104 protein-coding genes, 3 tRNA genes, 1 pseudogene and 1 riboswitch (1 of these 109 cut by a window edge) are annotated in these 113,817 nt (G+C 73.2%); of the genes and pseudogenes, 64 read left to right on the forward strand and 44 right to left on the reverse strand.

All coding sequences use genetic code 11. The annotated features are described in order from the left end of the window. On the forward strand, positions 1–439 hold the 3' portion of the coding sequence (locus C7M71_RS19805; RefSeq protein WP_407675993.1) for a ferritin-like fold-containing protein. 287 nt of this gene lie to the left of the window's left edge; 439 of the gene's 726 nt are visible here — the last part of the coding sequence; its start codon lies off the left edge, out of view; its stop codon occupies positions 437–439. A 40-nt stretch (positions 440–479) separates the two neighbouring features. Here the strand turns inward: C7M71_RS19805 and C7M71_RS19810 are convergent, their stop codons facing one another. The 4 genes from C7M71_RS19810 to C7M71_RS19825 form a co-directional block, all read right to left on the reverse strand. Then, positions 480–650: a hypothetical protein gene (locus C7M71_RS19810; protein WP_162824309.1), complete on the reverse strand. Its 171-nt coding sequence runs from the start codon at positions 648–650 to the stop codon at positions 480–482. Between the two features lie 354 nt (positions 651–1,004). Further along, on the reverse strand, positions 1,005–1,232 hold the full coding sequence (locus tag C7M71_RS19815; RefSeq protein WP_111492141.1) for a DUF3107 domain-containing protein: 228 nt from the start codon (positions 1,230–1,232) through the stop codon (positions 1,005–1,007). A 137-nt stretch (positions 1,233–1,369) separates the two neighbouring features. Continuing rightward, positions 1,370–2,089 carry a TetR/AcrR family transcriptional regulator gene (locus C7M71_RS19820; RefSeq protein ID WP_111492140.1) on the reverse strand — a complete coding sequence of 240 codons (720 nt, stop codon included), beginning with the start codon at positions 2,087–2,089 and terminating at the stop codon, positions 1,370–1,372. A gap of 229 nt (positions 2,090–2,318) precedes the next feature. Beyond that, entirely contained in the window at positions 2,319–2,627 is a 309-nt protein-coding gene (locus C7M71_RS19825) for a hypothetical protein (protein WP_322975180.1), read from the reverse strand. A 244-nt stretch (positions 2,628–2,871) separates the two neighbouring features. On the opposite strand from C7M71_RS19825, the gene C7M71_RS19830 reads away from it, so the two are divergent. Further along, positions 2,872–3,873, forward strand: coding sequence for an alpha/beta fold hydrolase (locus C7M71_RS19830; RefSeq protein ID WP_111492139.1), 1,002 nt, complete (start codon positions 2,872–2,874; stop codon positions 3,871–3,873). Here the strand turns inward: C7M71_RS19830 and C7M71_RS19835 are convergent. Continuing rightward, entirely contained in the window at positions 3,864–4,406 is a 543-nt protein-coding gene (locus C7M71_RS19835) for a hypothetical protein (RefSeq protein ID WP_111492138.1), read from the reverse strand. The two genes, C7M71_RS19830 and C7M71_RS19835, sit on opposite strands and share 10 nt — an antisense overlap. Positions 4,407–4,538: 132 nt before the next feature. Here C7M71_RS19835 and C7M71_RS32950 point away from each other — a divergent pair, with 132 nt between their 5' ends. From C7M71_RS32950 to C7M71_RS19880, 11 genes are all read left to right on the forward strand, one after another. Further along, entirely contained in the window at positions 4,539–4,634 is a 96-nt protein-coding gene (locus tag C7M71_RS32950) for an Ms4533A family Cys-rich leader peptide (RefSeq protein WP_322975181.1), read from the forward strand. Positions 4,635–4,783: 149 nt separating this feature from the next. Beyond that, positions 4,784–6,505 carry an ABC transporter substrate-binding protein gene (locus C7M71_RS19840; protein ID WP_111492137.1) on the forward strand — a complete coding sequence of 574 codons (1,722 nt, stop codon included), beginning with the start codon at positions 4,784–4,786 and terminating at the stop codon, positions 6,503–6,505. Between the two features lie 10 nt (positions 6,506–6,515). Continuing rightward, entirely contained in the window at positions 6,516–7,493 is a 978-nt protein-coding gene (locus C7M71_RS19845) for an ABC transporter permease (protein ID WP_111492136.1), read from the forward strand. Positions 7,494–7,500: 7 nt separating this feature from the next. Then, complete coding sequence (locus C7M71_RS19850) at positions 7,501–8,490, forward strand: ABC transporter permease (RefSeq protein WP_111492135.1); 990 nt, start codon at positions 7,501–7,503, stop codon at positions 8,488–8,490. Then, positions 8,487–10,277 carry an ABC transporter ATP-binding protein gene (locus C7M71_RS19855; protein WP_111492134.1) on the forward strand — a complete coding sequence of 597 codons (1,791 nt, stop codon included), beginning with the start codon at positions 8,487–8,489 and terminating at the stop codon, positions 10,275–10,277. Before C7M71_RS19850 ends, C7M71_RS19855 begins: the two co-directional genes overlap by 4 nt. Before the next feature lie 284 nt (positions 10,278–10,561). Beyond that, entirely contained in the window at positions 10,562–11,926 is a 1,365-nt protein-coding gene (locus C7M71_RS19860) for a glycosyltransferase (protein WP_162824310.1), read from the forward strand. A 27-nt stretch (positions 11,927–11,953) separates the two neighbouring features. Continuing rightward, positions 11,954–12,265 carry a hypothetical protein gene (locus C7M71_RS30765; protein ID WP_162824311.1) on the forward strand — a complete coding sequence of 104 codons (312 nt, stop codon included), beginning with the start codon at positions 11,954–11,956 and terminating at the stop codon, positions 12,263–12,265. A gap of 121 nt (positions 12,266–12,386) precedes the next feature. Continuing rightward, positions 12,387–13,553: a hypothetical protein gene (locus tag C7M71_RS19865; protein ID WP_114914451.1), complete on the forward strand. Its 1,167-nt coding sequence runs from the start codon at positions 12,387–12,389 to the stop codon at positions 13,551–13,553. Continuing rightward, entirely contained in the window at positions 13,550–14,500 is a 951-nt protein-coding gene (locus C7M71_RS19870; protein ID WP_111493295.1) for an NAD-dependent epimerase/dehydratase family protein, read from the forward strand. Before C7M71_RS19865 ends, C7M71_RS19870 begins: the two co-directional genes overlap by 4 nt. A gap of 195 nt (positions 14,501–14,695) precedes the next feature. Then, positions 14,696–15,874, forward strand: coding sequence for an adenylyltransferase/sulfurtransferase MoeZ (moeZ, locus tag C7M71_RS19875; protein WP_111493293.1), 1,179 nt, complete (start codon positions 14,696–14,698; stop codon positions 15,872–15,874). Positions 15,875–15,978: 104 nt separating this feature from the next. Continuing rightward, positions 15,979–17,148, forward strand: a complete 1,170-nt coding sequence (locus C7M71_RS19880) for a hypothetical protein (RefSeq protein WP_111493291.1) — start codon at positions 15,979–15,981, stop codon at positions 17,146–17,148. A 92-nt stretch (positions 17,149–17,240) separates the two neighbouring features. Here the strand turns inward: C7M71_RS19880 and C7M71_RS19885 are convergent, their stop codons facing one another. Further along, positions 17,241–19,865, reverse strand: a complete 2,625-nt coding sequence (locus C7M71_RS19885; protein WP_175607713.1) for a lysylphosphatidylglycerol synthase transmembrane domain-containing protein — start codon at positions 19,863–19,865, stop codon at positions 17,241–17,243. A 134-nt stretch (positions 19,866–19,999) separates the two neighbouring features. Here C7M71_RS19885 and C7M71_RS19890 point away from each other — a divergent pair, with 134 nt between their 5' ends. The 5 genes from C7M71_RS19890 to C7M71_RS19910 all read left to right on the forward strand — a co-directional run bounded on the left by C7M71_RS19890 (position 20,000) and on the right by C7M71_RS19910 (position 30,085). After that, positions 20,000–20,389, forward strand: coding sequence for an MGMT family protein (locus C7M71_RS19890; protein ID WP_229759172.1), 390 nt, complete (start codon positions 20,000–20,002; stop codon positions 20,387–20,389). A 268-nt stretch (positions 20,390–20,657) separates the two neighbouring features. Beyond that, the gene (locus tag C7M71_RS19895; RefSeq protein ID WP_229758813.1) at positions 20,658–24,545 is read left to right on the forward strand and encodes an ATP-dependent helicase; all 3,888 of its coding nucleotides are present in this window, start codon (positions 20,658–20,660) and stop codon (positions 24,543–24,545) included. A 149-nt stretch (positions 24,546–24,694) separates the two neighbouring features. Then, positions 24,695–25,474 (forward strand): hypothetical protein, encoded by a 780-nt coding sequence (locus C7M71_RS19900; protein ID WP_111494107.1) that lies wholly within the window; start codon positions 24,695–24,697, stop codon positions 25,472–25,474. Between the two features lie 49 nt (positions 25,475–25,523). After that, positions 25,524–28,757, forward strand: coding sequence for an ATP-dependent DNA helicase (locus C7M71_RS19905; RefSeq protein ID WP_111494109.1), 3,234 nt, complete (start codon positions 25,524–25,526; stop codon positions 28,755–28,757). A gap of 167 nt (positions 28,758–28,924) precedes the next feature. Further along, complete coding sequence (locus tag C7M71_RS19910; RefSeq protein WP_229759173.1) at positions 28,925–30,085, forward strand: PP2C family protein-serine/threonine phosphatase; 1,161 nt, start codon at positions 28,925–28,927, stop codon at positions 30,083–30,085. A 22-nt stretch (positions 30,086–30,107) separates the two neighbouring features. Here the strand turns inward: C7M71_RS19910 and C7M71_RS19915 are convergent, their stop codons facing one another. Then, positions 30,108–31,334, reverse strand: coding sequence for an endonuclease/exonuclease/phosphatase family protein (locus C7M71_RS19915; RefSeq protein ID WP_114914452.1), 1,227 nt, complete (start codon positions 31,332–31,334; stop codon positions 30,108–30,110). An 89-nt stretch (positions 31,335–31,423) separates the two neighbouring features. Between C7M71_RS19915 and C7M71_RS19920 the strand changes: the two genes are divergently transcribed. The 5 genes from C7M71_RS19920 to nudC all read left to right on the forward strand — a co-directional run bounded on the left by C7M71_RS19920 (position 31,424) and on the right by nudC (position 38,466). Next, the gene (locus C7M71_RS19920) at positions 31,424–32,053 is read left to right on the forward strand and encodes a PadR family transcriptional regulator (protein WP_111492599.1); all 630 of its coding nucleotides are present in this window, start codon (positions 31,424–31,426) and stop codon (positions 32,051–32,053) included. Positions 32,054–32,209: 156 nt separating this feature from the next. Continuing rightward, the gene (locus C7M71_RS19925) at positions 32,210–32,935 is read left to right on the forward strand and encodes an ABC transporter ATP-binding protein (protein WP_111492598.1); all 726 of its coding nucleotides are present in this window, start codon (positions 32,210–32,212) and stop codon (positions 32,933–32,935) included. Continuing rightward, entirely contained in the window at positions 32,932–35,748 is a 2,817-nt protein-coding gene (locus tag C7M71_RS19930) for an FtsX-like permease family protein (RefSeq protein ID WP_111492597.1), read from the forward strand. Before C7M71_RS19925 ends, C7M71_RS19930 begins: the two co-directional genes overlap by 4 nt. 196 nt (positions 35,749–35,944) lie before the next feature. After that, the gene (locus C7M71_RS19935) at positions 35,945–37,381 is read left to right on the forward strand and encodes a M20/M25/M40 family metallo-hydrolase (RefSeq protein WP_111492596.1); all 1,437 of its coding nucleotides are present in this window, start codon (positions 35,945–35,947) and stop codon (positions 37,379–37,381) included. A 137-nt stretch (positions 37,382–37,518) separates the two neighbouring features. Continuing rightward, positions 37,519–38,466 (forward strand): NAD(+) diphosphatase, encoded by a 948-nt coding sequence (nudC, locus tag C7M71_RS19940; RefSeq protein WP_407675994.1) that lies wholly within the window; start codon positions 37,519–37,521, stop codon positions 38,464–38,466. Between the two features lie 109 nt (positions 38,467–38,575). On the opposite strand, the gene C7M71_RS19945 is transcribed toward nudC, so the two are convergent. Beyond that, a complete protein-coding gene (locus C7M71_RS19945; RefSeq protein WP_162824312.1) occupies positions 38,576–39,052 on the reverse strand; it encodes an ATP-binding protein in 477 nt (158 codons plus the stop codon). Positions 39,053–39,220: 168 nt separating this feature from the next. Here C7M71_RS19945 and C7M71_RS19950 point away from each other — a divergent pair, with 168 nt between their 5' ends. Then, entirely contained in the window at positions 39,221–40,048 is an 828-nt protein-coding gene (locus tag C7M71_RS19950) for a GntR family transcriptional regulator (protein ID WP_162824313.1), read from the forward strand. Between the two features lie 75 nt (positions 40,049–40,123). Here C7M71_RS19950 and C7M71_RS19955 read toward each other — a convergent pair whose 3' ends face one another. After that, entirely contained in the window at positions 40,124–40,360 is a 237-nt protein-coding gene (locus C7M71_RS19955) for a mycoredoxin (RefSeq protein WP_111492594.1), read from the reverse strand. Positions 40,361–40,615: 255 nt separating this feature from the next. Between C7M71_RS19955 and C7M71_RS19960 the strand changes: the two genes are divergently transcribed. The 4 genes from C7M71_RS19960 (at position 40,616) to C7M71_RS19975 (ending at position 44,366) form a co-directional block, all read left to right on the forward strand. After that, a complete protein-coding gene (locus C7M71_RS19960; RefSeq protein WP_114914453.1) occupies positions 40,616–42,892 on the forward strand; it encodes an ATP-dependent DNA helicase UvrD2 in 2,277 nt (758 codons plus the stop codon). 191 nt (positions 42,893–43,083) lie between these two features. Beyond that, complete coding sequence (locus C7M71_RS19965) at positions 43,084–43,509, forward strand: hypothetical protein (protein ID WP_111494966.1); 426 nt, start codon at positions 43,084–43,086, stop codon at positions 43,507–43,509. A gap of 171 nt (positions 43,510–43,680) precedes the next feature. Continuing rightward, positions 43,681–44,010, forward strand: a complete 330-nt coding sequence (locus C7M71_RS19970; protein ID WP_111494972.1) for a WhiB family transcriptional regulator — start codon at positions 43,681–43,683, stop codon at positions 44,008–44,010. Then, complete coding sequence (locus C7M71_RS19975; RefSeq protein WP_407675922.1) at positions 44,007–44,366, forward strand: hypothetical protein; 360 nt, start codon at positions 44,007–44,009, stop codon at positions 44,364–44,366. Before C7M71_RS19970 ends, C7M71_RS19975 begins: the two co-directional genes overlap by 4 nt. Positions 44,367–44,489: 123 nt before the next feature. Here the strand turns inward: C7M71_RS19975 and C7M71_RS19980 are convergent, their stop codons facing one another. Both C7M71_RS19980 and C7M71_RS19985 read right to left on the reverse strand, forming a co-directional pair. After that, complete coding sequence (locus C7M71_RS19980) at positions 44,490–45,833, reverse strand: ABC1 kinase family protein (RefSeq protein ID WP_111494968.1); 1,344 nt, start codon at positions 45,831–45,833, stop codon at positions 44,490–44,492. A 150-nt stretch (positions 45,834–45,983) separates the two neighbouring features. Continuing rightward, on the reverse strand, positions 45,984–47,048 hold the full coding sequence (locus C7M71_RS19985) for a ThiF family adenylyltransferase (protein ID WP_114914454.1): 1,065 nt from the start codon (positions 47,046–47,048) through the stop codon (positions 45,984–45,986). Between the two features lie 220 nt (positions 47,049–47,268). On the opposite strand from C7M71_RS19985, the gene C7M71_RS19990 reads away from it, so the two are divergent. Further along, positions 47,269–47,916: a M48 metallopeptidase family protein gene (locus C7M71_RS19990; protein WP_111492706.1), complete on the forward strand. Its 648-nt coding sequence runs from the start codon at positions 47,269–47,271 to the stop codon at positions 47,914–47,916. A gap of 65 nt (positions 47,917–47,981) precedes the next feature. Here the strand turns inward: C7M71_RS19990 and C7M71_RS19995 are convergent, their stop codons facing one another. Both C7M71_RS19995 and C7M71_RS20000 read right to left on the reverse strand, forming a co-directional pair. Beyond that, positions 47,982–48,557: an NUDIX hydrolase gene (locus C7M71_RS19995; protein ID WP_111492705.1), complete on the reverse strand. Its 576-nt coding sequence runs from the start codon at positions 48,555–48,557 to the stop codon at positions 47,982–47,984. Then, complete coding sequence (locus tag C7M71_RS20000) at positions 48,554–50,086, reverse strand: zinc-dependent metalloprotease (RefSeq protein ID WP_111492707.1); 1,533 nt, start codon at positions 50,084–50,086, stop codon at positions 48,554–48,556. Before C7M71_RS20000 ends, C7M71_RS19995 begins: the two co-directional genes overlap by 4 nt. A 203-nt stretch (positions 50,087–50,289) precedes the next feature. On the opposite strand from C7M71_RS20000, the gene C7M71_RS20005 reads away from it, so the two are divergent. The 4 genes from C7M71_RS20005 (at position 50,290) to C7M71_RS20020 (ending at position 53,391) form a co-directional block, all read left to right on the forward strand. Next, on the forward strand, positions 50,290–51,468 hold the full coding sequence (locus C7M71_RS20005; protein WP_229758814.1) for an SDR family oxidoreductase: 1,179 nt from the start codon (positions 50,290–50,292) through the stop codon (positions 51,466–51,468). A 54-nt stretch (positions 51,469–51,522) separates the two neighbouring features. After that, positions 51,523–51,957 (forward strand): molybdenum cofactor biosynthesis protein MoaE, encoded by a 435-nt coding sequence (locus C7M71_RS20010; RefSeq protein ID WP_111492703.1) that lies wholly within the window; start codon positions 51,523–51,525, stop codon positions 51,955–51,957. A gap of 127 nt (positions 51,958–52,084) precedes the next feature. Next, on the forward strand, positions 52,085–52,267 hold the full coding sequence (locus C7M71_RS20015; protein ID WP_111492702.1) for a hypothetical protein: 183 nt from the start codon (positions 52,085–52,087) through the stop codon (positions 52,265–52,267). A gap of 59 nt (positions 52,268–52,326) precedes the next feature. Beyond that, positions 52,327–53,391: a YlbL family protein gene (locus C7M71_RS20020; RefSeq protein WP_111492701.1), complete on the forward strand. Its 1,065-nt coding sequence runs from the start codon at positions 52,327–52,329 to the stop codon at positions 53,389–53,391. Between the two features lie 64 nt (positions 53,392–53,455). Here C7M71_RS20020 and C7M71_RS20025 read toward each other — a convergent pair whose 3' ends face one another. Next, the gene (locus C7M71_RS20025) at positions 53,456–54,016 is read right to left on the reverse strand and encodes a PPA1309 family protein (RefSeq protein WP_111492700.1); all 561 of its coding nucleotides are present in this window, start codon (positions 54,014–54,016) and stop codon (positions 53,456–53,458) included. A gap of 167 nt (positions 54,017–54,183) precedes the next feature. Between C7M71_RS20025 and C7M71_RS20030 the strand changes: the two genes are divergently transcribed. From C7M71_RS20030 to C7M71_RS20050, 5 genes are all read left to right on the forward strand, one after another. Beyond that, positions 54,184–57,135, forward strand: coding sequence for a UPF0182 family membrane protein (locus C7M71_RS20030; RefSeq protein WP_229758815.1), 2,952 nt, complete (start codon positions 54,184–54,186; stop codon positions 57,133–57,135). A 67-nt stretch (positions 57,136–57,202) separates the two neighbouring features. Further along, positions 57,203–57,276: transfer RNA gene (locus C7M71_RS20035), tRNA-Met, on the forward strand. A 114-nt stretch (positions 57,277–57,390) separates the two neighbouring features. Beyond that, positions 57,391–57,464 (forward strand) — tRNA-Met (locus C7M71_RS20040). Between the two features lie 114 nt (positions 57,465–57,578). Continuing rightward, positions 57,579–57,652: transfer RNA gene (locus C7M71_RS20045), tRNA-Met, on the forward strand. A 524-nt stretch (positions 57,653–58,176) separates the two neighbouring features. After that, entirely contained in the window at positions 58,177–59,982 is a 1,806-nt protein-coding gene (locus C7M71_RS20050; protein ID WP_407675923.1) for a tetratricopeptide repeat protein, read from the forward strand. A gap of 44 nt (positions 59,983–60,026) precedes the next feature. Here the strand turns inward: C7M71_RS20050 and C7M71_RS20055 are convergent, their stop codons facing one another. Continuing rightward, positions 60,027–60,449 (reverse strand): Fur family transcriptional regulator, encoded by a 423-nt coding sequence (locus tag C7M71_RS20055; RefSeq protein WP_111492380.1) that lies wholly within the window; start codon positions 60,447–60,449, stop codon positions 60,027–60,029. A 123-nt stretch (positions 60,450–60,572) separates the two neighbouring features. Here C7M71_RS20055 and C7M71_RS20060 point away from each other — a divergent pair, with 123 nt between their 5' ends. Further along, positions 60,573–62,045 carry a catalase gene (locus tag C7M71_RS20060; RefSeq protein ID WP_407675924.1) on the forward strand — a complete coding sequence of 491 codons (1,473 nt, stop codon included), beginning with the start codon at positions 60,573–60,575 and terminating at the stop codon, positions 62,043–62,045. A 218-nt stretch (positions 62,046–62,263) separates the two neighbouring features. Here C7M71_RS20060 and C7M71_RS20065 read toward each other — a convergent pair whose 3' ends face one another. After that, positions 62,264–62,677: a CBS domain-containing protein gene (locus C7M71_RS20065; RefSeq protein ID WP_111492379.1), complete on the reverse strand. Its 414-nt coding sequence runs from the start codon at positions 62,675–62,677 to the stop codon at positions 62,264–62,266. 167 nt (positions 62,678–62,844) lie between these two features. Beyond that, positions 62,845–63,639 (reverse strand): histidinol-phosphatase, encoded by a 795-nt coding sequence (gene hisN / locus C7M71_RS20070; protein WP_111492378.1) that lies wholly within the window; start codon positions 63,637–63,639, stop codon positions 62,845–62,847. A 138-nt stretch (positions 63,640–63,777) separates the two neighbouring features. Here hisN and C7M71_RS20075 point away from each other — a divergent pair, with 138 nt between their 5' ends. Continuing rightward, positions 63,778–64,281: a MarR family winged helix-turn-helix transcriptional regulator gene (locus C7M71_RS20075; protein ID WP_111492377.1), complete on the forward strand. Its 504-nt coding sequence runs from the start codon at positions 63,778–63,780 to the stop codon at positions 64,279–64,281. A 37-nt stretch (positions 64,282–64,318) separates the two neighbouring features. Here the strand turns inward: C7M71_RS20075 and C7M71_RS20080 are convergent, their stop codons facing one another. The 5 genes from C7M71_RS20080 to C7M71_RS20100 form a co-directional block, all read right to left on the reverse strand. Continuing rightward, positions 64,319–64,642 carry a DMT family transporter gene (locus C7M71_RS20080; protein WP_111492376.1) on the reverse strand — a complete coding sequence of 108 codons (324 nt, stop codon included), beginning with the start codon at positions 64,640–64,642 and terminating at the stop codon, positions 64,319–64,321. 170 nt (positions 64,643–64,812) lie between these two features. Next, on the reverse strand, positions 64,813–65,136 hold the full coding sequence (locus C7M71_RS20085) for a DMT family transporter (protein ID WP_111492375.1): 324 nt from the start codon (positions 65,134–65,136) through the stop codon (positions 64,813–64,815). A gap of 92 nt (positions 65,137–65,228) precedes the next feature. After that, on the reverse strand, positions 65,229–66,284 hold the full coding sequence (gene rsgA, locus C7M71_RS20090) for a ribosome small subunit-dependent GTPase A (RefSeq protein ID WP_111492374.1): 1,056 nt from the start codon (positions 66,282–66,284) through the stop codon (positions 65,229–65,231). Positions 66,285–66,342: 58 nt separating this feature from the next. Then, positions 66,343–67,677 (reverse strand): 3-phosphoshikimate 1-carboxyvinyltransferase, encoded by a 1,335-nt coding sequence (aroA, locus tag C7M71_RS20095; protein WP_111492373.1) that lies wholly within the window; start codon positions 67,675–67,677, stop codon positions 66,343–66,345. Between the two features lie 86 nt (positions 67,678–67,763). Next, on the reverse strand, positions 67,764–68,477 hold the full coding sequence (locus C7M71_RS20100) for a M50 family metallopeptidase (RefSeq protein ID WP_111492372.1): 714 nt from the start codon (positions 68,475–68,477) through the stop codon (positions 67,764–67,766). A gap of 305 nt (positions 68,478–68,782) precedes the next feature. Here C7M71_RS20100 and C7M71_RS20105 point away from each other — a divergent pair, with 305 nt between their 5' ends. From C7M71_RS20105 to def, 9 genes and pseudogenes are all read left to right on the forward strand, one after another. Further along, positions 68,783–69,556, forward strand: a complete 774-nt coding sequence (locus C7M71_RS20105; protein WP_111492371.1) for an SOS response-associated peptidase — start codon at positions 68,783–68,785, stop codon at positions 69,554–69,556. Positions 69,557–69,606: 50 nt separating this feature from the next. After that, a pseudogene (locus C7M71_RS20110) lies at positions 69,607–70,262 on the forward strand (alpha/beta hydrolase family protein). A gap of 218 nt (positions 70,263–70,480) precedes the next feature. After that, positions 70,481–71,212 (forward strand): sigma-70 family RNA polymerase sigma factor, encoded by a 732-nt coding sequence (locus C7M71_RS20115; RefSeq protein ID WP_111492382.1) that lies wholly within the window; start codon positions 70,481–70,483, stop codon positions 71,210–71,212. Continuing rightward, positions 71,209–71,532 (forward strand): mycothiol system anti-sigma-R factor, encoded by a 324-nt coding sequence (rsrA, locus tag C7M71_RS20120; RefSeq protein ID WP_111492369.1) that lies wholly within the window; start codon positions 71,209–71,211, stop codon positions 71,530–71,532. The genes C7M71_RS20115 and rsrA overlap by 4 nt, the downstream gene beginning before the upstream one ends. 208 nt (positions 71,533–71,740) lie before the next feature. Beyond that, positions 71,741–73,261: an HD-GYP domain-containing protein gene (locus tag C7M71_RS20125; protein WP_407675995.1), complete on the forward strand. Its 1,521-nt coding sequence runs from the start codon at positions 71,741–71,743 to the stop codon at positions 73,259–73,261. A 65-nt stretch (positions 73,262–73,326) separates the two neighbouring features. Then, positions 73,327–74,616, forward strand: a complete 1,290-nt coding sequence (locus C7M71_RS20130) for an HD-GYP domain-containing protein (protein ID WP_407675996.1) — start codon at positions 73,327–73,329, stop codon at positions 74,614–74,616. Between the two features lie 128 nt (positions 74,617–74,744). Next, positions 74,745–74,960 carry a biotin/lipoyl-binding carrier protein gene (locus C7M71_RS20135; protein WP_111493161.1) on the forward strand — a complete coding sequence of 72 codons (216 nt, stop codon included), beginning with the start codon at positions 74,745–74,747 and terminating at the stop codon, positions 74,958–74,960. A gap of 147 nt (positions 74,961–75,107) precedes the next feature. Next, positions 75,108–76,082 (forward strand): tetratricopeptide repeat protein, encoded by a 975-nt coding sequence (locus C7M71_RS20140; RefSeq protein ID WP_111493162.1) that lies wholly within the window; start codon positions 75,108–75,110, stop codon positions 76,080–76,082. A 115-nt stretch (positions 76,083–76,197) separates the two neighbouring features. Then, on the forward strand, positions 76,198–76,818 hold the full coding sequence (def, locus tag C7M71_RS20145) for a peptide deformylase (RefSeq protein ID WP_111493163.1): 621 nt from the start codon (positions 76,198–76,200) through the stop codon (positions 76,816–76,818). An 87-nt stretch (positions 76,819–76,905) separates the two neighbouring features. On the opposite strand, the gene C7M71_RS20150 is transcribed toward def, so the two are convergent. The 3 genes from C7M71_RS20150 to C7M71_RS20160 all read right to left on the reverse strand — a co-directional run bounded on the left by C7M71_RS20150 (position 76,906) and on the right by C7M71_RS20160 (position 81,152). Next, a complete protein-coding gene (locus tag C7M71_RS20150) occupies positions 76,906–77,916 on the reverse strand; it encodes a ribonucleotide-diphosphate reductase subunit beta (protein WP_175607715.1) in 1,011 nt (336 codons plus the stop codon). Continuing rightward, positions 77,916–80,300 (reverse strand): ribonucleoside-diphosphate reductase subunit alpha, encoded by a 2,385-nt coding sequence (locus tag C7M71_RS20155; RefSeq protein WP_111493164.1) that lies wholly within the window; start codon positions 80,298–80,300, stop codon positions 77,916–77,918. The genes C7M71_RS20150 and C7M71_RS20155 overlap by 1 nt, the downstream gene beginning before the upstream one ends. Positions 80,301–80,455: 155 nt before the next feature. After that, positions 80,456–80,570: riboswitch (cobalamin riboswitch) on the reverse strand. Positions 80,571–80,654: 84 nt separating this feature from the next. Further along, positions 80,655–81,152: a GNAT family N-acetyltransferase gene (locus C7M71_RS20160; protein WP_111493165.1), complete on the reverse strand. Its 498-nt coding sequence runs from the start codon at positions 81,150–81,152 to the stop codon at positions 80,655–80,657. A gap of 271 nt (positions 81,153–81,423) precedes the next feature. Here C7M71_RS20160 and C7M71_RS20165 point away from each other — a divergent pair, with 271 nt between their 5' ends. Further along, positions 81,424–82,383 carry a helix-turn-helix domain-containing protein gene (locus tag C7M71_RS20165; RefSeq protein WP_111493166.1) on the forward strand — a complete coding sequence of 320 codons (960 nt, stop codon included), beginning with the start codon at positions 81,424–81,426 and terminating at the stop codon, positions 82,381–82,383. A 4-nt stretch (positions 82,384–82,387) separates the two neighbouring features. Here C7M71_RS20165 and C7M71_RS20170 read toward each other — a convergent pair whose 3' ends face one another. The 4 genes from C7M71_RS20170 to C7M71_RS20185 form a co-directional block, all read right to left on the reverse strand. After that, on the reverse strand, positions 82,388–83,158 hold the full coding sequence (locus C7M71_RS20170; RefSeq protein WP_114914455.1) for a histidine phosphatase family protein: 771 nt from the start codon (positions 83,156–83,158) through the stop codon (positions 82,388–82,390). A gap of 84 nt (positions 83,159–83,242) precedes the next feature. Then, the gene (mctP, locus tag C7M71_RS20175) at positions 83,243–84,877 is read right to left on the reverse strand and encodes a monocarboxylate uptake permease MctP (protein WP_111493727.1); all 1,635 of its coding nucleotides are present in this window, start codon (positions 84,875–84,877) and stop codon (positions 83,243–83,245) included. Beyond that, positions 84,874–85,152: a DUF3311 domain-containing protein gene (locus tag C7M71_RS20180; RefSeq protein WP_111493729.1), complete on the reverse strand. Its 279-nt coding sequence runs from the start codon at positions 85,150–85,152 to the stop codon at positions 84,874–84,876. Before C7M71_RS20180 ends, mctP begins: the two co-directional genes overlap by 4 nt. A gap of 210 nt (positions 85,153–85,362) precedes the next feature. Next, positions 85,363–86,169, reverse strand: coding sequence for a GntR family transcriptional regulator (locus C7M71_RS20185; protein WP_111493731.1), 807 nt, complete (start codon positions 86,167–86,169; stop codon positions 85,363–85,365). A gap of 322 nt (positions 86,170–86,491) precedes the next feature. On the opposite strand from C7M71_RS20185, the gene C7M71_RS20190 reads away from it, so the two are divergent. The 5 genes from C7M71_RS20190 to C7M71_RS20210 all read left to right on the forward strand — a co-directional run bounded on the left by C7M71_RS20190 (position 86,492) and on the right by C7M71_RS20210 (position 92,392). Beyond that, entirely contained in the window at positions 86,492–87,796 is a 1,305-nt protein-coding gene (locus tag C7M71_RS20190; protein ID WP_111493733.1) for an extracellular solute-binding protein, read from the forward strand. A gap of 99 nt (positions 87,797–87,895) precedes the next feature. Next, positions 87,896–88,900: a carbohydrate ABC transporter permease gene (locus C7M71_RS20195; RefSeq protein ID WP_111493735.1), complete on the forward strand. Its 1,005-nt coding sequence runs from the start codon at positions 87,896–87,898 to the stop codon at positions 88,898–88,900. Continuing rightward, complete coding sequence (locus C7M71_RS20200) at positions 88,897–89,727, forward strand: carbohydrate ABC transporter permease (RefSeq protein ID WP_111493737.1); 831 nt, start codon at positions 88,897–88,899, stop codon at positions 89,725–89,727. Before C7M71_RS20195 ends, C7M71_RS20200 begins: the two co-directional genes overlap by 4 nt. Before the next feature lie 8 nt (positions 89,728–89,735). Beyond that, positions 89,736–91,292, forward strand: a complete 1,557-nt coding sequence (locus C7M71_RS20205; RefSeq protein WP_114914456.1) for a glycoside hydrolase family 3 protein — start codon at positions 89,736–89,738, stop codon at positions 91,290–91,292. A 26-nt stretch (positions 91,293–91,318) separates the two neighbouring features. Beyond that, a complete protein-coding gene (locus tag C7M71_RS20210) occupies positions 91,319–92,392 on the forward strand; it encodes an SIS domain-containing protein (RefSeq protein ID WP_111495058.1) in 1,074 nt (357 codons plus the stop codon). Between the two features lie 49 nt (positions 92,393–92,441). On the opposite strand, the gene C7M71_RS20215 is transcribed toward C7M71_RS20210, so the two are convergent. Next, entirely contained in the window at positions 92,442–93,569 is a 1,128-nt protein-coding gene (locus C7M71_RS20215; RefSeq protein ID WP_229758816.1) for a YeiH family protein, read from the reverse strand. An 11-nt stretch (positions 93,570–93,580) separates the two neighbouring features. Here C7M71_RS20215 and C7M71_RS20220 point away from each other — a divergent pair, with 11 nt between their 5' ends. Together C7M71_RS20220 and C7M71_RS20235 are read left to right on the forward strand one after the other, a co-directional pair. Continuing rightward, positions 93,581–94,525 (forward strand): LysR substrate-binding domain-containing protein, encoded by a 945-nt coding sequence (locus C7M71_RS20220; protein WP_111495056.1) that lies wholly within the window; start codon positions 93,581–93,583, stop codon positions 94,523–94,525. 607 nt (positions 94,526–95,132) lie between these two features. Beyond that, complete coding sequence (locus tag C7M71_RS20235; protein ID WP_114914711.1) at positions 95,133–95,576, forward strand: type II toxin-antitoxin system PemK/MazF family toxin; 444 nt, start codon at positions 95,133–95,135, stop codon at positions 95,574–95,576. A gap of 25 nt (positions 95,577–95,601) precedes the next feature. Here C7M71_RS20235 and C7M71_RS20240 read toward each other — a convergent pair whose 3' ends face one another. Together C7M71_RS20240 and C7M71_RS20245 are read right to left on the reverse strand one after the other, a co-directional pair. Further along, positions 95,602–96,291, reverse strand: a complete 690-nt coding sequence (locus tag C7M71_RS20240; protein ID WP_114914457.1) for a hypothetical protein — start codon at positions 96,289–96,291, stop codon at positions 95,602–95,604. Positions 96,292–96,374: 83 nt separating this feature from the next. Then, positions 96,375–96,866 carry an ATP-binding protein gene (locus C7M71_RS20245; RefSeq protein ID WP_111495421.1) on the reverse strand — a complete coding sequence of 164 codons (492 nt, stop codon included), beginning with the start codon at positions 96,864–96,866 and terminating at the stop codon, positions 96,375–96,377. A gap of 180 nt (positions 96,867–97,046) precedes the next feature. Between C7M71_RS20245 and C7M71_RS20250 the strand changes: the two genes are divergently transcribed. After that, positions 97,047–97,319 carry a DUF397 domain-containing protein gene (locus C7M71_RS20250; RefSeq protein WP_111495423.1) on the forward strand — a complete coding sequence of 91 codons (273 nt, stop codon included), beginning with the start codon at positions 97,047–97,049 and terminating at the stop codon, positions 97,317–97,319. A gap of 32 nt (positions 97,320–97,351) precedes the next feature. After that, complete coding sequence (locus tag C7M71_RS20255) at positions 97,352–98,260, forward strand: helix-turn-helix domain-containing protein (RefSeq protein WP_111495425.1); 909 nt, start codon at positions 97,352–97,354, stop codon at positions 98,258–98,260. 50 nt (positions 98,261–98,310) lie between these two features. Here the strand turns inward: C7M71_RS20255 and C7M71_RS20260 are convergent, their stop codons facing one another. Then, positions 98,311–99,126 (reverse strand): SAM-dependent methyltransferase, encoded by an 816-nt coding sequence (locus C7M71_RS20260; protein ID WP_111495290.1) that lies wholly within the window; start codon positions 99,124–99,126, stop codon positions 98,311–98,313. A gap of 426 nt (positions 99,127–99,552) precedes the next feature. Between C7M71_RS20260 and C7M71_RS20265 the strand changes: the two genes are divergently transcribed. Beyond that, positions 99,553–101,049 carry a sensor histidine kinase gene (locus C7M71_RS20265; protein ID WP_194104080.1) on the forward strand — a complete coding sequence of 499 codons (1,497 nt, stop codon included), beginning with the start codon at positions 99,553–99,555 and terminating at the stop codon, positions 101,047–101,049. Positions 101,050–101,569: 520 nt separating this feature from the next. Here C7M71_RS20265 and C7M71_RS20270 read toward each other — a convergent pair. Together C7M71_RS20270 and C7M71_RS20275 are read right to left on the reverse strand one after the other, a co-directional pair. Beyond that, on the reverse strand, positions 101,570–101,821 hold the full coding sequence (locus C7M71_RS20270) for a WhiB family transcriptional regulator (protein ID WP_014138019.1): 252 nt from the start codon (positions 101,819–101,821) through the stop codon (positions 101,570–101,572). Between the two features lie 342 nt (positions 101,822–102,163). Next, positions 102,164–103,111, reverse strand: coding sequence for a diacylglycerol/lipid kinase family protein (locus C7M71_RS20275; protein ID WP_111491577.1), 948 nt, complete (start codon positions 103,109–103,111; stop codon positions 102,164–102,166). Between the two features lie 75 nt (positions 103,112–103,186). Here C7M71_RS20275 and C7M71_RS20280 point away from each other — a divergent pair, with 75 nt between their 5' ends. Further along, positions 103,187–103,615, forward strand: coding sequence for a hypothetical protein (locus tag C7M71_RS20280; protein ID WP_162824314.1), 429 nt, complete (start codon positions 103,187–103,189; stop codon positions 103,613–103,615). 65 nt (positions 103,616–103,680) lie between these two features. Here the strand turns inward: C7M71_RS20280 and C7M71_RS20285 are convergent, their stop codons facing one another. The 4 genes from C7M71_RS20285 to C7M71_RS20300 all read right to left on the reverse strand — a co-directional run bounded on the left by C7M71_RS20285 (position 103,681) and on the right by C7M71_RS20300 (position 106,379). Continuing rightward, entirely contained in the window at positions 103,681–104,730 is a 1,050-nt protein-coding gene (locus tag C7M71_RS20285; RefSeq protein ID WP_407675925.1) for an RNA polymerase sigma factor SigF, read from the reverse strand. Between the two features lie 162 nt (positions 104,731–104,892). Beyond that, the gene (locus tag C7M71_RS20290) at positions 104,893–105,306 is read right to left on the reverse strand and encodes an ATP-binding protein (RefSeq protein WP_111491575.1); all 414 of its coding nucleotides are present in this window, start codon (positions 105,304–105,306) and stop codon (positions 104,893–104,895) included. A gap of 282 nt (positions 105,307–105,588) precedes the next feature. After that, positions 105,589–106,065, reverse strand: coding sequence for a GNAT family N-acetyltransferase (locus tag C7M71_RS20295; protein ID WP_111491574.1), 477 nt, complete (start codon positions 106,063–106,065; stop codon positions 105,589–105,591). 53 nt (positions 106,066–106,118) lie between these two features. Next, entirely contained in the window at positions 106,119–106,379 is a 261-nt protein-coding gene (locus C7M71_RS20300; RefSeq protein WP_111491583.1) for a UBP-type zinc finger domain-containing protein, read from the reverse strand. Between the two features lie 140 nt (positions 106,380–106,519). Here C7M71_RS20300 and C7M71_RS20305 point away from each other — a divergent pair, with 140 nt between their 5' ends. Further along, the gene (locus C7M71_RS20305) at positions 106,520–108,142 is read left to right on the forward strand and encodes a Na+/H+ antiporter (protein ID WP_111491573.1); all 1,623 of its coding nucleotides are present in this window, start codon (positions 106,520–106,522) and stop codon (positions 108,140–108,142) included. Positions 108,143–108,225: 83 nt separating this feature from the next. Here C7M71_RS20305 and sodN read toward each other — a convergent pair whose 3' ends face one another. After that, complete coding sequence (gene sodN / locus C7M71_RS20310) at positions 108,226–108,621, reverse strand: superoxide dismutase, Ni (RefSeq protein WP_111491572.1); 396 nt, start codon at positions 108,619–108,621, stop codon at positions 108,226–108,228. A gap of 218 nt (positions 108,622–108,839) precedes the next feature. On the opposite strand from sodN, the gene sodX reads away from it, so the two are divergent. After that, positions 108,840–109,334, forward strand: a complete 495-nt coding sequence (gene sodX / locus C7M71_RS20315) for a nickel-type superoxide dismutase maturation protease (protein WP_111491571.1) — start codon at positions 108,840–108,842, stop codon at positions 109,332–109,334. On the opposite strand, the gene C7M71_RS20320 is transcribed toward sodX, so the two are convergent. Then, the gene (locus tag C7M71_RS20320) at positions 109,318–109,917 is read right to left on the reverse strand and encodes a CGNR zinc finger domain-containing protein (protein WP_111491570.1); all 600 of its coding nucleotides are present in this window, start codon (positions 109,915–109,917) and stop codon (positions 109,318–109,320) included. The genes sodX and C7M71_RS20320 overlap by 17 nt on opposite strands. 91 nt (positions 109,918–110,008) lie before the next feature. On the opposite strand from C7M71_RS20320, the gene C7M71_RS20325 reads away from it, so the two are divergent. Beyond that, positions 110,009–110,785 carry a class I SAM-dependent methyltransferase gene (locus tag C7M71_RS20325; protein ID WP_111491569.1) on the forward strand — a complete coding sequence of 259 codons (777 nt, stop codon included), beginning with the start codon at positions 110,009–110,011 and terminating at the stop codon, positions 110,783–110,785. A gap of 67 nt (positions 110,786–110,852) precedes the next feature. Here the strand turns inward: C7M71_RS20325 and C7M71_RS20330 are convergent, their stop codons facing one another. From C7M71_RS20330 to C7M71_RS20340, 3 genes are all read right to left on the reverse strand, one after another. Further along, positions 110,853–111,605, reverse strand: a complete 753-nt coding sequence (locus C7M71_RS20330; protein WP_111491581.1) for an amino acid ABC transporter ATP-binding protein — start codon at positions 111,603–111,605, stop codon at positions 110,853–110,855. 62 nt (positions 111,606–111,667) lie between these two features. After that, positions 111,668–112,669: an amino acid ABC transporter permease gene (locus tag C7M71_RS20335; protein ID WP_229758818.1), complete on the reverse strand. Its 1,002-nt coding sequence runs from the start codon at positions 112,667–112,669 to the stop codon at positions 111,668–111,670. Between the two features lie 23 nt (positions 112,670–112,692). Further along, positions 112,693–113,619: an ABC transporter substrate-binding protein gene (locus C7M71_RS20340; protein WP_111491567.1), complete on the reverse strand. Its 927-nt coding sequence runs from the start codon at positions 113,617–113,619 to the stop codon at positions 112,693–112,695. Positions 113,620–113,817 lie beyond the last annotated feature (198 nt).

Here is a 113,817-nt window from a genome sequence, read left to right on the forward strand (position 1 = left end):
TGTGGAGCCGCTGGACTCCTTCCACCGGATGACCGCCCCGGCGGACTGGCTGGAGGGCCTGGTCAAGGCATTCGTCGGCGACGCCATCGCCGCCGACTTCTACCGCGAGGTCGCGGTCCGGCTGGACGACGACACCCGTGACCTGGTGCTCGGCGTGATGGCGGACACCGGGCATGCGCAGTTCGCGGTGGCCAAGGTCCGCTCCGCCATCGACCGGGAGCCCCGGGTGGGCGGTCGGCTCGCCCTCTGGGGCCGGCGGCTGATGGGCGAGGCGCTCAGCCAGGCGCAGCGGGTGGTCGCCGAGCGGGACGCGCTCTCCAACCTGCTGATCGGCGGCGCCGAGGTGCGCGGCTTCGACCTGGTCGAGGTCGGCAAGATGTTCAACCGGATCACCGAGGCCCACACCAAGCGGATGGCGGCGCTGGGCCTGGCCTCCTGAGCCCGGTCGGACCTGTCGGACCTCTCAGGCGTTCAGTCGCTCAGGCGGTGCGCCGGCTGCGCGGCCCCCGGGGGCCGCGCCGCACCCGGTCCGGCCGGGCTAGCACCGAGACCAGCAGCACGGCGGCGACCACGCCCACGGCGGTCCGCAGCGGGGCGTGGGCGGGGCCCATGGCGGCCCGTACCACCAGCCCGGCGACCAGCGCGGACACCCCGCCGGTGAGCACCGTCAGGGAGCGCGGCGGGGGAAGTACGCGGGGAGGACCGCCACGGCGGCCGTCCCCACGAGCAGACCGGCCACGGCGAGGACGAGGGTCTCCGCGAGCATGGGGCGCCTCCTTGTACGTGCTGCTGGGTACGTACGTGCTGCTGGGTACGTACGTGCTGCTGGGTACGGGCTGCTGATCGACCGTGGCTGCCGGGTGCCGAGGCGCCCCCCTGCAAACGGCGCCAATCCGGGTCACAAAGGGCAGTACCCATTCACGCGGCGTGACATGCCTCGCGTGGCCCGCATGGCGAAGGCCCCGCTTCCGCAACTGCGGGAGCGGGGCCTTCGCGGGCCTGCCTCAGATGGTGCCGAAGCCCACCTTGCGCACCGTCTGCTCGCCGATCTCCACGTACGCCAGGCGCTCGGCCGGGACGATGACGCGGCGGCCGTGCTCATCGGCCAGCGTGAACAGCTTCTGGCCGCCCTCAAGCGCCTGGGCCACTGTCCGCTCGACCTCATCGGCAGTCTGCGAGCTTTCGAGAACGATCTCGCGAGCCGCGTTCTGCACGCCGATCTTGACCTCCACGGCTTCCCGTCCCTCCGGGGTTGCAGCGTTCCTCGCGCGGGGGTTGGCGGAACCGCGGCTCCTCCGCGCCGTACGCGCCCACCTTAACCGGGCGGGCGCCGCCGACGTGCATGACCGCAGGGACCGACCGGCACCGCTCAGTCGGCCTGCGGCGCGGGCTGAGAGCTGCCGTCCCCCGGCTCGCCCTCCTTCGCGGACGCGGGGCCCACCCCGTGCATGGGGAACCCCTTGAGGCCGCGCCAGGAGAGGCTGGAGACCAGCCGCACCGCCTCGTCGCGCGGGATCTCGCCGGACTCCCCGGACTCGGCCAGCCAGTAGCGCGCGGTGACCTGGCACATGCCGCAGACGCCCACGGCGAGCAGCATGGCCTCCTCCTCGGGCAGGTCGGTGTCCTCCGCGATCACCTTGCTGACCAGCGTCGCGGTCTCCCGGGTGACGCGCTCCACGCGCTCCTTGACCGCGTCCTCATTGGTCAGGTCGGACTCGAAGACCAGCCGGAAGGCGCCGGACTCGCTGGCGACATAGGTGAAGTACGCCTCGGTGGTGGCGGCCACCCGCTGCTTGTTGTCGGTGGTGGCCTCCAGCGCGGTGCGGATCGCCTCCACCAGGGCGTCGCAGTGCTTGTCCAGCAGCGCCAGATAGAGCTCCAACTTCCCGGGGAAGTGCTGGTACAGCACGGGTTTGCTGACGCCTGCGCGCTCGGCGATGTCGTCCATGGCAGCGGCGTGGTAACCCTGGGCGACGAACACCTCCTGGGCAGCGCCGAGCAGCTGGTTGCGGCGGGCGCTCCGCGGAAGGCGTCCAGTGCTCCTGCTGCCTGGGCGCGGGCGCTCGTCCGTGTCCTGGATGGCCGTCACGGCGCTCCTCACATCACGGTCAACGGCTCGCGGTGACGCCGTCCGGAACCGCAGGAGCGGGCCGCGCGTGCGCTGCGGCCCTCCGTCGGCCGGCCGGCGGCCGGGGCCGTGCGGTCGGTGCCTTGCAAGGTCCCCATCCTACTTTTGGGTAACCGCTCCTGCCCACGGTGGAGCGGAGAAAAGCGCAGCTCGCCCTTGTGGGAAAGCCACAACCCGCCCGTCGGCCGGGTCAGCGGTAGTCGTCCTCGTCCAGGTCGACCACCCTCCGCTGCTCGGTGGCGTCGGCCGGGTCGGCGTCGTACCCGGTGCGGCCGGTGTCCGGTTCGTCACGCTGCGGGCGCAGCTCCCGGTGCTGCTCCTGGGCGTCGGCCTCGGGCGCCTCCAGATCGAGTTCCTCGGCCTCCTCCGGCTCCTCCGTCTCCTCGAAGTCCTCGAAGTCGTCGGGGTCGGAGGGCTCGGGCCTGCCGGTGAGTGCCTCGTCGGGGAAGGGCCCCGGGGCGGTGCGGGGGCTGGCGCCGCGCGGCGTCGTGTCGGACATCGTGCCTCCCTGTGCCGGCCGCCCCACCGGGCCTCGGCCCGCCGGGGGCGGCCTTCTCTTGGCTGAGCACAGGAGAGCGTGCCCCGGGGTCCGCACCGGCACACCGGGCCGACCGGCCCTGCGCGCGGGTGGCGCAGCGGGGTGACGGCCGGGGGTGTGACGGCCGGGGGTGTGACGGGATGCACAGGGGAGGTCGTACGGCGGCCCCGCGCGCCCCCGGGGGTGCTGCGTAGCATCGGTCTCCATGACCAGCCGGCCGCAGACCCCGCCCCCGGTCCCGCACCAGGCCCCGCAGCAGGCCCCGTACCGGGCGCCCGAACACCCGCTGCGCACGGTGGCCGTGCCCGGCTGCACGCTGGCGGTCGGCGCGGTGGAGCCGCGCCGACCGGGGCTGCCGCCGGCCGTCCTGGTGCACGGCCTGGGCGGCTCCACCCAGAACTGGGCCGACCTGATGGCGGAGCTGAGCGGCGAGGTCCACGCCGAGGCCGTGGACCTGCCCGGGTTCGGGCACTCGGCGCCGCCGGACGACGGCGACCTCTCCGTCTCGGGGCATGTGCGCGCGGTCGTCTCCTATCTGGAGTCCGCCGACCGGGGCCCGGTGCACCTCTTCGGCAACTCGCTGGGCGGCGCGGTCGCGGTGCGGCTCGCGGCGCTCCGGCCCGACCTGGTGCGCACCCTGACGCTGGTCTCCCCGGCGCTGCCGGAGATCCCGCCGCAGCCGACCGCGCTGCCCACCGGCCTGCTGGCGGTGCCCGGCGTGCCCCGGCTCTTCGAGCGGCTCACCACCGGGCAGAGCGTGGAGCGGCGCACCGCCGGGCTCTTCGAGCTGATCTACGGCGACCCGGCGCTGATCCCGCAGGAGCGGCGGGAGGCGGCGGTGCAGGAGTACCGGCGGCGGATGGACCTGCCGTATGCCATGGATGTGCTGGCCCGCTCGGCGCGCGGCATCGTCCGGGCGTACACCGAGCGGGGCGGGCAGTCGCTCTGGCGGCAGGCTGAGCGGGTGCAGGCGCCGGTGCTGCTGGTGTACGGGCTGAAGGACAAGCTGGTGTCGTACCGCAGCGCCCGGCGGGCCTGCCTGGCCTTCCCGGACGCGCGGCTGCTGGTGCTGCCCGACTCCGGGCATGTGGCGATGATGGAGCACCCGCAGCAGGTGGCGCGGGCCTTCCGGGAGCTGCTGGCGGAGACCGGATCGGCTGCGGAACGGGCCGCTGGGCGCGGTGAGCTGACGGACGCTCAGCCGTAGATCCGGTGGCAGGTCCGCTCCTCGCTGCTGCCGGCCGGCCAGCGGCCGTAGCGGGTGCCGAGGTCGCAGACGGAGACCTTGCCGACGGGGCGTCCGCCGGTGCGCGGGCCGGGTTGGCCGCCGGAGTGGTGCGCTTGGGGGGCGTGCGGCTGCGGGTCGTGCGCCTGGGGTTTGTGCGCCTGGGGTTCGTGCGCCTGCGGGGTATGAGGCTGCGGGGCGTGCGGCCGGGGCGTGTTCGGGCCGGGTGTGCTCGGGTGGGGCGTGCCGGGTGAGGGCGCGGCGGCCGAGGACGGGGCGGGGCGCGAGGAGTCGGTGCCGTCGGGTCCGGTCTCGGCGACGCCGTAGTGCTCCACCGGGCGGCCGTCCTCACCGTCGGGGCTCCAGGTGGGGGTCGCGCGGGCGGTGACCCCGGCCGGGTCGGTGGTCCGGACGTCGCGCGGGGTGGTGGAGACGCAGCCGCAGAGCAGCGCCGCGCAGAGCAGGGCGAGCGGTGCCAGACGGGCGGGGCGGGCCGGGTGCGGGGTGGCAGGCATCGGGACTTCCTCCGGCGTGGACGGGTGGTGCCTCGCCCTGCGAACGAGTGGGCCGGGCGGGAGGATGTGCCTTTTGTGCCGGTACGCCCATCAATTTTGACTATTTACTTATGAGAGTTCAAAGTTTCTCTCATGGTTCGCACCGGTCCGTCCTGTCGCAGCGCCGCCTTCCGGCTGGCGCTCCTCGGCGTGGCCGCGCTCTGCGTCGCCGACGTCGACTGTCGCTGACGCGTCCTCAGGGCACCACGCCCCAGCCGCGAACCCAACTCCCCTCCCCGCCGGGCCGGTCGGCGTCCTGCCGCCGCGCCCCGCGCCGTTCCCCACCCCCGCGCGTCCCCGTCCCGGGACGACCGGAACCACCCCCGAGAGGTACTCCCATGAGCAAGTCCAGGGCCCTGTACGCGGCCACCGGTGTGGCGCTGCTGTCCAGCCTCGCCGTCGCCTGCGGCAGCGGCGGTGGCGGGGGTGGCGGCGGTACGGCCGGAAAGAAGGCGTTCGACCCCGCCGACTACCAGGGCGGCACCCTGACCGTGCTCAACCAGCGCGACCAGGGCCACTTCGACCCGGCGCGGCTGTACACCTCCGGCGGCGGCAAGATCCCCACGCTGGTGTTCCGCACGCTGACCACCCGCAACCACACCACCGACGGCCCCGACAGCGCCAAGCCGGTACCCGACCTGGCGACCGACCTCGGCACGCCCAGCGACGGCGCCAGGACCTGGACGTACCACCTCAAGGCGGGCCTGAAGTACGAGGACGGCACGCCCATCACGGCCCAGGACGTCAAGTACGGGATCGAGCGGTCCTTCGCCGCCGAACTGCCCGGCGGCGCCCCCTATCTGCGCGACTGGCTGATCGGCGGCGAGAGCTACCAGGGCCCGTACAAGGGCGGCAAGGAGCTGGACTCCATCGAGGTGCCGGACGACCGCACCATCGTCTTCCACCTGCGCAAGCCCGAGGGCGACTTCCCGTACCTGGCCACCGCCACCCAGTTCGCCCCGGTGCCCAAGGCCAAGGACACCGGCGTCAACTACGAGAAGCACCCGGTCTCCTCCGGCCCCTACAAGGTCGTCAGCAACGACCAGGGCAAGACCATCGTGCTGGACCGCAACCCCCACTGGTCGAAGCAGCTCGACGACCAGCGGCTGGCCGGACCGGACCGGATCGTGGTGCAGTCCGGCCTCGACCCGGCGGTGATCAACCAGCGGCTGGCCGGCAGCACCGGCGCCGACGCCAAGGCCGTCACCACCGACACCGACATCGACGCCTCCGTACTGGCCAGGCTGAACGGCCCGCAGGGGCTGAAGGACCGGGTGGCCACCGGCTACTTCGGCGAGACCTGGTACCTCGCCTTCAACACCAAGGCCAAGCCCTTCGACAACCAGAAGGTGCGCGAGGCGATCTCCTACGCCGTGGACCGCCAGTCGGTGGTCAACGCGGTCGGCGGCAGCGCCGTCGCCAAGCCCGCCACCACCTTCCTGCCCGACCAGAAGGCGTTCGGCTACACCCCGTACGACTACTTCCCCGGCGGCACCGCGGGCGACCCCGCCAAGGCCAGGCAGGTGCTGGCCGAGGCCGGCTACCCCGACGGCCTGACCATCACCCTCAGCCACACCACCCTGGCGGGCCAGGGCAGCGGCCCCGAGGTCGCCACCGCGATCCAGGAGGCCCTGAAGAAGGCCGGCATCACGGTCAGGCTCCAGGCGTCCGAGGCCAACGACTACTCCGAGAAGACCCAGAAGCCGGCCACCGAGCCGGGCCTCTTCCTCCAGAGCTGGGGCGCCGACTGGCCGTCCGGCGGCCCCTTCCTGGCCCCGGTCTTCGACGGCCGGCAGATCCTCAAGGACGGCGGCAACTTCAACGCCAGTCAGCTGGACGACCCGGCGGTCAACGCCGAGATCGACGCCGTCAACCAGATCACCGATCCGGCAGCCGCCGCGGAGCGCTGGGGCCGACTCGACGCCGACCTGGGCAGGCGGGCGCTGACCGTGCCGCTCTACCACCCCGTCTACAAGCGGCTCTTCGGCAAGGACGTCACCAACGCCTATGTCAGCCAGTGGAACGGGCTCTACGACCTGTCCCGCATCTCGGTGAAGTAGGGCGAGTGCCTTGACCGAGACCGCAACGGTCCTCGACCCCGCCGCCGAGGGCACCGCCCCTCGGCGGCGGGGCCAGGCCCTGCGGCGGCTGCGCCGCAACCGGGCCGCCCTGGCGGCGCTGGGCGTGATGCTGCTGCTGGTGCTCTTCGCCCTGGCGGCGCCGCTGCTGGCCGCACTTGAGGGCCAGGACTGGACCACCTTCCACAGCGACCTGATCGACTCCGCCACCGGGGGCGTACCGATCGGCCCCTTCGGCGGCGCGAGCGCCGACCACTGGCTGGGCGTGGAGCCCGGCACCGGCCGCGACGTCTTCGCCCGGCTCGCCTACGGCGCCCGGGTGTCGCTGGCCGTCGCGGTCGGTGCCACCGCCGTCCAGATCGCCCTCGGCACCCTGGTCGGACTGGCCGCCGGACTCGGCAACCGGCTCGCGGACACCGTGCTGAGCCGGACCATGGACCTGGTCATCGCCTTCCCCGAGCTGGTCTTCGCCATCGCGCTGATGGCGATCGTGCCGGAGAGCTTCCCCCGGCCGGTGCTGCTGACGCTGGTCATCGGCGCCCTCGGCTGGGGCTCGACCGCCCGTGTGGTCCGCGCCCAGGTGCTCTCGCTGCGCGGCCTGGACTATGTGGCCGCCGCCCGGCTCGGCGGCTCCGGGCGGTGGCGGGTGGCCCGCCGGGAGGTCCTGCCCGGACTGGCCGCACCCGTCATCACCTATGCGCTGCTGCGGCTGCCGGTCAATGTCGCCTACGAGGCAGGGCTCTCCTTCCTCGGCGTCGGCGTCCGGCCGCCCACCCCCTCCTGGGGCCAGATGCTCTCCACCGCCACCACCTGGTACGGCACCGACCCGACGTATGTGCTGCTGCCCGCCGGGCTGCTCTTCGCCACCGTGCTGGCCTTCACCGTCTTCGGCGACGGGCTGCGCACCGCCCTCGATCCGCGCGCCGCCTCCCGGCTGCGGGTCGGCACCCGGCGCCGCGCCAAGGACTGATCCCCCCATGCTCCGCTTCCTCCTCCGGCGCTCCGTCAGCACCGCACTGCTGCTGCTGGTGCTCTCCGCCGTGGTCTTCCTCCTCTTCTACGCATCCCCCGGCGACCCGGCGATCCTGGTCTGCGGCAAGGGCTGCGACGGCGAGCGGCTGGCCACCGTCCGGCACAAGCTCGGCACCGACCTGCCGCTCTGGCAGCAGTACGGGCACTTCCTCCAGGGCCTGGTGGCCGGCCGCGACTATGACGCGGGCACCGACATCACGCACTGCGCCGCGCCCTGCTTCGGCTACTCCTTCCAGACCGACCAGCCGGTGCTGGGGATGATCACCAGCAAGCTGCCGGTGGACATCTCGCTCACCCTGGGCGCCATGGTGATCTGGCTGGTCGTCGGCGTCGGCACCGGGCTGCTGTCGGCGCTGCGGCGCGGCGGCGTCACCGAGCGGCTGCTCACCGCCCTCACCCTGGGCGGCATGTCCACCCCGGTCTTTCTGATCGGCCTGCTGCTGATGATGCTCTTCTGTTCCTACCTGGGCTGGCTGCCCTACCCGCAGTACGTGCCGATCGGCGACGGCCCGGCCCGGTGGGCGGCCAACCTGGTGCTGCCCTGGCTGTCGCTGGCGCTGATCAGCGCCGCCGCGTACGCCCGGATGACGCGCAGCTCCATGCTGGAAACGCTGGCCGAGGACCACATCCGCACCGCGCGGGCGTATGGGCTCTCCGAGCGGCGCATCGTCGCGGGGCACGCCCTGCGCGGCGCCCTCACGCCGGTGGTCACGCTGCTGGCGATCGACGTCGGCGGCATGCTGGGCGGCGCCACGCTCACCGAGTCGGTCTTCGGGTTCGACGGGCTGGGGCGGCTGCTGGTGGACTCGGTCAACCACATCGACCTGCCGGTGGTGGTCGGGGTGACGCTCTTCGCCGCCTTCTTCATCGTGATCGCCAACGCCGTCGCGGATGTGCTGTACGCGGTGGCCGACCCGAGGGTGGCCCTGGCATGACGGACGAGCTGCTGCCGGACGAGGCTCTTGTGGCTGTGCGCGACCTGCGGGTCGCCTTCCCCTCGGCGACCGGCTCGGCGACCGGCGCCGTCACCGCCGTGGACGGCCTCTCCTTCTCGCTCCGGGCGGGCCGCTCGCTGGGCCTGGTGGGGGAGTCCGGCTCCGGCAAGAGCACGGCCGCCTTTGCGCTGCTCGGGATGCACCGGGGCACCGGCGCGGAGGTCTCGGGCAGCGTACGGGTGGCCGGGACGGAGGTGAACACCGCGACCGACGGCGAACTGCGGCGGCTGCGCGGCAACCGGATCGCCATGGTCTTCCAGGACCCGCTCTCCGCCCTGGACCCCTTCTGGTCGGTCGGCGACCAGATCGCGGAGGTCCACCGGGTGCACACCGGCGCCTCCCGCCGGGCGGCTCGGGCGCGGGCCGTGCGGATGCTGGACCGGGTGGGCATCCCCGACGCGGCGCGGCGGGCCGGGGCCCATCCGCATGAGTTCTCCGGCGGTATGCGGCAGCGGGCGCTGATCGCCATGGCGCTGGCCTGCGAACCCGAGGTGCTGGTCGCCGACGAACCCACCACCGCGCTGGATGTCACCGTGCAGGCGCAGATCCTGGACCTGCTGCACGACCTGCGGCAGGAGACCGGCATGGCGCTGCTGCTGGTCACCCATGACCTGGGCGTGGTGGCCGGGGCCACCGACGAGGTGCTGGTGATGCAGGGTGGCCGCGCGGTCGAGCGGGGCGGCGTGGAGTCCGTGCTGCGCGCCCCCGGACAGCCGTACACCAGGGAGCTGATCGCGGCGGTCCCGCGCCTGGAGTCCCCGCGCCGGGAGCCGGCGGATGTGGCGGCGGAGGACGGCGGGGTGCTGTTGCGGGTCGAGGAGCTGCATCGGCACTACCCGGCGCCGCGCGGCGCTGCCGATTCCGCCGATTCCGCCGGTCCCGCCGCCGGGCTGGGGCGGCTGCTCGGGCGGCGGCCGGTGCACCGTGCGGTGGACGGCGTCACGCTGGAGGTGCGGCGCGGCGAGACGCTGGGCATCGTCGGCGAGAGCGGCAGCGGCAAGACCACCCTCGGCCGGATGATGGTGCGGCTGCTGGAACCCACCTCCGGCCGCATCCTCTTCGAGGGCCGGGACCTCGCCCGGGCCGGTGAGCGCGCGCTGCGGCCGGTCCGGCGGGACCTCCAGATGGTCTTCCAGGACCCGGTCTCCTCGCTCAACCCGCGCCGCTCCATCGGCGACTCCATCGCCGAACCGCTGCTGGCGGCCGGGTCCGGCGGCGCTGAGGCCCGGGCCGAGGCGCGCGAGCTGCTGGAGCGGGTCGGGCTGCCCGCCGCCTGGTACGACCGCTATCCGCACGAGTTCTCCGGCGGGCAGCGCCAGCGGGTGGGCATCGCGCGGGCGCTGGCGGTACGGCCCAAGCTGATCGTCTGCGACGAGCCGGTCTCCGCGCTGGACGTCTCCACCCAGGCGCAGGTGGTGCGGCTGCTGGGCGAACTCCAGCGGGACCTCGGGCTGACCCTGGTCTTCATCGCCCATGACCTGGCGGTGGTCCGGCAGGTCAGCGACCGGGTGGCGGTGATGCGGCAGGGGCAGGTGGTGGAGCAGGGCGACGCCGACACGGTGTACGACTCCCCGCAGCACCCCTACACCCGCCGGCTGCTGGCGGCCGTACCGGTGCTGGACCCGGCCGAGTCGACGGCCCGCCGGCAGGCCCGCCGGGCCCTGCGCAGCCTGGACGGCGACGCGGACGGCGACGCGGACCGCGCCGGGAGCGTGGCGATGGCCTGAGAGCGGGACCGGGTGTGTGCAGAGGGGTGCCGTCGGCGGGGGCAGAGGTTACCGACATTCACTCCTTCAGGTGGCGATCACGCAGGTGACCGACGAACTGTCAGTAGTCGCACCTACCGTCTTGGTGTCGGACCGAACAGGCGTCGGGGCACGCCTCATCGCGGTTCCGTGGCATGCGTGGTGGAGGCGGGCCCGGTGGGCCCTGGGGCGCGGCGGATCCGCCGCGCGGTGTCGCTGTACCCGTTCGATCCCTCTCGCCGCCCTGGACTGCCTTGGAGGTCGTTGTGCGCATTGCGCTGCTCACCGAGAGTGCCGATCCCGGCACTGTCCGGTGGTGCGAACGGCTGGTCCGCAGCCTGCCCGAGTACGCCTTCCAACACGTCGGGCCGGGTCCGCGCCGACCCCATCCCCGTCGAGGTCCGCGCGGGCGGGCCCGGGTCCGCTGCCTGCGCTCCTATGAGGCGCTGGTGCGCGCGCTGGTCGACCCCCGGGAGAGCGACGGGTTCCCCGCAGCGCTGTACGCCCTGGCCGAGTCGGCCGGCGACCGGGGCCTCGCCGCCGCCCTGCCCGCGCCCGACGACGCGCAGCGGGTGCTGGAGCGGGCCTGGCGGTCCCCGGGCGCGGGAGAGGCGGCGGCCGACCCGACGGTCCGCGATGTACTGACCGCCGCCGACCTGCTGGATCGCTGCCTACGGCCCGCCGCCGTGCCCTGGTGCCGGGATGCTGCGGACCCACCCGACCTCTGCCATGTCGTGGACGGCGGGCCCACCGCCCTTCCGGCCCTGCTTGCCCGGCGGCTGCACGGCACCCCGTTCGTGGTCAGCGACCGCCGACTGCATCTGCGGGAGCAGTACCTCGACCGCACGGCCGGGCAGCACCGCACGCCGGGGCGGGCGCTGCTGCTCACCTTCCTCCGGCTGCTGGCGCAGGAGACCGGGCGGCAGGCCGCGCTGACCCTCCCGGCCGACGAGCACAGCCTGCGCTGGCAGCAGCGGTGCGGCGCCGACCCGGCCAGGACGCGGCTGGTCCGCGACGGCATCGCGGACCCCGGCCACCCCGCCGCCGGTCCCGAGCCGGAGGCCCCGACACTGCTCTGGGTGCGTACCCCGGGTGACACCTGCCCGCCCGAGGCGCTGCGGGCCGCCTTCGCCCGGGTACGGGAGCAGGTCCCCGCCGCCCAGCTGCGGATGTACGACGCCGAGCCGACGGACCCGCCGGGACCGGGGCTGGTGTACGGCGAGGGCAGTGTGGTGCTGCTGCCCGCGCCTGCCCTGCCCCGGCCCGAGCCGCTGGTTGCGGCGATGCTCAGCGGCCGGGCCGTGATCGCCGGGGACCTCGGGGTCGCTCGGGAGGTGGTCGGCCCCGCCGGGCTGCTGATCCCGCCCGGCGACCCGCAGGCCCTGGCCGACGCCTGCACCGCCCTGCTGTGCGACCCGGAGCGCCGCGCCCGGTTGGGTACGGCCGGCCGGCAGCGGGCCCAGGAGCTCTACTCGGCCGAGGCTGCCGCCGACGCCTTTCGCACGGCCTACCTCGACGCCGTCTCCCGCTGGCCCGCCTTCCCCACCGCCGGCGGCCGGACGGCGGAGCCCTTCGCCCGCCCCGCCGAATACTGGGCGGCCGCCCCACTCCCCGAACGGGAGACCGCATGACCCCCCGCTGCCCCACCCCCGCCCGCCGTGGCCCGGCTGCCCGCCGCACTGCCGTCGCCTGCTGCGGCCCGGCTGCCTGCCGCCCCATTCCCGTCCGCCGCGCCCTGGCTGCCCGCCGCCCGACCGCCGTCTGCTGTGGCACCGCTGCCCGCCGTACCGCTCTCGTTCGCCGTGGCCTGGCTGCTCGCCGTACCGCCGTCGTCTGCTGCGGCCCGGCTGCCTGTCGCACTGCCGCCGTTAGGTATGGCGCGGCTGCTCGCCGTACCGCCGTCATTCGGTGTGGCACCGCTGCCCGCCGTACTGCCGTCGTCCGGTGTGGGCCCTTTGCCCGCCGCCTGACCGCCGTCCGGTGCGGCATTCCCGTGGTCCGGCCGGGGAGACCGCTCGCCGCCGCATCCGACCGGGAGACCGGCATGACCTTGACCCCTGTGCAGGTTGGGACCCGTCCGGAGGGAGCCCGATGAGCGCCCACCGGCCCAGGCTCCCCGAGGGCGACCCGGTGCGCCGCCTCATGGAACGCCACCGCGAACTCTGCGAGACCGCCACCCACCCGCTGGAGATCGCCGCCGGGCTGGAGGCGGCCGGAGTGGGGCCCGCAGCGGTCGCTCGCTGCCGTCACGCCGATGTCTTCTCGCTCGCCGAGGAGCTGTACGCCAGGGTCCCCCGGCGGCCCGCCGCCCTGGGAGCTGCCGGTGCGGCCGACCCCTGGCGGCGCCGCGCCGGGGCGAGCCTGCTCGCCGCCGTGCTCTATGCGCTGCCCTGCGGCGCCTTCGCCGCGATCAGGGCGGTGGCACCGCAGTCCTCGCCGCTGGCGCTGCTCTCGGCCGCCGCCGTCGCCGGGGTCTGGTACGCCGCGACGGCGCTGGAGACCGCCCGCTGGCAGGGCGGCGGCGGCCGCAGCCACACCGGTCCGCCCGGTCCGCAGCCGACCCTGCGGGCGATCTCTGCGGCGGGCATCGGCGCGGTGCTGGTGATGCCGCTGGTGCTGCCCTTCGCCGGTGCGGGCGACCCCGCCCCGCCGACGGCCCCGGCCGCCCTGGCGGTCGGCATGGGGGCGGCCGAGTGGTGCGCCCGCTGGTTCCGGCACACCGGGCAGGTCCATCTGGACACGGCGGCCACGCGCCGTGAGTTCCGCCGCCGGATGGCCCCGGTGCTGCCGGTGGCCGTGGCCCTGCACCTGGGCGCCGTCGCCCTGCTCACCTGGGCGGTGCTCGCCCTACTGCCGCCGCACGGCGCGGCGGGCTCCTTCGGCGGGCCGCAGTGGGCGGCGCAGACCGCCGCCGCGCTGCTGCTGGTCCTCGTCCTGTTGCTGCTCCGCTGCGGCCGTACCGGGCCCGCCGCCGCCGGGCCGGCCCTGGCGGTCGCCTGCACCGGCCTGCTGCTGGCGGTGCGGACGCTGCCCTGGGACCTCCCCGGACGCGCCCTGCTCACCGCGTACGACCCGGTGGCCGTCCCCCTGGTCGGCTGCGGGGCGGCCGGGGCGCTGCTGCTCCCCTGGGCCTGGGTCGCGCTCACCCGCCCCGGGGCCCATCGCGGTGCGCCGCCGCCCCCGGACCCGTCACCGACCCCTGCTCGATCCGGGCTCCCCGCCCGGACCCCGCTCACGGAAGGACCTACCCCCTCATGAGGGTGCTGCTGCTGGGCGCGGACGGCTTCATCGGCCGCCGCGTCGCCGACCGACTGCTCGCCGACCCCGAGCTCCAGGTCACCGTCCTCGGTCGGCGCGACACGGCGGACATCCGCTTCGACCTCGCCGCCGGCAGCCCGGGAGCGCTGGCCCGCTTCCTCGACGCGGTGATGCCCCGGGTGATCATCAACTGCGCCGGTGCCACCTATGGCAGCCCCCGCACCCTGACCCGCAGCAACACCGTGGCGGTGGCCACCGTCTGCGAGGCCGTCCGGCGCAGCCACGAGCCCGCCCGCCTGATCCATGTGGGGTCCGCCGCCGAGTACGGACCGGGTCCCGTGGGCAGCCCCATCCCGGAGAGCGCCGAGCCGCGCCCTGTCGGCCCGTATGGCGTGACCAAGCTGGCCGGTACCGAGCTGGTGCTCTCCTCCGGGCTGGACGCGGCGGTGCTGCGGGTCTTCGACGCGGTCGGTCCCGGGCTGCCCACCGGCTCGCTCTTCGGCCGCCTCGCGGAGGGGCTGCGGCGCGCTCTGGAGCGCGGCGACTCCCAACTGCGCACCGCCGACCTGTCGGCCTACCGCGACTTCGTGGACGTCCGGGACGTGGCGCGGGCCGTGCAGGCGGCTGCGGTGTCGGCCGCCACCGGTGTGATCAACGTGGGCAGCGGCGCCGGGGTGCGGGTCCGTGACGCCGCCCAACTGCTGGTCCGCGCCTCCGGGTTCGAGGGCCGCCTGGTGGAGGAGAGCCGCCCCGGCGGTGCCCCGGTGGTCCCGGTCCCCGCCCCGACCGGCGACACCCCGCCCCCCGAGCCCCGCCCGCTCCCCGACCCCGTTCCCTGGCGTCAGGCCGACATCCGCACCGCCCGCGACCGCCTCGGCTGGCGTTCCCGTATCCCGCTGGAGGAGTCGCTGGCCGACATCTGGACCGAGACCGCCTGCCGCGTCTGACCCGGGCGGGCGGGCGGACCGGACAGGCCGGACAGGCCGGACAGGCCGGGAAGACCAGGCGGACCGGGCGGCGGCGGAGGCGTTCCACCATCCGTCGCCGGACGTCTCGCCCCTCGGACCTGGTGTCTCGGAATAAGGGTTGGCATGACACTGTTGAGTCGGAGAACAGACGAACTGACGACCATCGGAGTCCCCGTGTCGCTGCCACCCCTGGTCGAGCCGGCTGCCGAGCTCACCGTCGACGAGGTCCGCCGGTACTCCCGCCACCTGATCATCCCGGATGTCGGGATGGACGGGCAGAAGCGGCTCAAGAACGCCAAGGTGCTCTGTGTGGGCGCCGGCGGTCTCGGCTCGCCGGCGCTGCTGTACATGGCCGCAGCGGGCGTGGGCACCCTGGGCATCATCGAGTTCGACGTCGTGGACGAGTCGAACCTCCAGCGCCAGGTGATCCACGGCGTGTCCGACATCGGCCGCCCCAAGGCCGAGTCCGCGCGCGACTCGGTCAAGGAGATCAACCCCCTGGTGAATGTGGTGCTCCACCAGGAGCGGCTGGACACCTCCAATGTCATGGAGATCTTCTCCCAGTACGACCTGATCGTCGATGGCACGGACAACTTCGCCACCCGCTACCTGGTGAACGACGCCGCAGTGCTGCTGGGCAAGCCCTACGTCTGGGGCTCCATCTACCGCTTCGACGGCCAGGCCAGCGTCTTCTGGGCCGAGCACGGCCCCTGCTACCGCTGCCTCTACCCGGAGGCCCCGCCGCCGGGCATGGTCCCGTCCTGCGCCGAGGGCGGCGTGCTGGGCGTGCTCTGCGCCTCGATCGGCTCCATCCAGGTCACCGAGGCCATCAAGCTGCTGGCCGGTATCGGCGAGCCGCTGGTCGGCCGGCTGATGATCTACGACGCTCTGGAGATGCAGTACCGCACGGTCAAGGTCCGCAAGGACCCCAACTGCGCGCTCTGCGGGGAGAACCCGACGGTCACCGAGCTGATCGATTACGAGGCGTTCTGCGGCGTGGTGTCCGAGGAGGCCCAGGAGGCCGTCCTCGGTTCGACGATCACTCCCAAGCAGCTCAAGGAGTGGATCGACGACGGTGAGTCCATCGACATCATCGACGTCCGCGAGCCCAATGAGTACGAGATCGTCTCCATCCCGGGCGCGCGTCTGATCCCCAAGAACGAGTTCCTGATGGGCAACGCCCTCCAGGACCTGCCGCAGGACAAGAAGATCGTCCTGCACTGCAAGACCGGCGTCCGCTCCGCCGAGGTGCTCGCCGTGCTGAAGTCGGCCGGCTTCGCCGACGCCGTCCACCTCGGCGGCGGCGTCGTGGGCTGGGTCAACCAGATCGAGCCCGAGAAGCCCATCTACTGACAGCGCGCCGACACCGCGCCCCGTCAGGGCCCGCCCTTCCGCCCCGCAGCTGCGGGGGAGGGGCGGGCCCTGGTGCGTCCGGGCGGACCCGGATAATCGCTGCGGTGACCGCGACCGCTCTCCCCGCCGCCCCACCGGGCAGCCCGCCGTACCCGCCGCGCCCGCCCGTCCTCCGCCGTGCCGCGCCCGCGCTGCTGGTGTACGTGGGGGTGCGGCTGCTCGGCCTCGCGGCCCTGGCGGGCTGGGCGGCGGTCGCCGGCAAGAGCCCGCACACGCTGCTCTCCGGCCGCTGGGACTCCCTCTGGTACACCCGGGTCGCCGAGCACGGCTATGCGTACACACTCCACCTCCCGGGCGGCCGGGTCCACTCCGACCTGGCCTTCTTCCCGCTGCTGCCCTGGCTGGAGCGATGGCTCTCCGCCGTCACCCCGCTGCACCCCGCCGACGCGGGCCTCGCGGTCGGCTGGCTCGCCTCCCTGGCCGCCGCCTGGGGCATCTTCGCCGTCGGCGACCGGGTGTACGGGCGCAGCGCGGGCATCGCCCTGGTCGCCCTCTGGGCGGTACTGCCCACCGGCATCGTCCAGTCGATGGCCTACACCGAGTCCCTCTTCACGGCGCTGGCCGCCTGGGCGCTGTACGCCCTGCTCTCCGGCCGCTGGCTGTGGGCCGGCACCCTCGCCGCGCTCGCCGGGCTGACCCGCCCGGTGGGCGTCGCGGTCGTCGCGGCGGTCTGGGCGGTCGCTGTTGCCGAACTCCTCCGCGACCGCCGCGCCTGGCGGACGCAGCCCCGGATGCTCCCGGGCGTGCTGATCGCACCCCTCGGCTGGCTGGGCTATGTCGCCTGGGTTGGGGTGCGCACCGGCAGCCTCACCGGCTACCTGGATGTGCAGGGCGGCTGGGGCAATGGCTTCGACGGCGGCCTGAACTTCGCCCGCTTCATCGGCCGGCAGCTGTCCACGCCCCCGTTCGCCGGCGGCCTCGGCCTGCTGGCCGCCGTCGCGCTCCTCGGCTGGCTGTACACCCGCTGCGTACGGCAGAGCCAGCCGCTGCCGCTGCTGGTCTACGCCGGGGTCGTCCTGGCGCTGGCCCTCACCGGAGCGGGCTACTTCGGCTCCAAGCCGCGCCTGCTGATGCCCGCCTTCCCCCTGCTGCTCCCGATCGCCCTGGCCCTGGCCCGGCTGCGCCCCCGCCGCACGGCCCTGATCCTGACCGCCGCCGCCCTCGCCTCGGCCGTCTACGGCGCCTTCTGGCTGCACGGCTCGGGCCCGCCGTAAGCCGCGGCACGCCCCTGCGAAGAGCCGGTGCCCCGCCCGCCGCCCTGGCACGCACAGCTGCTGCGTTGGGGAGCGCGCCGGCGGGCGCGGCACTAGAGAGCCTGTTTGCGCTGGAGGTAGCCGAAGCAGGCCCAGCCGGGCAGCACCGGGAGCCAGAGGGTGAGCAGACGGAAGAGCAGCACGGCGGAGAACGCCTGGGAGTAGGAGAGCCCGGTGGCCTGGAGACCACCGGTCAGTGCCAGTTCGATGGCGCCGACGCCGCCGGGGGTCGGGACGGCGGACCCGATGGCGTTCCCGGCCAGGAAGACCACGGCGGTGGCGGCGAAGCTCAGCTCGCCGCCGAAGGCCCGCGCCGACAGGTTGAGGCAGGTGACGAAGGCCACCGTCAGCAGCAGGATTCCACCGAAGCCGGTGGCCAGCTTGGTGGGCTGCTGGAGGAGGTCGAGCAGCCGGGGGATCACTCCCGTGAAGAGCGGCCGCAGCCGGGACATCAGCCAGCGGCGCACCGGTGGGATCGCGGCGACCACCAGGATCAGTACGGCGACCGTCAGCAGACCGGCGATCACGGTCCGGGACGGTGTCAGCTCCTTGGTCTGCTCGTTCCCCGCGACATAGCCGAAGGCCAGCAGCAGCAGGATGTGGCAGCCCAGCCCGGCGAGCTGGGACGCACCGACGCTGGCCGCAGCCTGGACCGGACGGACACCCGCCTTCTGGAGATAGCGGGCGTTGAGGGCCACGCCGCCGACGGCGGCCGGCGCCACCAGCTTCACAAACGACCCGGCGACCTGCGCCAGCACGGCCCGGCCGAAGGCCAGCCGCTCCGGTACGAACCCGGTCAGGCTCATGGCGGCTGCGACATAGCTGAGAGCGGACGCGCCCAGGGCCCCCAGCGCCCAGATCCAGTCCGCCTCGGCCAGCAGCTGGGTCGGCTTGACCTCGCCGAGGCTGGAGAACAGCAGATAGATCGCGAAGGCACCCGCCAGAAAGCTGATCAGCGTCTTGGGCTTGAGCCGCTGCAACCGGACCGGGGCGACCGGGGCCTCGGGGACCATCTCCAGCACCTGTTCGCGGATGCGTGCGAGCAGGTCGAGATTGAGGGCGGCCAGTTCCTCCTCGACCTCGGCCTGGGTCTTCTCCCCGGCGGTGACCTGGGCCTCGGCCTGGGTGCGGGCCTCGGCCTTGTGCTGCCGGTTGGAGTGCCGCAGGGCGATCCGGGTGGACCGGCTCATGCCGACCGGCTGCAGCAGCGGCAGCGCGGTCGCCACCCGGCGCGGGCCCATCACCGAGGCGGCCGTGGCCACGGCCCGCTCGGGGCCGATCCGCAGCGCGAAGGTGGTGAGCAGCTGGGCGACGTCCATCCGCAGGGCGAGGTCGCCGGCCGCGATGTCGCCGCCGGACAGGTTGACCAGGCGGCCCGACCCGCCGTCCGTGCGGAGCAGCGACTCGCCGGTGAGCCGGCGGTGGGCGATCCGGCGGTCGTGCAGGGCCCGCACCGACTCCCAGAAGTCGGCCATCAGGGCGTCGGTGACCACCTCGTCCGGCAGGTGGTCGAGGGTGCGGCCGCCGATGTGCTCGTAGACCAGGATGGCGGCGTCCGGGCCGAGTTCGGAGGTGGCGATCAGCTGCGGGGCGCGGGCACCGGAGGCGGACGCCGCGTAGGCGATCAGCGCCTCCTGCTCCAGCGCCTCGCGCAGCGACTGCGGGCTGCGGCGCACCGCGACCGAGCGCAGCTGCAACTGCCGCCAGAGCCGGTAGAAGAACCCGGTGGCCTGCTGCTCCCGGTCGATGACATGGATGTCGAGCGGCCCGGCGTCGTCCTGCACCACGTAGTAGCGGCGGGTGCCGCCGGGGGCGTCGGGGGCGCGGTGGGCGGTGACCGGGTCGAAGCCGACCTTGCGCAGGCCCGCCAGCAGGCTCTGCCCGGTGGGCCGGACATTGGGCGAGCCGATGGCGTACAGGGTGCCGTAGGCGACGGCCCAGCCGAGCAGCACGGTGAGGACCAGCGACAGCGGGGTGGTGTAGCCGCTGATCAGCTCGGTGCCGCCGCTGACGATGACGACCGCCCAGAGGGCGATCCGCCAGCGGGGGCGGCTGGCCGTGCCGACCGCCGTCATATAGGCGATGACGGGGGCGAGGTAGCCGTGCACCGGGTCGGTGAGGCTGGCGCCGGGCTGCGGGATGCGGGTGAGGGCGTTGCGGATGTTCTCGGAGGCGGCCTCGGCGACCCAGAGGTCGACGCCGAGGGAGAGCCCATGGGCCAGGACGGCGGCGAGTACGCCGTCGGCGACCCGCAGGCCGTCGCGTTTGATCAGCCGCTCGACGGCGAAGGCGAGCGGCACCACCAGCACGGCGACGCTGGAGAGGAACCCGGCCACGGTGGTGAAGAAGCCCGGGACCTTGGTGGCGCCGACGGTGATGTCGTTCTCGATGCCGGTGGTGGTGTTCTGGGCGATGTTGGCGAGGACGAAGACCGCGATCACGCCGAGCAGGCCCGCGAGGAAGCGGATCAGGTCGGAGGGCCGGTGCACCCGGGCGGCGAGCAGCGGCTCGTCGACGGAGACATGGGAGCCGCCGGGGGGTCGTTCCGGCCGCGCGGCAGGGACCGGCCGGTCGGCGGCCTTGACCAGCGAGACCTTCTCCGGTGCGGGGTGTGCGGGCATGCCGCCGGGAGGCTCGGCCGCCCCCCGGCCGGCCTCGGCGCCGGTCGTCCCCGTCATCTGTCCATGTCCTCGTATCACCTGTCACCGCCCCGAAGATGGTGGCATGTCCGGGCGGCGCGTGCAGGGCAGGGGGCGGCACAGGGCTGTGACCTGCCTCGCTCCGGGCGTCCCGGTCGGCCGGATGCGGCAGAATCGCGCGGGTGACGGACGCTGTGGGAGAGAGCGAGGGGCCGACGATTCCGCCGTTCGCGGAACGGGTCCTGGAACTGGCCGAGCGCATCCCGCCCGGCAAGGTGATGACGTACGGGGATGTGGCGGAGTTCCTGGCCTCGGAGGAGTTTCCCGAAGGGGTGCCGCAGCAGGCGGGCGGTCCGCGCCAGGTGGGCCGGGTGATGGCGCTGTACGGCGGCGGGGTGCCCTGGTGGCGGGTGGTGCGGGCGGACGGTGCGCTGCTGCCCGGCCATGAGCGGCGGGCGCTGGCCCACTACCGGGAGGAGGGCACGCCGCTGCGCCCGTCCCGGGGCCTGGCCGAGGCCCCCTCCCGGCTGGACATGGCGCGGGCCCGCTGGGACGGGCGGTGACCGGGACACCTCCGCCGGGGTGCTCCGCCGTACGCCCGAGCGTGGCCCGGCACGCCCGCGCGGCCAAGCCGCCGCGCGCTCTCTCGAACGGGTGAGTGTTTCCCGGAAACCCGGGCGTGGTCGGGACTGACGGCGGAGGATCGTAGGCTCGATCCCTGCGGACCCCCCTGGGACCGGAGGCGACCCGGGAGACACCCCCTCCCCGACCGTCGCGCCCGGCGCCGGCAGGGGGTCCGCCCGCAAGCCCCGCAGCCCTCAGGAACCGCCCTTGACCACGTCCGCCTCCCCCTTCCGCCTGGTGCGCGGCCCGCTGGAGCCGTCGGCGCCGCCCGTGCTGGACGAGTACCAGCGGGCGGTGGCCGACCACCCCGGCGGTCCGCTGCTGGTGCTGGCCGGTCCCGGCACCGGCAAGACCACCACGCTGGTGGAGGCGGTGGCCGGGCGGATCGCCCGGGGCACCGACCCGGAGCGCATCCTGGTGCTCACCTTCAGCCGCAAGGCGGCGGTGGAGCTGCGCGACCGGATGGCGGCCAGGCTCGGCGGCGCGGGGGGTGCAGCGCCGCAGGCCACTACGTTCCACTCCTTCTGCTACGCGCTGGTCCGCGCCCACCAGGACCCCGACCTCTTCGCCGACCCGCTACGGCTGCTCTCCGGCCCGGAGCAGGACGTCCTGGTACGCGAACTGCTGGCCGGCGACGCGGAGGACGCCCGGCGCGGCGAGGGCCGGATCGCCTGGCCCGACGACCTGCGCGCCTGCCTGACCACCCGGGGTTTCGCCGACGAGGTACGGGCGGTGCTGGCCCGCAGCCGGGAGCTGGCGATCGACCCCGCCGAGCTGCGGCGGTTCGCCGCCCGCGACGGCCGCCCCGACTGGGCTGCCGCCGCCCACTTCTACGCCGAGTACCTGGACGTGCTCGATATGCAGGGCGTGCTCGACTACGCCGAACTGGTGCACCGGGCCGTGCTGCTCGCCGAGCGGCCCGAGGTCGCCACCGCGCTGCGCGGCCGGTACCAGGTGGTCTTCGTCGACGAGTACCAGGACACCGACCCCTCCCAGGTGCGGCTGCTGCGCGCGATGGCCGGGGACGGCCGCGACCTGGTCGCGGTGGGCGACCCCGACCAGTCGATCTACGCCTTCCGGGGCGCCGACATCAACGGCATCCTCGACTTCCCGACCGACTTCCCCCGGGCGGACGGCACCCCCGCCGAGGTGAAGGTGCTGCGGGTCTCGCGGCGCGCGGGAGAGGTGCTGCTCGCCGCCTCGCGCCAGGTGGCCCGGCGGATGCCCGTCGGCAGGCTGCCTGCGGCGGCGCTTGCCGCGCACCGCTCGCCGCGCCCGGACCGGGAGGGCGGCCGGGTCGAGGTGCTCACCTACCCGACACCCGGCGCCGAACTGGACGGCATCGCCGATCTGCTGCGCCGGGCCCACCTGGAGGAGGGGGTGCCCTGGGGTGGGATGGCCGTGCTGGTCCGGGCGGGCGGCCGCTCCATACCCGGCATCCGGCGGGCGCTCACCGCCGCCGGCGTGCCCCTGGAGACCGACGGCGACGACATTCCGCTGCGCGACGAACCGGCCGTCGCCCCGCTGCTGCTGGCCCTCCGCGTCGCCGCCCTGAGCGCCGCCCACCCCCACCCCCCCTGGGCCACCCCCACCCCCGCCCCGGCCGAGTCCAACCCGGCCGGAGCCGAGGAGGCGGGCGCCGAGATGGTCGGGTCTGTGGAGGGCGGGTCTGGAGCTGCCGGACCCGAGGTAGCCGGGCCTGAGGCGTCCCGCCCTGAGCCCGTCGGTTCTGGGGTGGCCGGGTCTGAGGTGGCCCTCCGCGTCGCCGCCCTGAGCGCCGCCCACCCCCACCCCCCCTGGGCGACCCCCGCCCCCATCCCGGCCGAGTCCGATCCGGCCGGAGCCGAGGAGGCGGGCGCCGAGGTAGCCGGGTCCGATGATGCCTGGTCTGGGGCGTCCCGCCCTGAGCCTGTCGGGTCTGGGGAGGCCGAATCCGAGGCGGCCGTCCGCGCAGCCGACCAGAGCACCGCCCACCCCCACCCCACGTGGGCGACCCCCGCCCCCATCCCGGCCCCGGCCGGAGCCGAGGGGGCAGGCGCCGAGATGGTCGGGTCTGTGGAGGCCGCCTCCGGCCCGGCCGCCCCCCAATCGACCGGCCTCGAAGCTGGGGCGGACGGGTCTGAGCCGGTCGCGTTCTCGGGGGCGGTGGCGGAGGCTGATCCGTTGACGGCGGAGGTTGCCCATACGCTGCTCACCGGGCCGCTGGGCGGGATGGACGGGTCGGATCTGCGGCGGCTCGGCCGGGCGCTGCGGGAGGAGGAGCGGGCCGCGCTGCGGGAGCGGGGCGGCGGTGCCCCCACCGCCGTACGCCCTGCCGCCGAGCTGATCCGGGAGGCGCTGGCCGAGCCCGAGCGGCTGGTGGCGCTCGACCCCGCGTACGCCCGCCGCCCCCGTGAGCTGGGGATGCTGCTGCGCAAGGTGCGCGAGATGCTGGCCGGCGGCGCCCCCGCCGAGGAAGCGCTCTGGGCGCTCTGGGAGAACAGCGGCCGCTGGCAGGAGCGCCTGGAGCGGGCCGCCCGGCGCGGCGGCCCGGCGGGCCGCAACGCCGACCGCGACCTGGACGCGCTCTGCGCCCTGTTCGAGACCGCCGCCCGGGCCGAGGACCGGGTCGGACACCGGGGCGCGCTCAACTTCCTGGAGGAGCTGGACGCCCAGGACATCGCCGCCGACACCCTCGCCGTGCGGGCGGTCCGCCCCGATGCGGTGAGGCTGATGACCGCGCACCGCGCCAAGGGCCTGGAGTGGCCGCTGGTGGTGGTGGCCGGGGTGCAGGAGGGCCTCTGGCCGGACCTGCGGCGCCGGGGGTCGCTGCTGGAGGCGGACCGGATCGGCCGCGACGGCCTCGCCGAGCCGATGCCGCCGGGCGCCCTGCTGGCCGAGGAGCGGCGGCTCTTCTATGTCGCCGTCACCCGGGCCAGGGAGCGGCTGGTGGTCACCGCCGTCAAGGCGCAGGCGGAGGACGGCGACGAGCCGTCCCGGTTCCTGCGCGAGCTGTACCGCGAGGAGGTCGACCGGCAGGGCCGTATGGTGCGCAGGGTGCCGCCGGTCCGGGTGGAGGACGTCACCCACCGGCCCCGGCGCCCGCTGTCGGTGCCCGCCCTGGTCGCCGAGCTGCGCGCCACCTGCGTGGACCCGGCCGCCTCCGTGGAGCTGCGCGCCGCCGCCGCCGAGCGGCTGGCGCGGCTGGCCGCAGCCGGGGTCGAGGACGGTGCGCCGCTGGTGCCGTCGGCCCACCCGGACCGCTGGTGGGGCCTGGCGGAGCCGACTGCGGCCGAGGCGCCGCTGCGCGACCCGGACCGGCCGGTGCAGCTGACCGGCAGCGCGGTGGAGCAGCTGCGCGACTGCTCGTTGCAGTGGTTCCTGGACCGGGAGGTGCGGGCCCGTACCGCCTCCTCGGGGGCCCAGGGGTTCGGCAGTGTGCTGCATGTCCTGGCCGACGAGGTGGGTTCCGGACGTACCCCGGCCGACCTGGAGGTGCTGATGGAGCGGCTGGACGGGGTCTGGGACGCCCTCGCCTTCGACGCGCCGTGGAAGTCGGACCAGGAGAAGCGGGAGGCGCGGGCCGCCCTGGAGCGCTTTCTGCACTGGCACACCCTGGAGCGGGGCCGGACGCCCGTGGCGACCGAGCACCCCTTCGACGTCACGCTGAAGGCCGGCGGCCGGACCGTGGAGATCCGGGGTTCCATGGACCGGGTCGAGCGGGACGCCGCCGGGCTGGCCTATGTGGTCGACTTCAAGACGGGCAAGGCCGTCCCCACCGCCGCCGAGGTGGCCGAGCACCCGCAGCTGGCCGTCTACCAGCTCGCCGTCCGCGAGGGCGCACTGGACGGCCTGCCCGGCTTCGAGGGGGAGCCCGCGCTGCCCGGCGGCGCCGAACTGGTCCAGCTGCGCACCCCGCAGAAGGGCACGGAGCAGCCGAAGGTCCAGTCCCAGCAGGCGCTGCCGCCCGAGCCGTGGATCGAGCAGCTGCTCGCGGAGGCGGCCGGCCGGGTGCTGGACGAGCGGTTCGTCCCCACCACCGGCGCGGGATGCGAGCGCTGCGCCTTCCGAGGCGCCTGCTCCGCCCGCCCGGAGGGCCGTCAGACCGTCGAATGACCCCGTCGCCATCCTGTCGTCATCCCGTCGACACCAGTACGACCGATGTTGACCTGTTCGTTAGGACGCTTGTCCGGGGCTGCTGCTAGCGTCTCGGGTGCTTACGTGATCTTTATCTGCCTTGCGGCACCGATCGAACGGGAACCCCTATGCGCACCCCTCGCCTGCTCGCCATCACCCTCCTGTGCGCGACGGCCGCGGCAACGCTCACCGGCTGTGGGGACGACAAGAAGGCCACCGCCTCCGCCGACTCGTCGGCGGCGGCCTCCGCGAGCCCGTCGGCCAGTCCGTCCGCGAGCCCGTCGCCCGAGGGGTCGGGGATCGAGGCGCTCTCCGCCAAGGAGATCAGCGAGAAGGCGAAGGCCGCGCTGCTCTCCGCCTCCTCGCTGACCTTCGAGATGGAGATGGTCAGCGACGGCGAGAAGATCAAGGGCAAGGTGTCGCTGGACAAGTCCGGCAACTGCACCGCCTCCCTCACTGTGGCGGGCCAGGGTCAGTTCGAGCTGCTGCGGACCGGCGGGCACACCTGGATGAAGCCCAGCGCCGAATTCTTCGAGAAGCTGGCCGGTCCGGAGGAGGCCAAGCTGATGGCCGGCAAGTACCTCACCAGCGACGACGACGACAGCCTGGCCGACCTCTGCGACCTGGAGCACGTCGCCAAGGACCTGACCGAGGAGGACCGCTCCGGCAAGGTCACCAAGGTCGGTGTGAAGACCGTCGACGGCATACGGACGGTCGCCTTCAGCGTCCCCGACGAGGGTGCCACGACCACCGTCTACGTCGCGACCGAGGGCACCCCCTACCCCGTCAGGATGGAGCACACCGGCAAGGAGGGCGGTCACATGTCCTTCAGCGGGTTCGGTGAGCCCGTGGCGGTCAAGGCCCCGCCCGCCGACCAGGTCATCGACCCCTCCAAGCTGAAGGGCTGACCGAGGCCGCCCGGCCGGGCTGTCGGCGGGGCCCGTTACCGTTGCTCGGGTGTCCGCCGCCATCGCCAGCCCCGAGCAGCTCAAGGAGCTGCTGGGCATCCCCTTCACCGCACAGCAGGTGGAGGCGATCACCGCGCCCCCGGCCCCGGCCGTCGTCGTGGCCGGAGCCGGGTCGGGCAAGACCACCGTGATGGCGGCCCGGGTGGTCTGGCTGGTGGGGCGCGGCCTGGTACGGCCGGAGCAGGTGCTGGGCCTCACCTTCACCAACAAGGCCGCCGGCGAGCTCTCCGAGCGGGTACGCACCGCGCTGGCCAGGGCCGGGGTGTCCGACGGCGAGCCGGGGGAGGACGGCGATGTCCTCGGCGACCCGGAGATCTCCACGTACCACGCCTTCGCGGGCCGGCTGCTCACCGAGCACGGCCTGCGGATCGGCATCGAGCCCGATGTGCGGCTGCTCGCCGACGCGACCCGGTTCCAGCTGGCGGCGCGGGTGCTGCGCTCCGCCCGGGGCCCGTACACGGCACTGACCGGCACGGTCTCCGCCCTGGTCGCCGAGGTGCTGGCGCTCGACGGGGAGCTGGCCGAGCACCTGGTGGAGCCCGACCGGCTGCGCGCCCATGACACCGCGCTGCTGGACGAGCTGGCGTCCGCCCGGCTCTCCAACGAGGAGCTGCGCAAGGTGCCGGAGGCGGCGCGGGGGCGGCTGGAGCTGCTGGGGCTGGTGGAGGAGTACCGGCGGCGCAAGCGGGCCGCCGGGCTGATGGACTTCGGCGACCAGATCGCCGCCGCCGCGACCCTGGCGCAGAGCCGCCCCGAGGTGGGGCGGCTGCTCCGCGAGCAGTTCCGGGTGGTGCTGCTGGACGAGTACCAGGACACCTCGGTCGCCCAGCGGCTGCTGCTCGCCGGCCTCTTCGGCCGGGGGCCGGGGTACGCGGGCGGCCACCCGGTCACCGCGGTCGGCGACCCCTGCCAGGCCATCTACGGCTGGCGCGGCGCGTCCGTGGCCAACCTGGACGAGTTCCCCGAGCACTTCCCGGCCGCCGACGGCCGTCCTGCGGCCCGCCACTCGCTCAGCGAGAACCGCCGCAGCGGCGGCCGGCTGCTGGAGTTCGCCAACCACCTCGCCGGGCCGCTGCGCGCGATGCACCAGGGCGTGGAGGCGCTGCGCCCCGCCCCCGGCGCCGAGCACGACGGCTTCGTCCGGTGCGCGCTGCTGCCCACCCACGCCGAGGAGGTCGACTGGCTGGCCGACTCCATCGCCCACCTGGTGCGCACCGGCACCGCGCCGGGCCGGATCGCCGTGCTCTGCCGGGGCGGGGCGGCCTTCCCCGACATCCATGCGGCGCTGGTGGCCCGCGAGGTGCCGGTCGAGGTGGTGGGCCTCTCCGGGCTGCTCCACCTGCCCGAGGTCGCCGACCTGGTGGCGACCTGCGAGGTGCTCCAGGACCCGACGGCCAACGCCGCCCTGGTACGGCTGCTGGTCGGCCCGCGCTGGCGGATCGGCCCGCGCGACCTGGCGCTGCTCGGCCGCCGCGCCCGCGACCTGGTGCGGGTGGACCGGGGCGGCGAACCGGCCGACCCGCTGGCGGAGGCGGTCGCCGAGGCCGACCCCACCGAGGTGGTCTCCCTCGCCGACGCCCTGGAGACCTTTCTGCACCCCGGCACCGTGGACGACCGCGACGAGCTGCCGTTCTCCGCCGACGCCCGGGTGCGCTTCGCCCGGCTGGCCCGGGAGATCCGGGAGCTGCGCCGCTCGCTGGCGGACCCGCTGATGGATGTGCTGCACCGGGTACTGGCCGCCACCGGCCTGGATGTGGAGCTGGCCGCCTCCCCGTATGCGCTGGCCGCCCGCCGCCGGGAGACCCTGCACGCCTTCCTGGACGTCGCCGCCTCCTTCGCCGACCTCGACGGCGACCCCTCGCTGGGTGCCTTCCTGGCCTTCCTGCGGGCCGCGCAGGAGTACGACAAGGGCCTGGACTCCACGCTGCCCGGCGGCGAGGACACGGTGAAGGTGCTCACCGCGCACAAGTCCAAGGGCCTGGAGTGGGACGTGGTGGCCGTGCCCGGCCTGGTCAAGGACGCCTTCCCCAGCACCAAGCCACGGGAGCGGTGGACCAGCCGCAAGCATGTGCTGCCGCACGCGCTGCGCGGCGACGCGGACACCCTGCCGCCCGCCCCGGAGTGGAACGCCCGGGGGATGAAGCACTTCGCCGCCCTGATGGGCGAGCAGGCCGCCACCGAGGAGCTGCGCCTCGGCTATGTGGCCTTCACCCGGCCCCGCAGCCTGCTGCTGGCCTCCGGGCACTGGTGGGGCGCCTCCCGCAAGAAGCCGGTGGGCCCCTCCGACTTCCTGGTGCAGCTCCACGACCACTGCGCGCGGCCGGGCGGCTTCGGCGAGGTGGAGGCATGGGCCGACCCGCCGGGGCCGGACGAGCGGAACCCCGCCCTGGCGGTGACGGCCGAGACCCCGTGGCCGCTGCCGCTGGACCCGGCGGCCCAGCACGCCCGCCGACTGGCCGCCCGCGCCGTGCGGGCCCGGCTGGACGGGTATGTCCCGCCCGCGCCGCAGCCACCGCCGACCCCGGAGGAGCAGCGGCTGATCGAGTCCTGGGACCGCGACCTGGAAGCCCTGCTCGGCGAGTTGGAGCGGTCCCGGCACGCGCTGCGGGACGTTCCCGTACCGGCCTCGCTGTCGGCCTCCCAGCTGCTGCGGCTGGCTGCCGACCCGGACGGCTTCGCCCGCGACCTGGCCCGGCCGATGCCGAGGCCGCCGCAGCCTGCGGCCCGCCGGGGCACCCGCTTCCACGCCTGGGTGGAGGCCCGCTTCGAACCGCTGATGCTGATCGAGCCGGACGGCCTGCCCGGCGCCGAGGACGACGGCATCGAGGACGAACGCGATCTGGCCCGGCTCAAGGACGCCTTTCTGCGTACGCCGTTCGCCCATCGGACCCCGTACCGGGTGGAGGCGCCCTTCCAGCTGCTGCTGGCGGGACGGGTGGTGCGAGGCCGGATCGACGCGGTGTACCGGGAGGACGCCAGCGACGGAACGTCACCGCAGGGGCCGAGGTTCGAGGTGGTGGACTGGAAGACCCATCAGCGGGAGACCGCCGACCCGCTTCAGCTGGCCGTCTACCGTCTGGCCTGGGCGGAGCAGCAGGGGCTGCCGCTGGAGCAGGTCACGGCGGCGTTCCTCTATGTCCGCAGCGGCCGGGTCGAACGTCCGTCAGATCTGCCCGACCGAACAGCATTGGAACGCATCCTGACCGGGAACAGTGATGGATAGGTCACGGAGAGCACCCAAGTCGTCACGCACACAGGTGAAACCTGTGCGGCTTGCACTTTTCGCGCCTATTGTGGGGTCGGTAACCGGTCACCCCCTTCCCCGGCCGACTGCCAGGCCCCACCCCACCGCCACATGAGCGCTTCCCGCTGGAGAATCCGACGTTGAGCGTGACCGGGCGGCTCCGCCGCCTCAAGCAGCTGCTCGCCGGGGGCTGGTCCCGGACAGCCCTGGCGCTGCCCTTCCTTGCCCTGGTGGTCATCGTCGCCCTGGACTGGTTCAGCAAGACCGAGGTGACGGTCGAGCCCGCACTGACCTCCGCCCCGGCGCTGGCCGCCGTGGTCTGCCGCCGCACCTGGTACCCGCTGCTGGTCGGCGGCCTCACCGTGCTGGCCGCCTTTGCGATGGCCGCCTACAACGGGGTGCTGACCCAGTCGGTGCACACCGCCAGCGTGCTCGCCATCGTGCTGGTCACCCTGATCGGCTGGGTCAGCGCGGTGCTCCGGGTGCGCCAGGAGCGGGCGCTCGCCGACGCCCGGCTGGTCGCCGAGGTCGCCCAGCGGGTGCTGCTCCGCTCGGTCCCCGACCGGGTCGGCAGCGTGCGCGCCGCCGTCCACTACGCGGCGGCCGCCGCCCACGCCCGGATCGGCGGCGACCTCTACGAGGTGGTCAACACCCGGCACGGGGTGCGGGCGGTCGTCGGCGATGTGCGCGGCAAGGGGCTGGGCGCGGTGGAGACCGCCGCCGCCGTGCTGGGCGCCTTTCGCGAGGCCGCGCACCAGGAGCACGCGCTGGACCGGGTGGCCGGCTGGCTGGCCGACAGCCTGGACCGCTCGCTCCGGGAGAACGGGCACGACCGGCTGGGGGAGGAGTTCGTCACCCTGGTGCTGATCGGGGTCTGCCCGGACGGCGTGGCCGAGATCGTCAACTGCGGCCATCCGGCGCCGGTGCTGCTCCGCGACGGCGAGCCGGTGCGGCTGCTGGAGCCGGTCTCCCCGGTGCCGCCGCTCGGTGTGCTGCCGCCGGAGTCCGTGCGGCCGCCGGTGCGGCGGATGGCCGTGCGGCCCGGTGACCGGGTGCTGCTGTACACCGACGGCGTGATCGAGGCGCGTGACCAGCAGGGCCGCTTCTACCCGCTGCTGGAGCGCCTTCCCGGGTGCGCCCGGGAGGGTGCGCCGGGGGAGGTGCTCGACCGGCTGCACCTGGACGTGGTCCGGCACATCGGCCGCCAACTCGGCGACGACGCGGCGATGCTGCTGCTCCAGTACGAGCCCGTGGTGGTGCCGGAGCAGGTGGCCCGGCCCAACGGCCAGGTGCCGCAGCTCGGCTGAGTGCGGTGGCCGAGCGCCGCGCTCAGAGGTCCACCTCGACCAGCAGCGGGCGGTGGTCGGAGATCGGCGTACGCGGGGTGTGCGCCCGGCCCACTGCGGCGGGCCGCACGCCCACCGCCAGGACGTGGTCGAACTGCACGGTCGGCCGGTGCGACGGATAGGTGGGGGTGCGGGCCAGGTCACGCCAGCCCGGCAGCCGGTCGCCGGGCTGCCGCTGCGGGGTGCGGCGCATCCGCAGCCGGTCCCGGCCGCCCCGCTCCAGGCGGGTGCGGCGGGCCTCCCGCAGGTCGCGCAGCCGCCGCCGCGAGCCGCGCACCCGCGCCGCGCGCGCCGGGCCGCGCGTCGACCCGTACGCCGGTTCGTACGCGGGCCCGGACGCCGACCCGGGCACCGACTGTCGCTCGGACACCGGTTCGGGCACCAGTCCGTACGCCGGGCCGACGGCCGTCCACCGTGACCGCGCCGCACCCGGTACGGCGGCCTGCAATGCCCGCCGCCGCCGACGGCGCGGCGCACGGGCCACCCCGCCCGCCATCCCGTCCATCACGGCGGCGCCGCCCAGCACGGTGCGCGGCACGGCCCCGACCAGGTTGAAGTCGCCCAGCAGCAGATAGGGGCGCGGCAGGTCGGCGATCCAGCGGCGGATGCCCGCCAGCTGGGCGACATTCCAGCCGGGGACGAACGACAGATGCGCGGCCACCGCCGTGAAGAGGCCCCGGTCCCCCTCCAGCACCGCCGCCACCGCCGCCCTCGGCTCGTCCGGGACGGGGGTCAGCCCCCGCCGCCCGGCCACCCGCAGCGGCAGCCCGAACGGCGCGGGCGCGAAGCGCCGGGCCCGCCAGTGGTGCACCGGCAGCCGGGTGAGCAGCGCGGTGCCGTATGACGCCGACCCCGCGTCGGCGCCGACGTCGGCGGGTCCGTACACCCGGAAGCCCATCGCCGAGGGGTCCCGCACCCAGCCGGAGACCGGCGCCGGCCGGCCGTGCAGCGCGGCGGCGAACCGCCAGTCGGCGGCGCCCATCGCCTTGGCCGCCACGGCGGTCTGGTCGACCAGACCGGACCGCTCCTGGTACCGGTCGACCTCCTGCATCGCCAGCACATCGGCGTCGAGTGCGGCCACCGCCTCGGCCAGCGCGCCGGCCGCCACCTCCGGGTCGGCGGGCTCCGGCGGAAAGGGCAGCGGGGTGCCGTCCGGCGCGAGCGGCTGCCCGTGCAACAGGTTGAAGGTGGCGATGCGCAACTGGCTCACACCGCGACCGTACCGCGCCCGGCGGTCCGCCCGGCCGGATCACCCACCCGAGGTTGAGCCTCGGAATGCATACCGGGTATACATTGCCTGTGTCGATCCGCCATGGGCTGCTCGCCCTTCTCAACCAAGGCCCCCGCTACGGCTACCAGCTGCGCAGCGAGTTCGAGGCCCGCACCGGTGCCACCTGGCCGTTGAACGTCGGTCAGGTGTACACGACGCTCGGCCGACTGGAGCGCGACGGCCTGGTCGAGCCCGCCGGTGAGGACGACGAGGGCCATGTCTTCTATGCCATCACCGAGACAGGACGTGCCGAGATGCGCTCCTGGTTCGGCACCCCCGTGCGCCGGGACAGCCCACCCCGCGACGAACTGGCCATCAAGCTGGCCATGGCCGTCACCGTGCCCGGGGTGGACGTCCGCGAGGTGGTCCAGGCGCAGCGGCGACACAGCATCCAGGCACTCCAGGACTACACCCGGCTCAAGGCGCGCGCCCTGACCGGGGAGTCGGCCGGGGGCGAGGACGGCGGCGATCTCGCCTGGCTGCTGGTGCTGGAGCAGCTCATCTTCCAGACCGAGGCGGAGGTGCGGTGGCTCGACCACTGCGAGACCCGCCTCACCCGCCCGCGCCCCGTACCAGCGGCGCCGGAACCGACCGGTGGTACGGAGCGCGAGCCGCAGGGCTCCACCCGACGGCGGGGGACCAGGTCCGGGCGGACCTGACGCCGTCATCCCCACTCCGTGAACGACATTCCGTGAACGACCTGAACGACCCCCTGGGGGAACCCCTTGACAGGCAATGCAGCGACAGGCAGCACAGCGACAGGCAGCACAGCGACAGGCAGTACAGCGGCGACCGGCGCAGCACCGGTCCTCAGGATGGAGAACGTCTCCCGGGTGCACGGCCGGGGCGCCGCCGAGGTGCACGCCCTGCGCGGGGTGGACCTGGCGGTGCACCCCGGCGAGCTGGTGGCGGTGATGGGCCCCTCCGGCTCCGGCAAGTCCACCCTGCTCACCTTGGCCGGCGGCCTGGACACGCCGACCTCCGGCCGGGTGCTGGTGGAGGACCAGTCACTGGGCGACCTCTCCCGCAAGCACCTGGCGGCGGTACGCCGCCGCGCGGTCGGCTATGTCTTCCAGGACTACAACCTGATACCGGCGCTCACCGCCGCCGAGAATGTCGCGCTCCCCCGCGAGCTGGACGGCATCTCCTCGCGCGCCGCCCGCCGCGAGGCGCTGGCCGCCCTGGAGGAGTTCGACCTCTTTGAGCTGGCGGAACGCTTCCCCGACGAGATGTCCGGCGGCCAGCAGCAGCGGGTGGCGATTGCCCGCGCGCTGATCGGCGACCGCCGCCTGGTACTGGCCGACGAGCCCACCGGCGCCCTCGACTCCACCACCGGCGAGTCGGTGCTCGCCGTGCTGCGGGCCCGCTGCGACGCCGGAGCCGCCGCCATGATGGTGACCCATGAGGCCCGGCACGCCGCCTGGGCGGACCGGGTGGTCTTCCTGCGCGACGGCGGCATCGTCGACGAGACCGGCGTGGCCTCCGCCGAGAGCCTGCTCACCGGCGCGGGCCGGGACTCCGGCGGGCCGGTGGCCCCGTGAAGCTCACCGCCTGGCGGGTCGCGCTGCGCATCGCCCGCCGCGACGCCGTACGCGCCAAGGGCCGCAGTGCCCTGGTGATGGCCATGATCGCGCTGCCGGTGCTGGGCGTGGCCGGCGCCGACATCGTCTACCAGAGCGCCCGCCTGGACCCCGGCGAGCGGATCACCCGGCAGATGGGGGCCGCCGACGCGCAGTTCTCGCTCTACCAGCAGGGCATGTCGATCGTGCAGAAGCCCGATCCGGAGGACGGCGTCTACCCGGTCGACACGGAGAAGCACCGGCAGACCCCGGAGGAGAAGAAGTCCGCCGAGACCGACCCTGCCGAGCTGGTCAGGCAGTTGCTGCCGGCCGGTTCCGCGATCGTCCCGGTACGCAACGGCCCCAGCGTGGCCGCCACCACCGCCCACGGCCTCACCCGCGTCTCCACCGCCGAGATGGACCTGGCCGACCCGGTCTGGCGGGGCGTGGTGACCGTGGTGGACGGCCGGGCCCCCGCGAAGCCCCAGGAGATCGCCGCCACCCGGCAGTTCCTGGCCGACTCCGGCCTGCACCTCGGCGACACCACCACCCTCAACGGCCTCGCCCAGCCGTTCACCATCACCGCGAGCGTCGAGTACCCGGACCGGCTGTCCAGTACGGGGCTGATCGCCCGCCCCGGCGAGCTGATCGCCCCGCTCACCGGGGCGGACGCGAAGACCGGCGGCCAGGCGTACTGGGGCGGCCCGCTGGACGGCGACTCCTGGCTGGTCACCCTGGGTGGCGGCGCCGGATTCCCGTGGGAGAAGGTCAAGGAGGCCAACAGGTACGGCTTCAAGGTGACCTCCCGCCAGGTGCTGCTCGACCCGCCGCCGCGCTCCGAGGTGCCGTACTACCAGGTGGTCCACGAGCAGAGCCGCAGTGTGCTCCGCGACCCCACCACCCTGACCGTGCTCGGCACCGTCGCAGGCATGGCGCTGCTGGAGATCGTGCTGCTGGCCGGACCGGCCTTCGCCGTCGGCGCCCGCCGCTCCCGGCGGCAGCTGGGGCTGCTCGCCGCAGGCGGCGGCGACCGCGCGCACATCCGGGCCGTGGTGCTCGGCGGCGGAGTGGTGCTGGGCGTGGCGGGCGCGGTCGTGGGCGTGGTGCTGGCGGTACTGGCCGTCGCCCTCGGCCGGTCCTGGCTGGAGGAGACCGCCGGGCAGCGGTTCGGCCATCTCGACCTGCACCTCCTGGACCTGCTCGGCATCGCGGCGATCGGACTGGTCACCGGGGTGCTGGCGGCGATCGTGCCCGCCGTGCAGGCGTCCCGGCAGGATGTGGTGGCCGCGCTGACCGGCCGGGGCACCGTCAGGCCGCCGTCCAGACGGCTCGCCGTGGTCGGCCTGGCCGCCCTGCTGGGCGGCGCCGCACTCGCCGTGCTCGGCGCCGCCGCGGGTCAGGGAACCGCCTCGGTGCTCGGTGGCTCGATGCTGGCCGAACTGGGTATGGTGACCTGCACCCCCTTCCTGGTCGGACTCTTCGGCAGGCTGGGCCGCTGGCTGCCGCTGGCCCCCCGCCTCGCCCTGCGCGACTCCGTACGCCACCGGGCCCGCACCGCGCCCGCCGTCGCCGCTGTAATGGCCGCGGTGGCGGGGTCGGTCGCGGTCGGCATCTACACCACCAGCGACCAGGCCCAGCAGCGCCGCGACTACCTGGCGTCCGCACCGGCCGGGACGCTCACCCTGCGCGGCATCCCGGTGAAGGACGACCACGGCGCCGCCCTGGACCAGGCCCGCTCCGCCGTGGAGAGCAGCATCAGCGGGCTCGGCCGCCGCGCCGACGTCTACCGGACCAGCTACCGGGGCGACTGCAACGAGGACGACCGCTGCGGCGATGTGTCGCTGGTGATGCCGCCGGAGCTGAGCTGCCCGCTGGAGGGCGAACGGCACTTCTCCGCTGCCGAGGTGGCGCGGCTGCGGCGCGACGACCCCCGGTGCCGGGGCGGCCATCGCTCCTGGAGCAGCAGCTTCTCCCAGGTGCCGGCCGGTGACTCGGAGGTGCTGCGGGTCCTGTTCGGCGTGCACGACCGGGCGGCGGAGCAGGCGCTCGCTGAGGGGCGCGCGGTGGTCTTCGACCCCCGCTATGTCAAGGACGGGAAGCTCACCCTGCGGCTGACCGAACCCTGGCCGGACCGGCAGGACGCCGACGGCGAGGAGGTCCAACCCGCGTCGCACGAGGTGACCATCCCGGCGGTGGTGCGGACCCCGTCCGTCTTCACCGCCCAGGCGATGCTCCCCGTGGAAGCCGCACGCAAGGCGGGCCTCCAGGTGTCGGCGGACGGCTCGATCTGGCAGCCGCAGACGGTCCCCACCGGGGCGGACGAGCAGCGGGCCGCCGGCGCGGTCGGCAGGATCACCGCCGACGGCGACCTCCGGGTCGAGCGGGGCTACCAGCCGCGCAGCAGCCTGGCCAACCTGGCCCTGACCGTCTTCGCCGCCCTGGTGGCGCTGGGCGCGGCCGGTATCGCCACCGGACTGGCCGCCGCCGACTCTCAGCAGGACCTCGCCACGCTCTCCGCAGTGGGCGCAGCGCCTCGCATCCGGCGGACCCTCTCCGGCTTCCAGTGCGGGGTGATCGCCGCCATGGGAGCGGTGCTGGGGGCGGTCTGCGGAGTGGTGCCCGCGGTGGCGCTCCGCAAGGTGGAGCAGGCGGCGGTGGGCTCGGACAGAGCGGGGGCCATCGTCTTCCCCTGGACGGACCTGGCGCTCACCGTGGTCGCCCTGCCGGTGGTGGCGGTGGTGCTGGCCGCGCTGCTCTCCCGCTCCCGGATCTCCCTGGTGCGCCGGGCGGACTGATCCGTACGGCAGCCTGATCCGTACGGCAGCCTGATCCGTACGGCAGCCTGATCCGTACGGCAGCCTGATCTGTACGGCAGCCTGATCCCCACGGCGGCGACCGGCCCCGGGCGTGACGCATCCCACGTCCGGGGCCGGTGTCCGCCGACCGGTCGACGGCAGCGGTCGGCGCCGCCGTCGAACTAAAGTCGTCTCTATGACGAAAACCCCGGACAGCGCCGTCCGCTCCTACATCGACCAGCACCGCGCCGCCTTCCTCGACGACCTGGCCTCCTGGCTGCGTATCCCGTCCGTCTCCGCCGACCCCGCGCGGTCCGGCGAGGTGCGCCGGTCCGCCGAGTGGCTGGCGGAGAAGCTGCGGGAGACCGGCTTCCCGGTCGCCGAGATCTGGGAGACCGGTTCCGCGTCCGGCGACGAGGGCCGGGGGCTGCCGGCGGTCTTCGCGGAGTGGCCGTCGGGGGAGCCGGACGCACCGACCGTCCTGGTCTACGGGCACCACGATGTGCAGCCCGCCGCCCGGGAGGACGGCTGGGCCACCGAGCCCTTCGAGCCGGTGGTCGCCGACGGGCGGATGTACGGCCGGGGCGCCGCCGACGACAAGGGCCAGGTCTTCTTCCACACCCTGGGGGTGCGCGCCCACCTGGCGGCGACGGGCCGCACCGCGCCCGCGGTCAACCTCAAGCTGCTGATCGAGGGCGAGGAGGAGTCCGGCTCGCCGCACTTCGCCGCGCTGGTGCGCCGCCACGCCGACCGGCTGGCCTGCGACGCGGTGATCGTCTCCGACACCGGCATGTGGGCCGAGGACACCCCGACCGTCTGCACCGGCATGCGCGGCCTCGCCGACTGCCAGATCGACCTGTACGGGCCGGACCAGGACATCCACTCCGGCTCCTTCGGCGGCGCGGTGCCCAACCCGGCCACCGAGGCCGCCCGGCTGGCCGCCGCCCTGCACGACGCCGACCGGCGGGTGGCGGTGCCCGGCTTCTACGACGGGGTGGTGGAGCTCACCGAGCGCGAGCGGGAGCTCTTCGCCGAGCTGCCCTTCGACGAGGCGGAGTGGCTGCGCGTCGCCCGGTCGCACGGCACCCTCGGGGAGGCCGGACACACCACCCTGGAGCGGATCTGGGCCCGCCCGACGGCCGAGGTCAACGGCATCTGGGGCGGCTACACCGGCCCCGGCGGGAAGACCATCGTGCCCTCCTCGGCGCATCTGAAGCTCTCCTTCCGGCTGGTGGCCGGGCAGGAGGTGGAGAAGGTCCGGGAGGCGGTGCGGGACTGGGTCGCCGAGCGGCTGCCCGCCGGAATCCGCCATGAGATCGTCTTCCCCGGCGCCACCCGGCCCTGCCTCACCCCGCTGGACCACCCGGCCCTCCGGTCGCTGGTGCGCTCCATGGGCCGGGCCTTCGGCCAGGAGGTCCGCTTCACCCGGGAGGGCGGCTCCGGGCCCGCCGCCGACCTCCAGGACGTGCTCGGCGTGCCGGTGCTCTTCCTGGGCATCTCGGTGCCCTCCGACGGCTGGCACTCGGTGAACGAGAAGGTCGAGCTGGACCTGCTGCTCAAGGGCGTGGAGACCAGCGCCTACCTCTGGAGCGACCTCGCCGGGAGCTGGACGCCGGGCGAGGACGCCCGGTGAGTACCGCGGTGTCGGACGATAGGGAGTACGGCGACCGCACGGAACGGGACGGGACGGCAGTGACCTCGCAGCACGCAGCAGACCGGGCGGCGGCCCGGGCAGTGGATCGGCCCGTGGACAGGGCTGTGGACAAGGCTGTGGACCGGGCTGTGGCGGCGAAGGCCGCCGAGCCGGTCGCCCCGGCGCTCTCCAGGGGAGGCGTGGACCGCGCCGCGCACCGCCGCTTCGATGAGCCATGGCTGGCCGCCGCCTGGAGCCACCCCGCGACCAGGGTGCTGCCGATCGCGGGCGGCGAGGCGTTTGTGGTGGACACCGAGCAGGGCACCGAACTGGTGCTGGTGCCCTCCTTCGAGGCGCCGGACGAGGGCGACCGCTACTTCCTGGGCACCGACGACGCCGGGGTCTCCTACTTCGCCCTGGCCGGTGAGTCGCTGCCGGGCCGACTGGACGGCGACGCCCGGCCGGCGGGTCTGCGCGAGGTGGCCGGGCTGCTCTCGGAGCGCGACGCGGGGCTGCTGGTGCACGCGGTGGCGCTGGAGAACTGGCACCGGCTGCACTCCTTCTGCTCCCGCTGCGGGCACCCGACGCGCAAGGCCGGTGCGGGGCACGTACGCCGCTGCACCTCCTGCGCCGCCGAGCACTACCCGCGCACCGACCCGGCGGTGATCATGCTGGTCACCGACGACCAGGACCGCTGCCTGCTGGGGCGCCAGTCGATCTGGCCGGAGGGCCGCTGGTCGACGCTGGCCGGGTTTGTGGAGCCGGGCGAGTCACTGGAGCAGGCGGTGGTGCGCGAGGTGGCCGAGGAGGCGGGGGTGCGGGTGGCCGAGGTCGAGTACATCGCCAGCCAGCCGTGGCCCTTCCCGTCCAGCCTGATGCTGGGCTTTGTCGCCCGGGCGCACCCCGACGGCACCCGGATCACGGTGGACGGCGAGGAGCTCTCCGAGGCCCGCTGGGTCAGCCGGGCGGAGCTGCGGGCCGGTTGGGAGTCGGGGGAGATGCTGCCGCCGTCCGGGATATCCATCGCGCGCCATCTGATCGAGCGCTGGTACGGCGAGCCGATCCCGGCGGCAGCGCGCTGGTAGCCCGCCCGGTCGCACGGGCGGGTGCCCGCGCCCGGCGAGCGCTCCCAGCGCCGGGTGCACCCGATCGGGTGCACCCGGCGCAGCCGTTCCGGGGCCCGCCGGTCGCTTTTCAGCCCCGATGTCGGTTTCCGGCCGGGTTGCGGCCGGTGGTGGGCCCGGTGGTGGGCTCGGTTGTGGGCTCGGTGGCGTGGTCGGCGGTGTGGTCGCCCGCCAGTCGGCAGGTGACCGTCTTGCCTCGGAGTCTGGTGGTCACCTGCCAGCCGCCGCAGAGCCGCTCCACGATCCCCAGCCCCCGCCCGCCCGGCTCATCGGTGCGGGCGGGCCGGGTGGCGGGCAGGTCGGGCCCGCAGTCCGACACCGAGATCTGAAGCGCCTCCTCGGTGAGCACCAGGGCCAGCGAGACCGGGCCGCTGCCGTACCGCACGGCATTGGTGACCAGCTCGGAGACCAGGATCTCGGCGCTGTCCGCCAACTGCGGTGCACCCCAGGCCGCCAGCGCGGTCCGGGCCAGCAGCCGGCTGCGGGCGACATTGCGCGGATGGGAGGGGAAGGAGACCGTGGTGGCCCAGGCGCCCCGGTCGTTCATGGCTGCTCCATGGCAGCCCCGTTGCCTTCCGGCTTCATGCGCGTTGCTCTGTACAGACATCGGATCCCCCCGAATGCAAGTCATTGGAATCAACCCCATGGCTCCATCCTTGACCAATATTGGCTGATTTCCGGGAATAGGTGCAACCGGAATCGCTACATTCCTCGGGTGAACATCTCCCGTGCCCCTGGGCAAGCGCCCAAGTACCAGCGGCTCGCCGCGGACCTGCGGCGCCGCATCGCCGCCGGCGAATGGCAGGGCGGAGCGGCACTGCCCGTCGAAGCCGAACTCGAGACGCAGTACGGCGTCGCCCGCAACACCGTGCGGCTGGCCGTGGACGTGCTGGTCAACGAGGGCCAGCTGGTCCGCGTGCAGGGCAAGGGCACATTCCTGAAGGACCACTCGGTCCTGGACCACCACGCATACCGCTCCGCGTCGGGACCGCAGGCCGGAGACAGCCTGGCAAGCCCCTCCGAGGTGTACGCGGAGGAGGCGCAGGCGGCAGACCGCAGGTTGACGGCGGACTTCGAGATGCTGATCGTACGTGCCCGCACCGACATCGCCGAGCGGCTCGGGCTGCGGCCCGGGGAGGCGGTGGTGCTCCGCAGGGTGCTGCGCTTCCTGGACAGCGAGCCCTGGTCGATCGAGGAGAGCCACTTCCCGGCCGGGCTCGCCGCAGGCACGCCCCTGATGGACCCCGACCCGGTCGACGGCGGCGACGAGATGGTGCTGGCCGACATCGGCCGCACCGAGATCGGTGCGGTGGACCACCTCACCGCCCGGATGCCCGGCCCGGAGGAGGCGCAGTGGTTCCAGGCCGGACCGGGTGTCCCGCTGATGGTGCAGACCCGGGCGACATACGACACCCGGGGCCCGGTCCGGGTGATCGAGACCCGCTACTCGGCCGACCGCAGCCGGCTGCTCTACGGCCTCGGTGAGCTGGCCGGACGCGCGGCCCACGCCGCCCGCACCGGCCGCACCGCGGTCCGGGGCTGAGACGCCGCCGGCCCGCGACCGGTCTCCGGTCGCGGGCCGGCCGCAGCGGCGCCGTGGGGCATGGGCCGTGGGGCGTCAGACGCTCAGCTTGGCCTTCACCTGGGCCAGCGAGGGGTTGGTCAGCGCCGAGCCGTCGGCGAAGAGCAGGGTCGGCACGGTCTGGTTGCCGCCGTTGACCGACTCCACAAACTGCGCCGACGCCGGGTCGTGCTCGATGTTGACCTCGGTGTAGGCGATGCCCTCGCGCTCCAGCTGGCCCTTGAGGCGGCGGCAGTAGCCGCACCAGGTGGTGCTGTACATGGTGACGGACATCGCGGTCGGCTCCTTCGCTCGGTCGGGTGTACGAGCGGCGGTCACGCACCCTGGGGGCGGTCCGCCGCACTCTTCCGAACGCCGGGGCCGCCCGGAACATTCCGGCGCGGGCTACCGGCGCGGTACCAGGGCCGGCGTGCCACCGGAGCCCGAGCGCTCCCGGGGCTGCGGTCGTACAGGCTGCGGTCGTACAAACCCACCGGGGCTGTGGACAACCCGCCGCAGAGTGTCCGCCGGGCTTGAGAGGATGTCCCCATGCAGGCACAGCTCCCGGTCCCGGACGAACCGCGCCACCCGTACGGCCCCGACAGCGGCGGGCCGGCCGACGCCGACGCGGTGCTCGCCGGCCTCGACCCCGAGCAGCGCGCGGTCGCCACCGCGCTGCACGGCCCGGTCTGCGTGCTCGCCGGCGCCGGTACCGGCAAGACCCGCGCCATCACCCACCGCATCGCCTACGGCGTGCGCAGCGGCGTCTACCGGCCGCAGCAGGTGCTCGCGGTCACCTTCACCGCGCGCGCCGCCGGCGAGATGCGCGGGCGGCTGCGCCAGCTCGGCGCCGAGGGCGTGCAGGCGCGCACCTTCCACTCCGCCGCGCTCCGCCAGCTCCAGTACTTCTGGCCGCGCGCCGTGGGCGGCGAGGTCCCCCGGCTGCTGGAGCGCAAGGTGCAGCTGGTCGCCGAGGCGGCCGGGCGCTGCGGGCTGCGGGTGCAGCGCACCGAGCTGCGCGACCTCACCGGGGAGATCGAGTGGTCCAAGGTCACCCAGATCGTCCCGGAGGACTATCCTGCCGCCGTCGCCAAGGCCGGCCGCGAGGCCCCCCGCGACGCCGCCGAGATCTCCCGCGTCTACGGCATCTACGAGCAGCTCAAGCGGGACCGGGGCGTCATCGACTTCGAGGATGTGCTGCTGCTCACCGCCGCCATCCTGGAGGACCGCCCGGAGATCTCCGAGCAGGTCCGCGCGCAGTACCAGCACTTCACCGTGGACGAGTACCAGGACGTCTCCCCGCTCCAGCAGCGGCTGCTCGACCAGTGGGTGGGCCCCGGCTCCAGCCTCTGCGTGGTGGGCGACGCCAGCCAGACCATCTACTCCTTCACCGGCGCCACCCCCGACTACCTGCTGGGGTTCCGGACCAGGCATCCGGACGCCACGGTGGTCAAGCTGGTCCGCGACTACCGCTCCACCCCCGAGGTGGTCCACCTGGCCAACGGGCTGCTGGCGCAGGCCCGGGGCCAGGCCGCCCAGCACCGCCTGGAGCTGGTCTCCCAGCGCGACGCCGGGCCCGACCCCGTCTACACCGAGTACACCGACGAGCCCGCCGAGGCCGAGGGCACCGCGCACCGCATCCGGGAGCTGCTGGCGCGCGGCGTGCGGGCCAGCGAGATCGCGGTGCTGTTCCGTACCAACGGCCAGTCCGAGGTCTATGAGCAGGCGCTGGCCGACCTCGGCCTGCCCTACCAGCTCAAGGGCGCCGAGCGGTTCTTCGAGCGGCCCGAGATCCGCGAGGCCGGGATGCTGCTGCGCGGCGCCGCCCGGGCCGGTGCGGACACCCTCGCCGTGGACGGGCCCGACCTGGCCGCCCAGGTGCGGGCGGTGCTGGCCACCCGGGGGTTCACCCCGGAGCCGCCGGGCGGCTCCGGTGCGGTGCGGGAGCGCTGGGAGTCGCTGGCCGCCCTGGTCCGGCTGGCCGAGGAGTTCGAGTCGGCGCAGCGTGCCGCCGGCCGGGACGCCGACCTGGCCGCGTATGTCGCCGAGCTGGACGGGCGTGCCAATGCGCAGCACGCGCCCGCCGTGGAGGGCGTCACCCTCGCCTCGCTGCATGCCGCCAAGGGCCTGGAGTGGGACGCGGTCTTCCTGGTCGGCCTCACCGAGGGCATGATGCCGATCACCTATGCCAAGACGGACGAGCAGATCGAGGAGGAGCGCCGACTCCTCTATGTCGGCGTCACCCGTGCCCGGGTCCACCTCTCCCTCTCCTGGGCCCTCGCCCGCTCCCCGGGCGGCCGGGCCGGTCGCATCCCCACCCGTTTCCTGGACGGCCTGCGGCCCGGCTCCAGCGCGCGCTCCGGTGCGCGGGCCGGTCGCGGCGGGCACGCCGGAGCGGAGGCGGGGGGCGAGCGCGCCGGCGGGCGCCGCAACCGGGGGCCGGTGAAGTGCCGGGTCTGCGGCCGGGCGCTGACCGAGGCGGTGGAGCGCAAGCTGCGCCGCTGCGAGGGCTGCCCCTCCTCGATGGACGAGGCGCTCTTCGAGCGGCTGCGGGAGTGGCGCAGTGAGCAGGCCCGTACCCACGGGGTGCCGGCGTATGTGGTCTTCACCGACGCCACCCTGATGGCCATCGCCGAGGATCCGCCGGGCAGCGAGCGGGAGCTGGCCGGAATCCCCGGGGTGGGCCCGTCCAAGCTGGACAAGTACGGAGCCGACGTGCTGTCGTTGTGCTCGGGGGAGCAGCCGGTCGGAGCCGTACCGGAGCCGTCCGGGGACGACCCGGGGGACGACGGCGGCGAAGCCCCGGAAAACTCGCCCGAAAAATAGTTTGCGCGTCCCGTACCCCGCGCAATAGCCTGCCGAGGCGGCCAAGGGGAACGAGGTCGCGAGCTGTGCGGATTCCCATCCGTCACATCTGCATCACCTGCATCACCTGCAACACACGCATCACCGACAGAGCCAGCCAGTCGGGACCCGGGGGACCGGGGCCTGCGAGACGCCGAAAGGAGGCGGGGACAGTGGAGACCACCGAGATGATCACGACGATCAAACTGACGGACGAGACCGTCGCCGTCGCCATGGGCGTTTCCGCCGCAGCCGCGCATCTGCGTGGCGGCGTCGTCCTGGCCAGTGGCGTCCTCGGCCTTGACAGGACCGTTCTGTCCGTCACCGGTACTACCGGCACCACCGGTACCGGCATGACCGGCGCCGGTCTGTCCCGTGGCTGGACCCCCGTCGTGGTGAAGCGTGTGGAGCGCAGCGACCGACCGACCCAGGCACCGAAGGCAGCGGCAGCAGCCGCCGAGTACGGCTATGTCCACGCCATCGGTGCCGGCAACCAGCAGGACCAGCAGATTCACCAGGCAGCGGCCGATTTTGCGACCGATGCCACCCGTTCGATGCGGGCCTTCCGCGGGCTCGAACCCTGGAGAGAACGAACCTGATCCAGCGTCAGGTCGGCACCTCCAGGGCCGCGGAACCCGTCACCGGGATCCGCGGCCCTTCTGTTTGTCCGGTACCACCGCCCCACCGGCCCACAAGGCCGGAACGAAACCAAAGACGAGGTAGACGCAGAAGTGTCCACGGTCACCACACCGCACCCCCCGTCCGTACCGATGACAGAGCCGATCACCCCGGCCGACAAGGCCGGTCCCCCGGAGGTTTCCCTGATGCAGATCACCGTGCTGGACGAGTCCGACGCCCTCGGCGCGTCCATGCCGTGCCGCTCCTACGACCCGGAGGTCTTCTTCGCGGAGACCCCGGCGGACGTGGAGTACGCCAAGTCCCTCTGTGCCACCTGCCCGGTGAAGGCGGCCTGCCTCCAGGGCGCGCTGGAGCGCCGCGAGCCCTGGGGCGTCTGGGGCGGGGAGCTCTTTGTGCAGGGTGTCGTCGTGGCCCGCAAGCGGCCGCGTGGCCGTCCGCGCAAGTCCGAGGTCGCCGCGTGACCGCCACCCTGGTCCGCCCCGATGACGGCCTGCGGATCTCCATCCGCGTCGCCGCAGCCAAGGCCGACTCCCGCCTCCACGACTCCACGCACCACGAGCAGGACCCGACGATGACCCCGATTCCCGACCCGACCGTCCGCCCCGAGCAGACCTCCGAACTGACTCTCCAGAACAGGACCCGCGACATGCATCTCATGCACGAAGCCATGGCCCGTGCCCATATGCAACAACTGCACCATCAAGCCGAGGGCGAGCGGCTCGCCCGACGGGTCGTCACCGCCCGTCGGCTGAAGCGCCGGGCCGAGCGTGCCTCGCTGCGCGCCCGCCGTGCCCTCGCCGTCGCGCTGATGCAGTAACCCGCACGACCCGCTCCATCCGCACGACCCGCTCCACCCGCAACACCCATGGACCGCGCATGCGAACGGCCCGCCAGGCACCCCAGCTGCCTGGCGGGCCGTTCGCCGTTCGCCGTACGGCCGTCAGCCCAGGCCCTCGTCGCGCGCAAAGCCCGGCAGCCACTCCAGCATCTCCCGGCGGAACGGCGCCTCCGCGCCCAGCTGGCAGAGCACCCCGATGGTGGAGAGCGTCACCCGGTGGATCAGCAGGTACGACGGCGGCAGATTGAGCTGCTTGCCCAGGTCATAGGCGGGGGAGCGCGGATCGGCGATCCGCGCAGCCTGGGTGCGCATCCAGGCCCGGGTGAAGGTGAAGCGGTCCTCGGCGGCCGGTTCGATCATCGGCATCAGATAGTCCAGCACCGCATCCGGGTCCAGCTCGATGGTCGGCTTGACGAAGCCCTCCTGGCGCAGCATCTCCAGCACCGCCCCGGCCTCCCCGGCCAGCGCCATCCGCAGCGCCGTGCCGACCGGCAGCGGCAGCCCCTCGGGCAGCCGGTCCACCGTCCCGAAGTCCATCACGCCCAGCAGCCACCCCTCCGGCGGGCCGTCGTCCTTGATCAGCCGGAAGTTGCCCGGGTGCGGGTCGGCGTGCAGCAGCCCGGTGCGGGCCGGACCGGCGAACAGGAACCGCACCAGCAGCCAACCGGCCCGGTCGCGCTCCTCCCGGCTGCCCCGGGCGATGATCTCGGCCAGCGGCACCCCGTCCAGCCACTCGCTGACCAGCACCTGGTCGGACTGGGCCACCACCGCCGGCACCCGGATGTCCGGGTCGCCCTCGAACTCCTCCGCGTGGGCCTGCTGCGCCTTGGCCTCCAGGGCGTAGTCCAGCTCCTCGGCCACCCGCTCCCGCAACTCGGCGATCAGCGGCTTGATGTCCAGTCCCGGGATCAGCGGGCCGATCAGCCGCGCCACCCGGGAGAGCTGGTTGAGGTCGGAGAGCAGCGCCTCACCGGCCCCCGGGTACTGGACCTTCACCGCCACCACACGGCCGTCCCGCCAGACCCCTCGGTGCACCTGCCCGATCGAGGCGGCTGCCGCCGGCCGGTCGTCGAACTCCAGGAAGTCATCCCGCCACCTCGCCCCCAGCCGCTCCGCCAGTACCGTGTGCACGGTCGCGGCGGGCATCGGCGGCGCGGCGTCCTGGAGCTTGGTCAGCGCTGCCCGGTACGGGCCGGCCACCTCCTCCGGAAGCGCCGCCTCGAAGACGGAGAGCACCTGCCCGAACTTCATCGCTCCGCCCTTCAGCTCCCCCAACACCTTGAAGAGCTGGTCGGCGGTGCGCTGCTGCATCTCGGCGGCGACCACATCGGCGGGCCGCCCGCCGATCCGCTTGCCCAGGCCGAGTGTGGCGCGACCGGCTATCCCCAGCGGCAGCGCGGCGAGCTTCGCGGTCCGCGTCACTGCCTTGCGTGGAAGATCGCTCACACTGGCCTCCCTGGTACCTGGCCGCCGGGGTCCCGCGCGGTCGCGAGGTGGCGGTCCCTCCGCCATTGTGCCCGCTGCCCCCACCGTTCCCGGCCGATCCCACGCGCCCCTGCGGGCAGACCGACCCCGGACATCCGACCCTGACATCGCCTAACCCCCGTACCAGGCACAGCCGCAGTCCGGGTGGAGCGGCATCCGCAGCCGCCGCACCATGCCGTCCGCCGCAGACAGCTCCATCACCCCGTCCACACTGGGCGGCCGACCGCCGTCCAGCAGCATCAGCACATGCAGCGCCGCCAGACCCGCGACCGCTCCGGCCAGCGCGGTGTCGCAGGCGGGCGTACGGGCCCGGGCCGCCCCGTCCGAGCAGAGCTGGGCCACCAGCCGCACCCAGGCCGGGTCCCGGTCGCCCCGGTGCAGCGTCGCGCAGCCGCCGCAGGCGGCGGCCCCCGGCAGCACCAGCGGGCCGACCAGGCCCAGATGCTCCACCACGCAGGTGTAGAGGTGCGGCACCCCCGCCCGCATCAGCTGCCGCCCCTGCGCCGGGTCGGCGGCGAGCCCGGCCGTACCGTCGCGCGGTGCGACCACCACCAGCTGCGGCGTACCGGCCCTGGCCGCCGGAGCCGTACCGGCCCCGGCACGGCGCAGCGCCTCACGGGCCGCAGTGGTGCGCAGCCGGCCGACATCCTGCGGTGGGACGCCCGCAGGAGTGCAGTCGCCCGCCGCGACCCGCCCCCGGTCGACCACCTCGACCACCCCCACACCCGCCGCCGCCAGCAGCGCCGCCACCGCGGCGCCGACCCGGCCGGCGCCGCGCACCTGCACCGCCGCCGAGCCGCGCGCCGCCAGCAGCGCGGGCGCGGCGCCCGGCTCCGGATGCACCAGGGAGAGCGAGGCGAGGTCCGGAGCCAGCCGGCGGCGGTAGGGCGCGGGAAGGGGGCCGAGGGCCTGCTGGGCCCCGGCGTCGTCCAGCAGGCCCGCCCGGGCCAGCGACCCCAGCAGCTCCCGGGCCGGACCGCTGCCCACACCGAGCCGCTCGCCCTCCGCGAGCAACTGCTCGGTCTCCCGGCTGCCGTCCACCAGGTCGAGGAAGGCGCTCACCGCCGGCCGGACGCCGTCCAGCAGCACGGCGCGCTCCGCCACCGCGCCGAACTGCAGCACCTCGCGCTCCCGCCAGGTGCGGGGCAGTGCGGTCTTGAGCATCGGACGGGTCATCCCGGTCTCCCCCTTCGGCCACTGATCCCTTCGGCCACTGATCTTCGGCCACTGACGGCAGCATGCGGCGAGGCGGGCGGAAGGGGAAAGCCGGTCGTCCACAGCCCACGGAGATCATCCGATCGTCTTCTTGCGGCCTGTGGACAACCGTGTCCTGCCCGAGACCGGATTCCGGCCGGGACAGGGGACTTCTGCACCCCCAGCAGGTAACGTCGTCGCCGTGGCAGCCGAACGGGACTCCCATTCTGCGACGCCGCGTCGGCGTGCCCCCGACGGACCGGCGCAGCCGTCCGATGTCGAGGTGCGCCGCAGTGCCCGCCGTCGGCGCACCGTCTCCGCCTACCGCGAGGGCGACCGCACCGTCGTCCTGATCCCGGCCCGGATGTCGGCTGCGGAGGAGCGGCGCTGGGTGGCGCTGATGCTGGACAAGCTCGCGGCCCAGGAGAGCAGGCGCGCACTGGGCGACGACGCCCTCGCGGCCCGCGCCGGCGAGCTGTCCGACCGGTACCTCGGCGGCAGGGCGGTGCCCGACCGGGTCCGCTGGGTCACCAACCAGAACACCCGCTGGGGCTCCTGCACCCCCGCCGAGCGCTCCATCCGGCTCTCTCACCGGTTGCAGGGCATGCCCGAGTACGTCGTCGACTACGTCCTGCTGCATGAGCTGGCCCATCTGCTGGTGCCCGACCACGGCCCCCGCTTCTGGGCCCTGCTGGACGCCTATCCGCGTACCGAGCGGGCGCGCGGCTATCTGGAGGGGGTGGTCGCCGCCGCCCGGCTGCCCCATCTGCCGGGAGAGCGGGGCGGCGAGGCGGGGCCGTCGGACCTCGCACGGCACGACGACCCCGCGCAGCACGACGACTGCGTCTGACCGGCCGCAGCCCCCGCAGCGCGCTCCGCTGCGGAGGCTGCGAGGGCTGCGGCCGATGCCCCGCCTCAGCCGGTGGTCCGCCGGGCCAGCGCCACCAGTTCCCGTACCGAACGATCCGTCAGCTCCGGCAGCGCCCCATAGCCGAACCAGCGCAGATCCAGCGACTCCTCGCTGATCGACGCCTCCGCACCGGCCGGGGCCAGCGCGACATACTGCACATCCAGATGGACGTTCTCCGGCCGGCCACGGCCGGTGCAGCGCACCCGGTGCCGGTCCAGCCGCACCGGAATCGGCCCGCCGCCGCCGTCCCCCAGCAGCCGCAGCCCCGGGATGCCGGACTCCTCGGTGGCCTCCCGCAGCGCCGCCGCCGCCAGCGTGCCGTCCTCCGGCTCGCAGTGGCCGCCCATCTGGAGCCAGCGGCCCACCTTGGGGTGCAGGGTGAGCAGCACCCGCCCCTGGACCGGGTCCACCACCACGGCGCTGGCGGTGAGGTGCGCGGGCAGGCAGGACCGCCAGAGGCCGTCCCGATGGGAGACCAGATGGTCCAGGTAGTCCAGCCGCAGCTGCTCCTGCGCGCCGTCGGGCGCGTCCGGCGCCGTCCAGTCCTTCAGCACCCGTACGGCGTCGTCGTGCAGCGTCATGCGGTGGGCTCGCCCTTTCCCTTGCCGTCCTGCCCCTTGCCGTCCTGCCCCGTGCCGTCCGTCCCGTCGCCCTCGCTGCCGTCGGACCCCTTCTCCAGGTCGGAGAAGTCGAACCCGCTCATATCCAGCTCCTCGCGGTGGACAAAGCCGTCCGGGTCGTCCAGGTCGGACGCGGTGGGCAGCATGTCCGGGTGGCTCCAGAGCGCGTCCCGCCCCTCCAGACCCCGGGCGTCCGCCAGCGACGCCCACAGCCGGGAGGCGTCCCGCAGCCGGCGCGGCCGCAGCTCCAGGCCCACCAGGGTGGCGAAGGTCTGCTCGGCCGGGCCGCCGGTCGCCCGGCGGCGGCGCAGCGTCTCGCGCAGCCCGGCGGCGTGCGGCAGATGCGGTGCGGCCGCGGCGTGCACCACCGCGTCCACCCAGCCCTCCACCAGCGCCAGCGCGGTCTCCAGCCTGGCCAGCGCGGCCTTCTGCGCGGGGCTGTCCTCCGGCTGGAAGACCCCGCCCTGAAGCGCCTCCTGCAATGCCTCGGGATTGGCCGGATCCAGCTGGCCGACCATGTCCTCCAGCCGCGCGGTGTCCACCTTGATGCCCCGGGCGTAGGACTCCACGGCGCCGAACAGGTGCTGCCGCAGCCATGGCACATGGGCGAAGAGCCGCTGGTGGGCGGCCTCGCGCAGGGCCAGGTAGAGCCGGACCTCCTCGGCCGGGATGTCCAGCCCGGCGCCGAACCGCTCGATGTTCTGCGGCAGCAGCGCCGCCTGCCGGGCCGGGCCCAGCGGCAGGCCGACATCGGCCGAGCCGACCACCTCGCCCGCCAGCGCGCCCAGCGCCTGTCCCAGCTGGGTGCCGAACATGGCGCCGCCCATGCTGCGCATCACGCCCAGCAGCGGGCCCGCCATGGCCTGCATCTCCTCCGGGACCACGCCGCCCATGGCGCCCGCCACCTGCTCGGCGACCGGGTCCACCAGGTCCTTCCAGACCGGGATGGTGGCCTCGATCCACTCCGCCCGGCTCCAGGCCACGGCGGTCCCCGCACCGGAGGGGAAGTCGGTCACCGAGTCCAGCCAGAGGTCGGCCAGCCGGACCGCCTCCGCCACGGCGGCCTTCTCGCCGCTGCTCACCGAGCGGTCCTTGCCGCCGCCCTCGGCGTCCCCGGTGACCACGGTCTGCCGGGCGATGTCCTTGGCCAGGTCCCAGTTGACCGGGCCGCCCTCGAAGGAGAGCATCTGGCCGAGCTGCTGGAAGGCGGCGCCGAGGTCCGCCGGGTTGAAGGCGCCGCCGAGCATCGCCGCGAAGGGGTTGTCGGCCGAGCCGGCGCCCTGGGCGCCCCCCATGCCGAACATGCCACCGAACGGGTTGCCGCCGAAGCCGAAGGGGTTGGGGGTGCCGCCGGAGCCCTGCCCCGAGCCGCCCGAGCCGCCCTTGCCACCGGAGCCCTGACCGGAGCCGGACCCCTCGCCGCCCTTGCCGGGCTTTCCGTCCTCGGGCTCCTCAGGGGGGACACCGAATCCGAAGGGGATGTCGCTCACGAGTTCCTCGATCTCGTCGGCCGTCACTGGGTGCTGTGGCGGGCGTCTGAACCCGTCCGAGGTCGAGCGGGCCCGGTCGCGGTGCGGACGGCCTCTCGGCGGCCCACCCGTGCCGGGTGCACCGCCATGCCCTCGCCTCGGGCAGGATGGTCGGTACGTGGCACACGTACGTACGCAACAAAACTAACCGTGGAGGATGGCCGGTGAGTTCCCCGCCTTCGGACGTTCGCTCTGGGCTGACCGGGGACGGGGAAGGCTCCGCCGCCCCGTCCGAGGAACCCGGCCGCGAAGCCCGCCCGGCCGCCGTCGCGGTGCCGTACGACGGCAGACCTCTGGTGGTCGCCGTGACCGGCGCCGCCGCCGGTCTCGGCCGGCTGCTGGCCGCCCGGCTGGTGGACTCGCCGGGGGTGCGCCGGGTGCTGGCCATCGACGAGCGCCGGGGCGATGTGCCCGGGGTGCACTGGCGGGTGCTGGACGTCCGCGACCCGGCCGTCTCGACCCGGCTGCGCGGCGTCGACGTGGTGGTCCATCTCGCCCTGGACCTCGGCATGGAGTCCGACCCCAGGGCCCGCTCCGCCTACAACGTGCGCGGCACCCAGACGGTACTGACCGCTGCCGCCGCCGCCGGGGTGCACCGGGTGGTGCTCTGCACCTCCGCGATGGTCTACGGCGCGCTGCCGGACAACGAGGTGCCGCTCGCCGAGGACGCCGAGCTGCGGGCCACCGAGGAGGCGTCGCTGGTCGGCGACCTGCTGGAGGTGGAGCGGCTGGGCCGACGCGCCCCGCGTGCCCACCCGGGCCTCAATGTCACCGTGCTGCGCCCGGCGGTGGTGGTCGGCCCCGGCGTGGACACCGTGCTCACCCGGCACTTCGAGGCGCCCCGGCTGCTGGTGGTCTCCGGCTCCCGGCCGTGCTGGCAGTTCTGCCATGTCGACGACCTGGCGTCGGCGCTGGAGTACGCCGTCCTCGGCAAGGTCGAGGGCGAGGTCACGGTGGGCTGCGACGGCTGGCTGGAGCAGGAGGAGGTGGAGCAGCTGTCCGGCATCCGCCGGATGGAGCTGCCCGCCTCGCTGGCGCTGGGCACCGCCGCCCGGCTGCACCGGCTGGGCCTCACCCCGGCACCGGCCGGGGACCTGGCGTACACCATGTACCCCTGGGTGGTGTCCGGCAGCCGGCTGCACGAGGCGGGCTGGCGCCCCGCCCACTCCAATGAGGAGGTGCTGGCCGAGCTGCTCGCCCAGGTGCAGGGCAACCACGCGGTGGCCGGCCGCCGCCTCGGCGGCAAGGACGCCGCCACCACGCTGGGCGCTGCCGGGGCCACGGTCGCCCTGGTGGGCACCGCCGCACTGGTCCGCCGGGCCCGCAGGCGGCGACGCGCCTGATCCGGGGCCGGATCGTCCCGGGGCGGGTCGCACAGAGGACGTATCGTGGCTCTCATGCCGGAGATCTCCGACCCCATCCGCCTGCTCGCGATCCGCGACACCCCCCTCTCGCTGGACGAGGTGTACGCGGCGGTGGGCGACCCCGCGGCCGGCGGCACCGCCGTCTTCGTGGGGACCGTCCGCGACCACGACGGCGGCCGGTCGGTGACCTCCCTGGCGTACAGCGCCCACCCCTCCGCCGAGCGGGAGCTGCGCCGGGTCGCGGAGAAGGTGGTTGCCGACTTCCCGGTCCTGGGGCTGGCCGCCGTCCACCGGGTGGGCGACCTCGCGGTCACCGACACGGCAGTGATCGTCGCCGTCTCCTGCCCGCACCGGGCCGAAGCCTTCGCGGCCTGCCGGCAGCTGGTCGACGAGCTCAAACACGAGGTGCCGATCTGGAAGCACCAGGTGTTCACGGACGGCGAGGAGGAGTGGGTCGGCGCCTGCTGACCCCCCTGCACCGGCCCCGCCCGGGGGCCGTCACCCGTCCGGGCGAACGACGAGACCGGGGCGCCCGCAGCGCCGACCGGACCAGTGGATAATCTGCTCATAGGCATCATGAGCTGGGAGTACGGGTATGGGCGCGCTCGCCTGGTTGGTCATTCCGGTCATCGCGGTGCTGGTCGCCGCCGTCTGGGCCGCCTGGGCCGCCCGGCCCCCCAAGGCGACCGCTGACGGAGCCTCACTCGCCGACTACGAGCGGTTCCGCGCGGCCCTGGAACGCAGCACCACCCCCGCCGGGCCCGCCGAGCGCCGCTGACACCGGGCTGTGACCGGGCCGGGACGCGCAGGCCCGTTCCCGTCCCGTACTGTCGTGGCATGCCACGCCGCTCTGCGACGATGCTCGCCGCCACACTGCTGCTGATAGCGATGCTGTGCGCCTCCGTGCTGCCGATCATGAAGGTCCCGTACGCGGAGATGAGCCCCGGCCCCACCTACAACACGCTGGGGCAGCAGAACGGCAAAGCGGTGATCAGCATCACCGGGCGGCAGACCTATCCGACCACCGGCCACCTCAATATGACCACCGTCCAGGTCACCAGCGCCGACTACCAGCCGAGCCTGGTCTCCGTCGTGATCGGCTGGCTGCGCGACGACGTCACCGTGGTCCCGCACGACAACCTCTACCCGAACCACCAGTCCGAGGAGGAGGCGGAGCAGCAGAACGCCGAGGAGTTCGCCTCCTCCCAGGACAGCGCCAAGACGGCCGCGCTGCGCGAACTCGGCTACAAGATCGCCACCAATGTGATCGTGGACTCCGTGATCGCGGGCTCGCCCTCGCAGGGCAAGCTGCACGCCGGAGACGTCATCAAGGCCGTGGACGACACCGTGATCACCGAGCCGGACCAGGTCGCCGAGGTGGTCTCCAAGCTCAAGTCGGGTCAGCAGGTGGTCTTCACCGTGGTACCCGACGGCAAGCCGGCCGGCGACGCCAAGAAGGTGACCATCACCACCGTCAAGGCGCCGGACGGCAACCGGGCGATGGTCGGCATCCAGCCCGGCACCCGGAACATCCTCCCGTTCACCATCGACATCGGCCTCCAGGACGTCGGCGGCCCCAGCGCCGGGCTGATGTTCTCGCTGGGCATCATCGACAAGCTGAAGCCCACCGACATCACCGGCGGCAAGTTCATCGCGGGCACCGGCACCATCAGCGACACCGGCCAGGTCGGCCCGATCGGCGGGATCGCCATGAAGACCATCGCCGCCCGCAACGCCGGGGCGCAGTACTTCCTCACCCCGGCCGACAACTGCGCGGAGGCCGCCAAGGACACCCCCGGCGGCCTCACGCTGGTGAAGGTGAAGACCCTGGACAGCGCGCTCAAGGCACTGGACGCCATCCGGGCCGGCGACACCTCCGCGCTGCCGTCCTGCACCAGGTGACCGGCCCATAGCGGAGCCGGGTCCACTGGGTCCGCCGGGTCCACTCGGTACTGGGTCCGCCGGGTCAGGCGAAGGTCGCCAGCAGCGCCTCGGAGAGCCCCGGCACCAGCTCGGCGCCGGTCAGCACCTCGCGCTCGGAGTCCTTGGCGCGCAGCCGCAGCGCCGTCTCCCGCGAGCCGTCCCGCAGCACGGCCGCGGTGATCCGCACCTCCTGGCGCTCCGGGTGCTCCGCCACCCACGCCGCGAGCTGCCGCTGGTCGGTACCCTCCGGCAGCTTGGCCTCGGCCCCCGGCGGCAGCATCAGCCGCTCCACCACCAGCGCGCAGCCGGAGACCACATCCGGCCAGGCGATGGTGCCCAGGAAGTCGTCCAGCGCCATGCCGTCCGGCAGCTCGTCCTGCTCCACCGGGGTCAGGCCGCCGGTCTCGCCGCCCTCCAGCCCCAGCTGCTCGGCCAGCGCGGGCTCGCTGCTCAGCAGTCGGCCGGTGTCCACCAGCGCGAAGAGCCGCGCGGGCAGGTCCCAGCCCATGGTGGCCGCATAGCCGTCGATCTCCAGCACGGCGCGGGTCAGCGGGGTCGCGGCGGGAGGCAGGGCCGCGTCGGGGGTGTCGGGATGCTCGGACATGTGCCTATCCTCACACGCCCGGCGGTGGCCGGGGCAATGCCGTCCTCCCCCTCGGGAACTCGGGTAAAGGCCGGGTAAGTTGCCTATCTGACGTCGACCAGACGGCGTCACGGGCGGCAGGCGACCTGCCGGACACGACGACAGAGGTGTGCACCTTGGTATTCCAGATGCCGGACCGCGGAGGGTCCGGACCCTCCGGACCCCGGTTCAGAGCCGGCACGTCCACCCGGCGCTCCCGCGCCCTGCTCCTGACGGCCGCCGTGTTGGCGGTGCTGGCGGTGCTCTTTGTCGTCTTCGCCGGCTTCTGGACCGACTGGCTGTGGTACAAGTCGCTCCACTACTCCTCGGTCTTCACCACCCGGCTGTGGACCAAGGTCGGCCTCTTCGCCGTCTTCGGGCTGCTGATGGCCCTCGCGGTCGGGCTGAACGTCTGGCTCGCGCACCGGCTGCGGCCGCCGCTGAGCGCGATGTCGGTCGAGCAGCAGAGCCTGGACCGCTACCGGATGGGCATCGCCCCCTTCCGGCGCTGGCTGCTGCTGGGCGTCTCCGCCGTGATAGGGCTGATCGCCGGCGCCTCGGCGTCCGGCCAGTGGCGCACCTGGCTCCTCTGGGTCAACGCCACGCCCTTCGGCACCACGGACCCGCAGTTCCACAAGGACGTCTCCTTCTACACCTTCGACCTGCCCTGGTACCGCTTCCTGCTCAACTTCGGCTTCAGCGCGGTCATCGTCTCGCTGCTCGCCGCCGTGCTGGTGCACTACCTCTACGGCGGTCTGCGCCTCCAGGGGCCGGGCCGCAAGGTCTCCACCGCCGCGCAGGGCCACCTGGCCGTGCTGCTGGGCGTCTTCGTGGCGCTCAAGGCGGTGGCGTACTGGCTGGACCGGTACGGGCTGGCGCTCAAGTCCAGCTCCATCCGGAACACCGACTCCTGGGCCGGTCTGCGGTATGTGGACGCCAACGCCTACCTGCCGGCCAAGAACATCCTCTTCATCGTCGCCATCATCTGCGCGCTGCTCTTCTTCATCACCCCGCTGCGGCGCACCTGGTCGCTGCCACTGACCGGCTTCGGCCTGATGGTGCTCTCGGCGCTGCTGATCGGCGGGCTCTACCCGACGATCGTGCAGCAGTTCCAGGTCAAGCCGAACGAGGCGACCAAGGAAGCGCCGTACATCAAGAAGAACATCGACGCGACCAGAGCCGCCTACGGCATCGCCGACGCCAAGTCCGAGCAGTACACCGCCGCTTCCGAGGCCGACAAGTCGGTGCTCGACAAGGACGCCGGCACGCTGAAGAACATCCGGGTGCTGGACCCCAACATCGTCTCGCCCACCTTCACCCAGCGTGAGCAGCAGCGCGGTTACTACTCCTTCTCCTCGCCGCTGGACATCGACCGCTACGGGACCGGCGACGACGTCCAGGACACCGTGATCGGCGTGCGCGAGCTCAACCTGGCGGGCGTGCCCAGCCGGAACTGGGTCAACGACCACTTCAAGTACACCCACGGCTATGCCGCCGTGACCGCCAAGGGCAACACCGTCACGCCCGACGGCGACCCGGCGTTCACCGAGTCGGGCCTGCCGCCCAAGGGCCAGTTCGCCAATGACACCCAGTGGCGGATCTACTACGGCGAGAAGACCACCGAGTACTCCGTCGTCGGCGGGACCAACAAGGAGCTGGACTACTACGACAGCGACGCCGGCAAGGAGGTCACCTACACCTACGACGGCAGCGGCGGGGTGTCGCTGGACAACCCGCTCACCCGGGCCGCGTACGCGGTGAAGTTCTCCGAGCCGCAGATCCTCTACTCCGGGGCCATCACCTCCGGCTCCAAGATCATGTACGACCGCACCCCCAAGGAGCGGGTGGAGGCGGTGGCTCCCTGGCTCTCCATCGACGGCGACCCGTACCCGGTCGTGGTGGACGGCAAGGTGAAGTGGGTGGTGGACGGCTACACCACCAGCAACGGCTACCCGTACTCCTCGCACACCACGCTGGGCGACGTCACCACCGACTCGCTCACCGCCAGCGGCGGGCGCGAGGTGCTGGCCCAGGCCAACCAGGTCAACTACATCCGCAACTCGGTCAAGGCCACCGTGGACGCCTTCACCGGTGAGGTCACCCTCTACCAGTGGGACGACCAGGACCCGGTGCTGAAGACCTGGATGAAGTCCTTCCCGGACACGGTGAAGCCCAAGTCGGCGATCGACTCCTCCCTGATGCAGCACCTGCGCTACCCGCAGGACCTGTTCAAGGTGCAGCGCGACATGCTGACCCGCTACCACGTCACCGACCCGGCCGCCTTCTACGCCTCCAGCGACGTGTGGAAGGTGCCGACCGACCCGACCAGCGACACCCACGCGGACCAGCCGCCGTACTACCTGACGGTGCGCATGCCCGGGGAGAGCACGGCCTTCTCGCTCACCACCAGTTTTGTGCCGACCAGCCGGCCGAACCTGGCGGCCTTCATGGCGGTGAACGCCAATCCGGGCCCGGACTACGGCAGGATGAGCATTCTCACCATGCCGGAGAAGAGCGGCGGCCGGACCATTCCCGGCCCGCAGCAGGTGCAGGCGAAGTTCAACTCCGATCCGCGTATCGCCAATGACATCAACATCCTCAAGCGAGGCGATTCCACGCTTGAGTACGGCAATCTGCTCACCCTGCCGGTCGGAAACGGCCTGCTCTATGTGGAGCCGGTCTACGTCCGCGGCAAGGGAATCAACTACCCGCAGCTGAAGAAGGTGCTCGCCGTCTTCGGCGGGAGTGACAACGTCGCCTATGCGAACACTCTCAAGGAGGCGTTGCAGCAGGTGCTCGGGGTCGAGGCCGGCCCCGAGCAGGAGGGCGGCGGTGGCGGCACCACCACCACTCCGCCGAGCACCGGCAGCGGCGGTGGCACCGCCCCGACGGTCCCTGCCGGCTCGGATGTGCAGAAGGCGCTGGACGATGCGCAGAAGGCCTTCGAGGCAGGTCAGGAGGCCCTCAAGTCCGGTGACTGGGCCACCTACGGCCAGGAGCAGAAGAAGCTCCAGGACGCGCTGAACGCGGCGGTGCAGGCCGAGAAGCCGGCCGCCACCCCGTCGGCGGCGCCCTCGGCGACCCCCACCGGGAAGCCGTGACGGCGGGGCCGGGGGCGTCCTGTGGGACGCCCCCGGCCCGGTACGTGCTACGGTAGAGGCACAACGACGCGGGGTGGAGCAGCTCGGTAGCTCGCTGGGCTCATAACCCAGAGGTCGCAGGTTCAAATCCTGTCCCCGCTACTCTGTAGGAAGGCCCGGTGCACACGCACCGGGCCTTCTGCTTTCCGTTCCGTACCTCCGGGATAAGCGATTCGTGATCCGGGCCCGGTACGTGCTACGGTTGAGACACAACGACGCGGGGTGGAGCAGCTCGGTAGCTCGCTGGGCTCATAACCCAGAGGTCGCAGGTTCAAATCCTGTCCCCGCTACTCTGTAGGAAGGCCCGGTGCACACGCATCGGGCCTTCTGCTTTCCGTTCCGTACCTCCGGGATAAGCGATTCGTGATCCGGGCCCGGTACGTGCTACGGTAGAGGCACAACGACGCGGGGTGGAGCAGCTCGGTAGCTCGCTGGGCTCATAACCCAGAGGTCGCAGGTTCAAATCCTGTCCCCGCTACTCCGTACGAAGGGCCCGCAGCCGATCAGGCTGCGGGCCCTTCGTCATGTCGGCAGCGGCAGTCGGTCCCGCCTCGTCCCGCCCCGCCGTGCAGGCGTTTGCACAGTGGATCTATCGGGAAGTCGACAAAACGCTGAAGTAACATCACGAGCTGCGGTATACCAGGTGTACGCGGGTTGCGGGTGGTGCGACGATGAGTCTCATGGGGGACGGTGCAAGGGTGGTGAACGGGCAGCAGCGCACAGCGGCGGGTGGTGCAGGAACCCTGCTCAGCCGGCTTGCGGACACGCTCGCCGCCGTCTTCGCCGACAGCTCCGACGAGAACCCCTCCGGCGCGCTCCCGGCCCAGCGCACCGGCACCCGGCACACCGGCACCGGACACCGCGGCATCGACAGCGACACGGACACGGGCACGGACACGGGCATGGACACCGTCTCCCGCACCGGCGCCGACGCGCTGGTCCACCTCCCGGCCGCCCGTACGGTGGCGCTGCTCGCCCCGCCCCGCCACCCGCTGCCCGACCGTGCGCCCGCCCTCCCCGCCGACCCGCCCCCGCCCGTACCGACCGGGCGCTCCAGGGCCCGGACGCCCCCGGGCAGCGGAGCCGGCCGAGCCCCCCGAGCCGACCGAGGACGCCGACCGCACCGACGGCAGCTTCGAAGCCGCGCTGGCCGCCCGCGAGGAAGCCGCCCTGGAGGCCCGCTACCGGGAGGCCGCCGCCGCCGGGGACCCGGGCGCCGCCAGCCTGCTCGGCGCCATGCTGCTGCGCCGGGGCGACCTGGCCGACGCTGAGCCCCACCTGCGGCGGGCCTGCGGCGCCGGGCTGCGCGCCGCCGCCAACAACCTGGCCGTACTGCTGCACCGGCGCGGCCACCGCGAGGAGGCCGCCCACTGGTGGCGTGAGGCGGCCGTGGCAGGCAGCGCACCGGCCGCCCATGCGCTCGGCCTGCACCTGCGCGACCACGGCGACGAGTCCGGGGCCGAGTACTGGCTGCACTTCGCCGCCGAGCACGGCCACACCCTGGGCGCCTACGCCCTCGCCGACCTGCTGGAGCACCGCCGCGACGTCCGCGCCGAACGCTGGTTCCGGATCGCCGCCGAGGCCGGTCACCGCGAGGGGTCCTACCGGCTCGCCCGGATGCGGGAGGCGGCCGGCGACCGGGAGACCGCCGAGACCTGGTACCGCACCGCCGCCGCCCGCAGCCACTCCCGGGCGGCGCTGCGGCTCGGAGTGCTGCTGGAGGAGCGCGGCGAGCGGGAGGAGGCCGCCCGCTGGTACCGGCAGGCGGCGCAGAACGGGGAGCCGCGCGCCGCCTGCGCGCTGGGCTTCCTGCTGCGCGACTCCGGCGACCCGGAGGCCGCCGCCGAGTGGTGGCGGGAGGCCGCCGAGGGCGGCGACGGCAATGCCGCCAACGCGCTCGGCGCGCTGCACGCCAACCGTGGCGAGACGGCGCTCGCCGAGCACTGGTACCGCGCCGCCCTGGACGCCGGCGACCACAACGGCGCCTTCAACCTGGGCCTGCTCTGCGCGGCGGCCGGGCGGGAGCGGCAGGCCGAGCAGTGGTACCGGCGGGCCGCCTACGCCGGCCACCGGGAGGCGTGCAACGCCCTTGCCGTGCTGCTGCTCCAGCACGGCGACCCGTCCGGCGCCGCGCCCTGGTTCTCCAAGGCGGCGGAGGCCGGCAGCGTCGACGCCGCCTTCAACCTGGGAATCCTGTACGCCGGCCGGGGCGAGCAGCACGAGGCCCAGGAGTGGTACGCCCGCGCGGCGGCCGAGGGCCATGGCGAGGCCGCCCTGCAACTGGCCGTCGCCAAGGAGCGGCGCGGCGATTTGGGCGCCGCCGTGCACCGCTACCGGCAGGCCGCCCAGGGCGGTTCGGCGGAGGGCGCGTTCCGGCTGGGCTCGCTGCTGGACCGGCAGGGCGACGCGGACGACGAGGCCGAGCACTGGTACGCGGTCGCGGCCGAGGCCGGGCACGGCCGGGCGCAGGTCCGGATGGGCGTACGGGCGGCGGCGCGCGGCGCGACCGATGCCGCCGAGGGCTGGTACCGGCGGGCTGCGGAGGGCGGCAGCCGCAGCGCTGCCTTCAACCTGGGCCTGCTGCTGGCCCGGGAGGGCGCGGAGGCGGAGGCGACGCTCTGGTACACCCGCGCCGCCGACGCCGGCCACGGCCGGGCCGCCCTGCGGCTGGCGCTGATCGCGGCCCGCCGGGGCGAACTCACCCAGGCGCGCAACTGGTGCCTGCGGGCGGCGGAGTACGGCCCGGCCGAGGTCGCGGAGCGGGCCGGGCGGCTGCTGGAGGCGCTGAACACCGAGCTCAGCGCCTGACGGGGCGGCAGCCTGACGGGGCGTGCGAAGCCTGGACGCGCGGCTCAGGCGGCGCCGACGGCGCAGTCCGGGCAGATGCCCCGGTAGGTCACCTCGACGTTGGAGACGACAAAGCCGAACCGCTCGTCCGTCGGCAGGGCCGCCAGCGGGTCGCCGGTCGGATGGACATCGCGGATGGTGCCGCAGCGTGAGCAGATCAGATGCTGGTGGGCGTGGTGCGCATTGGGGTCGTAGCGCTTGGCCCGGCCGTCGGTGCTGACCTCCAGCACCTCGCCCAGGGTCACCAGCTCGCCCAGGGTGTTGTAGACGGTGGCCCGGCTGATCTCCGGCAGCCGCCCCACCGCCCGCGCATGGACCTCGTCAGCGGTCAGATGGACGTGGTCGCCGTCGAGCACCTCGGCCACGACCCTCCGCTGAGCGGTGAGCCGCCAGCCTCGGCTCCTCAGTCGTTCCAGCAGGTCACTCATGCCGCCAGGATACCAGGGGGTGTCCGAACCCGTAATAGGTCGCGACTTGGCTCGGATGTTGACTTGGACTTTGTCCAATGTAGGATCGGGTCAGCGAGATCAACCACTGCGGAGGTGCTCGAAGTGACGGCCCAGGACGAGCTGCGCCCCACCCTCACGACCGAAGCGGGTGCGCCCGTTGCGGACAACCAGAACAGTGAGTCGGCAGGCCCCGGCGGCCCGCTGCTCATCCAGGACCAGCACCTCTTCGAGAAGCTCGCGCACTTCAACCGCGAGCGCATCCCGGAGCGGGTGGTGCACGCCCGTGGGGCGGCGGCCTATGGCACCTTCACGGTGACCGCCGATGTCACCGGGTACACCCGGGCGCGCTTCCTCTCCGAGGTCGGCAAGCAGACAGAAACGTTTCTGCGGTTCTCCACCGTCGCGGGCAACCTCGGCTCGGCGGACGCGGTGCGCGACCCGCGCGGCTTCGCGCTGAAGTTCTACACCGAGGACGGCAACTACGACCTGGTGGGGAACAACACCCCGGTCTTCTTCATCAAGGACGCCAGCAAGTTCCCGGACTTCATCCACACCCAGAAGCGCGACCCCTACACCGGCTCGCAGGAGCCGGACAACGTCTTCGACTTCTGGGGCCTGTCGCCGGAGTCCACCCACCAGGTGACCTGGCTCTTCGGCGACCGGGGCATACCCGCCTCCTACCGGCACATGGACGGCTTCGGCTCGCACACCTACCAGTGGCAGAACGAGGCCGGCGAGTCCTTCTGGGTCAAGTACCACTTCAAGACCGACCAGGGCATCAGGAACCTCACCGCCGAGGACGCGGCGGTGCTGGCCGGCTCCGACCCCGACTCGCACCAGCGCGACCTGCGCGAGGCGATCGAGCGCGGCGAGTTCCCCTCCTGGACGGTATCGGTGCAGGTCATGCCGGTGGCCGAGGCGGCGACCTACCGCTTCAACCCGTTCGACCTCACCAAGGTCTGGCCGCACGCCGACTACCCGCTGATCGAGTTCGGCCGGCTGGAGCTCAACCGCAACCCCGACAATGTCTTCGCCGAGGTCGAGCAGTCGATCTTCTCCCCGGCGCACTTCGTGCCCGGTATCGGCCCGTCCCCGGACAAGATGCTCCAGGGCCGCCTCTTCGCCTACGCGGACGCCCACCGCTACCGGGTCGGCATCAACGCCGACCAGCTGCCGGTGAACCGCCCGCACGCCACCGAGGCCAACACCCACCACCGCGACGGCTACCTTTACGACGGCCGCCACGGCCGCCGGAAGAACTACGAGCCCAACAGCTTCGGCGGCCCGGTGCAGACCGGTCGGCCGCTCTGGGCGGCCACCGAGGTCGCCGGCCCCACCGGCAACCACGAGGCCCCGAGGCACGCCGAGGACAACGACTTCGTCCAGGCGGGCAACCTCTACCGGCTGATGTCGGAGGAGGAGAAGGAGCGCCTGGTCACCAACCTGGCCAACGCCCTGTCCGGGGTCTCCGCCGACCGCGACGACATCGTCGACCGCGCGGTCGGCAACTTCCGCCAGGCCGACGCGGACTTCGGCAAGCGTCTGGAGGCGGCGGTCAAGGAGCGGCGTAGCTGAGCCGCAGCGGAGGGTGGGGGTTGCCGACCGACGGAGGAGGGAGGCGGCACCCGCCCGTAGCGGAGGCGAAGCGGAGCGCGACCCACTGAGGGTGCGGCGTGGCCGAGGGAGCGCGATCCGCTGAGGGTGGGCGTGGCTGAGCCGCAGCCCCCGTGAGCGGCGGGCCCTGGGATCGGGCGGAGCACCGGTCCCGGGGCCCGCACCCATGTCGGGGTGGTTCAGACGGGCACGGCCGTGGACCCGGCCTCCACCGCCCGGCCCTCGCCGACCCAGCACCGCACGATGTCGCGTACCGAGATGATGCCGACCACCTCCGTACCGTCCAGCACCACCAGATGTCGGAAGCCGCCCCGCACCATGGCGGAGGCGGCCCGGTCGAGGGTCCAGTCCGGGCAGGCGAAGACGACGTCGGTGGTCACATGGGCGTGGGCGGCCTCGGTGTCGGGGTCCTGCCCCCGGCCGAGGGCGTTGAGGATGTCCCGTTCGGTGAGGATGCCGACCCCGTACGTGTCGGGGTCGAGGACGACAGCGGCACCGATGCGGCGCCCCGACATCAGCCGGGCGGCATGGCGCAGGGTGTGGGCGGGGCCGATGGTGAGCACCACCGAACTCATGGCGTCGCGGACGAGCACGTGCAGACCACCTCCTGGACGGGAGGGCGGCGAGCTCGAGAATCCGTTCACATATTCACAAGCTCCGGAATGTCCATGTTCACATGCCCATCCGCACCTGACTAGAGGGTCTGCGCACATTCGGGACGATCCGGCACCATCCCGGCACTACGGACGCCCCGCCGGCCTCACACACTCAACCGGGACAGCAGCTCCCCGTGCAGGATCCCGTTGGACGCCGCCGCATCCGCCCCGCCCGGCCCGTCCACCCCGTCCAGCCCGGTGAACCGCCCGCCGGCCTCCTGCACCACGATGCACGGCGCCGCCATGTCCCAGAGCGACAGCTCGGGCTCGGCCGCGATGTCCACCGCGCCCTCGGCGACCATCATGTACGACCAGAAGTCGCCGTATGCACGGGTCCGCCAGCAGGACCGGGTGAGGTCCAGGAACGGCTCCAGCCGGCCGCGCTCCTCCCAGCCCGACAGCGAGGAGTACGAGAACGAGGCGTCCTCCAGCCGGGACACCTGGGAGACCTTGATCCGGCTGGCCCGGGTCAGATCGCGCCCGCTGTACGCGCCCGCGCCGCGCGCCGCCCACCAGCGGCGGCCCAGCGCCGGGGCCGAGACGATGCCCACCACCGGCTGCTCGCCGTCCGGTCCCAGCTCCAGCAGCGCGATCAGGGTCGCCCACACGGGCACTCCGCGCACATAGTTCTTGGTGCCGTCGATCGGGTCGATCACCCAGCGGCGCGGCCCGTTGCCCCGCCGCCCGAACTCCTCGCCCATCACGGCGTCGCGCGGCCGGGCACGCTGGAGCACACTGCTCACCAGCTCCTCCGCCGCCTTGTCGGCGTCGCTCACCGGGGTGAGGTCCGGCTTGGTCTCCACCTTCAGGTCGAGGGCTTTGAAGCGCTCCAGGGTGACCGAGTCGGCCGAGTCGGCGAGGACATGGGCGAGACGGAGGTCGTCGTGGTAGTCGGGCATGGCCTCACCGTAGCCATCCTCCGGTCCCGGAGGCACCCCGGCTCGCACGGTGGACGCCGAGGTCCCGTCCGATCGGACGTCCGGACGCCCCGACGGCGCCGTGGCAAAGGTCGGCGGGCGCGGCACTAGTGTGGGTCCATGGGACAGCAGGCAGCGGGACCGGCGGCCGGTGGCTCGGCCGGGACCGACATCTCCGATCACGATCTGGTCACCCTCTATGGAGCGCTGCTGGAGGGGTACGTCCGCACAGAGCGCCTGGTGCGGGTCGACGTGGTGGCCGGGGTGGACCTGCCCGGCCCGTGGTTCGAGGTGCTGCTGAGGCTGCTGCGCACCCCTGGCCACAAGCTGCCGATGACCCGGCTCGCCCATGACGTCTCGCTCACCAGCGGCGGCTTCACCAAGCTCGCCGACCGGATGGCGGGGGCCGGGCTGATCGACCGCCAGCCGTGCGCCAGCGACCGCCGGGTCACCTATACGGTGCTCACCCCGCGCGGCGCCCGCCTTGCCGAGGAGGGCCACCGCCGGCACGCGGCCCTGCTGCGGAGCCACTTCCTGGCCCCGCTGGGAGCCGACCGGGCGGAACAGCTCGCCGCCCTGATGCGGGTGCTGCGGGACGCCAACAGCGACCCGCTCCAGGGCTGACATATCGGGACCGACCGGCTGACCGGTCGGCGGCCGGTCAGTGCGAGGAGCCGCTGAGCTGGAGGCCGATCACCCCGGCGACCACCAGGCCGATGGAGACCAGCTTCAGCGTCGAGCTGGTCTCGCTCAGCCAGATCATGCCGTAGGTGGCGGTGCCGGCCGCCCCGATGCCGGTCCACACCGCGTACGCGGGGCCCACCGGCAGGTGCTTCAGCGACAGTGTCAGCAGGCCGAAGCTGGCCAGCGCGAAGCAGCAGAAGGCGACGGTGGGCCAGAGCCGGGAGAAGCCGTTGCTGAGCTTGAGGCAGACCGCGAAGCCCGTCTCGAACAGGCCCGCGCAGACCACCAGCAGCCATGCCATCGACGCATCCCCCACGTTCGGTTCCGGCAGACCGGCACTGCCGCGCTCCGGGTTTCCCTACCCACCCGGCGGTCCGATTGCCCATCTGCGTCGATGGTCACATGCCGCCCGCCGCGCGGTGATCACGATTGGGGCACGGGCCGGTCTCGACGCAGGGCCCGACGCCGACCTCAGTGCCCCGAGCCGCTGAGCTGGAGGCCGACCACCCCGGCCAGTACCAGGCCGATGGAGACCAGCTTCAGGGCGGCGCTGCTCTCGCCGAGCCAGACCATGCCGTAGACCGCCGTGCCGGCCGCCCCGATGCCGGTCCACACCGCATAGGCGCTGCCGACCGGCAGATGCTTCAGCGACAGCGTCAGCAGCCCGAAGCTGCCCAGCGCGAAGCAGGCGAAGGCGAGGGTGGGCCAGAGTCGGCTGAGGCCGTCGCTGAGTTTGAGGCAGACCGCGAAGCCGGTCTCCAGCAGCCCGGCGCAGATCACCAGTGCCCATGCCATGGCCGCGCTCCCTGACTGTTCACCCGCAGGTCTGTCCGTCCGGACCATTCGATCAAGACGGATGCCGTTCCCGCATCACGGCACGCCCGGGGTCAGTCGCCCTCGCGGGCCTCGCGGGTGGCCAGCAGCCGGCGCAGCGAGTAGAGCCGCGCCGGGTCGGCCTTGCCGCTCTCCACCCAGGCGTCCAGCGCGCAGTCGGGCTCGTCGTGGCTGCATGCGCGCGGGCAGTCGACCGTGCCCGGCTCCAGGTCGGGGAAGGCCAGGATGACCCGGGACGGGTCGATGTGGGAGAGGCCGAAGGAGCGGAACCCGGGGGTGTCGATCACCCAGCCGGGGGAGAGCGCCCGCTTCGACCCGGGCTTGGCCCCGGGCGGCGGCGGCAGCCGCAGCGCCAGCGCCGAGACCGTGGTGTGCCGACCGCGCCCGGTGACCGCGTTGACCCGGCCGGTGGCCCGCTGGTGCAGCGGTACCAGCGCGTTGACCAGCGTGGTCTTGCCGACGCCGGAGTGGCCCACGAAGACGGTCGCCCGGTCGCGCAGCTGCTGCCGTACCGTTTCGGCCTCCTCCTCGCCAAGGTCGTCGCGGCGGGTGACCACATGCCGGATGCCCAGCGGTGCGTAGATCTCCAGCAGCGGGTCGGCCGACGCCAGGTCGGACTTGGTGAGGATCAGCAGCGGCTCCATGCCCGCGTCGTACGCCGCCACCAGGCAGCGGTCGATCAGCCGGGGCCGGGGCTCCGGGTCGGCCAGGGCGGTGACGATGGCGAGCTGGTCGGCGTTGGCGACGACCACCCGCTCATACGGGTCGTCGTCGTCGGCGGTGCGGCGCAGCACCGAGGTGCGGTCCTCCACCCGGACGATCCGGGCCAGCGTGTCGGGCTCGCCCGACAGGTCGCCGACCAGCGCCACCCGGTCGCCGACCACCACGCCCTTGCGGCCCAGCTCGCGGGCCTTCATGGCGAGGATCTCGCGCTCCTGCCGGGTGCCGGGGTCGACCAGGCAGGTGAGCCGGCCCCGGTCGACGGTGAGGACCGTCCCCTCGGCGGCGTCCTCGTGCTTGGGGCGGGTGCGGGTGCGGGGGCGCGAGCTCCGGCGGCCGGGGCGGGCCCGGATGTCGTCCTCGTCGGCGTCCTTGCCGTAACGGCGCATACGGGGTGTCAGACCTTCGGGTGGTGCGGGTGGTGCGTCATGGGCAGCGGCTCCCTGGTCAGGTGGTCGCCGGGGTGGCGTCCCCGGCCAGCATGCCGGTCCACAGGCCGGGGAAGTCGGGCAGGGTCTTGGCGGTGGTGGCGACGTCCTCCACCTGGATGCCGGGGACGGTCAGGCCCAGGACGGCGGCGGCGGTGGCCAACCGGTGGTCCTCGTAGGTGTGGAAGACGCCGCCGTGCAGCGGGCGGGGGCGGATCCGCAGGCCGTCCTCGGTCTCGGCGACGTCGCCGCCGAGCTCGTTGAGCTCCTTGGCGAGCGCGGCCAGCCGGTCGGTCTCGTGCAGCCGCAGATGGGCGATGCCGGACAGCTCGGACTCGGAGTCGGCCAGCGCTGCCACCGCCGCGATCACCGGGGTCAGCTCGCCCACGTCGTGCAGGTCGGCCTGGATGCCGTGGATCCGGCCGGAGCCGGTGAGGACCAGGCCCTCGTCGGTCAGCGCGCAGGAGCCGCCCATCCGGGTGAAGATGTCCCGCAGCTGGTCGCCCGGCTGGGTGGTGCGCAGCGGCCAGTCGCGGACGGCCACCCGGCCCCCGGTGACCAGCGCGGCGGCCAGGAACGGCGCGGCGTTGGAGAGGTCCGGCTCGACGACCAGGTCGCGGCCGAGCAGCGCGCCCGGGGTGACCCGCCAGACGTCGGCCTCGCCGCCGTCCTCGGGCGCGTCCACCTGGACGCCCGCCGCCCGCAGCATCTCCACGGTCATCCGGATGTGCGGCAGCGACGGCAGCGGGCCGCCGGAGTGCCGTACCTCCAGGCCCTGGTTGCAGCGAGCGCCGGAGAGCAGCAGGGCGCTGACGAACTGGGAGGACGACGAGGCGTCCACGGTGACCGGGCCGCCGTCCAGCGCGCCGGTGCCGTACACGGTGAGCGGCAGGGCGCCACGGCCGCCGTCCTCGATCCGGGCGCCCAGGGCGCGCAGCGCGTCGATCACGCCGTGCAGCGGGCGCTCATGGGAGCGCGGGTCGCCGTCGAAGTGCACCGGGCCGTCGGCGAGCGCCGCCACCGGCGGCAGGAACCGCATCACGGTGCCCGCGTTGCCCACGTCCACGGTGGCCGGGCCGTGCAGCCCGGCCGGGATGACCCGCCAGGCGTCGCCGCCGCCGGTGCCCCCGGTGGCGCTGTTCACGGTGTCCTCGATGCCCACGCCCATCGCCCGCAGGGCGGCGGCCATCAGCAGGGTGTCGCGGCTGCGCAGCGGCCGCCGGATCCAGCCGGGCTCGGCCGCCAGCGCGGCGAGCACCAGGGCCCGGTTGGTGACCGACTTGGAGCCGGGCACGGTGACGGTCGCGTTCACGGCGGCAGACGCGGTCGGGGCGGGCCAGAGGTCATCGGTCATGGCGCAAGCCTAGAGGGTCCGGGCCTTTCGGCTCCTGCCCTGTCCAACCGCTGGGCTGTCCGCTGGGCCGCCGTACGGGGCCGTGCTCAGTGGCCGACCAGCCAACTGCCCCCGGCCAGCAGGCTGGCCAGCGCGGTGACCAGGAAGAGGGAGACCCAGAGCACCGCCGTCACCCCGGTCAGCCGGGCCAGCTGGTCGGCGTCGGAGTCCGGTGCGCCCCCGTACCGGCGCTTGCGCTGCAACTCCACCACCGGCCGTACGCCCGCCAGCAGCAGGAACCACACCCCCAGGTAGGCGAAGGCGGCCTGCACCTGGTCGCCCGCGTACCAGGAGACCAGCAGGAAGGCCGCACCGGTGACCAGCACCGACAGCGCCCCGAAGGCGTTGCGGATCATCACCAGCAGCCCGGCCAGCAGCACGATCGCCGTCCACAGCAGCGCCGTGATGTGCCCGGCGGCCAGCAGTGCCGCCCCGCCCAGCCCCAGCAGCGGGGGCGCCAGATACCCGGCCGCGGCGGTGAGGATCATGCCCGGCCCGGTCGGCTTCCCGGAGGAGACGGTCAGGCCGGAGGTGTCGGAGTGCAGCCGGATCCCGGACAGCCGCCGCCCGGTGAGCAGCGCCACCAGGCCGTGGCCGCCCTCATGGGCGATGGTCACGATGGCCCGGCTGAGCCGCCACAGCGGCGCGGGCAGCACCGCGACCAGCGCCACCGCCCCGGTCGCCACCACCAGCCACACGGGCGGATCGGGCTGGGTGCCCACGACGTGGTGCCAGGCGTCGCCGATGCTCTGTCCGTCCATCTCTACCGCCGTGCCTCCACGCTGCCGACTCGCCCGGGCGCTCTCCCGGTGAACCGGCAGCTTCGCACGCGAGGACGAACCACGACCACCCACCGGTTCTCCCCGACCCGCAGCGGCCGGGGCTCACACACCCCGCGCACCACGGCTTCGGGCAGGTCAGCCCCCGCGACGCAGCGGCGATGGTCCGGGCCGGTCGGCCACCACCCGGGCCGCATCTGCCGGGACGGCTACCGCGCGTTCGGCGGTGGCGTCCAGAATGGGCAGCGGAGTCTGCTGCCGTGTCCGGGTGAGAGGTGGTTGCTGCGATGTGCGGCCGGTATGCGTCGAGCCGGAAGCCGGAGGACCTGGTCGAGCTGTTCGAGGTGGAGAAGTGGGATCCCACCGAGACCGTCGAGCCCGACTGGAATGTGGCGCCCACCAAGTCCGTCTGGGCGGTGCTGGACCGGCCGGTGAAGGATGCCGGGCCGCGTCCGGTGCGGCAGTTGCACACGCTGCGGTGGGGGCTGGTGCCGTCCTGGTCGACCTCGGCCGACACCGGCGTGAAGATGATCAACGCCCGGGCGGAGACCGTCCATGAGAAGCCCGCCTACCGCCGGGCCTTCGCCTCCCGCCGCTGCCTGCTGCCCGCCGACGGCTACTACGAGTGGTTCACCCCGGAGACCGCTCCGGACGGGCCCAGGGGCAGCTCCCGCAAGCAGCCGTTCTTCATCACCCCGGCGGACGGCTCGGTGATGGCGATGGCGGGCCTGTACGAGTGGTGGCGCGACCGCTCCCGCCCCGGGGACGACCCCGCCGCCTGGCTCTGCACCTGCACCGTGCTCACCACCGACGCCGAGGACGCGCTGGGCCGCATCCACCCCCGGATGCCGCTGCTGGTGGAGCCCGCCGGGTACGACGCCTGGCTGGACCCGGGCCGCAGCGACGCCGACGAGCTGCGGGCGCTGCTGGTGCCCCCGCTCGCCGGGAAGCTGGCCGCGTACCCGGTCTCCACCGCGGTGAACAATGTCCGCAACAACGGCCCCCAGCTGACCGAGCCCATCCCGGCCGAGGAGGCACTGGGGGACGCCACGCTCTTCTGAGTGGAGCCTGAGCGGAGTCCGGGCGGAGTCCGAGCAGAGGAGGAGGCGCCGTGGAAGCGGAGCACACGACGGTCCGGACGCCGGTGGGGGAGGCGCGGGTCGGGTGGTATCGGGCGGTGGGGGAGCAGCGGGCGGTGGTGGCGCTGGGGCATGGGGCCGGGGCGGGGTGGAGGCGCCTGACCTTCAGGCCGTGGCCGCCGCCCTGCCGCCGCTGGGGATCACGGTCGCGCTGGTGGAGCAGCCCTGGCGGGTGGCCGGCCGCAGGGTCGCGCCCGCGCCGAGGACGCTGGACGCCGGGTGGCTGCCGGTGGTGGAGGAGCTGGCCGGCGAGGGCGTTCCGCTGCTGGTGGGCGGGCGGAGCGCGGGGGCCCGGGTGGCGTGCCGTACGGGGCGGGCGAGCGGCGCCGCAGGAGTTGTGGCGCTGGCGTTTCCGCTGCATCCCCCGGGGAAACCGGAGAGGAGCAGAGCGGAGGAGCTGACCGGGGCCGAGCTGCCGACCCTGGTGGTGCAGGGAGCGCGGGACCCCTTCGGACGGCCGGAGGAGTTCCCGGACCTGCCCGCCGGGACCGAGCTGGTCACCGTCCCCGGCGCGGACCACGGCTTCGCGGTGCCCAAGCGCGGCGCCGTGACCGGGCAGGAGGCACTGGCCGTGATCACCGGGGCGGTGGGCGCCTGGGCGCTGCGGATGAGTGCGGGCCGGGAATGAACCGGCCCCCGCCGGGGTTGTGTGCGGACGTCGGTACACACGTCGGTGGAAAGGCAGTGCCCATGGGCTCGATCGCTTGCCCCGAGCGGCGCGAGGAGAGGTCGGGCGATCCCGCCGTCCTCTGGTCGGAGTGGCTTGTCGCGGGCGAGAAGACCCCCGGCCCGATATCCTCCGTTTCGGGTCGGACCATCGTGGGCCGGCCGCGCAACGCCGAGGAGGTGGGTCCGGTCGCCGGGACCGAGCATGACACCGGGGCTGCGGAGCACGCAGACCGGGAGCTCAGCGGAGAGGAGCTCGCCGACGCCATCGGCGAGGAGACCTTCCGCGCGTCCGCTGCGGAGTCCGAGGACTCCCGCCGCGAGCGGTTCGAGCGCGATGCGCTGGGCTACCTGGACCAGATGTACTCCGCCGCGCTGCGGATGACGCGCAACCCTGCGGACGCCGAGGACCTCCTCCAGGAGACCTTCGCCAAGGCGTACGCCTCCTTCCACCAGTTCCGCGAGGGCACCAACCTCAAGGCGTGGCTGTACCGGATCCTCACCAACACCTTCATCAACTCCTACCGCAAGAAGCAGCGCGAGCCGCAGCGGACCGGCGCCGAGGAGATCGAGGACTGGCAGTTGGCGCGCGCCGAGTCGCATATGTCGACCGGCCTGCGCTCGGCCGAGGCCCAGGCGTTGGACCACCTCCCGGACAGCGATGTCAAGGAGGCCCTTCAGGCCATCCCGGAGGAGTTCCGCATCGCGGTCTATCTCGCGGATGTCGAGGGCTTTGCCTACAAGGAGATCGCCGACATCATGGGTACCCCCATCGGCACCGTGATGTCCCGTCTCCACCGGGGCCGCCGCCAGCTGCGCGGGCTGCTGGAGGACTACGCCAGGGACCGCGGGCTGGTCCCGGCGGGCAGCGGGGCCGGTGCGGGGGACGAGGGGAAAGGCTCGGGCACATGAGCTGCGGTAACCCGCATGAGACGGATTGCGGAGAGGTGCTCGACCACCTCTACGAGTACCTCGACAACGAGATGGACGAGGGCGACTGCGCCAAGCTCCGGCAGCACTTCGAGGAGTGCTCGCCATGCCTGGAGAAGTACGGTCTGGAACAGGCCATCAAGGCACTGATCAAGCGGTCCTGCGGCTGCGACTCGGCCCCGACCGACCTGCGCGGCAAGGTCCTGGCCCGGATCGACTCCATCCGCTCCGCGCAGCGCGCCGACACCCCCCTGGCCGCCGCCGCCGAGGCCGCCCCGCAGGAGCGGGTCACGCAGGAGTGACCCCCGGGGGCGTCCCGACCGGCCGGTGTCACCCGAACGTGGGAATCCGGCTGCGCCGAGCGCGGTAATCCGCCGAGCCGCCCGTGCATTCACCGCCCGCCCCCTATCCTCCGTGGCGGGCGGTCCGCGTCACCGGGGCCGCCGTACCCGACCCGGTACGGAGGCCGTCATCGCTGCCGATCCTGCGGAGACCGAGCGCGGCGTCACGCTGCCTCCCGCCGCCCGGGTCTGCCTGAGCGCGGTGGTACCGGCGGCGCTGCTCTGCCTGCTGCCGCTCCTGCCGCCCCTCCAGCAGCGCTCCGCCGCCGCCCACTGGGCGGGAGCGGCGGTCCCCTGGACCCGGATCGGCGTGCTCGCCCTGCTGTACGCGGGGTGCGACCTGCTCACCCACGGCTGGTGGACCCGGCGGCGCCCCGACGGCCCGCCCATCCCCGCCGCCACCGCCGCCGCCCTCGGGGAGGCAGGGCCCGGCCGGTCCCGGGCCGACGCCGCGGCGACCGGCGCCTTCCTCCCCGTGCTGCTGGTCGGCGCACTGCTGCTGCCCCCGGCCGCCGCCGCGCTGGCCGCCGCGCCCGGCGCACTGCTCGGCCGGGTGCCGCCGCCGCGCCGGGTGCACCGGCTGTGGAACGCGGCCCAGCTGGCCCTCTCCGCCTTCGCCGCCGCCGCCGCCTTCCGGCTGCTGGACGGCCCCCGGCTGCTGCTCGGCGCCCGCTTCCCCGGCGCGCTGCTCCCGGCCGCTGCCGCCGCCACCTCCTTCTGCCTGGTCAACGGCGTGCTGCTGGGCCTGATCACGGCCCTCGCCGACCGTCCGCCCCGCCCGGCCTCCGTCTGGCGTGCCCTGCTGGTGCGCAGCCTCGTGCCCTGCCTGGCGCACGGCCTGGTGGCGCTGATGATGGCGGCCCTCTGGCAGGGCCCGTACGGTGCCTTCGCCGCCGTGCTGGCGCTGCTGCCGCTCTCCGTCTCCTGCTGGGTGCACGCCCAGTACCACCGGGAGCAGGCCGCCCACCGCGCCACCGTGCGGGCCCTGGTGCAGGCCGTGGAGATCAAGGACGAGTACACCCGGGGCCACAGCGAACGCGTCGGCCGCGCCGCCGTGCTCATCGCCCGCGAGATCGGCATGGCCGAGGATCGCATCCACTCGCTGCGGTTCGCCGGAATCCTGCATGACGTCGGCAAGCTCGGCGTGCCCACGCCGCTGCTGCGCAAAAACGGTCCGCTCACCCCCGAGGAGCGGCGGGCCGTCGAACTCCACCCGGAGTACGGCCATGAGATGGTGCGCGGCATCGGCTTCCTCGGCGAGGCCAGGGCGGGAATCCTGCACCACCATGAGCGGATCGACGGGCGCGGCTACCCGTATGGGCTCGCCGGGACGCAGATCCCCGAGTTCGCCCGGGTCATCGCGGTCGCCGACGCCTTTGACTCCATGACCTCCACCCGCTCCTACCGGCGCGGCCGACCGGTGCCCGAGGCGGTGGCGGAGCTGCGGCGCTGCGCGGGGACGCAGTTCGACCCCCGGATGGTACGGGCCCTGGTCAGCGCCGTCGCCACGCACGGCTGGCGGCCGGCGGAACCGCCGCCCGGCGGCTACGCCGGGGAGGTCCCCGACATCCCCCTCGGCCTCCCCGCGCCCGAACCGCCCCCCGAGCCGACGCCTGCCCCGCCCTCGCCCGCCCCCACGCCCGCGCAGACCTCCGCCTCCGTGCCCGCCCCCGCGCCGGGGCAGCGGTGAGCGCCCAGCCGGCCGTGCGGCGGCCGCTCTACCGCGCCGTCCGGCGCCGCCGGCCCGCGCCGACCGTGCGGCCGCACCCAGCGGCGCCCGTGCACCGCTACCCGGTGGGCGCCGTACACGCCGCCGCCGCCACCCTGCTGCTGGTCTCCGCCGCCGGAGTGCTCGCCCAAGGGCTCTCCGAAGCACGCACCGCACTCGCCTTCGGCGCCCTGATCGCAGTCGGCGAGGCCGTCCGGATCACCCTGCCCGGCGACCGCGAGCAGGCCCCCATCGGCGCCGCCGGAGCCCTCGCCTACGCCCTGCTCGGCCCGCTGCGCGGCCTCCCCACCGACCAGGGCGTCCTCCAGGTGGTCGCCGTGACCACCATCGCCGGACTGCTCGGCCTGCTGCCGTACGCCGCCCGGCGCCGGGCCCCGCAGCCCGACCAGATCGCCCGCCGCATCCTCACCACCGGCTTCGCCGCCACCCTCTTCCAGCCGCTCTACAACTCCGGAGCGCTGGACCGGATCACCACCCGAGGCGCCCAGTACGGCCTGCTGCTGGCCGCCGTCGCCGTACTGGCCGCGCTCTGCGACGTGGTGCTGGCCGCCGCCCTGCACAGCGCCCGCACCGGGCGGCGGTTCGGCCCCGCGCTCCGCGACGAACTGCGCGCCCTGCTGGGCATCGGCTCGGCGATTGCCGCCACCGGCCTGGTGATCAGCCTCGGCGCGGGCGAGGTCGGCCTCTGGGCGCTACCGGTCTTCTCCGCCCCGCTGCTCCTCACCCAGCTCTCCTTCCGCCGCTACAGCGCCACCAGCACCACCCACCGGCAGAGCGTCGCCTCGCTGGCCCGCGCCACCGAGGTGGCCGGCTACACCCTGCCCGGCCACAGCCGCCGGGTCGCCGCGCTCTCCCGGGCGGTCGGCCGCCGGCTCGGCATGCGCGAACACGACCTGCTGCTGCTGGAGTGCGCGGCCCTGATGCACGACATCGGGCAGCTCTCCCTGGTCGAGCCCGTCCCCGGCGGCGCCACCGCGCTGCTGCCGCAGGCCGAGCAGCGCCGGATCGCCCGGCTGGGCAGCGAGGTCATCCGGCACACCGGGGTGCCGCCGGAGGTGGCCGGTTTCGTGGAGCGGCAGGCGGAGCCGTACCGCACCCCGGACGGCGCCCGCGACCCCGGGCTGCCCCCGGCCTCCCGGATCATCCGGGCCGCCAACGCCTATGACGACCTGGTCAGCGGCGACCCCGGGCTGGCCGGGCGGCTGGAGGCGCTGGAGCGGCTGCGACTGGACACCGGACGCGAGTACGACCCCCGGGTCGTCGAGGCGCTCGCCCTGGTGTGCGCCGGCGGATGCCCCCGGGGAACCCGGCGGTAACCGGCGCGGGGTACTTTCCGCGTGGTTGGATGCGGCGACAGAGTGGGAGGAGCACGACGAGGCCCCCGCGGGCCGAGGCCCGCGCGGTGTGGACGCATCGTGGGCGAGGAATCGGGCAAGGAGCCGTCATGGGCGAGCGCATAGAGGCGGAACTGGTGGCCAGCGTCCGGGAGATCAGAGTCTCCGAGGGCGATGTGGTGCGTGCCGGTGAGGCGGTGGTGATCCTGGAGGCGATGAAACTGGAGATCCCGGTGGTCGCCGGTACCTCCGGGACCGTGGCCAAGGTCGATGTGGCGCCGGGCGACGAGGTCCAGGAGGGGGATCTGCTCGCGGTTATCGCATAGCGCACCGGCGCGGCCCGCCGTACTGTGCGGGCGGGCGGCACCGAGCCGGCAACGACCGGCCCGGCGGCAGCACGGCAACGGCACAGCGGCAGCACGGCAACGGCACAGCGGCAGACGGACCGACCAGAGGACATCGGCAGGCATGACGTGAGGATCTTCCACCGGACCAGGCACCGGCCGTCCGCCACCTGGCGGCAGACGACCGACCGGGCTTTCACGCTCATCGGCAACGGGCGCTACGAGGACGCGGGGGCCCTGCTGGTGATGGCCGCCGACCTGGAGCCGTGGCTCTCCGACTCCTGGTACAACCTCGCGCTGCTGCACAAGTTCCGCCGCGACTGGGAGCAGGCGCGCGCCGCAGGGCTGCGCGCCGTCGCCCTGCTCGACCGCGACCAGGGCGCCCCCGACTGGTGGAACGTCGGGATAGCCGCCACCGCCCTCCAGGACTGGCCGCTGGCCCGCCGCGCCTGGCAGGCGTACGGCCTGCGGGTGCCCGCCGGAGAGGGCCCGGTGCGGCTGGACTTCGGCACCACGCCGGTCCGGCTCTCCCCCGAGGGTGAGTCCGAGGTGGTCTGGGGCCGCCGGCTGGACCCGGCCCGGGTCGAGGTGCTCTCCATCCCGCTGCCCTCCTCCGGCCGCCGCTGGGGCGAGGTGGTGCTGCACGACGGCGCCCCGCACGGCGAACGCGTCACCGACGGCGTGGCCTACCCGGTCTTCGACGAGATCGAGCTCTGGGCCCCCTCACCGGTGCCCACCCATGTGGTGCTGCTCCAGGCCGCCACCGAGCCCGACCGCGACGCCCTGGAACGGCTGGTCGCCGACGCGGGCTACGCCGCCGAGGACTGGACCTCCTCCGTACGGCTGCTCTGCCGGGCCTGCTCGGAGAGCCGGATGGACACCGACGACGGCAGCGCCGACCACCACGACCCGCACGACGACGGCGACGCCGCCCACCCCGGGCACCTCAGCCACCTCAGCCACCGGGGCGACGGCCTCTCCTGGATCGCCGAGCGCGAGTGCGGCATCGCGGCCCCCGCCGACCTGGTCCGGCCGCTGCTGGACCGCTGGGCCGCCGCCGGCCCGAGCACCCGCGCCTACCGCGACCTCGAAGAGGTCTGCTAGCGCACGGTGCCTTGCCTGCGCCGTGGTGCAGGTAAGGGGCGCCGCCCGGCCCCGGGGCCGTACGCTTGGTGCTGCACACCCCCTGCCGGCACCAGAGAGACGAAGCGGAACAGCGATGGCGGAGCAGCACGAGCACGAGACGGCCGAGACCCCGGCGGAGCCGGTGAAGGTGGTCGGCGAGGAGCCGGACACCACCCGGGGCACGGTCCGGCCGATCACCGTCGTCGGCAACCCGGTACTGCACCGCCCCTGTGAGGCCGTCACCGCCTTCGACGCCGACCTGGCCTCCCTGATCGACGACATGTTCGTCTCCATGTACGCCGCCGAGGGCGTCGGCCTGGCGGCCAACCAGATCGGCGTCGGCACCCGGGTCTTCGTCTACGACTGCCCCGACGACGAGGGCGTCCGCCATGTCGGACACATCGTCAACCCGGTGCTGGAGGAGTTGGACGCCTCCCGCCGGCTGCTGGACGAGTCCCCCGAGGGCTGCCTCTCCGTCCCCGGCGCCTACGCCGACCTGGCCCGGCCCGACTACGCCGCCGTCACCGGGCAGGACCGGGACGGCAAGGAGATCCGCATCGAGGGCACCGGCTTCTTCGCCCGCTGCCTCCAGCATGAGACCGACCACCTGAACGGCTACCTCTACATCGACCGGCTCTCCAAGCGCGACCGCAAGGACGCGCTGCGCCAGATGGCCGAGTCCACCCCCCGGTACGCCACCGTCCCCAACGACTGAGCCGGGACGGGCAGGCGGGGGCGGCCGGTCGTCCGGCCGCCCCCGCTCCTGTCTCCTGCCCTGTCGGTCATGCCCCGCCGGCGACGGTCAGAAGTCGTCGTCGAAGGAGACCGAGCCCTCGACCGCGACCTGGTAGGCGGAGACGCGGCGCTCGAAGAAGTTGGTCAGCTCCTGGACGTTCTGGAGCTCCATGAACCCGAAGGGGTTGGCCGAGCCATAGCGCGGGGCCAGACCGAGCCGGACCAGCCGCTGGTCGGCGACGCACTCCAGGTACTCCCGCATGGAGTCGGTGTTCATCCCGGGCAGGCCGTCGCCGCACAGGTCGCGGGCGAACTGGAGCTCCGCCTCCACGGCCTCCTCCAGCATGGTGGTGACCTGGCGGCCCATCTCCTCGTCGAAGAGGTCGGGCTCCTCCTCGCGGACGGTGTCCACCACCGAGTAGGCGAACTCCATGTGCATGGACTCGTCGCGGAAGACCCAGTTGGTGCCGGTGGCCAGCCCGTGCAGCAGGCCCCGGCTGCGGAACCAGTAGACATAGGCGAAGGCGCCGTAGAAGAACAGCCCCTCGATGCAGGCCGCGAAGCAGATCAGGTTGAGCAGGAAGCGGCGGCGGTCGGCCTTGGTCTGGAGCGAGTCCAGCTTCTCGACGGAGTCCATCCAGCGGAAGCAGAACTGGGCCTTCTCCCGGATGGAGGGGATGTTCTCCACGGCGGCGAAGGCGGCGGTGCGGTCCTCCGGGTCGGGGAGGTAGGTGTCCAGCAGGGTCAGATAGAACTGGACGTGGACGGCCTCCTCGAAGAGCTGCCGGGAGAGGTAGAGCCGCGCCTCGGGCGAGTTGATGTGCTTGTAGAGGGTCAGCACCAGGTTGTTGGCCACGATGGAGTCGCCGGTGGCGAAGAAGGCGATCAGCCGGCCGAGCAGGTGCCGCTCGCCGTCGCTGAGCTTCGCCAGGTCGGCCACGTCGGAGTGGAGGTCCACCTCCTCCACGGTCCAGGTGTTCTTGATGGCGTCCCGGTAGCGGTCGTAGAAGGCCGGGTAGCGCATCGGACGGAGGGTGAGTTCGAAGCCCGGGTCGAGCAGGTTCTTCTGGGTGGTCATTACTGGCAGGCCTCGCAGGACTCGGGGTTCTCCAGGGAGCAGGCGACGGCGGCGGCCTGCTCCTCCGTGGTGGGGGCGGGGATGACGGCGGTGGTGCCGGCGGCGGCCTGGGCGATCCTGGTCGCGGGGCGGGACCGCAGGTAGTACGTGGTCTTCAGGCCGGACTTCCACGCGTAGGCGTACATCGAGCTGAGCTTGCCGATGGTGGGCGCCGCCATGAAGAGGTTGAGCGACTGGCTCTGGTCCAGGTACGGCGTGCGGGCGGCGGCCATGTCGATCAGGGCGCGCTGCGGCAGCTCCCACGCGGTGCGGTAGAGCGCCGTCAGGTCGGCGGGCAGGCCGGGGATCTCCTGGGCGGAGCCATTGGCGGCGCGCAGCGCGTCGCGGGTGGCGGCGGTCCACAGGCCGCGGGCCTTGAGGTCGGCCACCAGATACGGGTTGACCTGGAGGAACTCCCCGCTCAGCGTCTCGCGCTTGAAGAGGTTGGAGACCTGCGGCTCGATGCACTCATAGACGCCCGCGATGGAGGCGATGGTGGCGGTCGGGGCGATGGCCAGCAGCAGCGAGTTGCGCAGGCCGGTCTCGGCGATGCGGGCGCGCAGGTCGTTCCAGCGGTCGGTCCAGTGCGGGGCGGCGTCGGCGAAGTGGTCGACGTGCAGCTGCCCGCGCGCGGCCCGGGTCTCCCCGTACGCGGCGTGCCGGCCGAGCCGCTCCGCCAGGTCGCAGGAGGTCTCGTACGCGGCCAGCATGATCCGCTCGGCGATCAGCGTGGAGAGCCGCTTGGCCTCGGCGGAGTCGAAGGGCAGCCGGAGCCGGAAGAAGACGTCCTGGAGGCCCATGGCGCCCAGGCCGACGGGGCGCCAGCGGGCGTTGGAGGTGCCCGCCTCCGGGGTCGGGTAGAAGTTGATGTCCACCACGCGGTCGAGGAAGGTGACGGCGGTGCGCACGGTGGCGTCCAGCCGCTCCCAGTCCATCGCGTCCAGCAGCCCGCTGGGGTTCTCGGCGAGGTGCGCCGCGAGGTTGATGGAGCCGAGGTTGCAGACGGCGGTCTCGGAGTCGTCCGTGACCTCCAGGATCTCGGTGCAGAGGTTGGAGGAGTGCACCGTGCGGCCGGGCAGCGCGGTCTGGTTGGCGGCCCGGTTGGAGGCGTCCTTGAAGGTCATCCAGCCGTTGCCGGTCTGCGCCAGGGTGCGCATCATCCGGGAGTACAGGGTGCGCGCGGGGATGGTGCGGACGGCCTTGCCCGCCTGCTCGGCCTTGGCGTACGCGGCGTCGAAGTCGGCGCCCCAGAGGTCCACCAGCTCGGGCACGTCGGAGGGGGAGAAGAGCGACCAGTCGGCGTCGGCCTCGACGCGGCGCATGAACTCGTCGGGGATCCAGTGCGCCAGGTTGAGGTTGTGGGTGCGCCGGGCCTCCTCGCCGGTGTTGTCGCGCAGCTCCAGGAACTCCTCGATGTCGGCGTGCCAGGTCTCCAGGTAGACGCAGGCGGCGCCCTTGCGCCGGCCGCCCTGGTTGACGGCGGCGACCGAGGAGTCCAGCGTCCGCAGGAACGGCACGATGCCGTTGGACTTGCCGTTGGTGCCCCGGATCAGCGAGCCCCGGGAGCGGACGCGGCTGTAGGAGAGGCCGATGCCGCCGGCGTGCTTGGAGAGCCGGGCGATCTGGGCGTAGCGGTTGTAGATGGAGTCCAGCTCGTCCAGCGGGGAGTCCAGCAGGTAGCAGGAGGACATCTGCGGGTGCCGGGTGCCGGAGTTGAAGAGGGTGGGGGAGGAGGGCAGGTAGTCCAGCCGGCTCATCAGCCGGTAGAACTCCGCGACCTCCGCCACCGACTGCTCGCCCTCCCCGACCGTCAGCCCGCAGGCGACCCGCAGCAGGAAGTGCTGAGGGGTCTCGATCACCTGCCGGGTGATCGGGTGCCGCAGCAGATAGCGGGACTGGACGGTACGCAGGCCGAAGTACTCGAAGCGGTCGTCGCCCTCGGGGTCGATCAGGGCGTCCAGGGCGGCGGCGTGCCGGGCGACGAAGGCGGCGGTGGCGTCGCCGATCAGGCCCTCGCGGTGGCCGACCTCGATGGAGGCGGCGAAGCAGACCGCGCCCTGGCCGACGGCCTCGTCGGCGATCTCCCGGGCGAGCAGCCGGGCGGCCAGTCGGGAGTACTGCGGGTCGTCGGCGATCAGCGCGGCTGCGGCGTCCACGGCGAGGGAGCGCAGCTCGGCGAAGTCGGATCCGGCGTGCCGGCCGCGCAGTGCGGCGGCGGCGACCCGGCCGGGGTCCACCTGGGGAAGGTCGGCACTGGAGTCGGTGAGGATCCGCAGCAGCGCGGTGCCGGGTTCGTCCCGGTCCAGGAGTGCTGAGGCAGCTTCTGCTGGGGCAGCGATGGTCAAGGCGCTCTCTCTCCTCCGGCATGAGGGCCACCGGGACCACGCGGGGCAGGGAGCGCTCGCGCACGCCCGGGGCCTCTCGGCCGCACGGTGTCGCGCGCTGCGTCCCCGACCCACCCGCGAGGCCCGGACGTCCACCGCTCGGCGCCTTCTCTGGTGCGCCAAGCGGGCTGTCGGCAGGTATCCGGACTCGCGGGCGGATGCCCGCACACCGCTGCGGGGCAGCCCCGGATTCGCACCGGGTTCCCCTGCATCGACAGCGGACATGAGCATACATCTAGTGGCGGCGCTGTGATGCACCCCCACATCTTGTGGCGCGTGGCGAATCCGGTCGGTGCAGCGGCAGGGTGCGGAGCGTCACAGAACCGCCGCGTAGACCCACAGGTCGACGCCGGGGACGGGCGTCCAGTCGCGCTCCGGGGCCCGCCGGAAGCCCAGTCGCTCGTACAGCCGGTGGGCGGTCCGCATGCCCGGTTCGGTGGAGAACGCCATGCGCGGCAGCCCGTGTGCGCGGGTCCGGTCCATGGCCGCCCGGACGAGGGCTTCGCCGGCGCCTCGGCCGCGCGCCGCCTGCGCCACCGCCAGCATCCGGATCTCCCCCTCGTCGGGTCGGGCGATGTCCGCCCAGGGGGTGCCGGGGAGGGCGAAGGTCACGCAGCCGAGGAGTGTCCCTCCGGCGCCGGGGTCGACGGCGACGAGGAGTTCGGCCTCAGCGGCACGGGTGCGGGTGTCGAGGAGGCGTCGGGCGTACTCGCCGCCCGCCGGGGTGTGGCCGTCGCCGACGAAGGCGTCGACCGTGATCCGGCCCGCCTGGTCGAACTCCTCCGGGTGTGCGGTCCGTACGACGATGTCCATGCGCCCAGTGTGACCGAGGGCCGCCAGTGGTTGGCAGGGCAGTCGCCGGGAGCGGGGTCCTGCGGGTAGCCGCCGGGGCGGTGGCCGCCGACGGTGCGGTGATGCCTGGCGTCCAGTCCGACGAGCAGGCCGAGCAGGCCGAAGCCGCCCACGGTGGCCAGGATGGCGAGTGTGGTCTCCATGGCTCCACTCTGGGGCTTCTATGCATGTGCATCGAGTGGCAGTGGTGCCACTCTTGCGCGAAATCCTGCCATCGGGGAGGCTGGGCGCCATGCTGAAGGACGTCGTGGTGGTGGTTCTGGAGGAGGCGCACCCCTTTGAACTGGGGGTGGCCTGCGAGGTCTTCGGGCTGGACCGCAGCGAGCAGGGGCTGCCGGTGTACGACTTCGCGGTGGCCTCCGACCGGCCCGGCCCGATCCGCACCCATGCCGGGTTCACCATCGACGTCCCGCATGGGCCCGAGCGGCTGGCCTCCGCCGACCTGGTGATCTCGGTCGCCTCCCACCGCCGCGAGGGCTACCCGCCGGAGCTGCTGCTGGGGCTGCGGCAGGCCGTGGAGCGGGGCGCCCGGGTGCTCTCCATCTGCTCCGGGGCGTATCTGCTGGGCGCCGCCGGGCTGCTGGACGGCCGCCGCTGCACCACCCACTGGCGGCATGTGGACGACCTGGCCGCCCGCTTCCCGCTGGCCACCCTGGAGCCGGATGTGCTCTATGTGGACGAGGGCCAGGTGGTCACCTCGGCCGGCACCGCCGCCGGGATCGACGCCTGCCTGCACATCGTCCGCCAGGAGCAGGGCAGCGAGGTGGCCCGGGCCATCGCCCGCCGGATGGTGGTCGCCCCGCACCGGGACGGCGGCCAGGCCCAGTATGTGGAGCGGCCGCTGCCCGAGGCGGAGGGCGACTCGCTGGCCGGGCTGCTGGACTGGATGCGCCACCATCTCGACCAGGAGGCCACGGTGGACCGGCTCGCGGCGCGCGCCCATATGTCGCCGCGCACCTTCGCCCGGCGCTTCCAGCAGGAGACCGGTACCACCCCGCACCGCTGGCTGGTCGGCCAGCGGCTGCTCCAGGCCCAGCGGATGCTGGAGTCCACCGACGAGACGGTGGACGCCATCGCCTCCGCCACCGGATTCGGCAACGCGGCGGCGCTGCGGCACCACTTCGGGAAGTGGCTGAGCACCACGCCGCTGGCCTACCGGCGGACCTTCCGGGGGCCGTCCCCGGTGGACTGAGGGCTCAGGCCAGATGCGCGGTGTCGTTGAAGCAGACCGGCCGCAGCCGCCCGTCCCGCAGTCGCCACTCGCTCACCGAGGCGTTGCGCAGCGGCCCCTCCGCCCGGTGCACCGCGAGCAGTGCGGACTCGTCCAGCTCCTCCAGGATGTGACGCAGCATCAGCACCACCGCGTCATGGCAGACCAGCAGCACCCGCCGCCCGGCCTCCCGCTCGGCCAGGTCGGCCAGCAGGCTGTGCAGCCGCAGCGCCACATCGGCCCAGGACTCGCCGCCCGGCGGCCGGTAGTAGAGCTCGCCGAGCCTGCGCCGCCGGGCCGCCTCCGCCGGGTGCCGGGCGTCGATCGCGGCGGCGGTGAGCATCTCCAGGACGCCCAGCTCCCGGTCGCGCAGCCGCTCGTCGTACCGCACCGGCAGCCCGCCGCTCGACGTGCTGCCCGGCCCGTCGCCCGGCGCGCTGCCCGGCGCGCTGCCCGGCCCGCTGCCCGAGGTGCTGCCCAGCTCGGCGAGGATCTCCCCGGCGGTCTGCCGGGCCCGCTCGTACGGGGAGCACCAGACGCTCTGCGGCCGCTGCCCGGCCGGCAGCGCGGCCATCCTGCGGCCGAGCGCGGCGGCCTGCCGCCGGCCGAGCGGGGTGAGCGGGATGTCGGCGTCCCGGCTGGTGATGGCCACCTCGGTGGCACCGGCCGCCTCGGCGGCGGCGAATGCCGCGTTGGCGGTGGACTCGCCGTGCCGTACGGCGACCAGCGCGGCCGGCAGCCGCCCCTCGTACCCCATCGCTGCCCCCTCCGAGCGTGCCGCGCCGACCAGACCGCCGCCCCCAGTGTCGCGGAGGCGGCGGCCGGTGCGCAGCCGGAGTGGTCAGCCCGCCGGGGCGGCCAGGGGCTTCTCCTCCACCACGCGGGGCTCGCCGGCCTCGGCGGTGTAGTCGGCGGGCACGGTCTCGTCCGCGCCCTCGGGCGCCCCGAAGGCCCGCAGCACCAGCGTCAGCACTGCGGCGACCAGCAGGTTGAGGACGAAGGCGGTGAGGCCGAGGTAGCCGATCTCGCCGATCACCGGGATCGCGGCGGAGCTGCCGCCGAAGTGCCGGGTGGTGGGCGACGCGATGCCATACGCCTTCCAGGTGCCGTACCCCATGCCGACCGCCCAGCCGGCGAGCAGCGCCCAGCGGTGGAACCAGCGGGTGAAGAGCCCGGCCACGATGGAGACGAAGGTCTGCAGGATCCAGATGCCGCCCAGCAGTTGCAGATTGATGGCGAACTGCTTGTCCATGGTGAGCACAAAGGCCAGCGCGCCCACCTTGACCACCAGCGACACCAGCTTGGAGACCTGGGTCTGCTGCGCCGGGGTGGCGTCCGGCTTCAGGAACTCCTTGTAGACGTTGCGGGTGAAGAGGTTGGCGGCGGCGATGGACATGATCGCCGCCGGTACCAGGGCCCCGATGCCGATGGCGGCGAAGGCCACACCGGCGAACCAGTCGGGGAACATGTCCTCGAAGAGCTGCGGCACCGCCAACTGCGCGTTGTAGCCCTTGACCCCGGAGCCGACGCCGGCCGCGATGGCCATGAAGCCCAGCAGCGCCAGGAAGCCCAGCATCAGCGAGTAGGCGGGCAGGATGGCGGTGTTGCGGCGGACGGTGTCCCGCGACTTGGCGGCCAGCGCGCCGGTCACCGAGTGCGGGTACATGAAGAGCGCCAGCGCCGAGCCCAGCGCCAGCGTGGCGTATGCCCACTGGGCGTTGGGGGCGCTGACCAGCGCGCCCAGCGGTTTGCCGGTGGCCGGGTTGACGGTGGAGAACTTCTGCGCGGCGGAGTCGAAGATCCGGCCGTAGCCGCCCAGCCGGATCGGGATGTAGATCACCGCGACGATGATCACCAGATAGATCAGGGTGTCCTTGACAAAGGCGATCAGCGCCGGTGCCCGCAGGCCGGAGGAGTAGGTGTAGGCGGCCAGCACCGCGAAGGCGATGAAGAGCGGCAGGTCCTTGACCAACCAGTTGGCGTCGGCGCCGCCGCCCACCCCCAGCACATCCAGCACGGCCTGGATGCCGACCAGTTGCAGCGCGATGTACGGCATGGTGGCGAGGATGCCGGTGAGCGCCACCGCCAGCGACAGCCCGCGCGAGCCATAGCGTCCGCGTACGAAGTCGGCCGGGGTGACATAGCCGTGCCGGTGCGAGACCGACCAGAGCCGGGGCAGGAAGACGAAGACCAGCGGATAGGCGATGATCGTGTACGGCACCGCGAAGAACCCGGCCGCCCCCGCGCCGTAGACCAGCGCCGGGACGGCGACGAAGGTGTACGCGGTGTAGAGGTCGCCGCCCAGCAGGAACCAGGTGACCCAGGTGCCGAAGGACCGGCCGCCCAGCCCCCACTCGTCCAGGTGGAGCGCATTGTCGGCCCGGCGCCAGCGCGCCGCCAGGAAGCCCAGCACGGTGACCGCGGCGAAGAAGAGCGCGAAGACGACCAGGGCCGGGGTGTTGACGCCGTCCTTCACTGCCCGTCACCCCCGGGCAGTGCCTTGCGCTGCCGCGCCTCACGGCGGACCAGCAGATAGGCGGTGAAGGTCAGCACGGTGGAGATCGGCACCCAGAGCAGCTGGTACCAGTAGAAGAAGGGCACCCCGCCGAGCTCCGGCCCGGTCCGGGCGTACGAGGAGACCCACAGCGTGGCGACGAACGGTGCGGCCAGGCAGAGCCCGGCCGCCACCCGGGAGGGGGTGACGATCGGAAGGCGGCCCGGCGGTGCCTGGGCCTGCGGTGTCTCGGTCATGAGCGGCTCCGGCGTCGGGAGCACCCGTGGCGCCGCGACACGGAGGTCACCCCCCGTGCCCGCCGAGCGACGCCACGGGCGATCGGCAGGTCTGACGGCCGGAATCTAGGTCATCGCGCTGTTCATGTCATCAATGCCTGGCCGAAATCCCCCGTAGTGATGGAACGGAACCGGACATATGCCACGTGGGCGTTTCCGCCCGCGCGGGTCCTACTCGGGCCGCTTGAGGCGGGCCACGAACTTGTAGCGGTCGCCCCGGTAGAGGGAGCGGACCCACTCCACCGGCTCGCCGGCCGCGTCGTACGAGTGCCGGGAGAGCAGCAGCATCGGCAGGCCGACGTCCGAGCCGAGCAGGGCCGCCTCGCGGGGTGTGGCCAGCGAGGTCTCGATGGTCTCCTCGGCCTCGGCCACGGTGACGTCGTAGACCTCCCGCAGCGCGGCGTACAGCGAGCTGTGCTTCACCAGGTTGCGGCGCAGCGCCGGGAAGCGCTTGGCGGACAGATGGGCCGCCTCGATGGCCATCGGGTCGCCGTTGGCCAGCCGCAGCCGCTCGATGCGCAGCACCCGGCCGCCGGGCTTGATGTCCAGCAGCGCGGCGAGCCGGTCGTCGGCGGTGATGTAGCCGACCTCCAGCAGCCGGGAGGTGGGCTCCAGCCCCTGGGCGCGCATGTCCTCGGTGTAGGAGGTCAGTTGCAGCGCCTGGGCGACCTTGGGCTTGGCGACGAAGGTGCCCTTGCCCTGGATGCGCTCCAGGCGGCCCTCGACCACCAGCTCCTGGAGGGCCTGGCGCACGGTGGTGCGGGAGGTGTCGAACTCGGCGGCCAGGGTGCGCTCCGGCGGCACCGGTGTGCCGGCCGGGAGGGTGTCGGTCATCTCCAGCAGGTGCTTCTTCAACCGGTAGTACTTGGGCACCCGTGCGGCAGGCCGGTCCGCGATCTCCGGGACCTCCGCGACCTCCGCGACCTCGGGCGCCGGTGTCGCGGTCGGCGGCTCTCCGGGTTCCGCTTCGGTGGTCATCGCCGCTGTCACTCCCTGACCTGCTGCCGTCACCTGGTCCTCCGCGTCCTGTCAGCACTCATGGTGGCATGTTCTCGCCGTGCCAGGGTCCGGCGCATCACGTGATGACGTTGGCCGGATGTCGGCTTGGTAACGGCTGCCGCCGATTCCCGCCGAGGCGTTGACACTGTCATTGGTCTAGGCCAAGCTCCAAGGCATTGGTCTAAACCAATGCGCACAGCATAGTCCCCGAACCATGTCGGGCCCAGCGACTCCCTCACCTTGCCACCGAAGGTCGTCGCCGCCCGTGGCGGGGGAAACCTCGGGCATCCAGGAGGATGGCGTGAAGCGTCAGCTCATCGCGGCAGTCGGTGTCGCGGCCATGGTGGTCGGTATCGCGGCGTGTAGTTCGGACGGTGACAAGCCCAAGTCCGGTGACTCGGGCAAGTCCAGCGCGAAGGCGTCCGACTACAGCGGCAAGACCCTCACCGTCTGGTTCATGAGCGGTTCCAACCCCGACGGGTGGACCAAGGACCTGACCGCCGCCTTCGAGAAGCAGTACCCGGGCGCCAAGCTCAAGGTCGAGGTCCAGCAGTGGAACGGCATCGGCCAGAAGGTCACCACCGCCCTCTCCGAGGAGAACCCGCCGGACGTCCTGGAGATGGGCAACACCCAGACCGCCGGCTACGCGGCCACCGGCGGCCTGCTGGACCTCACCGCCGACAAGGCGTCGCTCGGCGGTGACGACTGGGCGGAGAACCTCAACAAGGCGGCCGTCTACGACGGCAAGCAGTACGCCGCCCCGTGGTACTTCACCAACCGCGTGGTGATCTACAACAAGAAGCTGTGGGCCAAGGCCGGGATCAAGGACACCCCCAAGAGCCTGGACGAGTTCTACGCCGACCTGGAGAAGCTCAACAAGACCCCCGGCGTCAGCCAGGCCCTCTACCTGCCCGGCCAGGAGTGGTACACCTACTTCGGCCTGGTGATCAGCGAGAACGGCTCGATCGCCCAGCTCCAGGGCGACAAGTGGGTCGGCGCGCTCTCCAGCCCCGCCGCCAAGGCCGGCTTCGACACCTACGCCAAGCTCCAGAGCTTCAGCAAGGCCCCCAAGGACAAGGACGAGGCGACCCCGCAGCAGTCCGACGTCTTCGCCAAGGGCGACATCGGCGCGATGATCGGCCTCGGCTGGGAGGCCGGCGGCGCGGTCGCCAAGAACGCCGCCCTCAAGGACGACATCGGCTACTTCGCGCTGCCGGGCAAGCAGGCCGGCAAGCCCTCCGGTGTCTTCCTCGGCGGCTCCAACCTGGCCATCTCGGCGAACAGCAAGAACCCCGAGCTGGCCAAGGGCTTCCTGAAGCTGGCCCTCTCCGACCAGTTCGAGGGCCAGATGGCCAAGGAGGCCGGGATCATCCCCAACCGGCCGTCGCTCAACTCCCAGGCCAGTGACAACCCGTTCGCCGTCGCCGCCATCGAGGCGTCCGCCTCCGGCGCCACCACCCCGAGCATCCCGGAGTGGGCCGCCGTGGAGAACGACCCCAACCCGATCAAGGGCTTTATGACCGCCGTCCTCCAGGGCAAGGACTACGCGGCCACGGCCAAGAAGTACGACGACGAGATCAACAAGCGGCTGTCGCAGAAGCAGTGACACCACGCGGCGCCGTCCGCCCGCTCACCGCCAGGTGAGCCGGCGGACGGCGCCGCCACGCCAGCAGCACGGCGCAGGGCAGAGAGAAGAGAGAACCACATGGCTCTGGATGCGGAGCGGGTGCAGCCACGCTCCTCCGGCAGGCAACCGGCCGCCGCGCCGGCCGACCAGCGCACCGGCGGACGCAGACGCAAGCCCACCGGGGGCGGCGCCGGCCTGCTCACCAGAAGCACCCCCTATCTGCTGCTGCTCCCGGCCGTGCTGGCCACCGTGGCGCTGCTCGGCTACCCGCTGCTCAAGAACCTGCTGCTGTCGTTCCAGAACCTCAACATGCGGCAGTTCATCCAGCACCTCACCGAGTGGAACGGTGCCGAGAACTACCAGGCGGTCCTCTCCAGCAGCGAGTTCTGGCACACGGCGCTGCGCTCGCTCGTCTTCACGCTGGCCAACGTCGCCCTGATCATGGTCGGCGGCACCCTGGTCGGGCTGCTGCTGAACCGGCTCGGCAAGGGCATGCGGCTGCTGCTCTCGATCGGTCTGATCCTCGCCTGGGCGATGCCGATCGTGGCCTCCACCACCGTCTTCACCTGGCTGTTCGACTCCCAGTACGGCGTCGTCAACTGGTTCCTGGACAAGCTCGGCTGGCACAGCATGGCCGAGTACAACTGGATGAGCACCCAGCTCTCCGCCTTCTCGGTGATCACCCTGCTGATCGTCTGGGGCTCGATCCCCTTTGTGGCGTTCAACATGTACGCGGGCCTCACCACCATCCCCAAGGAGCTCTACGAGGCGGCCCGGATGGACGGCGCCGGGGCGGGGCGGATCTTCACCCAGCTGACCTTCCCGGTGCTGAAGCCGTTCTTCCTCTCCACCACGTTCCTTGAGGTCATCTGGGTCTTCAAGGCGTTCACCCAGGTGTTCGCCATCGCCGGCGGCGGCCCCGAGCGGTCCACCGAGACGCTCCCCGTCTACGCCTACATCGAGGGCTTCGGCAACCAGCACTTCGGCATGGGCGCCGCCATCTCGATGCTCACCATCCTGATCCTGCTGGTCGTGATGGCCTACTACTTCCGCATCATCGTCAAGCAGGAGGACGAGCTGTGAGGCGTTCCCTGGCAGGACGCATCTGGCCCAATGCGCTGGCCGCCGTCCTCTTCGTGTTCTTCGTCTTCCCCGTCTACTGGATGGTCTCGACGTCCTTCAAGCGGGACCTGGACATCATCAGCAAGACGCCCGTCTTCCTGCCGCTGGACGGCACCTTCTCGCACTTCAGCACGGCCGTGGCCACCGCCGGCTTCTGGACCATGGTGCGCAACAGCTTCACCGTGACCCTGTCGGCGGTCGTCGCCTCGCTGCTGATCGCGCTGCTCGCCTCGTTCGCCATCGCCCGGATGAGGTTCAAGGGCCGCAAGTCCTTCATCGTGGTGATCATGCTGGCGCAGATGGCGCCCTGGGAGGTCATGACGATCTCCGTCTACATGATCGTCCGCGACGCCGACTTCCTGAACCACCTGCTGCCGCTGACGATCTTCTACATGATGATGGTGCTGCCCTTCACCATCTGGACGCTGCGCGGCTTCATCGCGGCCGTCCCCCGGGAGCTGGAGGAGTCGGCGATGGTCGACGGGTGCACCCGCACCCAGGCGTTCATCAAGGTGATCTTCCCGCTGCTGGCCCCCGGGCTGATGTCCACCTCGCTCTTCGGCTTCATCACCGCCTGGAACGAGTTCCCCCTGGTCCTGGTCCTCAACAAGCAGGCCGAGGCGCAGACCCTGCCGCTCTGGCTGACCCAGTTCCAGACCAATGTGGGCAATGACTGGGGCGCCACCATGGCCGCCTCCACCCTCTTCGCCATCCCGGTCCTGATCGTCTTCTTCTTCCTCCAGCGCAAGGCCGTCGGCGGCCTGACGTCCGGCGCCGTGAAGGGCTGACCACTGCCGTGAGCATCCTCATCCCGACCGCGCAGGGCGCCGACTCGCTGCACCGCGACGCGCTGACGGTCCTTCAGCCCGGCTTCGTCGGCACCACCCCGCCCGACTGGCTCCGCCGCCACCTGGCGGCCGGACTGGGCTCCGTCGCCCTCTTCGCCCGCAATGTCACCGACCAGCGGCAGCTCTCCGCGCTGACCGCCGCCCTGCGCGAGGAGAACCCCGACATCCTCGTCGCCATCGACGAGGAGGGCGGCGACGTCACCCGGCTGGAGGCCGGCTCCGGCTCCTCCTGGCCCGGCAACCTCGCCCTCGGCGCCATCGACGACCCGGCCCTCACCCGCGACGTCGCCCGCGAACTGGGCCGCGCCCTGGCCGCCTGTGGCGTCAACTACAACTGGGCGCCGTCCGCCGACGTCAACTCCAACCCCGGCAACCCGGTCATCGGCGTCCGCTCCTTCGGCGCCGACCCCGAACTGTGCGCCCGGCACACCGCCGCCTGGGTGGAAGGACTCCAGTCCGCCGCCGTCGCCGCCTGCGCCAAGCACTTCCCCGGCCACGGCGACACCGCCGTCGACTCCCACCTCGGCCTGCCGGTGGTCGACGCCGACGTGGACCTGCTGCACTCCCGCGACCTGGTGCCCTTCAAGGCCGCCATCCAGGCCGGTGCCAAGGCCGTGATGACCGCCCATATCGTCGTCCCCGCGCTGGACACCGACCACCCCGCCACCCTCAGCCGCGCCGTGCTGCACGACCTGCTGCGCGCCCGCCCCGAGGACGGCGGACTCGGCTACGACGGCCTGATCGTCACCGACGGCATCGAGATGGGGGCGATTGCCGACACCTACGGAACGGCGGAGGGGACCGTTCTGGCCCTCGCCGCCGGCGCGGACGCGATCTGCGTCGGCGGCGGTCTGGCCGACGAGGAGACCGTGCTGCACCTCCAGGGCGCCATCGTGGCGGCGGTGCGCGCCGGCCGTATCCCCGAGCAGCGGCTGGCCGAGGCCGCCGACCGGGTCCGCCGGCTCGGCGCCTGGGCCCGGGACGGCGGCGCCGGCGCCGACCGCACCGAACCCGACCTCGCCATCGGCCTGCGCGCCGCCCGCCGCGCACTGCGGGTGGTCCGCGCCCCCGGCCAGTACTGCCCGCCGGTCACCGAGCGCCCGTACGTCGCGTCCTTCTCCCCGGTGGCCAATATCGCGGTCGGCGCGGAGACCCCCTGGGGCGTCGCCGGGATGCTCGCCGCCCGCTTCCCCGGCACCCGGGCCGAGAGCTTCGGCCCGGCCGACGCCGCCCCGGAGCGGCTGCCCGCCCTGGTGGCCGCTGTCCTGGCCGCAGCCCAGGACCGTAGGATCGTGCTGGTAGTACGCGATGTGCATCGGCACGCCTGGATGGCTGCCGCACTGGAGGGCCTGCTGGCCGCCCGCCCCGACGCGATCGTCGTCGAGATGGGCGTCCCCCAGGCGCCGCCGGTCGGGGCACTGCACATCGCCACCCATGGTGCGGCCCGTGTGTGCGGACTGGCCGCCGTAGAGGTCCTCACCGGGCAGCCGCCCGCGCTGGGGTAGAACCACCTTCTCTGGAGGCCCACCAGATGTCCGACACGCACGCCGTCACCCCCGGCTCCGTCCCCGTCCCGGGACACCTCATGGCGGGGGAGATGGCCGAGCAGCCGGCCGTCCTGCGGCGCATCCTCGACGAGGGCGCGCCCCGCATCCGCGAGACCGCCGCCGAGATCGCGGCCCGCAGTCCCCGCTTCGTCCTGCTCACCGCACGCGGCACCTCCGACAATGCGGCGCTGTACGCCAAGTACCTGGTCGAGGTCCTGCTGGGCAAGCCGGCCGGTCTCACCTCGATGTCCACCACCACGGCGTACGGCGCCAGGCAGGACCTCACCGACTGCCTGGTGATCACCGTCAGCCAGTCCGGCGGCTCACCGGACCTGGTGGCCTCCACCCGGGCCGCCCGGGAGGCCGGGGCCATCACGCTGGCCGTCACCAACAACCCCGGCTCCCCGCTGGCCGAGGTCTCCGAGTACCACATCGACGTCCTGGCCGGTCCGGAGAAGGCGCTGCCGGCCACCAAGACGTACACCGCCGAACTGCTCGCCCTCTACCTCTTCGTGGAGGGCCTGCGCGGGGGCGACGGGGCCGCCGCCAAGGACCTCCCGGAGCTGGCCGCCGCCGTCCTGGCCCGCCAGGACGAGGTGCGCAAGCTGGCCGAGCGCTACCGCTTCGCCCAGCGGCTGGTGCTCACCTCGCGCGGCTACGGCTACCCGACCGCCCGCGAGGCGGCGCTCAAGCTCATGGAGACCACCTACATCCCGGCCTCCCCGTTCTCCGGCGCCGACCTGCTGCACGGGCCGCTGGCCATGGTGGACAACGTCTCCCCGGTGATCGCCATCGTGCCCGACGGCAAGGGCGGCGAGGCGCTCCAGCCGGTCCTGGACCGGCTTCGCGGCCGAGGCGCCGACCTGGTCGTCATCGGCCCCCAGGACCAGGTGGACGCCGCCTCCGCCGGGTTCGCCCTGCCGCCCGGCGTCCCCGAGGAGGTACAGCCGATCCTGGAGATCCTGCCCCTCCAGCGGCTCGCCTACGAGGTCACCATCGCGCGCGGCCAGGACCCCGACGCCCCCCGCGCCCTCGCCAAGGTCACCGAAACCCGCTGACCCCCCCGGCCCCGGCCGCCCCCCACGGCCGCCGGGGCCATCCCCGTCGTCAGGTCGTCAGCCGTACGCCGGCGTAGGCGACGGTGGCGATCAGCAGCCAGGAGGCCAGGCCCACCAGCAGGGCCCGGCCGCCCGTGCGGACCAGGCGGCGGACATCCACCGCGCTGCCCAGCCCGAACAGCGCCGCAGCCAGCAGTACCTCGTCCAGCCGGGCCGCCGCCGCCAGCCAACCCGCCGGGACCGCCCCGGTACTGCGCAGCGCCACCATGGCCAGGAAGCCCACCACGAAGAGCGGCACCACGGCCGGGCGGCGCCCGGACACCGCCGGGCGGGAGCGGCGCCGTACCAGGGCCGTCCCCGCGACGATCGGCGCCAGCAGGGCCACCCGCATCAGCTTCACCACCACCGCCTGCGCCAGCGCAGCAGGCCCGGCGGTCTGCCCGACGGCCACCACCTGCCCCACATCATGGACGCTGGCCCCCGCCCACCGGCCGAACTGAAGGTCGGTCAGACCCAGCGGGTGGTGCAGCAACGGCAGTACCGCGATGGCCAGGCTGCCGCAGAGGGTGACCAGCGCGACCGCCGTGACCACGTCGTCATCCTCGCTCTCGGTCACCCCGTTCACGGCGGCGACGGCCGAGGCGCCGCAGATGGAGAACCCGGCGGCGATCAGCAGCGGTTGGTCGCCCGGCAGCCCGAGGCGGTGCCCCAGCCACCGGGTACCGAAGAAGGTGGCGGCCACCACGGCCACCACCACGGCCAGCGTCGGCCACCCCAGGCCCAGCACATCGCCCAGCGCCAGCTTCAGCCCCAGCAGCACCACCCCCGCCCGCATCACCCGCCGCCCGGCGAACTCCAGCCCCGGCCGGGTCGCCGCCGGCAGCAGCCGCAGCCGCCCGCACCGCAGGTTGGCCGCCGCCACGCCCAGCACCACCGCCGCCGTCAGCACGGCCAGCGACGGCAGCAGCCGGTTGACCGCCAGGGCCGCACAGACGGCCAGCGCGGCAGCGGCCAGCCCCGGCAGCAGACGGACCACCGGGCGCGGCTGCTCCGGGAGGGGCTGCTCCGGGAGGGGTGGCAGCTCCGTTGCGCTGGGCCGATACGGCGTGGTCGTCATACCCACGACCCTCCGCCCGGCGGTCGGCGGCCGGTAGCCGGTGATCACCTGGGACGTCATAGGGTTGCCCTATGGCCAGAGACCATTCCGAAGGCGGCTCCGCACCCGCCCCCGGCCGACTGCCCGACCTGGGCGCGCTGCAACTGCTGGTCGCCGTCGCCGAGACCGGCAGCCTGGGTCAGGCCGCCGCCCGCCTGCGCATCAGCCAGCCCACCGCCAGCGAGCGGATGCGCACCCTGGAACGGCGGCTGGGCCTGCAACTGCTGGTCCGCGCCACCACCGGATCGCAGCTCACGCCCGCCGGGCAGGTCGTCACCGACTGGGCCCGCAGGCTGCTCGACCAGGCCGAGACCCTGGTCGAGGGCGTCGCCGCGCTCCGGGCCCAGCAGCAGGGCAGCCTCAAGGTGGCCGCCAGCCTCACCCTGGCCGAACATCTGCTGCCCGGCTGGCTGGCCGCGCTGCGCGAGGCCGACCCGCACATCCATGTGGCGCTGCGGGTCGCCAACAGCCACCAGGTGGTCCAGGCACTGCGCCGGGGGGAGACGGACCTGGGCTTCATCGAGGGCCCCTGGACGCCGCCGGACCTCACCGCCGCCCCGGTCGGCCGCGACCGGCTGGTCATCGTGGCCGCCCCCGGCCATCCCTGGGCACGCCGCCGCCGACCCGTCACCGGCGAGGAACTCGCCGCCACCCCGCTGCTGCTGCGCGAATCCGGCTCCGGCACCCGGGAGACCCTGGAACGGGCGCTCCGCCCCTGGCACGGGCCCCAGGTGCCGGTACTGGAACTCGGCTCCACCGCCCCGCTGCGCGCCGCCGCACTCGCCGGAGCCGCCCCGGCCGTCCTCTCCGAACTCGCCGTCCGCCAGGACCTCGCCGACGGCCGCCTGGTCGAGGTCCCGCACGACGAGGGGCTACCCCTCTCCCGCACCCTCCGCGCCGTCTGGCCCACCGGCACCCGCCTCCCCGACCCCGCCCTCCACCTCCTCCGCGTCGCCCGCCGCGCCACCCCCACCTGAGCCGCCGCCTCCCCGCTCCCGCCCACGCACCGCCGCGCCACCCCCACCTGAGCCACCCCCTCCCGCGCCACCCCCTCCCGCGCCACCCCCTCCCGCGCCACCCCCTCCCGCGCCACCCCCTCCCGCGCCACCCCCTCCCGCGCCACCCCCTCCCGCGCCACCCCCTCCCGCGCCACCCCCTCCCGCGCCACCCCCTCCCGCGCCACCCCTCCCGCGCCACCCCCTCCCGCGCCACCCCCTCCCGCGCCACCCCCTCCCGCGCCACCCCCTCCCGCGCCACCCCCTCCCGCGCCACCCCCCCCCCCCCCCCCCCCCCCCCCCCCGCGCCACCCCTCCCGCGCCACCCCCTCCCGCGCCACCCCCTCCCGCATCACCCCCTCCCGCATCACCCCTCCCGCATCACCCCCTCCCGCATCACCCCCTCCCGCATCACCCCCTCCCGCATCACCCCCTCCCGCATCACCCCCTCCCGCATCACCCCTCCCGCATCACCCCCTCCCGCATCACCCCCTCCCGCATCACCCCTCCCACATCACCCCCTCCCAACCCCCCATCGGGGCCGGCCGGTTGCCCGGAGGGGGCCCGCTACCCTGTGCGCGTGACCGAGATGATCAGCAGCGAGTCCGAGTTCCCCGGCCGCTCCGGGGCGTCCGCCACGGTGGAGGTCGAGCCGGCCGGGGTCGGGCCGGTACGCACCAGCTATGCGCCGGACCACGACGGCGACCCCGACCCGGGCGAGGTCGTCTGGACCTGGGTGCCCTACGAGGAGCACGACGGCCGGGGCAAGGACCGCCCCGTCCTGGTCGTCGCCCGCGAACACGGCGGCACCCTGCTGGCCGTGATGCTGTCCAGCAAGTCCCACGACGGCGACCGCGACTGGGTGCCCATCGGCTCGGGCCCCTGGGACGGTTCGGGCCGCGACTCCTGGGTCGCCCTCGACCGGGTGCTGCGGGTGCACCCCGCCGGCATGCGCCGCGAGGCCTGTGCCCTGGACCGGGCCCGCTTCGGCCTGGTCGTGGACCACCTGCGGCTGCGCTACCGCTGGCGCTGAGCCGGGCCGCCCCCGCACCGCGCACTCAGCTGCCATAGAGGCTCCGACAGAGCGGCAGCAGCCCGCCGGGCAGCCGCCCGGAGTCGGCGCCCACGGTGCACATCACGCCCGGTCGCAGGGTCCGCTGCGGTGCCCGCGAGGAGTACGCGGCGGGTGACGCCTGCTGGGCCGACTCCGGGATGGGCTGGGGGTCGGTGTCCGCCGGCGGGGTGGGGGCGGGCACCGGCCCGGGGGGCGGGGTGCTGGGCGTACGGGCGGGCTGGGTCGGTTCGGCGGTGCTGCTCGGCGTACGGGCGGGGGTGGCGGTCGGGGCGGGGGTGCCCGCCGGTCCGCTCGGGATGCCGGGCGTGTGCGAGGGGACGCTGCTCGGTGTGCGGGACGGCGGGGCCGGAGTGGTCTGCTCGGCTGTGGGGCTGTGCGGGGCCGTGGGGCTGTGCTGGGTCGCGGGTGTGTGCCGGGCCGGGGGAGTGTGCCGGACCGGGTGGGGGTGGTTGGCGGGCTGCTTGGCCGGGGTGTGGGTCCGGTGCGGCTGCGGCGGGGCGGGGGCGGACGCCGGGGCGGCGTGCGGGCGCGGCGCCGGGGGATCGGACTCGGTCCACGCCCCCGTGTCACCGGGTGCGTCCAGGTCGGGAGTGGCCGCCGGCGGGGCCTGGGTGATGCAGACGATGGCTGCCAGCAGCACCGGCAGCAGGGCGGTGAGGGCGGGACGGCTCATGTCCGCACCGTCGCACGCGGGGGGAGCGGGGCGTCGCACCCCCGCCGGGCCCGGTCCCGGCGGTCACCCGCAGGGAGGGCGGCTCAGCCGCAGTCGGAGGCGCTGACGGTCGCCCAGACGGCTTTGCCGGCGTGGTTGGGCGGGGTCCAGCCCCAGGACTCGCTGAGCGAGTCGATGAGGTGCAGTCCGCGCCCGCATTCGGAGAAGTAGTCGGGCTCCCTGACGACCGGTACATCGGTGCTGGGGTCGGAGACGGCGCAGACGACGGTCCGGCCCCGGCGCAGCAGTCCCAGCCCGACCAGATTGGGTGTGCCGGCCACGGCCAGGTCGCGGGAGCCGGTCAAACCATGCCGGATGGCATTGGACAGCATTTCGGACACGATCACCTCGACATTGTCGACGAGGGCGTCCATCTCCCAGCCGCACAGGGTCGACCGGGTGAAGTGCCGGGCCACCCCGGCCGCCAGGACGTCACCGCTGAGTGCGCAGGTGGCAAAGGTTCCGGCGTTGGTCCGGTCGTCGTCCGGCCCCGTGGGCAGGACGGTGGCCGGGTAAATCGCCGTATCCGCTGTCATCACGATCTCCGTGGAGCCTCTCGGGGCATTCGGCGCGAACGGTGCCTGCCGCACCACTATCCCTGCCACGCCCCTGTCGCTGCAAGCACATCTGCAATTACAGTCGTAAGCGCAGCGGTAAGTACAGCCGCAAGTGCAAATGCACGTGCACGCGCACATGAGGATGAAGGAGCAGCTCAGATGCAGCACCTCCCCAATGGTGTCCAGGCCACCCGAATCCAGGGCGTGACCTGGAAGAAGAGCCGCCGCAGCAACCCCAATGGGAACTGTGTGGAGCTTGCCGAGCTCCCCGGCGGCGGCGCCGCGATCCGTAATTCCCGCGACCCGGAGGGGCCGGCCCTCATCTACACCCCGGATGAGATCGCCGCGTTCATCGGCGGCGTGAAGGACGGCGACTTCGATGCGCTGGCGCCCGGCAGCGCTGTACCGAACGGGGCGTCAGTGGAAGACTGAGTGCCTGCGCGCAGTCACTCAGGGGAGTCGGTATGACCGCCATGCGGCCTGGCAGCGAGCCGTCCATAAGGCGCTACCTCGATCAGCCTCGGGGCGGGCCGACGGTGCTGCGCATCGTGCTGGGTACGCAGCTGCGCCGGCTGCGCGAGTCGCGCGGCATCAGCCGTGAGGCGGCGGGGGACGCCATCCGCGCCTCCCATGCCAAGATCAGCCGCCTGGAGCTGGGGCGGGTGGGCTTCAAGGACCGGGACGTCTCCGACCTGCTCACCCTGTACGGCGTCGTCGGCGAGACGCGGCGGACGGACTTCCTCGCGCTGGCCCGGCAGGCCAGTACACCGGGCTGGTGGAACCAGTACGGTGACATCCTGCCGGGCTGGTTCGAGACGCACATCGGCCTGGAGGAGGCGGCCTCGGTCATCCGGACCTACGAGGTCCAGTTCGTCCCGGGTCTGGTGCAGACCGAGGAGTACGCCCGCGCGGTCGTCCGGCTGGGCCACCCCAGGGCCTCGCTGCGCGAGGTGGAGCGCCGGGTCGAGCTGCGGATGAAGCGTCAGCAGCTGCTGGAGACCCCGGGTGCGCCGCGCCTCTGGGCGGTGATGGACGAGGCGTCGCTGCGTCGGCCGCTGGGCGACTCGGCGATGATGCGGGCTCAGTTCGAGCTGCTGCTGGAGGCCGCCCAGCGTCCCAATGTGACGCTCCAGGTGGCGCCGTTCGCCGTCGGTGGCCTCGCTGCGGCGGGCGGACCGATCACCATCCTGCGGTTCCAGGAGCCGGACCTGCCGGACATCGTCTACCTGGAGCAGCTGACCAGCGCCCTCTACCTGGACAAGCAGGAGGAGGTCGACAGCTATCTGGCGGTGATCGACCGGCTGTGCGCGGAGGCGTTCTCGCCCCGGCAGACCATGGGCTTCCTCAAGGACCTCATCGCCCAGACCGGCTGAACGCCCCCCGCCCCCCACTCCCCGCCCCCCACTCCCGCCCCCCGGGCCGATCAGGGCTTGCGGCCCACGCCGCCGAACTCGATCCACTCCTGGGTGGCCTGCCTGGGGGCGACGTCCGAGTCCGGCCGCCAGGTGGAGACCTCCACCAGCCCGGGGTCCAGGATCTCCAGGCCGTCCAGGAACCGCTCCACCTCATGGGCCTGCCGCACCCGGCCCCAGCGGCCCTGGGTGGAGTCGTCCATGAACTCGGTGACATAGTCGCGGGTCGCCTTGTCCTCGCTGACCAGCTGGCAGACGACCAGGAAGCTGCCGGGGACCAGCCGGTCGGCGACCCGCCGCACCAGGGCGGCCGGGTCGGAGGAGTCCGGGATGCAGTGCATCACCGAGACGAAGAGGGCGGCGACCGGTTGGGAGAGGTCGATCAGCCGCTCCACCTCGGGGTGGGCGAAGATGGCGTCGGTGTCGCGCATGTCCGCCTGGATCACGGCGGTGTTGTCGTTCTCCTCCAGCAGGGCACGCCCATGGGCCAGCACGATCGGGTCGTTGTCGATGTAGACCACGCGCGAGCCGGGGTCCACCCGCTGGGCGACCTCGTGCACATTGTCCCGGGTCGGCAGGCCGGATCCATGGTCGATGAACTGCCGGATCCCGTAGTCCTCCGCCAGCCGCCGCACCACCCGCCGCAGGAACTGGCGGTTGTTGAGAGCCAGCTCCTTGGTACTGGGAACGGACTTCAGCAGTTCGTCGGACGCCTCGCGGTCGACCGCGTAGTTGTCCTTGCCACCCAGGTAGTAGTCGTACATCCGGGCAACGCTCGGAACGCTGACGTCGATCCCGACGGGAGACGGTTCCCGACCCTGCTCCATATGACCCCTCGCAGTCTCTCCGGCATGTGCGGCGCGGCACAGCGTAGGACGAACTGCCCTCTGGGGATGGGCTGATGGAGAGATCTCCGCGACTCGTTCACAGTCCGCCGGGGCGCGGAAGCGGCAGGTCGTACGATTCGGGCCACGGCGCCGGAACAGGACCCTCGGCCTGTCCGGCACCGCAGCCCGTCGGTGTCGTCGGCCACGTCGCGCCGGGCGGGCTGTGCGGGGCCCGGTCCGGCTGTGGCCGACCGGAGGAGCCGCGCGCGGTCAGGGCAGATGCGCGGAGGGGCTCCTCCTGCTTGGTGCGCCTCCATAGTGGACTAGACCACTCTCGCTGTCCAGAGGGTAGCCGGAATTGGTCTGGACAACATGGGCCATGGCTCCGATGGGCCGCCCCCGCACCTCGGCGGTTACGCTCGCCATGTGCCCTCGCTCAACGAGCTGGTCCGCCAGCACACCACCCTCACCGACGCCGACGTGGAATGGCTCCACCTGCTGGTCTCGGAGTGGCAGCTGCTCTCCGACCTCTCCTTCGCCGACCTGGTGCTCTGGATCCCCACCCATGACGGCACCCGGTATGTCTCGGTGGCCCAGATGCGCCCCAACACCGGGCCCACCTCCCACCAGGACGACATGGTCGGGCACCTCATCCCGCGCGGCCGCCGCCCGCTGCTGGACGCCGCCTACGACGAGGGCCGCATCGTCCGCGAGGGCGACCCCGAGTGGCGCGAGGAGGTGCCGGTACGGGTGGAGTCCATACCGGTGCGGCGCGAGGGCCGGGTGCTGGGCGTGATCGCCCGCAACACCAACCTGCTCACCGTGCGCACCCCCAGCCGCCTGGAGCTCACCTACCTCCAGAGCGCCTCCGACCTCGCCCAGATGATCGCCGCCGGGTCCTTCCCCTTCCCCGGCGAGCAGGTCGACATGGACGCCGCCCCCCGGGCCGGCGACGGCCTGATCCGGCTGGACGCCGACGGCATCGTCACCTACGCCAGCCCCAACGCCCTCTCCGCCTACCACCGCCTCGGCCTCACCGCCGACCTGGTCGGCTGCCACCTGGGCCGTACCACCGCCGAACTGGTGCCGCCCTCCCGTGGCCCGGTGGACGAGGCCCTGGTGAAGCTCGCCAGCGGCTGGGCACCCCGGCAGACCGAGGTGGAGGCCAACGGGGGAGTGGTGCAGCTGCGCGCCATCCCGCTGAAGCCCAAGGGCGTCCATGTGGGGTCCCTGGTACTGCTCCGCGACGTCACCGAACTCCGGCGCCGCGAACGGGAGCTGATGACCAAGGACGCCACCATCCGGGAGATCCACCACCGGGTGAAGAACAACCTCCAGACGGTCGCGGCGCTGCTCCGCCTCCAGTCCCGCCGGATGGACTCCGCCCCGGCGCGGATGGCGCTGGACGAGGCGGTGCGCCGGGTCGGCTCCATCGCCATCGTGCACGAGACGCTGTCGCAGACCCTGGACGAGCAGGTGGCCTTCGACGAGATCGCCGACCGGGTGCTCTCCATGGTGATGGAGCTCTCCCAGGACGGCCGGGTGGCCACCAGGCGCAGCGGCAGCTTCGGCATCCTCTCGGCGGAGGTGGCCACCCCGCTGGCGATGGTCCTCACCGAACTGCTCCAGAACGCGCTGGAGCACGCCTTCGGTACGCGCGCCTCGGGCACCGTCGAGGTGTCCGCCCTGCGCGGCCGGGCCCCGGCCTCCCCCGGCCGGGGGGCCAAGGCGGAGGAGTATCTGCTGATCGCCGTACAGGACGACGGCCGAGGCATGCCGGAGGGGTTCGACCCCCAGCACGGCGGCAACCTCGGCCTCCAGATCGTCCGCACCCTGGCCACGGGCGAGCTGGGCGGCACCTTCGACATGGTCGCCGTCCCGGACGGCGGTACCCGAGTCGTCCTGGAGTTCCCCGTTCGGTAGCCCCCCGCCCCCCACCCCCCTACCCCCGCCCCCCGTGCCCTTAAGGGTCCGGCGTGCAGCGGTGAGCGAGCCGAAGGGCGCCGCCGATGCCGAAAGCGACGAGCGACAAGCGAGCGACGAAGGAGCGAGCGCCGGAGCGAGGAGCGTCGGCATCGGCAACAGGGCGCCCGGAGGCGAGCCGAACCCCCAAACAAAAACGAGGCCCTGCCGACCGGGGGGGTGGGTCGGCAGGGCCTCTCGTCCTGCTCCGGCCGTCGGGGGGAGTCGGCCGGAACAGGGGCTTCAGGTCTGCGGCTATGCCGCAGGGTGCGGGTCAGGCCCGCTGTCCGCCGCACTGCGGCGGCCCTTCGTCAACGACGGTACCAAAAGTCGTCGCCGAACGGCGCCTGGGGTGCGGCACAAGGGGCGGCAATTGCCTCCGAGTGGCTCGGATGCTGCCGCCGTTCGCGGAAGGCGCCGGTCCGTTGCGGGGCCGGGCCTCTGATCAAGGGCTGATCAAGACCCCCCTCGGTGGGGGATCTCAGGCGGTGCGGGCGCGGTTCCGGGCGGCGCGGCGCTTCATCGCGCGACGCTCGTCCTCACTCATGCCGCCCCACACGCCGGCGTCCTGACCGGTCTCCAGGGCCCACTGCAGGCACTGCTCCATGACCGGGCACCGACGGCACACGGCCTTGGCCTCCTCGATCTGAAGCAGCGCCGGACCGGTGTTACCGATCGGGAAGAACAGCTCGGGGTCCTCTTCCCGGCAGACAGCGCGGTGGCGCCAGTCCATGGTGGTCCAACTCCTCCTGTCAGCAGACGGGTTGTCCGCCGACACCTGTGGTGGGCTTGTGAATGTGAACGCTTTCACGAATCCCGAGACGCCCAAAGGGGTCGACAGACACGTCGGCCCGTGAGGCTTCTGCTGTGGAACAGGGGATTCGGGCGACTTCGGCGGATGTCCCGTTGCGGTCCGTCCCGATCGCCAAGAAGAGGTTCGCAAACCTCAGCGTCGGATACAACCCCCTTCGAGGAGGAATTTTTGATTCTTTGGTGTCGCCTCCATCACACCCTGTACTTCGATGGGGTGAAGGCGGGTTGTACGTTCGAGTGCAAGGCCGAACGGCCTCGCCGGTCACACAATCACACGCAGTGCCCGGCGTACGCCTGTGAAACTCACGTCAGTCCTGTCTCCAAGGTGGTCCCCGTCCACCTGGAACGGCACCGATTCCTGCGAAACCAAGGTGAAGTGGCGCAGATCGTGGTAGGCCACCACGTGTCTGCCCCGGGGGCCCGGGGCCGTTCTGCCCAGCAGACCGCGCACCGTGCGCGCCGTGCTCGCCACCGTCATCCGGGTGAGCCCGAAGAGATCAAGGTCCGTGTCGAACGACGCGCGGGGGGAGGGGTAGACCGGGCGGTTGCCCAGGAAGGTCCACGGCGAGGTGTTCGAGACTATGGAGAACACCAGCCCGGGGACCGGCTCCCGGCCGGGGATCCGCAGCGTGATCGAACCCGCCCGGCGCCGTTCACGTTCGGTGACGTAGTGGCGCAGCGCCTCGTTGACATAGAGCGCGTGCGTCGATCTGCGCCCCGCCATGCGCCGTTCCTCCACTCGGCCCACCACGCCGGCGTCGAAGCCCAGGCCCGCGCAGAAGGTGAACCAGCGGTCCGGCAGCCCCGAGGTCATCGCCTTGCCCAGGCCGATCACCCGTTCGCGGCGCTCCTCCAGTGCGTTCAGCAGCACGCCGGTGGCCTCCACCGCGTCGTTCGGCAGGCCGAGCGTGCGGGCGAAGACATTGGTGGAGCCGCCGGGGACCACGGCGAGTCGCGGCACCCGCTCGGACGGCCCGTGCGCCAGCAAGCCGTTCACCACCTCGTTGACGGTGCCGTCCCCGCCGAGCGCGACGACCAGGTCCATGGTGCCGTCGGTGGCGGCCTGGTAGGCCAGATCCCGGGCGTGTCCCCGGTACTCGGTGACCGCGACCTCCAACTTGAGGTCGCTGGCGAGCGCATGGGTCAGCACATGCCTGGTCCGCCCACTGGTGGTGGTCGCCTTCGGGTTCACGACCAGGAGCGCACGCATGGCACTCAGGGTACCTACCCATTGGTACAGGCCGGTGCCCGGTCCGGCCCCCGGCGCTCCGGCTACGCTTCAGGGGTGACCGTCCAGAGCCCGCGCGCAGAGAGCGCCCCCGCCGCCGCGATCCGTCCCGCCCCCCTGGTGGCCGGTGCGGTGATCGCCCTCGTCCAGGGCGCCGCCCTCGCCGTCTGGGGCGGGTACGACGTCATCGCCGGACTCACCGGAAGCCCGCACAACCGGGGCCTCGCCGAGTTCGGCGGCGTGGTGATCCTGCTGATGGGCGTGCTGCCGCTGCTGGCCGGGCGTGGCCTGCTGCGGTTCAAGCGCTGGGGCCGCACCCCGGCGCTGCTCACCGACTCGCTCTGCCTGCCGGTCGCCTACTACATGTGGCAGACCGGCGGCGCGATGACCGTCGCGGCGGTGCTGATCGCCCTGCTGGGCCTGGCCGGCATCGCGGCGCTGCTGCACCCCAAGGTGACCGCCGTCCTGGAGACCCCGCGCACCTGACCCCGGAACGCCGACCGGAAGGCCGCAGGGGGGAGAACCCTCCCCGCTGCGGCCTTCTCGTCCCTCTACTCCTCCACCAGCAGCTTCTCGCGCAGCTGGGCCAGGGTGCGGGCCAGCAGCCGGGAGACGTGCATCTGGGAGATGCCCACCTCGGCCGCGATCTGCGACTGCGTCATATTGCGGAAGAACCGCAGCACCAGGATCTTCTGCTCGCGCGGCGGCAGCTGCGCCAGCAGCGGCTTCAGCGACTCGCGGTACTCCACGCCTTCCAGTGCGTCGTCCTCGGCGCCCAGGGTGTCGGCGACGGCCGGTGACTCGTCGTCGGTGTCCGGTACGTCCAGCGAGAGGGTGGAGTAGGCGTTGGCCGACTCCAGGCCCTCCAGCACATCCTCCTCGGAGATGCCCAGGTGCTCCGCCAGCTCGTGCACGGTCGGCGAGCGGCCGTGCCGCTGGGAGAGCTCCCCGGTGGCGGTGGTGAGGGAGAGCCGCAGTTCCTGGAGCCGCCGCGGCACCCGCACCGCCCAGCCCTTGTCGCGGAAGTGCCGCTTGATCTCGCCGACGATGGTCGGGGTCGCATAGGTGGAGAACTCCACCCCGCGCTCATGGTCGAAGCGGTCCACCGACTTGATCAGGCCGATGGTGGCGACCTGGGTGAGGTCGTCCAGCGGCTCGCCCCGGTTGCGGAACCGGCGAGCCAGGTGCTCCACCAGCGGGATGTGCATCCGCACCAGCTGGTTGCGCAGTTCGACCCGCTCCGGGGACCCCTCGGGCAGCGCCGACAGCCGTACGAAGAGGGCCTTGGCGGCAGCCCGGTCGGGGGCGTGCGGGGTCGGGGTGGGCAGCTCGGGGTCCTCCGGCACCGGATGGTCCTCGGCCTCGGGGCCGGGCGCGGCCTCCGGCTTCGGCCCGGCGGCCGGCTCGGGGGTCGGCGCGGACTCGGGCGGCTGGCTCATGCGGGGGGCGTCCTTAGGGTACGCGTCGTCATGGTCGTTGCCCGCCGGCCGGGCAGCGCCCTGCGTGGGGGCAGGAGTCTCCGACGTCCCCACCTGAGCGGGCACGGTGGGGGCGCGGTCGACACCGGGCCCCACACCGCCTGTGCGGTCCAGATCACTCACGGCGATCCCCCCTTCCGTTCCGGGAGCACCGGCGCCGCGAGCGCGGCTCCGGGATCAACAGTTGGTTGTACCGCCGCGCTGCCCCGGACGGGCCGGGACACGCGGCTGAGGGAGGCCGGCGCCGCACGCACCGCAGGGTTGGAGCGGTGCGTGCGGCCCGCCTCAGGGCTGACCGGGGCCGGCACCGCGCTTCTTGTGCAGGCTGATGGAGACGGTGCGGTCCTCGGCGACGGTCGACTCCACCTCTCCGGCCAGCGCGGAGAGCACCGTCCAGGCGAAGGTGTCGCGCTCGGGGGCGCGGCCGTCGGTCGTCGGGGCGGAGACCGTCACCCGCAGCGAGTCGCCGACCAGGCGGAACTCGCAGGCCAGTACGGAGCCCGGCACCGCCTGCTGGAGCAGGATGGCGCAGGCTTCGTCCACCGCGATCCGCAGGTCCTCGATCTCGTCCAGGGTGAAGTCGAGTCGGGCCGCGAGGCCGGCGGTCGCCGTCCGCAGAACCGAGAGGTACGCCCCGGCCGCGGGCAGTCGGACTTCGACGAAGTCCTTCGCTCCGGGCTCGCCGTCGATCTGGGACACCCTCACCTCCTGGGTGACACGCCGTGCAATCGGCCCCGAGGGCCACGGCCTTGGCTACTTGCCTGAACTGCTTGCGCCCCGATGGCCGGGGCTCGGCGCGAATACGTACCGGTCATACCCACCAGGGGTGGTCCGGACGCTCCGCATCCGCCTGCGACGCTACCGCGATCGGGGGTCCGATGTCGCCGTCCGAGCAGGTCGTCACGTGAACGGGGTAGCCTGTCGGACACTCATGGTAGGCCCTCGGGCACATTCTGTGGCAGACTGCGCCCGCCTGCGGGTTCAGCTCTCCGCGAGGCGGGCCAGCGGCTCGCCGGTCAGCCGGAAGACGGTCCACTCGTCCATCGGCTCGGCGCCCAGCGACTTGTAGAAGCCGATGGACGGCTCGTTCCAGTCCAGCACCCACCACTCCAGCCGGGCGTAGCCGCGCTCGGTGCAGACCCGGGCCAGCTCGCGCAGGAGCGCCTTGCCGTGGCCGCCGCCCCGGGCGTGCGGGCGCACATACAGGTCCTCCAGGTAGACACCGTGGGTGCCGCGCCAGGTGGAGAAGTTGCGGAACCAGAGCGCGAATCCGACCGGCTCGCCGCTGGTGTCGTCCACCGCCATGTGCGCGAAGACGGTGGGGTGCTCCCCGAAGAGCGCTTCACGCAGCTGCGCCTCGGTGGCCTCGGCCTCGTGCAGGGCCTTCTCGTACTCCGCAAGCTCGCGGATCATGGTGTGGATCGAGGGGACGTCGTCAACGGTGGCGGGGCGGATCATGCCTGCGAGCGTACTGGGCGGCCCGGCGGGCGGGCCAGCGTCTTCGGTACGGCTCAGACCAGCCGCCGGTCGGTGTAACACCAGCGCCAGGACTCGCCCGGCTCATAGGAGCGCATCACCGCATGGCCGGACCGCTCGAAGTGCTCGGTGGCGTGCCGGTCCGGCGAGGAGTCGCAGCAGGCGACATTGCCGCACACCAGGCACTTGCGCAGCTGCACCGGGTCCTGGCCGGTCTCGTCGCAGCGCAGGCAGCTCTCCCCGGAGGCCGGGGGCTCGACCTCGGGGAGCTTCTCCGTGTGGGCGCAACCGGACACTCCGAACACGCCTGCCAGGCTACCGCCGCCGCCCGTCGCCCGCTCCGCGCGCCGACCCCCGTCCACCGGCCCGCTGTGCTTCTGTGTCCTGCGATAGCCCCCACCCGTCCCTTTCCAACCACTACCGTGGACCCGCGCCCATGACCAGCGTCACCCACTCCAGCACCGCCACCGACCTGCTGCTGCTCGTCGCCGGAAGCACCGCGGTGGCCGGCGTCGCCCGTGGGCTGCGCACCTCCGCGCCGCTGCTGCTGGTGGCGGTGGGCCTGGCGGCGTCGTACCTGCCGGGCATCCCCGCGTACACCCTGGACCCGCATCTGGTGCTGCCGCTGGTGCTGCCTCCGCTGCTGTACACCGCCGCGCTGGACAGCTCCTTCCTGGGCCTGCGGGCCAACCTCCGCCCGGTGGCGATGCTCTCGGTCGGCTATGTGCTCTTCTGCACCCTGCTGGTCGGGCTGGCCGCATACGCCCTGGTGCCCGGGCTGCCGCTGGCCGCCGCCTTCGTACTCGGCGCCGTGGTCGCCCCGCCCGACGCCGTCGCGGCCACCGCGGTCGCCCGGCGGGTCGGGCTGCCCCGGGTGCTGGTGACCATCCTCCAGGGCGAGAGCCTGGTCAACGACGCCACCGCGATCACCGCCTATCGGGTGGCGGTGGCCGCCGCCGTGGGAGAGGGGTTCTCCTGGGGCACCGCCGTCGGCCACTTCCTGCTGGCCGCGCTGGGCGGCACCGCCGTGGGGCTGGCGATGATGGTGCCGTTGCAGTGGATCCGGGCCCGGCTGGCCAGCCCGCTGCTGCTCAACACCTTCTCGCTGCTGGTGCCGTTCGCCGCCTATGCCGCCGCCGAGGCGTTCGAGGCGTCCGGTGTGATCGCGGTGGTCGTGGTGGGCCTCTACCTCGGCCACCGGGCCCACGCCGTGGACTTCGCCACCCGGCTCCAGGAGGAGGCGGTGTGGCGGATGGTGTCCTTCGTCCTGGAGTCCAGCGTCTTCGCGCTGATCGGCCTTCAACTGCGGCGCATCCTGGCCGACCTCGTCGGCTACAACGCGGCGCAGCTGATGCTCTGGGCCGCCGCGATCCTCGGCGTGGTCATCGTCGGACGGTTCGTCTGGACCTACCCCGCCACCTATCTGCCCTCGCTGGTCGGCCGACTCGTCCACCGGCGCCCCCGAGGCCCGGCCCCGCCGTGGACCGCCACCTTCGTCATCGCCTGGGCCGGGATGCGCGGCGTGGTCTCGCTGGCCGTCGCCTTCTCCGTACCGGCCACCGTGGAGAGCGGCGCCCCCTTCCCCGGCCGGGAGCTCATCCTCTACCTCACCTTCACGGTGGTGGTCGGCACCCTGCTGCTCCAGGGCCTCACCCTGCCGACCCTGGTACGGGTGCTGCGGCTGCCCCGGCCGGACCCGCAGCAGCTGATCCTCACCGAGGCGCAGGCCCAGAGCGACGCCTCACGGGCCGCCCTGGAACACCTGGACGCCCTCCTCGCCGACGACCGCAACCGACTGCCGCAAGCCCTGGAAGCCCGGCTCCGCCGCGTCCTCGACCGCCGCCAGAACGCCGTCTGGGAACGCCTCGGAGCCGTCCACCACGAGACCGGCGAGTCCGCCGACGCCACCTACCAGCGCCTCAGCCGCGAGACCATCGAAGCCGAGCGCCAAGCCTTCGTCCGCCTCCGCGACCAGGGCCGCATCGACGACGAACTCCTCCGCCACCTCGTCCGCCGCCTCGACTTCGAAGAAGCCATGGTCAACCGCGGCGAGGAGTGACCCGGGCGGGGATCGGGGGTGGAAGACGGCCGCACCCGGGCCGTGGGGGCTCCGGGTGCGGGTCGGTGGTGCGGTGGGAGAGGTCAGGCCTTCTTGGTCTCCCAGAAGATCTTGTCGATCTCGGCGATCAGGTCCAGCAGGGCCTGGCCGGTGGCCGGGTCGTTGGACGCCTTGGCGGCGCTGGCGGCCTTGAGGGCGTCGTTGAAGAGCTGGTGGAGCTGGGGGTACTTCTCGAAGTGCGGGGCCTTGAAGTAGTCGCTCCAGAGCACCGAGAGGTGGTGCTTGGCGAGCTCGGCCCGCTGCTCCTTGATGATGATGGCCCGGGTGCGGAAGCTGGCGTCCTCATTGGCCTGGTACTTGTCCTGGACGGCCTTCACGGACTCGGCCTCGATCCGGGCCTGGGCCGGGTCGTACACGCCGCACGGCAGATCGCAGTGAGCGTGGACGGTGACCCGCGGTGCAAACAGACGAGAGAGCATGGGAGTCCTTCCTCCGTGATCGTCTTCCCGGTGCGAGATTACCCCGCATCCGGTCCCGTTTCGCGCCGGGCCCCGGGGTCCTAGGGCAAAAGTCCGAGTGTGGGCGGACGAGTGGCGGACCGGCGGCGGACGAGCGGCGGGCGCGGCTGCGTGGCGGGCGGGCGTGTGCGGGATGCTGGGGTCTGGACGAGACGTCTGGGACCGGGTAGGTGTGAGGCATGGCGCTGAAGCGGCAGCAGGGCGGCGACCCGTACGGGGCGGGCCCCGGAGTGCTGGAGGAGGAGCCCGAGGGAGGCCGGGGGCTGGCCCCGCTCGGGGTGGTGGACGTCGCGGGCCCCTCGATGCTGCCCACGCTCCGCGACGGCGACCGACTGCTGGTGCGCTACGGCGCACCGCTGCGGCCCGGCGCCGTGGTGGTGGCCAGGCACCCGCTGCGGCAGAACCTGCTGCTGGTCAAGCGGGCCGTGGAGCGCCGCCGCGACGGCTGGTGGCTGCTGTCGGACAACTCCTTTGTCGAGGGCGACAGCCGTGACTTCGGCGCCGTCCCGGACGAGTTGGTGCTCGGCCGGGTGCTGCTGCGGCTCCGCCCGAACCCCGTCTGGCTGGCGCCCGCCTGCTGGCTGGAGCGGCTGCTGCGCCGCCGGCCGCTGGGGAGGGTGCCGGGGCTGGCGGCCCGGTTCGGGGTCTTCACCCGGGTCAGCCCGGAGATGTGACCGTCCGCTCGGCGGTGGACGCCGACTCCTGGCGCTTGCGGGCGCGGTAGGCGGCCACATTGGCCCGGGTCGCGCAGCGGTCGGAGCAGTAGCGCCGGGAGCGGTTGGTCGAGGTGTCCAGGTACGCGTTGCGGCAGGGCGCGGCCTGGCAGATGCCGAGCCGGTCGGGGCCCAGCTCGGTGAGGTGGATGGCGACGCCCATGGCGGCCAGCGCGGCGTAGTTGGCGGTGGCGGTGGCGGCGTTGTCGGCGAGGTGCAGGTGCCAGCGGGGGCGGCCCTCCTCGTCCAGGTAGTCGTGCCCGGAGACCACGGGGCTGACCGGGTACTCGACCAGCAGGCTGTTGAGCAGGTCCACGGCGCGTACCTGCTCGCCCTCGGAGGCGGCTTCGAAGACGGCGCGCAGCCTGGCCCGTACGGCGCGCAGCCGGGGTACGTCGGACTCCTCCGCCTGGTTCGCGGCGCGGGTGGTGGCGCCGAAGAGGTGCCGTACGGCGTCGAGTGAGGTGAGTTCGTCGGTGCCGCGTGCGGGCTCCTCGCTGTTCACCAGGCGCACGGCATACTCGGCGTAAGAGGCCAGTTCCACTTGCGGTCCTTACTCTTCGCTGTCTAGCATCGGTAATGCCCCGAACCATCACCAGGGTATTACCTGACGGCGGAGACCGGAGGAGGCCATCATGACGCGTACGACCGAGCCCATGACGGACGAGCGGCAGTACTGGGCGGACTGGCAGCGCAGCTGGGACCGGCAGCAGGAGTGGTACCTCCCGGACCGGGAGGAGCGGTTCCGGGTGATGCTGGACATGGTCGAGGCGGTGGCCGGTACCGAGCCCCGGGTCCTCGACCTGGCCTGCGGCACCGGCTCCATCAGCGAGCGGCTGCTGCGGCGGCTCCCGGCGGCGGTCAGCGTGGGCGTGGACCAGGACCCGGCGCTGCTGGCGATCGGCCGGGGCCACTTCGCCCGCGAACCCCGCATCACCTTCGCCGTCGCCGACCTCAAGGACCCCGACTGGACCGCGCACCTCCCGGCCGGGCCGTACGACGCCGTGGTGACCGCCACCGCGCTGCACTGGCTGCCCACCACCGACCTGCTCCGCCTCTACGGCGACCTGGCAGGGCTGCTCCGGCCCGGCGGGGTCTTCCTCAACGCCGACCACATGCCCGAGCCCGGCACCCCGCTGCTCAACGCGGCCGACCAGCGGCACCAGCAGGCCCGCCAGCAGCGCGAACTGGCCGAGGGCGTGCTCGACTGGCCGTCGTGGTGGAGTGCGGCCGCCGCCGACCCGCTCCTCGCCGACCAGGTGGCGGCCCGTACCGCCCTCTACGGCGACCACGCCGACGGCGACATCCACCCGGCCGGCTGGCACGCCGACCGGCTGCGCGAGGCCGGCTTCACCGAGGTCGGTACGGTCTGGCGCTCGGTGCAGGACGCGCTGGTCGCGGCCATCCGGTAGGCCCCCCGGGATATGGAGCGGCGCCGGTGCCCGGTCTCCCGGGCCCCGGCGCCGCTCCGTACTGCCCTCAGAGCACCTTGGAGAGGAACGCCTTGGTGCGGTCGTGCTGCGGATTGGTCAGCACCTCGCGCGGGTGGCCGGACTCGACCACCACACCGCCGTCCATGAAGACCAGCGCATCGCCGACCTCGCGGGCGAAACCCATCTCATGGGTGACCACGACCATGGTCATGCCGTCCTCGGCGAGCTGCCGCATCACATCCAGGACGTCGCCGACCAGCTCGGGGTCCAGCGCGGAGGTGGGCTCGTCGAAGAGCATCAGCTTGGGTTCCATCGCCAGCGCGCGGGCGATGGCGACCCGCTGCTGCTGCCCGCCGGAGAGCTGGGACGGGTAGTTCCTGGCCTTGTCGCCGAGGCCGACCCGCTCCAGCAGCTGCCCGGCCCGCTCCCGGGCGTCGGCCTTGCTCTGCCCCTTGACCCGTACCGGGGCCTCCATGACGTTCTCGATCGCCGTCATATGCGGGAAGAGGTTGAACCGCTGGAAGACCATGCCGATGTCGCGCCGCTGGAACGCCACCTCGCGCTCGCCCAGCTCGTGCAGCTTCTCGCCCTTCTGGCGGTAGCCGACGAGGTCGCCGTCCACCCAGAGGCGGCCGGCGTTGATCTTCTCCAGGTGGTTGATGCAGCGCAGGAAGGTGGACTTGCCGGAGCCGGACGGCCCGATCAGGCAGAACACCTCGCCGCGCTTCACCTCCAGGTCGATGCCCTTGAGCACCTCCACGGGCCCATAGGACTTGTGGACGCCCTCGGCCTTGACCATCGGGCGGTCGGGGTCCGGGTCGGGGACGGCCTCCTGGGCGGCGGCCGGCTTGGTCAGGTCGGTCACGAGAGCTCCCCTCCGGCACCGGTACCGGCGCCTGCCGAGGCGGTCCCGCCCCGCACGGTGCCGCCGCGGACGGTCCCGCCCCGGACGCTGAGCAGCAGGCCGCGGATGCGCTGCAACGGGGTCGGCGGCAGGGTGCGGTTGGCGCCGCGCGCATAGTGGCGCTCGACGTAGTACTGGCCGATGGTGAGGATCGAGGTCAGGAAGAGGTACCAGAGGCTGACCACGATCAGCAGCGGGATGTTCTGGTAGTTGCGGGAGTAGATGAGCTGTCCGGTCTGGAACAGCTCCTCCAGCGCCAGCACGCTGACCAGCGAGGTGGTCTTCAGCATCGAGATGGTCTCGTTGCCGGTCGGCGGGATGATGACCCGCATGGCCTGCGGCAGGACGATCCGCCGCATGGTCTGGAAGCGGCTCATGCCCAGCGCCTGCGCGGCCTCGCTCTGCCCCTCGTCCACCGAGGTGATGCCGGCCCGGACGATCTCGGCCATATAGGCGGCCTCGTTGAGACCGAGGCCGAGCAGCGCGGCGGTGAAGGTCGGGATCAGCGTGTTGGTGTTCTCCGACCAGAACGCGGGGCCGAAGGGGATGCCGATCGAGAGCGTCGGCCAGATCGCGCCGAGGAAGCCCCAGACGACCAGCTGGACCAGGACCGGGGTGCCACGGAAGACCCAGATGAAGAGCCAGGCGCCGGAGGAGAGCAGCGGGTTGCGCGAGATGCGCATGATCGCGAGCAGGATGCCGCCGACCACGCCCATGACCATCGAGAGCGCGGTGAGTTCCAGGGTGACCAGCAGGCCCCGCAGGATGCTGCTGTCGAACAGGTACTGCCCGACGACGTTCCACTTGAAGTTGGGGTTGTAGAAGAAGGCGTGCAGCAGCATGGCCGCGAGCACCGCGACCACCACCGCGCCCGCCCAGCGTCCGGGGTGCCGGACCGGGACGGCCTTGATGGGCTCGGGCCGTCCGGTCGCCACCGCAGCCGTGTCAGGAGCGTTCACGTCTCTGCCTCGGTCCGCCGCCGTCAGCTGGTGGCACCGTTGATGACGGAGGTGTCGATCGCGCCCGCCTCGACGCCCCACTTCTGGAGGATCTGCTTGTAGGTGCCGTCGGCCATCAGGGCTTCGAGCGCGCCCTGGATCGCCTTGCCGAGCGGCGAGCCCTTGGCCACCACGATGCCGTACGGGGCGGTGTCGTAGGTCTCGCCGATCTTCTCCAGCTGGCCGTTGGACTGCTTGATGGCGTAGTCGACGACCGGGGAGTCGGCCATCATGACCTGGTCGCGCCCGCTGAACAGGGCGGTGTTGACGTCCGTCTGAAGGTCGTACTTGTGGCCGTCGTTGGGGATGGTCGGCTTGCCGGCCTTCTTGCAGGCCGGGTTTCGCGTGTCCTTGATCTCGTCGGCCTGGACGGTGCCGGTCTGCACCGCGACCTTCTTGCCGCAGAGGTCGTCAGGGTTGATCTTGTCGGGGTTGCCTGCCTTCACCGCGACCGAGGTGCCGGCGGAGAAGTAGGTGACCATGTCGACCTCCTGCTCCCGCTGCTTGCTGTCGGTGAAGGAGGACATGCCGACGTTGAACTTGTTGGACGCGATGCCCGGGATGATCGCGGTGAACTTGGAGTTCTGCACCTCGGCCTTGAGCCCCAGCTTCGCCGCGATGGCCTCGGCCAGATCGACGTCCATGCCGACGATGTTGCCCTTGTCGTCCTTGAACTCATTGGGCGCGTAGGAGGCGTCGGACCCGACGACCAGCTTGCCGCTGCTCTTGACGTCGGCCGGCAGCAGGGAGGCCAGCGAGTTGTCCGGGGCGGCGGAGTTCACCGAGACCGACGGGTTGGGCGCGCTGCCCGTGCTGGAGCCGTCGCTGCCACAGGCGGTCAGGGTCAGGGAGCCGGCCGCCAGCACCGCACCGGTCGCGAACAGGCGGTGGCGGAGGGAGCGTGCAGTCATGTGGTTGATCCTCCTGATGGGAGAGGTCTTCTCAGCGTGTGCGCCGTAGCGGAGCGCGCCGTAGCGCGCCGGGTCGTGCGGTGGTGCTGTGGAGTGCACGCCGTTGTGCGAGCCGTGCCGCGACCAGTGATGGCGGCATCCTGCCACTTCACGGGCGGGGTGGGGGGCGTGAGCAGATCAAAATCGGATAACGGGGGA

It is taken from the genome of Peterkaempfera bronchialis (assembly GCF_003258605.2).
Classification (GTDB): Bacteria; Actinomycetota; Actinomycetes; order Streptomycetales; family Streptomycetaceae; genus Peterkaempfera; species Peterkaempfera bronchialis.

Bases quoted from the DNA above. Each gene is read 5' to 3' on its own strand.
- C7M71_RS19945 (WP_162824312.1), bottom strand. From the start codon at position 39,052: ATGAACGACCGGGGCGCCTGGGCCACCACGGTCTCCTTCCCCTCCCAT.
- C7M71_RS19900 (WP_111494107.1), top strand. From the start codon at position 24,695: ATGCGCACCCCTCGCCTGCTCGCCATCACCCTCCTGTGCGCGACGGCC.
- sodX (WP_111491571.1), top strand. From the start codon at position 108,840: ATGGCGCTGAAGCGGCAGCAGGGCGGCGACCCGTACGGGGCGGGCCCC.
- C7M71_RS20075 (WP_111492377.1), top strand. From the start codon at position 63,778: ATGGGACAGCAGGCAGCGGGACCGGCGGCCGGTGGCTCGGCCGGGACC.
- C7M71_RS20220 (WP_111495056.1), top strand. From the start codon at position 93,581: ATGGCCAGAGACCATTCCGAAGGCGGCTCCGCACCCGCCCCCGGCCGA.
- C7M71_RS19835 (WP_111492138.1), bottom strand. From the start codon at position 4,406: ATGCCTGCCACCCCGCACCCGGCCCGCCCCGCCCGTCTGGCACCGCTC.
- C7M71_RS20170 (WP_114914455.1), bottom strand. From the start codon at position 83,158: ATGGGGTACGAGGGGCGGCTGCCGGCCGCGCTGGTCGCCGTACGGCAC.
- C7M71_RS19885 (WP_175607713.1), bottom strand. From the start codon at position 19,865: ATGACGGGGACGACCGGCGCCGAGGCCGGCCGGGGGGCGGCCGAGCCT.
- C7M71_RS20275 (WP_111491577.1), bottom strand. From the start codon at position 103,111: ATGCGTGCGCTCCTGGTCGTGAACCCGAAGGCGACCACCACCAGTGGG.
- C7M71_RS19985 (WP_114914454.1), bottom strand. From the start codon at position 47,048: ATGACCCGTCCGATGCTCAAGACCGCACTGCCCCGCACCTGGCGGGAG.
- C7M71_RS20255 (WP_111495425.1), top strand. From the start codon at position 97,352: ATGACCGCCATGCGGCCTGGCAGCGAGCCGTCCATAAGGCGCTACCTC.
- C7M71_RS20270 (WP_014138019.1), bottom strand. From the start codon at position 101,821: ATGGACTGGCGCCACCGCGCTGTCTGCCGGGAAGAGGACCCCGAGCTG.
- C7M71_RS20240 (WP_114914457.1), bottom strand. From the start codon at position 96,291: ATGAGCCGTCCCGCCCTCACCGCCCTGCTGCCGGTGCTGCTGGCAGCC.
- def (WP_111493163.1), top strand. From the start codon at position 76,198: ATGGCGGAGCAGCACGAGCACGAGACGGCCGAGACCCCGGCGGAGCCG.
- C7M71_RS20015 (WP_111492702.1), top strand. From the start codon at position 52,085: ATGGGCGCGCTCGCCTGGTTGGTCATTCCGGTCATCGCGGTGCTGGTC.
- C7M71_RS19865 (WP_114914451.1), top strand. From the start codon at position 12,387: ATGAGCGCCCACCGGCCCAGGCTCCCCGAGGGCGACCCGGTGCGCCGC.
- C7M71_RS20305 (WP_111491573.1), top strand. From the start codon at position 106,520: ATGACCAGCGTCACCCACTCCAGCACCGCCACCGACCTGCTGCTGCTC.
- rsgA (WP_111492374.1), bottom strand. From the start codon at position 66,284: ATGCGCCGTTACGGCAAGGACGCCGACGAGGACGACATCCGGGCCCGC.
- hisN (WP_111492378.1), bottom strand. From the start codon at position 63,639: ATGCCCGACTACCACGACGACCTCCGTCTCGCCCATGTCCTCGCCGAC.
- C7M71_RS19830 (WP_111492139.1), top strand. From the start codon at position 2,872: ATGACCAGCCGGCCGCAGACCCCGCCCCCGGTCCCGCACCAGGCCCCG.
- C7M71_RS20105 (WP_111492371.1), top strand. From the start codon at position 68,783: ATGTGCGGCCGGTATGCGTCGAGCCGGAAGCCGGAGGACCTGGTCGAG.
- C7M71_RS20340 (WP_111491567.1), bottom strand. From the start codon at position 113,619: ATGACTGCACGCTCCCTCCGCCACCGCCTGTTCGCGACCGGTGCGGTG.
- C7M71_RS19960 (WP_114914453.1), top strand. From the start codon at position 40,616: ATGCAGGCACAGCTCCCGGTCCCGGACGAACCGCGCCACCCGTACGGC.
- C7M71_RS20100 (WP_111492372.1), bottom strand. From the start codon at position 68,477: ATGGACGGACAGAGCATCGGCGACGCCTGGCACCACGTCGTGGGCACC.
- aroA (WP_111492373.1), bottom strand. From the start codon at position 67,677: ATGACCGATGACCTCTGGCCCGCCCCGACCGCGTCTGCCGCCGTGAAC.
- C7M71_RS20020 (WP_111492701.1), top strand. From the start codon at position 52,327: ATGCCACGCCGCTCTGCGACGATGCTCGCCGCCACACTGCTGCTGATA.
- C7M71_RS20160 (WP_111493165.1), bottom strand. From the start codon at position 81,152: ATGGACATCGTCGTACGGACCGCACACCCGGAGGAGTTCGACCAGGCG.
- C7M71_RS19925 (WP_111492598.1), top strand. From the start codon at position 32,210: ATGGAGAACGTCTCCCGGGTGCACGGCCGGGGCGCCGCCGAGGTGCAC.
- C7M71_RS20235 (WP_114914711.1), top strand. From the start codon at position 95,133: ATGATCAGCAGCGAGTCCGAGTTCCCCGGCCGCTCCGGGGCGTCCGCC.
- C7M71_RS20030 (WP_229758815.1), top strand. From the start codon at position 54,184: ATGCCGGACCGCGGAGGGTCCGGACCCTCCGGACCCCGGTTCAGAGCC.
- C7M71_RS20210 (WP_111495058.1), top strand. From the start codon at position 91,319: ATGTCCGACACGCACGCCGTCACCCCCGGCTCCGTCCCCGTCCCGGGA.
- C7M71_RS20215 (WP_229758816.1), bottom strand. From the start codon at position 93,569: ATGACGTCCCAGGTGATCACCGGCTACCGGCCGCCGACCGCCGGGCGG.
- C7M71_RS20085 (WP_111492375.1), bottom strand. From the start codon at position 65,136: ATGGCATGGGCACTGGTGATCTGCGCCGGGCTGCTGGAGACCGGCTTC.
- C7M71_RS20325 (WP_111491569.1), top strand. From the start codon at position 110,009: ATGACGCGTACGACCGAGCCCATGACGGACGAGCGGCAGTACTGGGCG.
- C7M71_RS19870 (WP_111493295.1), top strand. From the start codon at position 13,550: ATGAGGGTGCTGCTGCTGGGCGCGGACGGCTTCATCGGCCGCCGCGTC.
- C7M71_RS20165 (WP_111493166.1), top strand. From the start codon at position 81,424: ATGCTGAAGGACGTCGTGGTGGTGGTTCTGGAGGAGGCGCACCCCTTT.
- C7M71_RS20010 (WP_111492703.1), top strand. From the start codon at position 51,523: ATGCCGGAGATCTCCGACCCCATCCGCCTGCTCGCGATCCGCGACACC.
- C7M71_RS20080 (WP_111492376.1), bottom strand. From the start codon at position 64,642: ATGGCATGGCTGCTGGTGGTCTGCGCGGGCCTGTTCGAGACGGGCTTC.
- C7M71_RS19995 (WP_111492705.1), bottom strand. From the start codon at position 48,557: ATGACGCTGCACGACGACGCCGTACGGGTGCTGAAGGACTGGACGGCG.
- C7M71_RS20150 (WP_175607715.1), bottom strand. From the start codon at position 77,916: ATGACCACCCAGAAGAACCTGCTCGACCCGGGCTTCGAACTCACCCTC.
- C7M71_RS20195 (WP_111493735.1), top strand. From the start codon at position 87,896: ATGGCTCTGGATGCGGAGCGGGTGCAGCCACGCTCCTCCGGCAGGCAA.
- C7M71_RS19955 (WP_111492594.1), bottom strand. From the start codon at position 40,360: ATGTCCGTCACCATGTACAGCACCACCTGGTGCGGCTACTGCCGCCGC.
- C7M71_RS20250 (WP_111495423.1), top strand. From the start codon at position 97,047: ATGCAGCACCTCCCCAATGGTGTCCAGGCCACCCGAATCCAGGGCGTG.
- C7M71_RS19935 (WP_111492596.1), top strand. From the start codon at position 35,945: ATGACGAAAACCCCGGACAGCGCCGTCCGCTCCTACATCGACCAGCAC.
- C7M71_RS19970 (WP_111494972.1), top strand. From the start codon at position 43,681: ATGACAGAGCCGATCACCCCGGCCGACAAGGCCGGTCCCCCGGAGGTT.
- C7M71_RS20330 (WP_111491581.1), bottom strand. From the start codon at position 111,605: ATGGTCAAGGCCGAGGGCGTCCACAAGTCCTATGGGCCCGTGGAGGTG.
- C7M71_RS32950 (WP_322975181.1), top strand. From the start codon at position 4,539: ATGGTTCGCACCGGTCCGTCCTGTCGCAGCGCCGCCTTCCGGCTGGCG.
- C7M71_RS19850 (WP_111492135.1), top strand. From the start codon at position 7,501: ATGCTCCGCTTCCTCCTCCGGCGCTCCGTCAGCACCGCACTGCTGCTG.
- C7M71_RS20260 (WP_111495290.1), bottom strand. From the start codon at position 99,126: ATGGAGCAGGGTCGGGAACCGTCTCCCGTCGGGATCGACGTCAGCGTT.
- C7M71_RS20245 (WP_111495421.1), bottom strand. From the start codon at position 96,866: ATGACAGCGGATACGGCGATTTACCCGGCCACCGTCCTGCCCACGGGG.
- C7M71_RS20025 (WP_111492700.1), bottom strand. From the start codon at position 54,016: ATGTCCGAGCATCCCGACACCCCCGACGCGGCCCTGCCTCCCGCCGCG.
- C7M71_RS20135 (WP_111493161.1), top strand. From the start codon at position 74,745: ATGGGCGAGCGCATAGAGGCGGAACTGGTGGCCAGCGTCCGGGAGATC.
- C7M71_RS20180 (WP_111493729.1), bottom strand. From the start codon at position 85,152: ATGACCGAGACACCGCAGGCCCAGGCACCGCCGGGCCGCCTTCCGATC.
- C7M71_RS19825 (WP_322975180.1), bottom strand. From the start codon at position 2,627: ATGTCCGACACGACGCCGCGCGGCGCCAGCCCCCGCACCGCCCCGGGG.
- C7M71_RS19840 (WP_111492137.1), top strand. From the start codon at position 4,784: ATGAGCAAGTCCAGGGCCCTGTACGCGGCCACCGGTGTGGCGCTGCTG.
- sodN (WP_111491572.1), bottom strand. From the start codon at position 108,621: ATGCTCTCTCGTCTGTTTGCACCGCGGGTCACCGTCCACGCTCACTGC.
- C7M71_RS20295 (WP_111491574.1), bottom strand. From the start codon at position 106,065: ATGATCCGCCCCGCCACCGTTGACGACGTCCCCTCGATCCACACCATG.
- rsrA (WP_111492369.1), top strand. From the start codon at position 71,209: ATGAGCTGCGGTAACCCGCATGAGACGGATTGCGGAGAGGTGCTCGAC.
- C7M71_RS20185 (WP_111493731.1), bottom strand. From the start codon at position 86,169: ATGACCACCGAAGCGGAACCCGGAGAGCCGCCGACCGCGACACCGGCG.
- C7M71_RS19855 (WP_111492134.1), top strand. From the start codon at position 8,487: ATGACGGACGAGCTGCTGCCGGACGAGGCTCTTGTGGCTGTGCGCGAC.
- C7M71_RS20055 (WP_111492380.1), bottom strand. From the start codon at position 60,449: ATGAGTGACCTGCTGGAACGACTGAGGAGCCGAGGCTGGCGGCTCACC.